The organism is Roseomonas sp. HF4 (assembly GCF_005222755.1).
In the GTDB taxonomy this organism is placed as follows: Bacteria; Pseudomonadota; Alphaproteobacteria; order Acetobacterales; family Acetobacteraceae; genus Neoroseomonas.
The window spans coordinates 111,897-212,852 of the sequence record NZ_STGD01000010.1 but is presented as its reverse complement, the minus strand read 5'-3'; the positions used below and the strand labels follow the sequence as shown (position 1 = coordinate 212,852).

96 protein-coding genes (1 of these 96 cut by a window edge) are annotated in these 100,956 nt (G+C 73.3%); 35 read left to right on the top strand and 61 right to left on the bottom strand.

The genetic code is table 11. The features are described from left to right. Window positions 1-303: 303 nt before the first annotated feature. On the bottom strand, window positions 304-1,902 hold the full coding sequence (locus E8M80_RS16460) for a hypothetical protein (RefSeq protein ID WP_137126796.1): 1,599 nt from the start codon (window positions 1,900-1,902) through the stop codon (window positions 304-306). Between the two features lie 203 nt (window positions 1,903-2,105). On the opposite strand from E8M80_RS16460, the gene E8M80_RS16455 reads away from it, so the two are divergent. Beyond that, window positions 2,106-2,819, top strand: a complete 714-nt coding sequence (locus E8M80_RS16455) for a JAB domain-containing protein (RefSeq protein ID WP_170979459.1) — start codon at window positions 2,106-2,108, stop codon at window positions 2,817-2,819. Window positions 2,820-3,214: 395 nt separating this feature from the next. On the opposite strand, the gene E8M80_RS16450 is transcribed toward E8M80_RS16455, so the two are convergent. Together E8M80_RS16450 and E8M80_RS26030 are read right to left on the bottom strand one after the other, a co-directional pair. Further along, on the bottom strand, window positions 3,215-3,976 hold the full coding sequence (locus E8M80_RS16450) for a DUF6065 family protein (protein WP_137126794.1): 762 nt from the start codon (window positions 3,974-3,976) through the stop codon (window positions 3,215-3,217). Window positions 3,977-4,049: 73 nt separating this feature from the next. Continuing rightward, window positions 4,050-4,217: a hypothetical protein gene (locus E8M80_RS26030; RefSeq protein WP_170979458.1), complete on the bottom strand. Its 168-nt coding sequence runs from the start codon at window positions 4,215-4,217 to the stop codon at window positions 4,050-4,052. A 263-nt stretch (window positions 4,218-4,480) separates the two neighbouring features. Between E8M80_RS26030 and E8M80_RS16445 the strand changes: the two genes are divergently transcribed. The 3 genes from E8M80_RS16445 (at window position 4,481) to E8M80_RS16435 (ending at window position 7,656) form a co-directional block, all read left to right on the top strand. Continuing rightward, on the top strand, window positions 4,481-5,707 hold the full coding sequence (locus tag E8M80_RS16445; protein ID WP_137126793.1) for an MFS transporter: 1,227 nt from the start codon (window positions 4,481-4,483) through the stop codon (window positions 5,705-5,707). A 92-nt stretch (window positions 5,708-5,799) separates the two neighbouring features. Beyond that, window positions 5,800-6,786, top strand: a complete 987-nt coding sequence (locus E8M80_RS16440; protein ID WP_137126792.1) for a tripartite tricarboxylate transporter substrate binding protein — start codon at window positions 5,800-5,802, stop codon at window positions 6,784-6,786. Window positions 6,787-7,089: 303 nt separating this feature from the next. Beyond that, a complete protein-coding gene (locus E8M80_RS16435; protein ID WP_137126791.1) occupies window positions 7,090-7,656 on the top strand; it encodes a DUF2889 domain-containing protein in 567 nt (188 codons plus the stop codon). Between the two features lie 46 nt (window positions 7,657-7,702). On the opposite strand, the gene E8M80_RS16430 is transcribed toward E8M80_RS16435, so the two are convergent. The 3 genes from E8M80_RS16430 to E8M80_RS16420 form a co-directional block, all read right to left on the bottom strand. After that, window positions 7,703-8,410: a hypothetical protein gene (locus E8M80_RS16430; protein ID WP_137126790.1), complete on the bottom strand. Its 708-nt coding sequence runs from the start codon at window positions 8,408-8,410 to the stop codon at window positions 7,703-7,705. Between the two features lie 335 nt (window positions 8,411-8,745). Continuing rightward, a complete protein-coding gene (locus E8M80_RS16425; protein WP_137126789.1) occupies window positions 8,746-11,046 on the bottom strand; it encodes a fused MFS/spermidine synthase in 2,301 nt (766 codons plus the stop codon). Between the two features lie 101 nt (window positions 11,047-11,147). Beyond that, window positions 11,148-11,585 (bottom strand): hypothetical protein, encoded by a 438-nt coding sequence (locus tag E8M80_RS16420; protein ID WP_137126788.1) that lies wholly within the window; start codon window positions 11,583-11,585, stop codon window positions 11,148-11,150. Window positions 11,586-11,770: 185 nt separating this feature from the next. Here E8M80_RS16420 and E8M80_RS16415 point away from each other — a divergent pair, with 185 nt between their 5' ends. The 3 genes from E8M80_RS16415 (at window position 11,771) to E8M80_RS16405 (ending at window position 14,639) form a co-directional block, all read left to right on the top strand. Then, on the top strand, window positions 11,771-13,309 hold the full coding sequence (locus E8M80_RS16415) for an acetolactate synthase large subunit (protein WP_137126787.1): 1,539 nt from the start codon (window positions 11,771-11,773) through the stop codon (window positions 13,307-13,309). Between the two features lie 211 nt (window positions 13,310-13,520). Next, window positions 13,521-14,294 (top strand): short-chain dehydrogenase/reductase, encoded by a 774-nt coding sequence (locus E8M80_RS16410; RefSeq protein WP_137126786.1) that lies wholly within the window; start codon window positions 13,521-13,523, stop codon window positions 14,292-14,294. A gap of 54 nt (window positions 14,295-14,348) precedes the next feature. Continuing rightward, the gene (locus E8M80_RS16405) at window positions 14,349-14,639 is read left to right on the top strand and encodes a DUF1330 domain-containing protein (protein WP_137126785.1); all 291 of its coding nucleotides are present in this window, start codon (window positions 14,349-14,351) and stop codon (window positions 14,637-14,639) included. A gap of 210 nt (window positions 14,640-14,849) precedes the next feature. Here the strand turns inward: E8M80_RS16405 and E8M80_RS16400 are convergent, their stop codons facing one another. The 3 genes from E8M80_RS16400 to E8M80_RS16390 form a co-directional block, all read right to left on the bottom strand. Then, window positions 14,850-15,590 carry a YbaY family lipoprotein gene (locus E8M80_RS16400; protein ID WP_170979457.1) on the bottom strand — a complete coding sequence of 247 codons (741 nt, stop codon included), beginning with the start codon at window positions 15,588-15,590 and terminating at the stop codon, window positions 14,850-14,852. A 263-nt stretch (window positions 15,591-15,853) separates the two neighbouring features. Next, complete coding sequence (locus tag E8M80_RS16395) at window positions 15,854-16,543, bottom strand: molecular chaperone DnaJ (RefSeq protein ID WP_137126783.1); 690 nt, start codon at window positions 16,541-16,543, stop codon at window positions 15,854-15,856. Then, entirely contained in the window at window positions 16,540-17,250 is a 711-nt protein-coding gene (locus tag E8M80_RS16390) for a VWA domain-containing protein (RefSeq protein ID WP_137126782.1), read from the bottom strand. The genes E8M80_RS16395 and E8M80_RS16390 overlap by 4 nt, the downstream gene beginning before the upstream one ends. A 135-nt stretch (window positions 17,251-17,385) precedes the next feature. Between E8M80_RS16390 and E8M80_RS26960 the strand changes: the two genes are divergently transcribed. The 3 genes from E8M80_RS26960 to E8M80_RS16375 all read left to right on the top strand — a co-directional run bounded on the left by E8M80_RS26960 (window position 17,386) and on the right by E8M80_RS16375 (window position 21,224). Further along, window positions 17,386-18,906 (top strand): hypothetical protein, encoded by a 1,521-nt coding sequence (locus tag E8M80_RS26960; RefSeq protein ID WP_137126781.1) that lies wholly within the window; start codon window positions 17,386-17,388, stop codon window positions 18,904-18,906. A gap of 34 nt (window positions 18,907-18,940) precedes the next feature. Then, a complete protein-coding gene (locus tag E8M80_RS16380) occupies window positions 18,941-20,035 on the top strand; it encodes a potassium channel protein (protein WP_137126780.1) in 1,095 nt (364 codons plus the stop codon). 331 nt (window positions 20,036-20,366) lie between these two features. Beyond that, window positions 20,367-21,224 (top strand): amidohydrolase family protein, encoded by an 858-nt coding sequence (locus tag E8M80_RS16375; protein ID WP_137126779.1) that lies wholly within the window; start codon window positions 20,367-20,369, stop codon window positions 21,222-21,224. 190 nt (window positions 21,225-21,414) lie between these two features. On the opposite strand, the gene E8M80_RS16370 is transcribed toward E8M80_RS16375, so the two are convergent. Then, the gene (locus E8M80_RS16370; RefSeq protein WP_137126778.1) at window positions 21,415-22,470 is read right to left on the bottom strand and encodes an SDR family oxidoreductase; all 1,056 of its coding nucleotides are present in this window, start codon (window positions 22,468-22,470) and stop codon (window positions 21,415-21,417) included. A gap of 35 nt (window positions 22,471-22,505) precedes the next feature. Next, entirely contained in the window at window positions 22,506-23,264 is a 759-nt protein-coding gene (locus E8M80_RS16365; RefSeq protein WP_137126777.1) for a hypothetical protein, read from the bottom strand. Between the two features lie 228 nt (window positions 23,265-23,492). On the opposite strand from E8M80_RS16365, the gene E8M80_RS16360 reads away from it, so the two are divergent. Beyond that, a complete protein-coding gene (locus E8M80_RS16360) occupies window positions 23,493-24,857 on the top strand; it encodes an MmgE/PrpD family protein (RefSeq protein WP_137126776.1) in 1,365 nt (454 codons plus the stop codon). Here the strand turns inward: E8M80_RS16360 and E8M80_RS16355 are convergent. From E8M80_RS16355 to ppsA, 4 genes are all read right to left on the bottom strand, one after another. After that, window positions 24,820-25,296 (bottom strand): hypothetical protein, encoded by a 477-nt coding sequence (locus E8M80_RS16355; protein ID WP_137126775.1) that lies wholly within the window; start codon window positions 25,294-25,296, stop codon window positions 24,820-24,822. The genes E8M80_RS16360 and E8M80_RS16355 overlap by 38 nt on opposite strands. Window positions 25,297-25,303: 7 nt before the next feature. After that, on the bottom strand, window positions 25,304-26,560 hold the full coding sequence (locus E8M80_RS16350; protein ID WP_137126774.1) for an aminopeptidase: 1,257 nt from the start codon (window positions 26,558-26,560) through the stop codon (window positions 25,304-25,306). Continuing rightward, a complete protein-coding gene (locus tag E8M80_RS16345; protein ID WP_137126773.1) occupies window positions 26,557-28,212 on the bottom strand; it encodes an NAD(P)/FAD-dependent oxidoreductase in 1,656 nt (551 codons plus the stop codon). The genes E8M80_RS16350 and E8M80_RS16345 overlap by 4 nt, the downstream gene beginning before the upstream one ends. 63 nt (window positions 28,213-28,275) lie before the next feature. Then, window positions 28,276-30,660: a phosphoenolpyruvate synthase gene (ppsA, locus tag E8M80_RS16340; RefSeq protein ID WP_137126772.1), complete on the bottom strand. Its 2,385-nt coding sequence runs from the start codon at window positions 30,658-30,660 to the stop codon at window positions 28,276-28,278. A gap of 118 nt (window positions 30,661-30,778) precedes the next feature. Between ppsA and E8M80_RS16335 the strand changes: the two genes are divergently transcribed. Then, entirely contained in the window at window positions 30,779-31,069 is a 291-nt protein-coding gene (locus E8M80_RS16335) for a hypothetical protein (RefSeq protein WP_137126771.1), read from the top strand. A 45-nt stretch (window positions 31,070-31,114) separates the two neighbouring features. Here the strand turns inward: E8M80_RS16335 and groL are convergent, their stop codons facing one another. The 4 genes from groL to E8M80_RS26300 form a co-directional block, all read right to left on the bottom strand. Beyond that, window positions 31,115-32,734 (bottom strand): chaperonin GroEL, encoded by a 1,620-nt coding sequence (gene groL, locus E8M80_RS16330; protein ID WP_137126770.1) that lies wholly within the window; start codon window positions 32,732-32,734, stop codon window positions 31,115-31,117. 205 nt (window positions 32,735-32,939) lie between these two features. Continuing rightward, window positions 32,940-33,410 (bottom strand): DUF4214 domain-containing protein, encoded by a 471-nt coding sequence (locus E8M80_RS16325; RefSeq protein WP_137126769.1) that lies wholly within the window; start codon window positions 33,408-33,410, stop codon window positions 32,940-32,942. 57 nt (window positions 33,411-33,467) lie between these two features. Further along, window positions 33,468-33,920, bottom strand: coding sequence for a nucleoside deaminase (locus E8M80_RS16320; RefSeq protein ID WP_240790074.1), 453 nt, complete (start codon window positions 33,918-33,920; stop codon window positions 33,468-33,470). A gap of 130 nt (window positions 33,921-34,050) precedes the next feature. After that, window positions 34,051-34,230 carry a hypothetical protein gene (locus tag E8M80_RS26300; RefSeq protein WP_206035648.1) on the bottom strand — a complete coding sequence of 60 codons (180 nt, stop codon included), beginning with the start codon at window positions 34,228-34,230 and terminating at the stop codon, window positions 34,051-34,053. Window positions 34,231-34,342: 112 nt separating this feature from the next. On the opposite strand from E8M80_RS26300, the gene E8M80_RS16310 reads away from it, so the two are divergent. Beyond that, window positions 34,343-35,770, top strand: coding sequence for a L,D-transpeptidase family protein (locus E8M80_RS16310; RefSeq protein WP_170979456.1), 1,428 nt, complete (start codon window positions 34,343-34,345; stop codon window positions 35,768-35,770). Between the two features lie 102 nt (window positions 35,771-35,872). On the opposite strand, the gene E8M80_RS16305 is transcribed toward E8M80_RS16310, so the two are convergent. Then, window positions 35,873-36,988 carry a class I SAM-dependent RNA methyltransferase gene (locus E8M80_RS16305; RefSeq protein WP_137126767.1) on the bottom strand — a complete coding sequence of 372 codons (1,116 nt, stop codon included), beginning with the start codon at window positions 36,986-36,988 and terminating at the stop codon, window positions 35,873-35,875. Between the two features lie 64 nt (window positions 36,989-37,052). Further along, on the bottom strand, window positions 37,053-37,985 hold the full coding sequence (locus tag E8M80_RS16300) for a threonine/serine dehydratase (protein ID WP_137126766.1): 933 nt from the start codon (window positions 37,983-37,985) through the stop codon (window positions 37,053-37,055). A 106-nt stretch (window positions 37,986-38,091) separates the two neighbouring features. Between E8M80_RS16300 and E8M80_RS16295 the strand changes: the two genes are divergently transcribed. The 7 genes from E8M80_RS16295 (at window position 38,092) to E8M80_RS16265 (ending at window position 43,358) form a co-directional block, all read left to right on the top strand. After that, entirely contained in the window at window positions 38,092-38,523 is a 432-nt protein-coding gene (locus tag E8M80_RS16295; RefSeq protein WP_137126765.1) for an HPr kinase/phosphorylase, read from the top strand. Window positions 38,524-38,534: 11 nt separating this feature from the next. Continuing rightward, window positions 38,535-39,458 carry an RNase adapter RapZ gene (rapZ, locus tag E8M80_RS16290; protein WP_137126764.1) on the top strand — a complete coding sequence of 308 codons (924 nt, stop codon included), beginning with the start codon at window positions 38,535-38,537 and terminating at the stop codon, window positions 39,456-39,458. Continuing rightward, entirely contained in the window at window positions 39,455-39,889 is a 435-nt protein-coding gene (locus E8M80_RS16285; RefSeq protein ID WP_137126763.1) for a PTS sugar transporter subunit IIA, read from the top strand. The genes rapZ and E8M80_RS16285 overlap by 4 nt, the downstream gene beginning before the upstream one ends. A 41-nt stretch (window positions 39,890-39,930) precedes the next feature. After that, entirely contained in the window at window positions 39,931-40,251 is a 321-nt protein-coding gene (locus E8M80_RS16280; RefSeq protein ID WP_137126804.1) for an HPr family phosphocarrier protein, read from the top strand. Further along, a complete protein-coding gene (gene ptsP, locus E8M80_RS16275; protein WP_137126762.1) occupies window positions 40,241-42,067 on the top strand; it encodes a phosphoenolpyruvate--protein phosphotransferase in 1,827 nt (608 codons plus the stop codon). Before E8M80_RS16280 ends, ptsP begins: the two co-directional genes overlap by 11 nt. Window positions 42,068-42,185: 118 nt before the next feature. Further along, window positions 42,186-42,470, top strand: a complete 285-nt coding sequence (locus tag E8M80_RS16270; RefSeq protein WP_137126761.1) for a hypothetical protein — start codon at window positions 42,186-42,188, stop codon at window positions 42,468-42,470. 93 nt (window positions 42,471-42,563) lie between these two features. Continuing rightward, window positions 42,564-43,358: an enoyl-CoA hydratase/isomerase family protein gene (locus E8M80_RS16265; protein ID WP_137126760.1), complete on the top strand. Its 795-nt coding sequence runs from the start codon at window positions 42,564-42,566 to the stop codon at window positions 43,356-43,358. Between the two features lie 21 nt (window positions 43,359-43,379). On the opposite strand, the gene E8M80_RS16260 is transcribed toward E8M80_RS16265, so the two are convergent. The 10 genes from E8M80_RS16260 to E8M80_RS16215 all read right to left on the bottom strand — a co-directional run bounded on the left by E8M80_RS16260 (window position 43,380) and on the right by E8M80_RS16215 (window position 51,510). After that, window positions 43,380-43,937, bottom strand: a complete 558-nt coding sequence (locus E8M80_RS16260; protein ID WP_137126759.1) for an HD domain-containing protein — start codon at window positions 43,935-43,937, stop codon at window positions 43,380-43,382. Window positions 43,938-44,051: 114 nt separating this feature from the next. Next, window positions 44,052-44,309, bottom strand: a complete 258-nt coding sequence (locus E8M80_RS16255; protein ID WP_137126758.1) for a hypothetical protein — start codon at window positions 44,307-44,309, stop codon at window positions 44,052-44,054. 4 nt (window positions 44,310-44,313) lie between these two features. Then, entirely contained in the window at window positions 44,314-45,588 is a 1,275-nt protein-coding gene (rho, locus tag E8M80_RS16250; protein ID WP_137126757.1) for a transcription termination factor Rho, read from the bottom strand. Between the two features lie 318 nt (window positions 45,589-45,906). Next, window positions 45,907-46,359, bottom strand: coding sequence for a CopD family protein (locus tag E8M80_RS16245; RefSeq protein WP_137126756.1), 453 nt, complete (start codon window positions 46,357-46,359; stop codon window positions 45,907-45,909). Next, window positions 46,356-46,649, bottom strand: a complete 294-nt coding sequence (locus E8M80_RS16240; protein WP_137126755.1) for a DUF1330 domain-containing protein — start codon at window positions 46,647-46,649, stop codon at window positions 46,356-46,358. The genes E8M80_RS16245 and E8M80_RS16240 overlap by 4 nt, the downstream gene beginning before the upstream one ends. A 127-nt stretch (window positions 46,650-46,776) precedes the next feature. Next, complete coding sequence (locus E8M80_RS16235; RefSeq protein WP_137126754.1) at window positions 46,777-47,715, bottom strand: tripartite tricarboxylate transporter substrate binding protein; 939 nt, start codon at window positions 47,713-47,715, stop codon at window positions 46,777-46,779. Window positions 47,716-47,932: 217 nt separating this feature from the next. Continuing rightward, complete coding sequence (locus E8M80_RS16230) at window positions 47,933-49,048, bottom strand: NADH:flavin oxidoreductase/NADH oxidase (RefSeq protein ID WP_137126753.1); 1,116 nt, start codon at window positions 49,046-49,048, stop codon at window positions 47,933-47,935. After that, window positions 49,045-49,824 (bottom strand): DUF2272 domain-containing protein, encoded by a 780-nt coding sequence (locus E8M80_RS16225; RefSeq protein WP_137126752.1) that lies wholly within the window; start codon window positions 49,822-49,824, stop codon window positions 49,045-49,047. The genes E8M80_RS16230 and E8M80_RS16225 overlap by 4 nt, the downstream gene beginning before the upstream one ends. Window positions 49,825-49,828: 4 nt before the next feature. Next, on the bottom strand, window positions 49,829-51,031 hold the full coding sequence (locus E8M80_RS16220) for an acetyl-CoA C-acyltransferase (RefSeq protein WP_137126751.1): 1,203 nt from the start codon (window positions 51,029-51,031) through the stop codon (window positions 49,829-49,831). Window positions 51,032-51,078: 47 nt separating this feature from the next. Next, complete coding sequence (locus tag E8M80_RS16215; RefSeq protein WP_170979455.1) at window positions 51,079-51,510, bottom strand: PaaI family thioesterase; 432 nt, start codon at window positions 51,508-51,510, stop codon at window positions 51,079-51,081. A 58-nt stretch (window positions 51,511-51,568) separates the two neighbouring features. On the opposite strand from E8M80_RS16215, the gene E8M80_RS16210 reads away from it, so the two are divergent. Beyond that, window positions 51,569-52,201: a glutathione S-transferase family protein gene (locus E8M80_RS16210; RefSeq protein ID WP_170979454.1), complete on the top strand. Its 633-nt coding sequence runs from the start codon at window positions 51,569-51,571 to the stop codon at window positions 52,199-52,201. Here the strand turns inward: E8M80_RS16210 and E8M80_RS16205 are convergent, their stop codons facing one another. Further along, entirely contained in the window at window positions 52,202-53,179 is a 978-nt protein-coding gene (locus E8M80_RS16205; protein ID WP_137126748.1) for a tripartite tricarboxylate transporter substrate binding protein, read from the bottom strand. A 219-nt stretch (window positions 53,180-53,398) separates the two neighbouring features. Here E8M80_RS16205 and E8M80_RS16200 point away from each other — a divergent pair, with 219 nt between their 5' ends. Then, window positions 53,399-53,758 (top strand): thiol-disulfide oxidoreductase DCC family protein, encoded by a 360-nt coding sequence (locus tag E8M80_RS16200; protein WP_137126747.1) that lies wholly within the window; start codon window positions 53,399-53,401, stop codon window positions 53,756-53,758. After that, window positions 53,755-54,423 (top strand): SDR family NAD(P)-dependent oxidoreductase, encoded by a 669-nt coding sequence (locus E8M80_RS16195; RefSeq protein WP_137126746.1) that lies wholly within the window; start codon window positions 53,755-53,757, stop codon window positions 54,421-54,423. Before E8M80_RS16200 ends, E8M80_RS16195 begins: the two co-directional genes overlap by 4 nt. A 169-nt stretch (window positions 54,424-54,592) precedes the next feature. Here E8M80_RS16195 and E8M80_RS16190 read toward each other — a convergent pair whose 3' ends face one another. Further along, on the bottom strand, window positions 54,593-54,985 hold the full coding sequence (locus tag E8M80_RS16190) for a hypothetical protein (protein ID WP_137126745.1): 393 nt from the start codon (window positions 54,983-54,985) through the stop codon (window positions 54,593-54,595). A gap of 111 nt (window positions 54,986-55,096) precedes the next feature. Between E8M80_RS16190 and E8M80_RS16185 the strand changes: the two genes are divergently transcribed. Continuing rightward, window positions 55,097-55,861: a DUF3750 domain-containing protein gene (locus E8M80_RS16185; protein WP_170979452.1), complete on the top strand. Its 765-nt coding sequence runs from the start codon at window positions 55,097-55,099 to the stop codon at window positions 55,859-55,861. Between the two features lie 154 nt (window positions 55,862-56,015). Here E8M80_RS16185 and gyrB read toward each other — a convergent pair whose 3' ends face one another. From gyrB to mutM, 7 genes are all read right to left on the bottom strand, one after another. Next, entirely contained in the window at window positions 56,016-58,442 is a 2,427-nt protein-coding gene (gene gyrB / locus E8M80_RS16180) for a DNA topoisomerase (ATP-hydrolyzing) subunit B (RefSeq protein WP_137126744.1), read from the bottom strand. Between the two features lie 66 nt (window positions 58,443-58,508). Then, the gene (gene recF, locus E8M80_RS16175) at window positions 58,509-59,654 is read right to left on the bottom strand and encodes a DNA replication/repair protein RecF (protein WP_137126743.1); all 1,146 of its coding nucleotides are present in this window, start codon (window positions 59,652-59,654) and stop codon (window positions 58,509-58,511) included. Between the two features lie 139 nt (window positions 59,655-59,793). Then, window positions 59,794-60,924 carry a DNA polymerase III subunit beta gene (gene dnaN, locus E8M80_RS16170; RefSeq protein ID WP_137126742.1) on the bottom strand — a complete coding sequence of 377 codons (1,131 nt, stop codon included), beginning with the start codon at window positions 60,922-60,924 and terminating at the stop codon, window positions 59,794-59,796. A gap of 316 nt (window positions 60,925-61,240) precedes the next feature. Next, on the bottom strand, window positions 61,241-62,623 hold the full coding sequence (gene dnaA, locus E8M80_RS16165) for a chromosomal replication initiator protein DnaA (protein ID WP_370287454.1): 1,383 nt from the start codon (window positions 62,621-62,623) through the stop codon (window positions 61,241-61,243). Window positions 62,624-62,925: 302 nt separating this feature from the next. Then, window positions 62,926-63,201 (bottom strand): 30S ribosomal protein S20, encoded by a 276-nt coding sequence (gene rpsT / locus E8M80_RS16160; protein WP_137126740.1) that lies wholly within the window; start codon window positions 63,199-63,201, stop codon window positions 62,926-62,928. Between the two features lie 136 nt (window positions 63,202-63,337). Continuing rightward, window positions 63,338-64,114 carry an enoyl-CoA hydratase gene (locus E8M80_RS16155; protein WP_137126739.1) on the bottom strand — a complete coding sequence of 259 codons (777 nt, stop codon included), beginning with the start codon at window positions 64,112-64,114 and terminating at the stop codon, window positions 63,338-63,340. A gap of 79 nt (window positions 64,115-64,193) precedes the next feature. Continuing rightward, entirely contained in the window at window positions 64,194-65,090 is an 897-nt protein-coding gene (mutM, locus tag E8M80_RS16150; protein WP_137126738.1) for a bifunctional DNA-formamidopyrimidine glycosylase/DNA-(apurinic or apyrimidinic site) lyase, read from the bottom strand. 43 nt (window positions 65,091-65,133) lie between these two features. Between mutM and E8M80_RS16145 the strand changes: the two genes are divergently transcribed. Further along, the gene (locus tag E8M80_RS16145) at window positions 65,134-65,883 is read left to right on the top strand and encodes a class I SAM-dependent methyltransferase (protein ID WP_137126737.1); all 750 of its coding nucleotides are present in this window, start codon (window positions 65,134-65,136) and stop codon (window positions 65,881-65,883) included. 185 nt (window positions 65,884-66,068) lie between these two features. Here E8M80_RS16145 and E8M80_RS16140 read toward each other — a convergent pair whose 3' ends face one another. Next, window positions 66,069-66,227 (bottom strand): DUF1674 domain-containing protein, encoded by a 159-nt coding sequence (locus E8M80_RS16140; protein WP_137126736.1) that lies wholly within the window; start codon window positions 66,225-66,227, stop codon window positions 66,069-66,071. Between the two features lie 34 nt (window positions 66,228-66,261). On the opposite strand from E8M80_RS16140, the gene htpX reads away from it, so the two are divergent. Next, entirely contained in the window at window positions 66,262-67,197 is a 936-nt protein-coding gene (gene htpX / locus E8M80_RS16135; protein WP_137126735.1) for a zinc metalloprotease HtpX, read from the top strand. A gap of 232 nt (window positions 67,198-67,429) precedes the next feature. Here the strand turns inward: htpX and E8M80_RS16130 are convergent, their stop codons facing one another. From E8M80_RS16130 to E8M80_RS16100, 7 genes are all read right to left on the bottom strand, one after another. Next, a complete protein-coding gene (locus E8M80_RS16130) occupies window positions 67,430-68,650 on the bottom strand; it encodes an acyl-CoA dehydratase activase-related protein (protein WP_137126734.1) in 1,221 nt (406 codons plus the stop codon). Beyond that, window positions 68,583-70,748: a BadF/BadG/BcrA/BcrD ATPase family protein gene (locus tag E8M80_RS16125; protein ID WP_137126733.1), complete on the bottom strand. Its 2,166-nt coding sequence runs from the start codon at window positions 70,746-70,748 to the stop codon at window positions 68,583-68,585. The genes E8M80_RS16130 and E8M80_RS16125 overlap by 68 nt, the downstream gene beginning before the upstream one ends. Further along, window positions 70,745-72,259: a hypothetical protein gene (locus tag E8M80_RS16120; protein ID WP_137126732.1), complete on the bottom strand. Its 1,515-nt coding sequence runs from the start codon at window positions 72,257-72,259 to the stop codon at window positions 70,745-70,747. The genes E8M80_RS16125 and E8M80_RS16120 overlap by 4 nt, the downstream gene beginning before the upstream one ends. Window positions 72,260-72,411: 152 nt before the next feature. Further along, complete coding sequence (locus E8M80_RS16115; RefSeq protein ID WP_137126731.1) at window positions 72,412-73,755, bottom strand: tetratricopeptide repeat protein; 1,344 nt, start codon at window positions 73,753-73,755, stop codon at window positions 72,412-72,414. Between the two features lie 41 nt (window positions 73,756-73,796). Continuing rightward, on the bottom strand, window positions 73,797-74,252 hold the full coding sequence (gene dut, locus E8M80_RS16110; protein ID WP_137126730.1) for a dUTP diphosphatase: 456 nt from the start codon (window positions 74,250-74,252) through the stop codon (window positions 73,797-73,799). Further along, window positions 74,249-75,418: a bifunctional phosphopantothenoylcysteine decarboxylase/phosphopantothenate--cysteine ligase CoaBC gene (coaBC, locus tag E8M80_RS16105; protein ID WP_137126729.1), complete on the bottom strand. Its 1,170-nt coding sequence runs from the start codon at window positions 75,416-75,418 to the stop codon at window positions 74,249-74,251. Before coaBC ends, dut begins: the two co-directional genes overlap by 4 nt. A 26-nt stretch (window positions 75,419-75,444) precedes the next feature. Beyond that, entirely contained in the window at window positions 75,445-77,211 is a 1,767-nt protein-coding gene (locus E8M80_RS16100; RefSeq protein WP_137126728.1) for a hypothetical protein, read from the bottom strand. 47 nt (window positions 77,212-77,258) lie between these two features. Between E8M80_RS16100 and E8M80_RS16095 the strand changes: the two genes are divergently transcribed. Continuing rightward, window positions 77,259-78,677 carry an FAD-dependent oxidoreductase gene (locus tag E8M80_RS16095; RefSeq protein ID WP_137126727.1) on the top strand — a complete coding sequence of 473 codons (1,419 nt, stop codon included), beginning with the start codon at window positions 77,259-77,261 and terminating at the stop codon, window positions 78,675-78,677. Window positions 78,678-78,735: 58 nt separating this feature from the next. After that, window positions 78,736-79,551 (top strand): hypothetical protein, encoded by an 816-nt coding sequence (locus E8M80_RS16090; protein WP_137126726.1) that lies wholly within the window; start codon window positions 78,736-78,738, stop codon window positions 79,549-79,551. Window positions 79,552-79,584: 33 nt separating this feature from the next. Here the strand turns inward: E8M80_RS16090 and E8M80_RS16085 are convergent, their stop codons facing one another. Beyond that, window positions 79,585-80,286 (bottom strand): ribonuclease activity regulator RraA, encoded by a 702-nt coding sequence (locus tag E8M80_RS16085; protein WP_137126725.1) that lies wholly within the window; start codon window positions 80,284-80,286, stop codon window positions 79,585-79,587. Window positions 80,287-80,393: 107 nt separating this feature from the next. Here E8M80_RS16085 and E8M80_RS16080 point away from each other — a divergent pair, with 107 nt between their 5' ends. The 4 genes from E8M80_RS16080 to E8M80_RS16065 all read left to right on the top strand — a co-directional run bounded on the left by E8M80_RS16080 (window position 80,394) and on the right by E8M80_RS16065 (window position 84,407). Next, window positions 80,394-81,104, top strand: coding sequence for a gamma-glutamyl-gamma-aminobutyrate hydrolase family protein (locus tag E8M80_RS16080; RefSeq protein WP_137126724.1), 711 nt, complete (start codon window positions 80,394-80,396; stop codon window positions 81,102-81,104). Then, the gene (locus E8M80_RS16075) at window positions 81,101-81,991 is read left to right on the top strand and encodes a pseudouridine synthase (RefSeq protein WP_240790072.1); all 891 of its coding nucleotides are present in this window, start codon (window positions 81,101-81,103) and stop codon (window positions 81,989-81,991) included. Before E8M80_RS16080 ends, E8M80_RS16075 begins: the two co-directional genes overlap by 4 nt. 337 nt (window positions 81,992-82,328) lie before the next feature. Next, window positions 82,329-82,895, top strand: a complete 567-nt coding sequence (gene rsmD / locus E8M80_RS16070; RefSeq protein WP_137126722.1) for a 16S rRNA (guanine(966)-N(2))-methyltransferase RsmD — start codon at window positions 82,329-82,331, stop codon at window positions 82,893-82,895. 9 nt (window positions 82,896-82,904) lie between these two features. Beyond that, on the top strand, window positions 82,905-84,407 hold the full coding sequence (locus tag E8M80_RS16065; RefSeq protein ID WP_137126721.1) for a glycosyltransferase: 1,503 nt from the start codon (window positions 82,905-82,907) through the stop codon (window positions 84,405-84,407). A gap of 12 nt (window positions 84,408-84,419) precedes the next feature. On the opposite strand, the gene mutL is transcribed toward E8M80_RS16065, so the two are convergent. After that, window positions 84,420-86,249 carry a DNA mismatch repair endonuclease MutL gene (gene mutL / locus E8M80_RS16060; protein WP_137126720.1) on the bottom strand — a complete coding sequence of 610 codons (1,830 nt, stop codon included), beginning with the start codon at window positions 86,247-86,249 and terminating at the stop codon, window positions 84,420-84,422. Between the two features lie 113 nt (window positions 86,250-86,362). Between mutL and E8M80_RS16055 the strand changes: the two genes are divergently transcribed. From E8M80_RS16055 to E8M80_RS16045, 3 genes are read left to right on the top strand one after another with little or no spacing between them, the layout of a single operon-like run. Next, the gene (locus E8M80_RS16055) at window positions 86,363-87,007 is read left to right on the top strand and encodes a CDP-alcohol phosphatidyltransferase family protein (protein WP_137126719.1); all 645 of its coding nucleotides are present in this window, start codon (window positions 86,363-86,365) and stop codon (window positions 87,005-87,007) included. Then, complete coding sequence (locus E8M80_RS16050) at window positions 87,004-87,981, top strand: phosphatidate cytidylyltransferase (RefSeq protein WP_137126718.1); 978 nt, start codon at window positions 87,004-87,006, stop codon at window positions 87,979-87,981. Before E8M80_RS16055 ends, E8M80_RS16050 begins: the two co-directional genes overlap by 4 nt. Next, window positions 87,978-88,691 (top strand): lysophospholipid acyltransferase family protein, encoded by a 714-nt coding sequence (locus E8M80_RS16045; protein WP_137126717.1) that lies wholly within the window; start codon window positions 87,978-87,980, stop codon window positions 88,689-88,691. Before E8M80_RS16050 ends, E8M80_RS16045 begins: the two co-directional genes overlap by 4 nt. Window positions 88,692-88,703: 12 nt before the next feature. Here E8M80_RS16045 and E8M80_RS16040 read toward each other — a convergent pair whose 3' ends face one another. The 11 genes from E8M80_RS16040 to trpB form a co-directional block, all read right to left on the bottom strand. Beyond that, on the bottom strand, window positions 88,704-89,252 hold the full coding sequence (locus E8M80_RS16040) for an MOSC domain-containing protein (protein ID WP_240790071.1): 549 nt from the start codon (window positions 89,250-89,252) through the stop codon (window positions 88,704-88,706). Then, window positions 89,249-90,886: a glucose-6-phosphate isomerase gene (gene pgi / locus E8M80_RS16035; RefSeq protein ID WP_137126716.1), complete on the bottom strand. Its 1,638-nt coding sequence runs from the start codon at window positions 90,884-90,886 to the stop codon at window positions 89,249-89,251. Before pgi ends, E8M80_RS16040 begins: the two co-directional genes overlap by 4 nt. A gap of 269 nt (window positions 90,887-91,155) precedes the next feature. Beyond that, window positions 91,156-92,409, bottom strand: a complete 1,254-nt coding sequence (locus E8M80_RS16030; RefSeq protein WP_137126715.1) for a pitrilysin family protein — start codon at window positions 92,407-92,409, stop codon at window positions 91,156-91,158. Between the two features lie 2 nt (window positions 92,410-92,411). Beyond that, a complete protein-coding gene (locus tag E8M80_RS16025) occupies window positions 92,412-93,773 on the bottom strand; it encodes a pitrilysin family protein (protein WP_240790070.1) in 1,362 nt (453 codons plus the stop codon). A 139-nt stretch (window positions 93,774-93,912) separates the two neighbouring features. Beyond that, a complete protein-coding gene (locus E8M80_RS16020; RefSeq protein WP_137126713.1) occupies window positions 93,913-94,482 on the bottom strand; it encodes a DUF3035 domain-containing protein in 570 nt (189 codons plus the stop codon). Beyond that, window positions 94,479-94,976: a signal peptidase II gene (gene lspA / locus E8M80_RS16015; protein ID WP_137126712.1), complete on the bottom strand. Its 498-nt coding sequence runs from the start codon at window positions 94,974-94,976 to the stop codon at window positions 94,479-94,481. The genes E8M80_RS16020 and lspA overlap by 4 nt, the downstream gene beginning before the upstream one ends. 41 nt (window positions 94,977-95,017) lie before the next feature. Beyond that, window positions 95,018-97,813: an isoleucine--tRNA ligase gene (ileS, locus tag E8M80_RS16010; protein ID WP_137126711.1), complete on the bottom strand. Its 2,796-nt coding sequence runs from the start codon at window positions 97,811-97,813 to the stop codon at window positions 95,018-95,020. Window positions 97,814-97,984: 171 nt separating this feature from the next. Continuing rightward, complete coding sequence (locus tag E8M80_RS16005) at window positions 97,985-98,635, bottom strand: hypothetical protein (protein WP_137126710.1); 651 nt, start codon at window positions 98,633-98,635, stop codon at window positions 97,985-97,987. Between the two features lie 124 nt (window positions 98,636-98,759). Further along, window positions 98,760-99,680 carry a bifunctional riboflavin kinase/FAD synthetase gene (locus tag E8M80_RS16000; protein ID WP_137126709.1) on the bottom strand — a complete coding sequence of 307 codons (921 nt, stop codon included), beginning with the start codon at window positions 99,678-99,680 and terminating at the stop codon, window positions 98,760-98,762. Beyond that, window positions 99,677-100,507, bottom strand: a complete 831-nt coding sequence (trpA, locus tag E8M80_RS15995; protein ID WP_137126708.1) for a tryptophan synthase subunit alpha — start codon at window positions 100,505-100,507, stop codon at window positions 99,677-99,679. The genes E8M80_RS16000 and trpA overlap by 4 nt, the downstream gene beginning before the upstream one ends. 154 nt (window positions 100,508-100,661) lie before the next feature. Then, window positions 100,662-100,956, bottom strand: the end of a protein-coding gene (gene trpB / locus E8M80_RS15990) for a tryptophan synthase subunit beta (protein WP_137126707.1). Its footprint extends 944 nt past the window's final position; 295 of the gene's 1,239 nt are visible here — the last part of the coding sequence; the start codon falls outside the window, past its right edge; it ends in the stop codon at window positions 100,662-100,664.

Here is a 100,956-nt window from a genome sequence, read left to right as displayed (position 1 = left end):
TCCGGCGCCAGGCTCTCCTGGCCGATGGTGCGATGTGCCATGCCGCCCGCTCCCCGCGTCGCGCAGCACAGAGAATCAGTGAGCACGCCGCGCCGCAAGGCTTCCGCGCACAGGTCTCATAAAGGCCGGCCCGGAGCGATCGGCCCGCCCCGCTCATGCCTGACCGCCGAAGGGCTCACCTTCGCCCGCCCGCAGGCGTCGGGCGGGCCGCATCCGCGCCCCCCGGCTTCGCCGCACCCGCGCCGAGCGCCGACCGGCGCCGCGACCCTGCGGGGCGCGGGTCAGACCTTCGGTCGCTCGGTATCACCCCACGCCGGCCGCGCGCAGCCCCCGAAGGAAATGGTCCATCTCCTGCCGCCGCCGGTAGGGCGCCGCCTGGCGGAAGCGCTGCACCGTGAAGCCCGGATCGAGTTCCAGCAGCGCGCGCACCAACGGCCGCGCCTCCTCCGCCCGCCCAAGATGGCCGAGCGCCGCAATCCGCGCGCGCAGCGCAGCCGTGAAGCGCGGCTGCACCTGCAGCACGCGGCGGCCGATCTCGCTTGCCGCCTCGTGGTTGCCGAGCAGCATCTCGACCGTCGCCAGCCCCGCCTCGGTGAAGAAGGCGTGCGGGTTGCGCGGCAGCAGCGCCAGCGCGCGCCGCAGGTGCCGCCGCGCCGCCTCCAGCTCACCGGCATAAGCATGCGCCATGCCGGCGAAGGTCCAGGCGGCGGGCAGGCTAGGGTTCACCTCCAGCGCCCGCTGGCACAGCGCGATCGCCTCCGGCACCTGGTGGTGCAGGAAACCGCGCACATGCCCCGCGATCGCGAGCCCGCGCGCATCCCGCGGGTCGAGCAGGATCGCCTGTTCCGCCGCCGCGCCGGCGGCGGCCAACGTCTCGCGCTCGTTCGCGGTCCAGCCCTGGCCCACCATCAGCACGTTCCAGTAGGCGAGCCAGGCCTGCGCGCTGGCGCAATGCGGGTCGCGCCGCACGGCCAGCGCCAGCACCTTGCCGGCGCGCTCGAAGGCGTCGCGCTCAAGCCGATGGAGGTCGGGCAGGACGCGCATCACCATCTCCTGCGCGCTCGCCTCGGTCAGCGGGCGGGCGGCGGCGCGCTCGGCCTCCAGCAGCAGCAACTCATGCTCGAGCCGCGCGCAGGCGAGCGCCGCGACCTCCCCGGCGAGGTCGGCCGCCCGCGGCTCCTCGGGCTCGATCACGGCGGACCACAGCACGGCGCCGCCGCCCGCAACGTCCACCAGCCGCAATGCCACCTGCGGCCGCCGTCCCGCCAGGTGGATGTTGCCTGAGAGCATGTAGTCCGGCGCGGTCGCCCGCGCGCCCGGCACCTCGACCAGCACGGCGACCGACCGCAGCGCCGAGAGCGCGGCGATCACCGCATCGGTCGTCGCGACATCAAGCGTGCCCACGGCCGGCCCCGCCAGGTTGCCGAAGGGCACCACGAGCACGCCCGGGCGGCGCGCGGCGGCGGGCGCGCGGGCGGCGGCGCCGCGGGCTTCGGGCGGCGTTGCGGGGCGCGGGGCGCCGCCCTCGGACTGCGCGAGCCAGTCGTCGAGCTGCGGGTCGATGCCGCGCAGTTCGGGCAGGAAGGGCCATCCGTCCTGGCGCGCGGCCGTCTCGACCCGCACGCGCCCAGGGTCGAGCCAGATCGCGCCGGCATCGGCGCGCAGCATCGCGTCATGCCCCGGGCCGAGCGAGGCCCTGAGGTCGTGCAGCACGTCGCGCAGCCGGGCCAGCGCCTGCGGCCCGGCGGCGCCGCTCCAGAGCAGCCCGGCCAGCAGCCGCCGCGGCATCCGGTGCCCGGGGGCGAGCGCCAGGAGCGCCAGGATCGCGCGCGGCCGCGCACCGCCTGGCAACAGGTCGTGCCCGTCGGCCGCGGCCAGCGCCATGCCATCGCCAAGGCGCATGACCGCCGGGCCCGGCGGCGGGGCCGGGGCTTCGGGCGGGAACGGCGGGACGCCGACGCTCGGCAACGCGGAGCACCTCCTCGCGGCGCGTTGGCACCGACGCCGTTCCGACGCCGTCCGACGCTTTTCCGATGTTCGCCATATCGCTGAATGAAGACAATTTAAATCCCCAAATGGTTGAATTTTGCGAAGGAGGCCCGGAGATGCTCGGCCTGCAGCCCCCCGCCCCGGCCGCCGCCCCGCCGGTACCGCCCGCCCCGGTCCATCGCGCCGCCGCCTGCGCGCCTGCGGGGGCCGATGCCCTTTCGGAGGACCGGGAGGTGCTTTTCGCGGTCCTGTCTCATTGTCTCGGCTGGATGGAGGGCGCCGACGCAGCCGAGGCCGTGCTCGGCCGCTACGGCGGTTTGGCGGCGGCGGCGGCGGCCGAGGAAGCCGAGCTTGCCGCCCTGCCCGAACTCGGCGAGGCCGGCGCGGCGGCGTTGAAGGCGGTGCACGCGGCGGCACGCCACCTGGCCGCGGCGGCGCTGGATGCCCGGCCGGCGCTGCGCAGCACCGGCGCCATCCTGGCCTATGCGCGGGCGCGCGGCGCCGGCCTCGCCGTCGGGGAAACGCGCGCCCTCTTCCTCGACGCGCGGGAGCGGCTGATCGTGGACGAGGTGGTGGCCTGCCCCGGCACCGAGGCCGGCGCACCCGCCCGCGTGCTGCGCCGCGCCCTGGCGCTGCAGGCGGGGGCCATGATCCTGCTGCGCGACGCCGGCGCCGCGCCGCCCGCGCCGGCCGAGGCCGACCTCGACCTGGCACGCCGCGTCGGCACAGCGGGCGCGGCGCTCGGGGTGCGGCTGCACGACCTGCTGGTGGTCGGCCGGGCGGCGCATGCCTCGCTGCGCGCGGCCGGACTGCTGGCGGCCGAAGCGTGATGCCGAGCGGGCAAAGGTTTCATCTTCGTCCCCCTCAGACGCGTCGTGCCGAAGGCGCGCCTGCGGCGTGACGCGCGGCGCATCCGCGCGGCCTGGCTTCGCGGCAAAGGCCGCGGCGCCCATTCGGGCGCTCGGCCCTTCGGGCCGGAGGTCGGAACGTCGTCCGCCGGGTATGTTGCCGGCCCTCGGCCCGGAAGGGCGGGGGATGAGAACCTCCCCCGAACGCCCGCTCCTTTCTTGTCATCTGGCACCGGTCCTGGAAGGCCGGGGGCCAAGTGGCAAGGAAGGTTGTGGGGGGTCCGGGGGGAGAAGCTCCCTTCTCCCCCCCAACCCTTCGCTCGTGGTTCCCGTCCGGCATCAAGCCTCGGCGGGCCGGCCTGGTACCTGTCGCGCCGCTACGCCGCCTCCGCTCGTCGGCGGCGGCGCACCTCAGCCGCCTGGCGCCCGAGCGGGCAGCCGCCCTCGCGGCGCGGCGCGACGATGCTGGCCTCGTAGGCATCCCAGTCCGCCGGCGCCATGCCGGCCAGACCATGCGCCACCTCGAAGCCGCTCAGGGCAGCCTCGCCATGGGCCTCGCGCGGGATGGGCTGGACCTGGAACAGCGGCATGTCCTGGCGGAACTCGACCGGCGTGCCGGTGCGGGTCAGGCGCAGGTTGACGAATAGCGGGCCGAACCAGCGGTCGGCCTCGACGATGCCCTCGTAGAGCTCGACGCCCGGCAGGCGGGGCAGGTTGGCCGGCGCGCGCACCAGTAGCGACCAGCCCGGCCGGCTGCGCGCGAACAGGCCCGACCAGATGTTGACCAGCCCGGGCTCCGGCAGGGCGCCGACCAGCGGCGGCGACCAGCCGCCGAGGCCCGCCGGCGCCGCCGTGTCGAAGGCGTCGCGGAAGCCCGGGAACTGCGCGACGGTCAGCGGGTGCCAGGCGTCCGCGCCGCGCCAGGTCCAGCGGATCGCCTCGCCGTCCCAGGCCAGCGCCATGTCGATCGCGGGGAAGACGTGCCAGCCGAAGCCGGCGGCGGAGGTCGCGGCCTCGCAGTAGCGGAAGGCGCGGGTCGGCAGCGTGCCGCCGGCGGCGCGGTCGGCACGCTGCGGCGCGCGCGCGCCCGGGGTCACGGCATGGAAGCGCACGAGGGGCTCGGCGGCGTCGGTGGCCATGACAGGACGTCCTTCCTGGGTCTTGGATCGGATCGCGGCCCGCCCGGCCGCGCGGGCCGGGCGGCGCGGGGGATCAGCCCTGGCCGAGGATCGGGCTGAGGCCGCCGAGGCGGAGCCTGCCGGGATCCGCGATCTCGACCGGCGCGAAGAGCGGCGAGAGCCCGCCGACGCGCAGCATCCCGGCATCGGCGGTCGAGGCCGGGGTGGCGGGCGCCGGGGCGGTGCTGGTGGGGGTGGTCATGGTGCGTGTCCTTCGCATCAACGGGGCTTCCGGCGGGGAAGCCCCTTGGGGGGCAGGGTGCTGCGGGCTGCCTCGATCGAGGCTGTCCGCCACGGGTCCGGGGGCGCAGCGCCCGCTGACATGAGTTAGGTAAAAACACCTAGGAAAAGATGTCAACCAAAAATGCGAACATATGACGAACTTCTTCGCGTGCCGCGTGCGCATGGCTGCCCCTGCCCGCCCCCCGCTACCGTCGCGCGCGCCGCTCGCGCGACAAGGGGCGCATGACCGCGACCCACAGCCTCGATGGCCGCACGCGCCTCAACCTGCTGTTGCTGGCCTCCTGCCAGGCGCTGGGCCAGGCCGCGAACACCATGATGTTCGCGGCCACGGCACTGTCGGTCGTGACCTTCTACGCGGACCGCGAGCTCGCGACCCTGCCGGTCACGCTGCAGCACCTGGGCGTCATGCTCTGGGTCTTTCCGGCCGCGCTGCTCATGCAGCGCATGGGCCGGCCCTTCGGCTTCCGCACCGGATCGGTATTCGGCATGGCGGGCGCGGCCATCGTCGGCAGCGGCCTCTACACCGCCAGCTTCGTCCTGATGTGCCTGGGCGGCGTCGTGCTCGGCTATGCGGTCGCGAGCCTGCACATGTACCGCTTCGCGGCGGTGGAACTCGTGCCCCCCTCCTACCGCGCCAAGGCCATTTCCTGGGTCACGGCGGGCGGCGTCGTCGCCGGGCTGATCGGGCCACCGCTCGTGCGCATCACGCACGACCAGTGGATGCCGATCTACCTCGCGACCTATGCCGCCATGGCGGGGCTGCATATCGTTGTTTTCGTCGTGATGGGCTTCATCCGCTTCCCGGCGCCCGATGCCGCGCGCGTGCCGGCCGCAGCAGCGGCCGCGCCGGCCGAACCGCCGCGGCCGCTGCTGCGGATCGCGGCGCAGCCCCGGTTCCTCGCCGCCGTCGCCTCGGCCATGGTGGCCTACGGCGTGATGTCGTTCCTCATGACCGCCTCGCCGCTTGCCATCGTCGGCTGCGGCTTCGCCCATGCCGAAGCGCACTGGGTCATCTTCCTGCACGTGATGGGCATGTTCGTGCCGTCCTTCTTCACCGGCAACCTGATCACGCGCTACGGCACGGTGCCCGTGATGGCGGCCGGCATCCTGCTGCTGCTGGCGGGCGTCGCGGCCGGGCTCGGCGGCCTGAGCGAGTGGCATTTCCGCGCCGCCCTGACGCTGAACGGCATCGGCTGGAACTTCCTGTTCGTCGGCGCCACGACGCTGGTCACCACCTGCTACCGGCCGAACGAGCGCGGCAAGGTGCAGGCGCTGAACGACTTCCTGGTCTTCGGCACCACCGCCACCGCGTCCTTCCTGGCCGGCCTCCTGCAGGAACGCATCGGCTGGTTCATGCTGAACTGGTTCGCGCTCGTGCTCATGGGCGTGGCAGTCCTCGCGGTCGGATGGCTGCACCTGCAGCAGCGGCGGGCCAGCGCGCCGGCCTGACCGCGGCGCGGCGTCTGGCCTTCCGCGCGCCGCCGGCCAATATGGCGGGAACCGCGCCGGCACCGGCCGGCCAACCGGGAGACCGCACGACCATGAACCCCGCCCTTCCCAGCCGGCGCGCGCTGCTGGCGACCGCCGCCGCCGCGCTGCCGCTCCCCGCGCTCGCGCAGGCGCCCTGGCCGAACCGGCCGATCCGCGCCGTCGTGTCCTTCCCGCCGGGCGGCGCGATCGACACGGTCACGCGGCTGATCGGCCCGATCATGAGCGAGCAGCTCGGCCAGCCCATCGTCGCCGAGAACCGTCCCGGCGCCACCGGCACGATCGCCGCCGCTGCGGTCGCGCAGGCGCAGCCCGATGGCTACACCTTCCTCTTCGACGCGTCGTCGCACGCCTCGGCGCCGCATCTCGTTCGTGGGCTGACCTTCAACTACGAGACTGCCTTCGCGCCGGTGACGCAGCTGACGACCGTGCCGCTCATTTTGGTCGCCCACCCATCCGTGCCCGCCAACACCATCCAGGAATTCCTCGCCCTCGGCCGCGAGCGCGCGCGGGCGGGCAATCCGCTCGTCTATGCCTCCTCCGGCAACGGCTCGGCGGCGCACTACTCGGCGGTGCTGTTCCTGCAGCAGGCGGGGTTCGAGGCGACGCACGTGCCCTTCCGCGGCGGCGGGCCGGCCGTGCAGGCGCTGCTGTCCGCCACGGTGCAGTTCCACATGGGCACCACGGCATCCTCCACCGCGCTGGCGCAGTCGGGCAGGCTCAAGGCCTATGCGGTGACCACGCGCACGCGCATCCCGCAGCTGCCGGACGTGCCGACGCTGGCCGAATCCGGCCTCACGGGCTTCGAGTGGATCGAATGGGGCGGCATCTTCGCCCCCGCCGGCACACCGACGCCGATCATCGAGCGTATGAACGCCGCCGCGCGCCACGCGCTGGCGCAGGACAGCGTGAAGGACCGCCTGGCGCAGATCGGCATGCTGCCGGTCGGCAGCGCAGCACCGGACTTCGCGCGGTACGTGCGCGAACAGCAGGCGATCGTCGGACGGCTGACGCGCGAGGCGGGCATCACGCTCGACTGAGGTGGCGCGGCGGACGGCCGATGCGGCCAGCCGACCGACGCCGACCCCGGACACGATGCCCCTGTCGGAAGGTGGGGGGGGGGGAGACCCTCCCCCGATCCCCCCTCCCTTCGTTGCGACTTGGCACCGGAAATCCAGGGCCAGATGCCGGAAGCTGGCGCCGGGGCGAAGGGTTCGTCACGCTGCGTCCCGGTCCCGCCTTCGGCCGCCATGCCCGCAGCGCACCCGGCCCCCGCGCCGTGGCGGCTGGCCTTCCGGACGCCGCCGCGATACGCCCAACCCACGCCGCACCGGGACCCCGACATGCCGCTCTCCGCGCCGATCGACCGCGAACCCATGCACCGCCGGGGCATCGAGATGCACGGCTATCGCCGCGCCGACGGCCTCTTCGACATCGAGGCGCATCTGCTCGACACCAAGTTCTACGGCTTCGAGAACGAGGAGCGCGGCTGGCTGCCTCCCGGCACGCCGCTGCACGGCATGTGGCTGCGCCTGACGGTGGACGAGGACCTGCTGATCCACGCCTGCGAGGCAGCCTCCGACCACACGCCCTATGCCGTCTGCCCTCAGGCGGCGCCCAATTTCGCGCGGCTCGCGGGCCTCACCATCGGCCCCGGCTTCAATCGCGCTGTGCAGGAACGCGTCGGCGGCGTGCTCGGCTGCACGCATCTGCGCGAAGTGCTGGCCCAGATGGCGACCGTCGCCTACCAGACGCTCTATCCCGTGCGGCGGCAGAAGGAACTGGCGCGCGAGGCGGCGAGCGGCGTGAGGGCGAAGCCGCGCATCCTCGGCACCTGCCTGGCCTATGCCCCGGACAGCCCGGTCGTGAAGATGCGCTGGCCCTGGCTCGGCGCCGACGCGGCGGAGTGATCGGAGCCTTCTCCGAGCAGATGGAATCACCTGGTCGGTCGCCGCTCTAGCCCGGCGTGCCCGGCACCGAGGCGTGCCAGCGCAGCAGCCTGAGCCGGCCGTCCTGCATCAGCCGCAGGCGCAGCAGCCAGGCCTCGGCCTCGGCCACCAGGGCAGCGGCTGCCGGGGCGCCCGGCCGACCCTGCTCCGCCGCCAGCGCGCCGAGCAGCGCGCGCCAGCCCTTTAGCGCCGCCGCGCGGTGCCGCGGGCCGGCATCCTCGACGACATGCACCTGGAAGCCCGCGCCGCGCAGCGCGTCCGTCATCGCGGCCTCGGATGGCGGCGGCGTGTCGCGGCCCTCGGCCAGGAGCCATCGGTCCTCCGCCTGTCCCGCCGGCACGCCGCGCGCCACGATGTCCACCAGCACGGCCTGCCCGCCCGGCCGCAGGGCCGCGGCCGCGGCGGTCAACAGCCCCGCCGGCGTGCCGCCGCCGCGCAGGGGCTCGAGCAGCATGGCGTGGTGGTGGAAGCGCGGGCGGAATGCGGGGGCGCCGGCATCGAAGGGCGCCGCCGTGACCTTGCCGCGCTTCGGCTGCGGCCGGCCGGGCGCGGGTGGATCGGGGTCGAAGGCGGCGACGAAGCAGCCGCGCGCGCCGACGATGACCGCGCTGCTCGCGCGCGCGGCACGTCCGGCGAGCAGCAGCGTCGCCTCCGGCGCCAGCGGCAGCAGGGCGGCGAGGCGCAGCACCTCGGTGGCGCCGCCGGGCAGGGCCATGCCTTCCCCCCACAGCCGGTCGGACCAGTGCTGCCGCGGGAAGGGCGGCGGGCCGGCCGGCGGTGGCGCAGCGGCAGGGGGCGAACCGGTCGATGGGGCGGGCGCAGGCGTGCCGGCCGCCGCGCGCGGCGACGAGGCGCCGCCCAGCAACCGCGCGCCGCCCGCGATGGTGCGGCGCAGGAGGCCCGGGGCCAGCGGGCCCCAGGGGCGCGCCTCGGTGACGTGCGCTTCCTGGTCCGGCGGAATGGTTCGTCTCCTGTCCCCCGCGCCAGAAAACAGGACGACCGTGAAGAAACGGTTGCGCGCGGCCCGAGCACCTGCGCGCCGGGCGGCGCCTAGCGGGCCGGCGGCGCCCGCCGCAGCGCCATGGCCGGTGCGATGCGGTCCGCGAAGGTCGCGGTCGTGAACGCGTCCTGGTTCATGTAGAACTCGTCGCGCGGGAAGACGTCCGTCAGCGTCGCGGGACCGCGCTCGGTCTCCGGCGTCCACATCAGCGCGGGGCGGGCGAAGAACCCCGGCCAGTTCTCGTAGTCCGGGTTGCCCGCGCGCAGGTGCGCAACCGTAGGCGCGGCCGCGAAGGCGCGCGCCAGGCCTTCCGGGTCGAAGGGGATCGGATCGTTCGAGCCGACCAGCACCTCGCCGGGCATCAGCAGCAGCACGTGCGGGAAGGCGGCGACGAAGGTTTCGACCACCCGGCCCGAGGGCGCCCACTGGATGTACATCCCGCCCGGCGCCAGGCGTTCGCGCACGCGGGCCAGGAACTCGGCGCTGTAGAGCAGGCCGGAATGCGAGCTCTGCGGCAGGATCGCGTCGGCCTCGATGATGTCGTAGAGCCGGTCCTCCTTGGCCAGCGTCCGCCGCCCGTCTCCGTATTCGAGCTGCCAGCGCGGGTCCTCGAACATGCGCGCCATGGGGCTTCCCGGATGGCGGCGGCCGACCTCCTCGAGCGCCGTCAGCACCGGGCCGACCAGTTCGATCGCGCGTACGCGGCTTTCCGGCCGCACGCCCGCGGCCCAGGGCGTGCCGCCGCTGCCCACGCCGATGACCAGCACCTCCCGCGGGTCGGGGTGGATCAGCGGTCCGACGGCGCCGAGGAACTGGTGGATCGGCAGGAAGGGGATGCGCCCCTGGCTGAAGCCCTGGATGAAGAAGGGGCCGTCCGCGCGGGTGTCGGCCGCGTTCCCGTCCCGGAAATAGGCGACGCCGGAGCGGTCCTCGGCCCAGGCGGCGATCTGGCCTGGCCGTTCGGCATGCAGCCGCGTCCAGAAGGCGGCATTGCCCGGGATGACCAGCGCCAGCGCGGCGCAGCCTCCGGCCAGGGCGGCCTCGACCGGTCGCCGGCGCAGGCCCGCGGCGAGCCCCGCCCCGCCCCCCGCGCGCCACAGCCAGAACAGCACCAGCAGCAGCGACAGCACGGCCAGCAGGCGCAGCGTGCCCGGCGTGCCGAGCAGGTGGAAGGTCACGAGCCCGGTGAGGATCGACCCCGCCGCATTGCCCGCGATGTTCGCCAGCTGCACCCAGCCGACGCGCGCGCCGACCGAGGACAGGTCGCGCTGCACCGCCCGCTGCACGAAGGGGAAGGTCATGCCGATCAGGAACGATGGCGGCGCCACCACCACGGCGGTCAGCGCCAGCATGGTCGCGAGCCGTTCGCCGTGCATCCGGTTGTGGTCGACCGCCAGCAGGTCGTGCAGCGGCCAGTGCGGCAGCGCGTACCAGAGTGCCAGCAGCAGCGTCGTGGCCAGCACGAAGCCGGCCGACTGCGTGATGAAGAAGGCTGGGCGCGGGTCCTCGATCCGGCGCACCATCCGCGCCGCGACCGCCATGCCGAGCCCGTCCGCCAGCAGGAAGATGCCGAGCACGGTCGGGAACAGGTAGGCGTGGTACTGCCCGACCTGGCCCAGCATCCGCACCCACACGATCTCGAGCGCCACGATCACGTAGCCCGACAGGAACACCAGCAGGCACCAGAGCGGCAGGCCCCCGTAGCGCCCGTCATCGGCGGCGCGGGCCTCGGCGGCGGGCGGTGGCGGGGCGGCGCGCAGCGCCGGCAGCAGCGTCAGCGTCAGCGCCGCGGCGGCGAATTCGAGCCCGGCCGCGAGCCAGAGCGCCCCGACGAAGCCCATGTGCCCGACCAGCACCCAGCCGCCGAGCAGCGCGCCGATGCCGGCGCCCAGCGTATTCAGGCCGTAGAGCGTGCCGATGCGCTCGGCGATCCTGTCCCGGTCGGTCGCGACCGCGCGCGCCAGCAGCGGCAGGGATGCGCCCATCAGCGTGGTCGGCAGCACCAGCCCCGCGAAACACAGCGCGAAGATCGCCGGCGCCGCATCCACCACGCCGGCCAGGTCGGTAGCGAGCCAGTCATACAGGAACGCCTTGGAAGCCAGCGCGAAGATGCCGACGCCGACCTCGGCCAGTGCGAAGCCCACCAGCGCCTGCGCCGCGGTCAGCCGGTCCGCGATCTTCGCCCCGATGATGGAGCCGAGGCCGAGCCCGGCGAGGAAGGCGCCCACCACCAGCGCGGCCGAAATGGTGTCCGACCCGGCGAAGATGCCGAGCATGCGCTGCCAGACGATCTGGCACAGCAACGCGGCGAACCCCGTCGCGAAAAACGCGGCGGTGAGACGCGACATCATGCGGGTGTTCCCTGCATCCCCCGGCCGCGCCCCCCTGGCTGGCCGACGGGGATACTCCCAAACATGGCGGCCGAATTACGGCAAGGTGATTTATGGCGGCGTCAGCGAAGCGCCGGGACGGCGCGGCGAGCCACCAGCAGCAGCAGCCCGACGCCCCAGCCGTAGGCGCCGTTGATCAGCGCCGACCGCCACCAGCGGTTAAGGTCGTAGCCCGCCATCAGCGGCTGCCCGCGCAGTGCCGCGACCAGGGTGAAGCCGACCAGCACGCAGCCGAGGCCGCCGACCAGCAGCCCCACCAGCAGTGGCGGCCAGGCCGGCCGCGCCGCCAGGATGGCCGCGATCGCGATGCCCCAGATGCCGCCCCAGAAGGCCAGGGAGGCGAGCTGCGGCACGGCGAAGGGGCCGACCGGGCGCATCGGGAAGGCCGGGTTCGGCAACATGCCCGCGAGGTGCAGCAGCGCCACGGTGCCCTGGTGGAACATCAGCACCGAAAGCACACCGGCGGCGAAGCCCGTCGCCGCCACGCGCAGCGCCGTCATGGCCGCGCGGCCCCGCCGTGGCGGGATATCCGGGACATCGGCATGGCGGCGACCTCGTCCTGTCCGTGCGCGCCAGGATGCGGCAGGCCTGCGCCCCCCGCAACGCTGCGCGGCCCGGGCGCCACCTTGCCCGCGGGCGCCGTCCCGCGCAGGCTGCGCCCATCGTCGATGTCTGGAGATGCGCAGTGAACGGTGCCGAGAGCCTGGTCCACACACTTCTGGGGTGCGGGGTGGAGGTCTGCTTCGCCAACCCGGGCACGAGCGAGATGCACTTCGTCGCCGCGCTGGACCGCATCCCGGGCATGCGCTGCGTGCTCGGCCTGCAGGAGAACGTGGTCACCGGCATGGCCGACGGCTACTGGCGCATGCAGGGCAAGCCCGCCGCGACGCTGCTGCATTGCGGCCCCGGGCTCGCGAACGGGCTGGCCAACCTGCACAACGCGCGGCGCGCGCGGTCGGGCGTCGTGAACTGCGTCGGCGACCAGGCGACCTACCACCGCCCCTTCGACGCGCCGCTGACGGCCGACACCGAAGGCTGGGCGCGCGGCGTGTCGCACTGGATGCGGACCTCGACCAAGGCGACCGACGTCGGCGCCGATGCCGCCGCCGCCGTGCAGGCGGCGCTGACCTCCCCGGGGCAGATCGCGACCATGATCCTGCCGTCCGACACCTGCTGGGACGACGGCGGCGTGGTCGCGAAGCCGCTGCCGGTGCCGCAGCCGCAGGCGGCCGACCCGCACGCCGTGCGCAACGTCGCGCGCATCCTGCGGGAGAAGAAGAACGTCCTGATCCTGCTCGGCGGGAAGGCGCTGCGCGAAGGCGCGCAGGCCTTCGCCTGGCGTGCCGCGCAGGCGACCGGCGCGCGGCTGATGGCCGAGGGATCGAACGGCCGCACCGAGCGCGGCCAGGGCCGCCTGCCGCTGGAGCGCGTGCCCTATCCGGCCGATGTCGCCATCAAGGCGCTCGCCTGGGTCGAGCACCTGGTCGTGGTGAACGCACGCCCGCCGGTCGGCTTCTTCGCCTATCCCGGCATGCCGTCGCTGCACTACCCGCCGACCGCGGAAGTCCATGTCCTGACGCGCTACGAGCAGGATGCGGAAGCGGCGCTGGCCGCGCTCTGCGATGAACTCGGCGCGCCGGCCGTGCCGATGCCCGACGTGGGCAAGCGCCCCGACCGCGCGCGTGGCGCGCCGACGCCCGAGGGGCTTGCCCGTACCGTCGCCGCCCTGATGCCGGAGGAGGCGATCATCGCCGACGAGAGCGTCTCCTTCGGCCGCGGCTTCTTCCCCGAGACCTTCGCCGCGCCGAAGCACGACTGGCTGCAGATCACGGGCGGCGCGATCGGCTGCGGCCTGCCGCTGGCGACCGGTGCCGCGATCGGCGGCGGCGGGCGGCGCGTGATCAACCTGCAGGCGGACGGGTCCGCGATGTACACGGTGCAGGCGCTCTGGACCCAGGCACGGGAGAGGCTGCCGGTCACGACCGTCATCCTGTCCAACCGCAAGTACCAGATCCTGCTCGGCGAATATCAGAATGTCGGCGCCAATCCGGGGCCGACGGCGATGAACATGCTCGACCTCGGCAACCCGGACATCGGCTGGGTGAAGATGGCCGAGGCGATGGGCGTGGAGGCGGCGCAGGCGACGACGCTCGACCAGGTGGGGGACCTGATGGCGCAGTCCTTCGCGCGGTCCGGGCCGTTCCTGATCGAACTCGTGATCTGAGGGCGCCGGAGAGGGGCGCCGCCCCGCTCCGGACCTCACCCCCGGCAAAGGCCGAAGGGCCTTTGCGAACCGGTTTTCGGTGTCGGCCCGGCGGGCGGCACCGAACGTGGCGGCGGGGCGCCAGTATTGGTTCCCAAAGGCCCTTCAGCCTTTGGTGGGGTGGTCCGGAGGGGGCGCGGCCCCCTCCGTCAACAGCGGAGAACACGCGTCCATGGACATGAACATCGCCGGCAAGCGCGTGCTGGTCACCGGCGGCTCGAAGGGCATCGGCCTCGCCTGCGCCGAGGCCTTCGCGGCCGAGGGCTGCGACCTGGTGCTCTCGTCGCGCGATGCCGCGACGCTCGCGGCCGCGGCCGACGCAGTCCGCGCGAAGCACCAGGTGCGCATCGAGACGCTGGCCGCCGACCTCAGCCAGGATGAGGAGCGCGAGCGCCTGCATGCCGCCTTCCCCGACATCGACATCCTGGTGAACAACGCCGGCGCCATTCCCGCCGGGCGCCTGGCCGACATCCCGATCGCGCGCTGGAAGCAGGCCTGGGACCTCAAGGTCATGGGCTATGTCCATCTGTGCCAGCTTTATCTGCCCGTGATGGAGGCGCGCGGTGCGGGCGCCATCGTCAACATCATCGGCATGGCGGGGCGCGCGCCGCGCGCGGGCTACATCTGCGGCGGCGCGGGCAATGCGGCGCTGATCGCCTTCACATCGGCGCTCGGCGCGGCGGCGCAGACCTCGGGCGTGAAGGTCGTCGGCATCAATCCGGCGGCGACCAAGACCGACCGCATGGTCACGCAGGCGCGCACCAACGCGAAGCTGAAGTTCGGCGACGAGGAGCGATGGGCCGAGACGCTGACCGGCCTGCCCTTCGGCCGCCCGATCGAGGCGTCGGAGATCGCGGACCTCGCGGTGTTCCTCGCTTCCCCGCGCGGGCACTACGTGAACGGGACGGTGGTGGACGTGGATGGCGGGGGCATGTTCCGTGCCTGATGCGCCGCGGCCCGGCCGCGGGGCCGGGCGCGGCGTCCAACCCGGGAGGGCGTCATGAAGGCCTACGTGATCGCGCTGGAGACCATCCACGACCAGACGATGTTCGATGCCTACCGCCAGCAGGTGATGCCGACCCTGGCGACCTTCGGCGGCACCTTCGTGGTGCGCGGCGGGCACCTGACGGTGCTCGAGGGCGACTGGCCCCACCAGCGCACCGTTATCATCGAATTCCCGTCCCGCGAGGCGGCGGAGGGCTGGTACGCCTCCCCCGCCTACCAGGCGGTGATCGGGCTGCGGCAGGGTAGCTCCAGCGGCAGCCTCGTGATCGTCGACGGGCCGGGCTGACACCTGGAGCAGCGTCCGATCGGATGGAACCGCCGCGCGGTTCCATCCGATCGGACATAAGCTGCTCTGGATAATTGTTTTCTGGAGCAAGAAGGCTTCACCTTCCTGCCCCTTGGACGCCGGGCAGGCCGCAGTCGCGGCCTCGGCCCTTTGTGCCGCAAGTCGGAACCCGTGCGATTCGCATGAACGCCGGCCGCGCCGGCACCCGCCTCACCCCGCGCGGGACAGCCGCGCGAGCGTCGCGCCCGCTTCATCCGTCAGGTGCAGGAGGCCGTTCTCCGTTCGCCATCCGCGCACGCCGGCGAGCGCCTCGTGGAAGCGCCGTTCCTGGTCCATCGCGGCGGGCACGCAGGCCATTTGGGTGCTGGCCATCTGCTGGAAGCGAAGCTTCGCGCCGTCCAGCACGTAGCCGCCGGTGAAGCGGTTGCAGCCGCCGCTGCCGAAGGCGCGGCCGGCGGCATCGAGCGTGAGCGTCGTCTGGAGCCGGTCCACAACGCCGCGGCCGCCGATATCCTCCGCCAGCCAGAGCGGGCCGACCGGGTCCGCGCCCGGCGCCGCCGCGCCATCCCGCGCGCGGACGAGCAGGATCTCGGCCGTCGTGCCCGCGCCCGTCGACAGCACGGGATGCACCGCGTCGCTGCGGAAGGCGACCTGGTCGCCGAACAGCAGGCGCGCGCGCACCGCATAGCGGCCGCGCGACGACACGCGCGCCGGGTCGTAAGGCAGGGAAAAGGGGATCGGGACCTGCCCGGTCACCGGGATGCGCGCGGCCGCGATGCGCTCGGACGGCGCATCGGCGCGGGAGATGTCGAGCAGTTCCACCTCCAGCACCGCGCCGGGGCGGAGTGCGATGCGTTCCCGGTAGGTCGCGGTGCCCGTGATGGCGGCGCCCTCGGCCGCGGCGGGCGCGGCAAGGCCTAGGAACAGGAAGATGCGGCGTGGCGTGTCCATGGCGCCGCAGCATAACGCCCCGTGGGGCTGTTTTCCGGCATGAAGGGCGCCCCCGCATGGCGCCGAATGCGCGCGGCGGGCCATGGTGATGCAGGCGCTGCATGCCGCACGCCAGCCGTGCCGAAACCCGAACCTCCACGGCGTTGGGGGCGGCGATAACCGGCGGACGAAGGTTCGACCTCCGGCCCGCAGGGCCGAGCGCCCGAACGGGCGCCGCGGCCTGTGCCGCGATGCCAGGCCGCGCGGCGGCGCGGCGCCCGGCGTCAGGCGTTGAGCAGCAGGTCCCGCGCCGCGTTCAGCCGTGCCGCCAGCCAGGCGCTGCCGCCCTGGTCGGGATGCGCCGTGCGCATCAGGCGGCGATGCGCTGCGCGGATCTCGGCCGCGCTCGCTCCCTCCGCCAGGCCCAGGATCTCGAACGCCTCGGCGCGCGTCAGCGGCCCGTCCGCCGCCGGCGCGGCGCCCTCCCGCCAGTCCGGGTGGCTGCGGTCGAGCCAGGCTTCGAGCAGCGGCACGCTCTCCGGGTCCTCCGCCGCGCATTCCGCCAGCAGGTCGCGCAGCGCCGGCAGATCGAGGTCCCCGAGGTCCGCCCCGGCATGGCGGCCACGCCGGACGCTGCCGGTCATGCGGCCGCTGTCGTGGTGCAGCACCATCTCGAGCATCGCGGTCTCGACGCGGCTTTCCTGCCCCGGGCTCGCCTGGCCGCCGCGGGCGAAGGTGCGCGCGCTGCGCCAGGACCGCCAGGCCTGCAGCAGCAGCGGCGCCAGGAAGGCCAGCGTCCAGAGCGCCTGGAACCCCCGCCCGCTGAGCAGCAGCGCCGTGAGCAGCACGGCCCCGATGCCGCCCACCACCCAGGCCAGCGCCATCTTCACGCGCGCCACCGGCGCGTTGGCGAAGCCACGCGCCAGCAGACCCAGCACCAGCAGCGCCCCGGCGCCGAGCGCGAGCCAGGTCATCGGCCGCGCCCCGGCGCCGGCAATTGCCCCGCGATCCGCGCCGCGACCGGCCCCTTGAGTCCCGCGAGCGCCGGGCGCCCGCCCGCGGCAAAGACCGCGACCGCGCGCAGCAGGTCGCGCAGCGTGCCGGCGGCCGCGGAATCGAAGGGCGCATAGGCGCCGCCCGACACCTTCGCCATCTGCCGGAAGGCGTTGCCCGCGACCGGGTTGGCGCCCTCGTGGAAGCAGAAGACCGGCGTGCCGAACAGGCCGAGCTCCCCGGCCGCGTGGCAGGCGGCGTCGACATCCTCCTCCACCGCGTCCCCCACCAGCACCAGCGCGCCCACCTTGTCGCGCCGTGTCTCGGCGAGGGTGTGGCGCAGCGCGCGCAGGATCTGCGTCTGCCCGCCGAGGCAGGTGACGGTCGACATCCGCCGCGCCAGTTCCGCGCCGTCGGTCAGGAAGGGTGTGGCGGCGAATTCCATGAAGCCCCGCCAATACGCCAGCGAAACAGCCAGCCCGCCGAGGTCGCGGGTCGCGAGGAACATCTCGCCGGTCAGGGCGCAGGCGCGGTCCCAGGCCGGCTGGCGCGACGCCGTGGCATCCACGCAGAACACGAGCCGCCCCGGCTTCCCCCGTGCCGGTCGCACGGCGGGCATGCGCGCGACCTTGTCGAGGAAGGTGGCGACGTCGGTGCCGGGACCGGTGCGGGCGGGGGGGCGGCTCATGGTGGTTGCGATGATGTCCCTTCTCGGTCCCTCATGTGAAATCGCTCACACTCCGCGCCAAGGGCTGGGCCGCGATGCTGGCGCGGGATGGCCGGCCGGGGTTTACTGCACGGCCGAAACAGGAGGGGTCCCGGGATGAAGGTGACAGGTACGACCGGCTTCAGGGCTCTCGCGCTCGCAACCGTGGCGGGCGTGGCCTTGGCGGGCGGCATGGCGGCGGCGCAGAAGCCCGCCGCACCCGGCGCGCCGGTCCAGGCGCTGCCGACCGCGAAGCCCCCGCCGCTCGGCGCGCCGATGCAGGCGCAGCCGGCGCCCGCGCCGCGCGTGGCCCCGGCGCCCCCCGTGGTCCAGGCACCGCCCGCCGCGCCGCCTCCGGCTGTCGCCGCGCCTGCCGTGCCGGCGAACGAACCCGCCGCCATCACGCGGCTTCGCGGCATGCTCGGGGCGCGCGTGCAGCTGACCTACGCCACGGCCGAGGCGCTCGACGCCACCGGGGAACAGGTCCGCATGAGCGGCGTCGTGCTCCAGCAGGACTCGAAGCGCGCGACGGCGGCCGAGGTTACCATCGCGGGGCTCCGCCCCGACGGCGTGACCGAGGCCGTGATCACGGGCTTCGCGACGCGGGAGGGCAACACCGAGGTGCGCGTCGCGCGCCTGCGCGTCGCCGGCCTGACCGTGCCGCCCGCGGCCGGCGGCCCGCCCGACCCCGAGAAGGTCCGGCTCGAGGCGCTGACGCTCGAGGGGGTGCAGACCTCGGGCGACCTCGACATGCGCCTCGCCTCCGTTTCGCTCGAGAACTGGATCGCCGGCCAGCCCGTGCGCTTCGCGATGATCGGGCTTGCGCTGAACGGCCTCGACGGCGGCGTGGTCGACGGCGTGCGCCTGGCACGCTTCGCGCTCGAGGGGATCGACATCGGCGCCTACGTCTCGGCCCTGATGCGCGAGCAGGCACCGCCCAACATGGTCGGCCGCGCGACGATGGAGGCCGACGGGCTCACGATGACCGGCGGTGGCCGCTCGGTCGGCGCGATGCGCGAGATGCGCCTCACCGCCGACGTCACGCGCCCCGACGGGTCCGGCACGGGCACGATCGCCTTCCGCGGCATCCGCGTCGAACCCGTGCCGATGCTGGCCGAATGGCTGACGCGCTTCGGCTACCAGGCGGTCGAGGCCGAGATCACCGCAGGCACCACCTATGACGCCGGGACGGGCCGGGTCGAGCTCAGCGACCTGACCGTGGCGGGCCGGGATGTGGGCACGCTGTCCTTCTCACTGGTGATGGACGGCGTGACGCAGGCGCGCGCGCAGTCCGCCGCCTTCCAGGAGATGCGCCTCATCTCGATGGGCCTGACCTATGCCGATGCGTCGCTGTTCCGGCGTTTCGTCGCCATGCAGTCGGCCCAGACCCGCACGCCCGAGCCGCAGCTGCGCGAGCAGTTCGCCGCCATGGCCGGCGGTGCGCTGAGCCAGCCCGGACAGGCCGCGCTCGACCCGATCCGCAACGCCGTGCAGCGCTTCATCCGGGGCGAGGCGCAGACGGTCGCGATCCGCGTCAACCCGCCGCAGCCGATCAAGCTCGGCGACCTGCAGGGCGGCCCGCCGGGCAGCGCCGGTGACGCGCAGCGCATGTTCGGGGTGACCGCCGAGGCCCGATGAGGTCCCCGGCGCACCGCCCGCCGGGGGCGGCGCCGTGCTGACCGCCTTCCGCCTGGTCTGGCGCCGCAAGCGGTGGCGCCACGGCCGGCCGCGGCTGCGCTACCCGCTTGCCTGGCTGGCCGCCATGGTGGCGCTGTTCGTCGCCGCCATGGCGGTGTTCGAGGATCTGGCGCCGGATGAGAGCCTGTGGCTCGCCGTCGTGACGCTGACCACGGTGGGCTACGGCGACGTCACGCCGAAGACCGTGCCGGGCCGGGCGGCGACGGTGCTGCTGCTGCTACTGGGTGGCGTCTTCGTCGTGGCCAAGGTCGCATCCGACTGGTTCGAGTGGCGGGAAGAAGTGCGCGCGCGCAAGCGCAGCGGATCCTGGGGGTGGGGTATGGACGGCCATGTGCTCGTCGTCGGCACGCCGGAGGGCGATGCCGTGCGCTTCTTCCGTGGGCTCGTGCGACAATTGCGCGGCACGCCGGGGTATCGCGAGGTGCCGATGCTGCTGCTGACACGTGCCTTCGCCGGGCGTCCCGACGGCCTTCCGCAGGCGCTCTGCGACGAGGGCCTGGTGCATGTCGAGGGCGCGCCGACCGACGAGGATGCGCTTCGCCTGGCGGATGCGCCGCGCGCGGCGGCCGTCATCGTGCTGGCCGAACGGCCGGAGGATGCCGTCTCGGACGCGATCTCGGCGGATGTGGTGGCGCGGGTGCGCGCGATGGCCGACGGAGCGCCGCCCACCGTCGTCACCGAATGCGTGGACGACCGCAATCGCGCCCGGCTGCTGGCCGCCGGCGCGGCCGCCGCGGTGCGGCCGCTCCGCACCTATCCCGAGATGCTGGCCCGCGCGCTGGTGGCGCCGGGCGCCGAGCGGCTGCTCGAGGACCTGTTCTCCTCCGAGGGCAACGAGCTGTTCCGCGTCGTGCTGCCCAAGCCCTGGCGCGGGCCGTGGTCGAAGGTGGCCGCGGTGCTGGCCGAGCGCGGCCTCGGCACCGCGATCGCCTACAGCCCGCCGGGCGGCGAGGCGCGCCTGAACCCCGCCGGCACCGAGGATGTCGAAGCCGGTGCGATCTACGTCATCCTGCGCGAGGACCGGAAGGCCGAGGTCGAGGCGCTGGCTCGGATGGTAGCCGGCGACTGATATTGCCGGGAAGGTCGGGGGAGGGGCACCTTCCCCATGCCCCCTCCCTTCCCTGGCAATTGGCGAGGACCCTGGTGGGTGGGGCGCCGAGGGGAGACGTTCCCTTCTTTCACGCCCATTCTCGCGCCATCCCATCCACGGCCATCACCCCGGCCGTTCAGCCCGCGCCGTCGCCGCGTCCTCGCGACCGGTCCCGCGACTGCGGCGTCGGCAGGACTGCGAGCGCGACCCGGCCGGGCATTTCCCCATCGGCAGGCCTTCCCCTAGGCTGCCCCCGTGCCGGATGCGCCGGGCCATCCGGCAAACCGCGCCGGCCGCCGGAGCCCGCGCCATGCATGCCTGCCTCCCCCCGCTCGACGTCACGCCGCACCCGTCCTGGCGCGCGCCGCCGCTGTCCTGCGACTGCCATTTCCACATCTTCGGACCCTATGACCGCTTCCCGCTCGATGCCGGGCGGCACTACGACCCGGCGCCGGCGCTGATCCCGGCCTATCTGCGCGTCGCCGAGGCGCTCGGGATCGAGCGCATGGTGATCGTGCAGCCCTCGGTCTACGGCACGGACAATGCGTGCTCGCTGGATGCCGCGGCGCGGTTCGGGCTCGACCGCGCGCGCGTGGTGGCGGTGGTGGACGACGGCTTCGACGCCGCCGCGCTGGCCGACCTGCACGCCAAGGGCACGCGCGGCGTGCGGTTCAACGCGGTGTCGGGCAACGGCACGCCGCTCGACCAGCTGGATGCGCTGGCGCGGCGGATCGCGCCGCTCGGCTGGCACCTGCAGGTCTATGCGACCGGGGCGATCCTGGCGGACCTCGCCCCGCGCCTTGCGGCGCTGCCGGTCGAGGTGGTGGTGGACCACATGGGCGGCGTGCGCACCGCCGACGGGCTCGACGGCGCCGGCTTCCGCGCGCTGCTGGCGCTGCTCGAGACCGGGCGCGCCTGGGTGAAGCTGAGCGGCTACCGTATCTCCTCGGCCGGGCCGCCCTTCCACGACGTGGCGCCCTTCGCGCGCGCGCTGCTCGATGCGGCGCCGGACCGCTGCCTCTGGGGGACGGACTGGCCGCACCCGTCCCTGTCGGACTGGATGCCGGAGGATGGCGCACTGTTCGACCGGCTGGGCGAATGGGCACCCTCGGCCGCGGAGCGGCGGCGCGTGCTCGTGGACAACCCGGCGCGGCTCTACGGGTTCTGACGCCGGCACCCCGCGTCGTCGAGCGCATGACGCGGGGGGAGACGGGAATCTCTCCCCTCGGCCCCCCCCACAACCTTCCTTGTCATCTGGCGCCGACCTCCCGGGACCGGCGCCAGGTGCCAAAGAAGGGAGGGGGATCGGGGGAGGTTCTCCTCCCCCGACCTTCAAGGCCGAACATGTGCCCGGCGGACTAACGCGGCGGCAGCACCCGCGCGGCCCGAAAGCCGTCCACCTGGCGGTCGAACATCGCCCAGGAATCGACGAAGCCCGTGAAGCCGGCGCTGCGCGCCGCGGTCATGGACGCCAGCACGTCGTAGTCCATGTTCAGGAAGAAATCCGCGAAGTCCCACGACGCGACCTGCGCCAGCGGCAGAACCAGCCCGTGGCGCGCGCGGATCGCCTCCCACACCGGGTCCTTGTCCGCCATCCAGCGCGCCATCGTCATCGGCCGCGGTCGGCCGCAGGGCAGGCCGAACAGCTCCGCCATATGCGGCCAGAGGTCGCACCAGCGGAAGGCGTCGCCATTGGTGATGTTGAAGGCGCGGTTGGCGCAGCGCGGCTCCCGCAGCATCCAGAGCACGCCCTCGGCCAGCAGCGACGCCTCCGTCACCTCGTGCAGCGCGGTCCAGGCGCCGGGCCTGCCGGGGAAGTCGAAAGGCACGCCCAACTCGCGGCAGATCGCGGCATGGGCGCCGAGCGTCGAGACGATGTTGCGCGCCCGCCCGGGCGCCACGTCGAGCACGAAGTTCGGCCGGCTCGCCGACCATGACCATGCCTTGCCCTGCTGCCGCGCGGCGACCAGGTCCTGCTGGTCGTAGTAGAAATTGGGCGGCATGTGGCGCGGGTCGTCCTCCCGCGCAGGGGTGCGGAAGGGGCCGATGTGCAGCCCGTACCATTTGCCGCCGTGGATCATGTGGATGTGCGCGAAGCGCGGCAGCGCCGCCTCCGCCGCGTCGAGCAAGTTGCGCAGCATCGCGACGTTCGCCGCCACGTCCTCGACGCCGCTTTCGCCGTGCGGCGCGCGGGAGGCGTAGACGACATGCGTGATGTCGGGGCGCGTGGCGAGCGCCGCACGCAGCCCGGCCGGGTCGGTCAGGTCCGCCTCGATCCAGGCGCCCGCGCCCGCGGGGCGGCGGCGGGACAGGCCGACCGCCTCGATGTCCGGCGTCGCGGCCGCGCGTTCCATGATGCGCGTCGCCGCCGCGCCGCTGGCGCCGGCGACGAGCAGGGTGCGGTCTGCAGTCATGCTGGAACTCCGATGATGCCGGGCGACGCGCGCCGCTACGGGAGAACCAGCTCCCAAACGCTGATCTCGTCGCCGATCGCCCGGGTCGGCGCAATCGGCGTGTCATGCTGATCGAATACCATCATCGAGCCATTGCCGGTGTTCCAGCGATTCTGTGGAGCCGAGTTGCTGGCGTTGCAGTGCAGGACGAAATGGTTGGCGCGCGCGTTCGTCGCCTTGTGCGACACGGTGTTCGCGGTGACGATGTGCACGTCGTACATCTTGTTGGGCTTGCGCTGCGCCAGCACGCCGATGTCGTGCTCCATGCAGACCTCGATGGCGAAGCGGTATGACCGGCCGCCGAACCGGAGCTTGAAGTCGTTGTCGGTCGTGCCTTGCCGGAACTGACCGACGCCGCCGGCACCGGTTTCGCCACCCCAGCTGCTCTTGTCGTATTCCATGAACTGACCGCCATACAGGATCGGCACGCGGTTCAGGTAGTCGGTCGCCAGCGCATCCTTCTTGCTGCCGGAATACGTGACCATGGAGCCGGGAACGAGGATGAGGTTGCGCGCTGCGTAGAGATCCTTCAGCGCGCTCACCAGCGTCTTGAACTCCGCCTTGGGCAACGCCTGGCTGCCGAAAAAGAACTCCGGCGCGACGAAGCAATAGAGCTTCGTGTCGTCCAGCTGGCTGCCGAACGCCTGGAACATCGAGAGCTTGAGGGCGCGCAATCGGTCCAGGACGCCGGCGTTGCCGAAGTCCCGACTGCCCTCGCCGCCGTCGTAGCAGCACATGCCAACGATGAAATCCATGATGGGTCGCTCTCAACCGGGGGTAGGAAATCAACGTCGACTCTAACTCCATAGTCGTCAACGGCTCTGGGACCGCCCCTCCGGAAGGATCGTTCCCGACCGCTTCGCAACGGACCAGGCGCCCGGGCCGCTGGTCGTCAAGGCGTGGGCCGTCAACCGAGGACGCGGCCTTGCAAGCCGCCATGCGCCCGGCCACGCTCCGCGGCAACAAGGATCGGAGGAACGCCCATGACGACGCGCGCGCTCGCGGAATTCGTCGCCGCCCTGCGGCCGGAGGACCTGCCGCCCGAGGTGACGGCGCAGGCGGCGCGCGTGGTGCTCGACGCGCTGGGCTGCGCGGTTGCCGCATGGACCGAGGATCCCGCCAAGGCGCGGATCGCGCGCGACATCGCGGCGATGTATCCGGCCGCACCGGGCGCCGGCGTGATCGGTGCACGCGGTGTCTCGGCACAGCCGGCCTTCGCCGCGCTGGCGAACGGCATCCTGGTGAATGCCGCCGACAACGACGACACGCACAAGCGCGCGCTTCTGCATGTGGGCTCGGTCGTGGTGCCGGCGGCTCTCGCGCTGGCCGAGACGCGGGGCCTGTCGGGCGCGCGGCTGCTGGCGGCCGTGGTCGCGGGCTACGAGGTCGCCGTGCGCGTCGGCATGGCGGTGATGCCGACGCATTACCGCTTCTGGCATTCGACCGCGACGAACGGCACCTTCGGCGGCGCGGCGAGCGCGGCGCATGCGATGGGCCTCGACGCCGATGGCGTGCAACGCGCGCTCGGGCTCGCGGGCACGCAGGCCGCGGGCCTCAACACCTTCTTCGAATCCGGCGACATGACGAAAAGCCTGCATCCGGGCAAGGCGGCGCTGAACGGCGTGCTTTCGGCGCAGCTGGCGGATCTCGGCATGACGGCGCCGCCCGGCATCCTGGAACACCCGAAGGGCTACCTCGCCGCCTTTTCGCTTGAGCCCGACGCGGCGGCGCTGACGAAGGGCCTCGGCTCGGACTGGGAGATCCTGCAGAACGGCTTCAAGTTCTTCCCGTCGATCCTCGCGAGCCATTCGCCGATCCAGGCGACGCTCTCGATCGTGGCGAAGCACCGGCCCGACCCCGCGCGCATCGCGCGCATCACGAACGAGACCTACAACACGGTGCTGAGCCATTTCTCCAGCAAGGAGGCCGCGACGGTCATGGCCGCGCGCGTCTCCGTGCCCTACTGCATCGCCGCCGCCGCGGTGGATGGCGCCCTGACCCAGGCGCAGTTCGCGCCAGGCCGCATCCACGACCCGATGATCCGCCAGGTGCTGGCCCGCACCGAGGTCATCGCCGACCCGGAGCTGAACACGCTCTACCCCGCGAATTTCCCGGCCCGCGTCACCATCACGATGGAGGACGGCACGTCGTTCCAGGATATCGTGATGCTGCCCAAGGGCGACCCCGGCGCGCCGCTGAGCGATGCGGAGCTCGAGGACAAGTTCCGTACCAATGTCGAACCGGTCTTCGGCGCCGCGCAGGTGACGCGGCTGCGCGACGCGGTGCTGCGTCTCGCCCAGGGCGGCGAGGTCAGCGCGGTGTCCGCGCTTCTCGTCCCCGGCGGCTGAGGCGGCGCGCGATCGGCTCCTCCCGGAAGTCGTCCTCGGTCGTGTCGATGATCCATGGCAGCCGCGCGCCTGGCGGGCGGAGCAGCGCGGCGGTCGAGGCCTGGCCGCGCGCATGCCATTCGCCGCGCCGCGCCGGCGCCGTGACGAGTTCGTCCCAGGAGAGCCGCCGCGTGTGGCGCCCGATCGCCCCGAGCGTCTCCACCTCCACCCCCGAACCGTCCGCCGCGATGCGCGTGACGTAGAGCGAGCGGTAGAGCTCCATCCCGAGCGCGAAGGCCGCCATGATGGGCGCCAGGATCAGCAGTGCCGTGGCGTCCTGGTCGCCGCTGCCCATACGGATCAGCAGCCCGAGCGCCAGGAACAGCGCCGCCACCGCCCAGAACCCCCATTGCAGCAGCCGCACGCGCCAGGCGCGCCTGTTCGCGTAGAGGACCTCCAAGCGTGCCTCAGCGCACCCAGGCGCCCTGGCGCATCAGCGGCTCGGCGCGGCCCTCGGCGTCGATCCCGTCCACGTCGGTTTCGGGCGAACCGATCATCCAGTCGACATGGATCAGGCTGCGGTTGGCGCCGCGCGCGTCGAGCTCTGCCTCGGTCAGATCCTGGTCCACGAAGCATTTGGAATAGGCCTGGCCGAGCGCGATGTGGCTCGCCGCGTTCTCGTCGAACAGCGTGTTCAGGAACAGGATGCCGGTGGCCGCGATCGGGTTGGCGGCCGGCACCAGCGCGACCTCGCCCAGGCGCCGCGCGCCCTCGTCCGTGTCGATCATCCGCTGCAGCACGTCCTGCCCGGTGCTCGCGCTCGCTTCGACGATGACGCCGCCGGCAAAGCGCACGCGGATGTCGCGGATCAGCGTGCCCTGGTAGGCGAGCGGCTTGGTCGCCGCCACCACGCCCTCGGTCTTCGCGGCATGGGGGGTCGTGAAGACTTCCTCGGTCGGGATGTTCGGGTTGCCGGTGGCGCCGTTCAGCGCCGTGGTCACGCCACCCGACCAGGCATGGCCATCCGCCAGCCCCACCACCAGGTCGGTGCCCGGGCCGGTGAAGCGCAGCGCGGCGTAGCGGCGTTCGTTCAACATCGCGCGCCGCGCCACCAGCGCCGCGTTGTGCGCCGCCCAGGCCGCGACCGGGTCCGGCGCATCGGCGCGGGACGCGGCGAAGATTGCATCCCAGAGCCGTGCCACCGCCGCGGCCTCATCCATCTCGGGGAAGACCGCCCGCGCCCAGGCCGGCGTCGCGCCCGCCACCAGCGTCCAGTTGATGGCCGAGGTGGTGATGAGTTCCATCGCCGGCCGATAGGCCTTGGATCGCGCCTTGTTGGCGCGCGCGACGCGGGCCGCGTCCTCCTGCGCCAGCAGCATCGGGTCGTCGCCTACGATCGCGAGCCGCGCGGCGCCGCCGCGGAAGGCCGCCGCCATGCCGTCGAACAGCCAGGCGGGCGCCACGTCGAAGGCGTCGTCCGCGGCGAGGCGGTAGCGCGCCAGCACGGCGCGGTCGTCGTGGAACAGTGTCGTCACGAGCGAGGCGCCGGCGCGATAGGCGGCCTCCGTGATGCGCCGCGCCAGCGCCACATGCTCGAGCGAGGCGGTCATCACCACCTCCTGGCCGCGCTGCAGGCCGAGCCCGACCTGGACGGCGAGGTCGGCCAGCCGGTCGAGCTTCGCCTCGAAGGCAAGGGGGGCGGAGACGGAAACATGGTCGTTCATGCAGGCACCCTTGCGCGGTCGCCGGCCAGCACGAAGCCCTCATACCCGTTCGCGGCGACCTCGGCGCAGATCCGGCGATACCGCGCCATGCCGCCGGCATAGGGCATGAAGACCCGGGGCTTGCCCGGCACGTTGGCGCCCAGATACCAGGAATGGCCGGCCTCGGGCATCAGGGTCGCGTTGGCCGCGTCGTTCACATGCGCCACCCAGCGGTCCATGGCGTCCTCGGTCGGCTCCATCGTGGCGGCGCCGGTTGCGCGCAGATGCGCGATGGCATCGGTGATCCACTCGACATGCTGTTCGATCGCGACCGGCATGTTGGTCAGCACGGACGGGCTGCCCGGCCCCGTCACGATGAACAGGTTCGGGAAGCCCGCCGCCTGCAGGCCGAGATGCGTGCGCGGCCCGGCCGCCCAGGCCTCGGCCAGCGGCAGCCCGTCGCGGCCGGTAACGTTCATCCGCAGCAGCGCGCCCGTCATGGCGTCGAAGCCCGTCGCGAAGACGATGATGTCGAGTGGATGCTCCGTGCCGCTGCGCAGCCTGACGCCCGTGGGCGTGATGCGCTCGACCGGGTCGGCGCGGACATCCACCAGCGTCACGTTGTCGCGGTTGAAGGTCTCGAAGTACCCAGTGTCGATCGGCGGGCGCTTGGTCGCGAAGGGGTGGTCGACCTCGGCCAGCAGCGCCGCGGTGGCGGGGTCCTTCACCACCTCTCGGATGCGGGCCTTGATGAACGCCGCGGCGGTGGCGTTGGCCGCGCGGTCGGTCAGGATGTCGCGGAAGGTGGCACGCAGCGCGAGGCCGCCCTTCTCCCAGGCGGCGCGGTACAGCGCCTCGCGCTCGGCGTCGTCCACATCATGCGCGGAGCGTTCGCCGAGCGGCCAGGGATGGCCGTTCGGGGTGCTGTGCATCGCCTGCCGGATCTCGGCCGCATGCGCCTTCGCCCAGGCCTTGAAGGTGTCGTCCAGCGGCCGGTTGCGCGCCGGGATCGAGTAGTTCGCCGTGCGCTGGAAGACCGTGAGATGCGCGGCGGCCTCGGCCAGCACCGGCGCGGCCTGGATGCCGGTCGATCCCGTGCCGATCATGCCGACGCGCTTGCCCGCCACGTCCACGCCCCCGTGCGGCCAGGTGCCGGTGTGGAACCATTCGCCCGCGAAATCGCCGAGCCCCGGGATGTCGGGCACATTGGCCGAGGACAGGCAGCCCACCGCCGTGACCAGGTAGCGCGCCGCGTAGCGCCGCCCGTCCTCTGTCCGCAGGCGCCAGAGCGTCGCCGCCCCGTCCCATTCCGCCGCCGCGACGCGCGCGCCGAAGGTCATGTCGCGCTTCAGGTCGAGCCGGTCCGCGACATGATTCAGGTAACGCAGGATCTCCGGCTGCTGCGGGTAGCGTTCCGACCAGTCCCAGGATTGCAGCAGCTCGTCGGAGAAATAGAAGGCATAGGCGTGGCTTTCGGAATCGCAGCGCGCCCCGGGGTAGCGGTTCCACCACCAGGTGCCGCCGACGCCGTCGGCCGCCTCCAGCACATGCGCCGACAGGCCGAGCCGGTCGCGCAGGCAATGCAACTGGTACAGGCCCGCGAAGCCCGCGCCGACGATCAGCGCGTCGAAGACTTGTGTGCCCGCGCCGTCGCGGGACGTGACCTCGGACATGTCGCCTCCGTTTCCTGGCGGGACGGAGTGTCGGGCGCCGGCGCGCGCGCCGCAAGCGCCGGGTCAGCCGCGCGCGGCCTCGGCCTCCGCCACGCGCTTCGCCGCGGCCACGAAGCCATCGGGGTTGAGCGAGATGGAATCGATCCCCTGTTCGACCAGGAAGGCCGCGAAATCCGGGTGGTTGGACGGTGCCTCGCCGCAGATGCCGACCTTGGAGCCCACGGCATGGGCGCGGCGGATCACCTCGGCGATCATGGCCTTCACGGCCGGGTCCCGTTCGTCGAACAGGGCGCGGAGTTCCGTCGAATCCCGGTCCACGCCCAGCACCAGCTGCGTCAGGTCGTTCGAGCCGATCGAGAAGCCGTCGAAGCGCGCGGCGAAGGCCTCGGCCAGGATGACGTTGGACGGGATCTCGCACATCACGAAGACCTGAAGCCCGCCCTCGCCGCGCCTGAGCCCGTGTTCCGCCATCACCGCCAGAACGCGGTCGGCCTCGGCGGGCGTGCGGCAGAAGGGGACCATGAGCACGATGTTGTCGCAGCCGATCTCGTCGCGCGCCTTGCGCATCGCCCGACATTCCAGCGCGAAGCCGTCGCGGTAGCGGTCGGAGTAGTAGCGCGACGCGCCGCGCAGGCCGAGCATCGGGTTCTCCTCCGCCGGTTCGAACTGCTCGCCGCCCACCAGGTGGGCGTATTCGTTTGACTTGAAGTCGGACAGCCGCACGATGACCGGCCGCGGATGGAAGGGGGCGGCGATGCGCGCCACGCCGCGCGCCAGCGTGTCCACGAAATAGGTCGCGCGGTCGGGGAAGCGCCGTGTCATGCGCGCGATCTCGCGCTTCGCCTCCGCGTCCCGCAAGTCGTCAAAGCGCAGCAGCGCCATCGGATGCGCCTTCACCACCGCGCTGATGATGAATTCCATGCGCGCGAGCCCGACGCCGGCCGCCGGCAGGCGCCACCAGCGCATCGCCCCGGCGGGGCTCGCGATGTTCAGCATCATCCGCGTCCGCGTCTCGGGGATCGAGGCGAGGTCGATGTCGCGCGCCTCGAAGGGCAGGGTGCCGTCGAAGACCTGGCCTTCGTCCCCCTCGGCGCAGGACAGCGTCACCTCCTGCCCGTCGCTCAGCACCGCCGTTGCGCGGCCGGTGCCGATCACCGCCGGCAGGCCGAGTTCCCGGCTGACGATGGCTGCATGGCTAGTGGCGCCGCCATGGTCGGTGACGATGCCGGCCGCCTTCTTCATCAGCGGCACCCAATCGGGATCGGTTGCCTCGGCCACCAGCACGGCGCCTTCGGGGAAGTCGGCGATGCCCGAGGGGTCGTGCACGACGCGCACGGGGCCGGCGGCGATCGCCTCCCCCACCGCGGCGCCGGTCAGGATGGGCGTCGCCTTGGCCTTGAGCCGCCATGACCGCAGCATGGCGCCCTGGCGCGCGCCGTGCACCGTCTCGGGCCGCGCCTGCAGGATGAAGAGCTCCCCGGTCTCGCCGTCGCGCGCCCATTCCATGTCCATGGGCCGGCCGTAATGCGCCTCGATAGCGACCGCCCAGCGCGCCAGCGCCAGGATCTCGTGGTCGGCCAGGACGAAGCCCTCGCGTTCCGCCCGGCGCGTCGCGACCAGCGCCGTGCGCGCGCTGCCGCCGGCGCCGTAAACCATCTTGCGCGCCTTGGCCCCGCAGGTCTTCTCCAGGATCGGCACCTTCGCCGCGTCGTCCAGCGGGGTCTTGAACACGAGGTAGCGGTCGGGATCGACCAGGCCCTGCACCACGGTCTCACCCAGCCCCCAGGCGGCGCTGATCACGATCACGCCGGGGAAGCCGCTTTCCGTGTCGATCGAGAACATCACGCCCGACCCACCGGTATCGGCGCGCACCATGAGCTGCACGCCGACCGACAGCGCCACCTTGTCGTGCTCGAAGCCCTGCATCTCCCGGTAGGAGATGGCACGGTCGGTGTAGAGCGATGCGTAGCAGGCGCGGCAGGCGTCCAGCAGCGCGCCCTCCCCGCGGACGTTCAGGAAGGTCTCCTGCTGCCCAGCGAAGGAGGCCGTGGGCAGGTCCTCGGCGGTGGCGGAGGAGCGTACCGCCACCGCCGGGTCCGCCCGGCCGGTGCGCCGCGCGAGTTCGCGGTAGGCCACGCGGATCGCCTCCGCCGTCGCGGCCGGCAGCGCGCTGTCGAGGATGGCGCGCCGGATCGCGGCGCCGGCCTCCTGCAGGCTCGCCCGGCTGGCGTGGTAGTCCTCGAGCCGCGCGGCGATGACAGGGCCGAGCCCGTTCGCCGCCAGGTGGTCGCGGAAGGCCGCTGCCGTGGTCGCGAAGCCGTCCGGCACGCGGATCCCGGCCGCCGCGAGCCCGCGCAGCATCTCCCCCAGGGAGGCGTTCTTGCCGCCGACGCGCCCGACATCACCGATGCCGACATCGCCGAACCACAGCACCGCATCGTCCTGCATGGCGGTTCCTCCCGTCGCGTGGCGTCCAGATGCGCGCGGGCGGCGTGGCGGCGCCTTGATGCGGCGCAAGGCGCGGCGCGTTCCGCGCGGCGAGCATGCGGCACGAACGGAGGACGCCATGGACGCCGACAGGATCCTCGCCGAGGTCGCCGCCGAACGCGCGCGCCAGGACGGCCGCTGGGGCGGCGCCGAGCACGATGACGCCATGACGATGGACGCCTTCGCGCAGCTGATCGCCGACTACGCCGGCTGGGCGCGCGTCAAGGCGCGGGAGGGCACCTTCGACGAGGCGCGGCAGCGGCTCGTGCAGGCGGCCGCCCTGGCCGTCGCCGCCATCGAGCGGCTGGACCGCGACCTGGCCGGCCGCAGCGCCCCCGCGGATACGCCGGGCGGCCTCGGCTGGGAATAGCGGCGTTCCCCTGCCAGGGGACGGGCCGGGTGTCCCGGCGCCGCGCTACAGCGGCACTTCGGGCGCCGCGCGCTCCTTCGCCTCCTCCGGGATCTCGGTCATCGTCGCCTCGGTCAGCAGCAGGATGCCGGCGACCGAGACGGCGTTCTCGAGCGCGATGCGCACGACCTTCGCCGGATCGACGATGCCGGCCTCGACCAGGTCGACATACTCCTTCCGAGCCGCGTCGAAGCCGATGCCGGGCGCGGCGTCCAGCATGCGTGCCACCGCGGCGCCGCCATCCACGCCGGAATTCTCCGCGATCTGGCGCGCCGGCGCCTCCAGGGCACGGCGCAGGATGCGCACGCCCGTGCGCTCGTCTCCGTCCACCTCTGCCGCCGCCGCGTCCACCGCCGCCGCGCAGCGCAGCAGCGCGAGCCCGCCGCCCGGCACGATCCCTTCCGCCACCGCGGCCTTGGTCGCGCTGATGGCGTCGTCCAGCCCGTCCTTCTTCGCCTTCATCTCGGCCTCCGACGGCGCGCCGACGCGGATCACCGCGACGCCGCCCGCGAGCTTCGCCAGGCGTTCCTCGAGCTTTTCCCGGTCGTAGTCGCCGGTGGCGCGCTCGATCTCGCGCCGGATCTGCTCGACCCTCGCGGCAATCTGCGCCTTGTCGCCGCCGCCGCCGACGATGATCGTGTCCTCCTTGTCGACCACCACGCGCGAGGCGCGGCCCAGCGCGGCGAGCGTCGCCTTCTCGAGCGTCAGCCCGAGTTCCTCCGACACCATCTCGCCGCCCGTGAGGACGGCGATGTCCTGCAGCATCGCCTTCCGCCGGTCGCCGAAGCCCGGCGCCTTCACCGCGCAGCACCGCAGCGCGCCGCGCACATGATTCACGATGAGGGTGGCGAGCGCCTCGCCCTCGATGTCCTCGGCCACCACGAGCACCGGGCGCGCCGTCTTGGCGATCTGCTCGAGCAGCGGCACGAGGTCCTTGATGGCGCCGATCCGCCGGTCGGTGACGAGGACATGCGCGTCCTCCAGCACCGCCTCCATCTTCTCGGGGTCCGTGACGAAATAGGGGGAGACGTAGCCGCGGTCGAACTTCATGCCCTCGACCACGTCGAGCACCGTCTCGGTGGTCTTGGATTCCTCAACCGTGATCACCCCCTCGGGGCCGATGCGTTCCATCGCGTCGGCGACGAGCGCGCCGACGGCGTCGTCGTTATGCGCGGAGATGGCGGCGACCTGCGCGCGTTCCGCCCGCGTGCGGACCGGGCGCGCCATGGCCTGCAGCGCGCCGGTCGCCGCGCGCGCGGCGCGTTCGAGCCCGCGGCGGATGTCGACAGCCGATGCGCCGGCGACGACGTTGCGCATGCCCTCGGCCAGCATTGCCTCGGCCAGGATGGTCGCGGTGCTGGTGCCGTCGCCTACGACGTCGCCGGTCTTCTCGGCGGCCTGGCGCAGCATCTGCGCGCCGAGGTTCTCCTCCGGGTCCGGCAGGTCGAATTCCTTGGCGATGGTCACGCCGTCGTTGCACACGAGCGGCGTGCCCCATCTGCGCTGGATGAGCACCGACTTGGACCGGGGCCCGAGCGTGACGCGCACCGCGTCGGCGAGCTGTGCGGCACCGCGCAGGATGCGCTCGCGCGCCGCCGAACGGAACAGGACCTTCTTGTGGGTCATGATGGAGCACCCTTCTTCGCGCGCCATTGCACGCAGGGTTGGATGCACCATCATGCAGGGCTGAGTCTGGCCGTCCTTGCGTCAGGTCAATCGCGCGGCGGGGCGCGTCTTGCCGGGATTGCGCGCGCTTCGCGGCGATGGGCGGTCGCGACGGGCAGGGCGCGCCGTATGCCTTGTCCCGGCCTGCCGCGAAACGGCTGCGCGGTCACGCGCCGGGGCGGGCCTCGAGCGCCGCGAGCCGGGCCTCGACCCGGTCCGCCTGGTGTGCCGCGAGCGCGGCCAGCGTCTCGGCCAGCAGGCGCTGCGCCGCGGCGAGTTCGGCCGGGCGCATGGCCTCGAGGCCGGCGCGCAGCCGCGCCAGCGCGTCCGCGAGGTCGCCGCCGGCGGGCGCCGGCGCCGCGGCCGCCGCGGCCGGCGCTGGCGCTGCCTTCGCGCCGGGCGGCGCCGGCGGTGGGTCCCCCTCGAAGCGCAGCACCACGCCGAGGCCGCGCGCCTCGGCGCTGTTGGCGACATCGGTGACGATGCGCCGGCGTTGGTCGGGACGGTTCTCGACCTTCTCGAGGTGGTGGCGGTAGCCGTCCTCGTCAGGCCAGCGGTTCAGGATCACGGTGTAGAGGTTGACGACGAATTCGTGATCGCTGCCGGCGAGCAGCTCGGTGCCGTTGACCTCTCGCATCGTGGCGGATCCTCCGTGGGTGGCGCGGGCCGATGAATGGCGATCCGGGCGCCGAGGTCAACGGCGCGCGGCGAAGAAGGCGCGCAGCAGGGCGGCGGCCTCTGTTTCGCGCAACCCGCCGATGACCTCCGGCACGTGGTGGCAGGACGGCGCGGCGAAGACGCGCGCGCCATGGTCCACGCCGCCGCCCTTGGGGTCGTAGGCACCGAAGACCAGGCGCCTGAGGCGGAAAAAGGACGCCGCTTGGGCGCACATCGGGCAGGGCTCGAGTGTCACGGTCAAGGTGCAGCCGGGCAGGCGAGGTGACCCGAGGCGGCGCGCGGCCTCGCGCAGCGCCAGCAGTTCTGCGTGGGCCGACGGGTCGTTCCGCGCCTCGACCTCGTTACCGGCGGCGGCGAGGAGCGTCCCGGCCTCGTCGGTGACGACGGCGCCGACGGGGACCTCCCCGCGCGCAGCGGCGGCGCGGGCCTGGTCGAGGGCGAGGTCCATGGGCGTCACGGCACGCGCCATCGCAGGGCAGCAGGCCCGGCGCAAGTCAGCGCGCCGGGTTGCGGCGGCAGCGATGCCGGCCGCATGCAAGGTCCAGGGGCGGACCAGGCCCGAAGGCGGAGGCGCGCCGCGTGCGGGTGCGCCCCGCCCGTCAGCCGCGTGCGGCGGGAACCGGCGCGGGGGCCGGGGCCGGGGCCGGGGCCGGGGCCGGGGCGGGCGGCGGGGGCTGCTGCGCGCAGGCGGCGGCGAAGAGCACCGGCGCCAGCAGCGCGAGCATTGCCGAGCGGCGCAGGAAACGGGCGCGCAGGGACGGCTTGGGGGCAGTGGACATCTGCATCTCCTTCTTCGATCGGCTCTTGGATAATAAGTGATTGAAGGGCATTTCTCCGGGCGAAGTCAAACGACCCGTTACACGGATGGCCAGGAATCATGGAGCAGAGGTGGTGCTGACGCCGCAGCGCAGGGCCGGGATGGACGAGGAACAGGCAGTGGCATCCGACCGGACCGGTCTTTCCCGTCGCGGGGCGCTGTCGGGCGGGGTGATGGCGATCGCCTCGGCATGCGGGCTTGGGGCATGTGCGTCGGGTCCGCCGCGGCCGCTGCCGCTGCAGTTGACCGATGCGGACAACGACCTCGGCCGGATGATCAACGCCCCGGGCGGGCCGGTGGTGGCCGGCGGGCGGCTGAATGCGGAGGCGCTGCGGCGGTTCTATGGGCAGCGAAGCTTCACGCCGGTCTGGTCTGGTCGCGGAGCGCAGGCCGAGGCGATGGTGGCCGCGGTGCTGCGCGCCGGCGACCACGGGCTTGACCCGGAACTGTTCCACGCGCCCCTGTTGGAGCGGCGGTGGCAGGTCTCGCCGCTGCGGCGGGAGCTGCTGCTGACGGACGCGGTGCTGTCCTATGCCGATGCGCTGGCGCATGGCGCGGTGCCGGTGGAACGGCGGAAGGATTTCGAAGCACTGGCGCCGGATCGGATCGACGTCTCGGCGGCCGTCGATGCGGCGATCGGGCGGTGGGATCCGGTGTCGGCGATCGAGGCGCTGGCGCCGGCGACGACGACCTACCGGGCCTTGCGCGAGGAATTGCGCGCGCCGCGCGAGGAGCCACGCGCCCGGCGGGCGGGCCTGAGCCGGCGGGCGGCGGCGGCGGCTGCGCGGGCGGCGGCGGAGCGGCACCGGAGCATCGTCGTGGGCCTCGAGCGGGAGCGCTGGCTGCCGCGTACGCTGCCGTCGGAGCGCGTCTGGGTGAACGTGCCCGAACAGCAGCTCGTGATGTATCATGGCGCATATCCGGCATTCACGACGCGGGTGGTGGTCGGCGACAATTCCGAACGCAACCAGAGCCCCGAGTTTGACGCGCTGATCGAGGCGAGCTTCTTCAACCCGCCCTGGATCGTGCCGCGCGACGTCGTCGCGTTGGAGATCCTGCCGCGGCTGGAGCGCGACCCGGACTACCTCGCGCGCAACAGGATGAGGCTGCTGCCGAACGGTGAGGTGGAGCAATCGGCAGGGCCTGATGCGGGCCTCGGCTTCCTGTTGTTCGAGATGCCGAACCGGTTCGACGTCTACCTGCACGACACGCCGAGCCGGTACCTGTTCAGCCGGAGCAACCGGCGGATGAGCCGCGGCTGCATCCGCGTCGAGAATCCGCGCGAACTGGCGGCACGGCTGCTGCGCGAGCCGATCGAGGCGGTGGAGCGGAGGATCGAGGAAGGGCGCACGACGCGGACGGCGCTGCCGAGGCCGATGCCGGTCTTCGTGACGTACCAGACCGCGGTCGCGGATCCCGACGGCGTGGTGAAGGTCCACGACGATTTCTACGGGCGCGACGAGGAACTCTGGCGGCGGCTGCAGAAGCAGCCGGTTGCGTAGGGGCGCGCCCCTGGCTGCGTGAAGAGTCTCGGCCCCGGAGTGCCGGGGGCCTGTCGCCCTCCGGCCGGTTGCGTTTCCGGGACGGCGCGGCCCGCCCCGCCGTCAGGGCAGCGCCGCCGTCCGGAACAGCGTCACCCGCAGGCCGCCATGCGGCACCGGCGGTCCCGGCGGCAGGAAGGGCAGGCCCGTGGCGTGGGCCAGTTTCGCGTCCGCCGCCAGCAGCCCGACCCGCCAGCCGCCGAAATGCGCCGCCAGCGTCCGGCCGAGCGCCTGGTAGAGCGGGGCCAGGGACTTCGCCTCCCCCAGCCGCGTGCCGTAGGGCGGGTTGACCATCACCAGGCCCGGCGGGCCCTCGGGCGGGCGGGCCTCGCTGACCGCGGCCACGCGGAATTCCGTCCAGGCCGCGACGCCGGCGCGTTCGGCATTGGCCCGGCTCATCGCGACCGCCCCGGCGTCCCGGTCGGCGCCCACGAAGCGCGCGGCGGGCGGCGGGCGGGTCTTGGGTTCGCGCATCCGCGCCCAGGCGTCCGCATCGAAGGTGGCCAGTTTCTCGAAGGCGAAGTGCCGCGCGCGGCCAGGGTTGAGGCGGGCGGCGATCTCGGCGGCCTCGATGACGAAGGTGCCGGAGCCGCACATCGGGTCGAGCACCGGCTCGGTCCCGTCGAAGCCGCATTGGCGCAGGAACAGGGCGGCCAGCGTCTCGCGGAGCGGCGCCGCATTGACCTCCTGCTTGAAGCCGCGGCGATGCAGCGGCTCGCCCGAGGTGTCGAGGCTGAGGGTGCAGAGGTCGTGGTCGAGGCGCGCCATCACCGTGACCTCGGCCTCCGGGTCGTGGCGGGCGCCCGTGGTCGCGGCGATGGCGGTCGCGATCCGTTCGGCGGCGGCGCCGGAATGCCAGATGCGCGACTTCGTGCAGGTGGCCTCGATCCGGAAAGGGGTGTCGGCACGCAGCAGCGCGGTCCAGGGCACGCGCCGCGCCAGGCTGTCGAGATGCGCGAGATGCGTGACGTGGAAGCCCGCGATGCGGACCAGGACGCGGGTCGCGCCGCGGATCCAGAGATTGGCGCGCCAGGCGTCGGCCCAGGCGCCGCGCGTGACGACGCCGCCCGGGACCGCCTTCGGGCGCTTGAAGCCCTTGAGGCCGACTTCCTCCGCCAGCACGGCCTCGAGCCCCGGGGCGGTGGCGAGGAAGATCTCGAGGTCGGTGTCCGGCTTCATGGGCCGGGCGGGTGTAGCGGCGCCGCGGTGCCGCGGCCAGGGCGGCGGCGGGCCCGCCGCGGCGTCATGTGCCGGCGACGCTGCCCGGGTCGCAATTCGCCCCGCAGACCACGACACCCGCCAGCGCCCCCTTGGGCGGCGCCCAGGCGCCGGAGAGGATCGCCGCCAGCGCCGTCGCGCCGCCAGGCTCGGCCACGATGCGCAGCCGGTCCCAGAGCCAGCGCTGCGCCCCGCGGATCGCGTCGTCCTTCACCACCACGCAGCGCCCCCCCTGCCGCATCATGATCTCGAAGGCGAGGGTGCCGACGCGGCGCGCGCCCAGGCTGTCGGCTGCGATGCCGCCGGAGGGCACGTCCATCGGCTGGCTCGCCATGCCCGCGACGAACAGGGTGGGGCATTCGTCGGGCTCGACGATCACCATCTCGATCCGGCCGTCGTACCAGGAGGCGATGCCGCCATAGAGGCCGCCGCCGCCGGCCGCGACCAGCACATGGGTCAGTTCCGGCGCGTCCTCCTCGAATTCCAGGCCGACGGTGCCCTGGCCGGCCAGGACCTCCTCCTGGTCGTAGGCGTGCACGATCAGCGCGCCGGTCTCGGCGGCGCGGGCCTCGCTGGCCTGGCGGGCCTGGTCGTAGGCGGTGCCGCCGACGGTGAGCGTCGCGCCGGTCGCGGCGATGCGCGCGCGCTTGGCCTCGGGCGTGATCTCCGGGACGAAGATCTCGGCCTTCATCTTCAGCACCTGCGCGGCATGCGCGACCGCCAGGCCGTGGTTGCCGCCGGACGCGGCGACGACGCCCGCCGCCGGCACCCTGGCCGAGAGCAGTCGGTTGAAGGCGCCGCGCGGCTTGAACGACCCCGTCACCTGCAGTTGCTCGAGCTTCAGCGTCAGCGGCGCGTCGAGGCCGGTCTCCGCGGGGGCGAGGCGGATCACCGGCGTGCGGCGGACATGGGGGGCGATGCGCCCCGCGGCGGCGCGGATGTCGTCCTGGGTCGGCATATTCGGAAGGTGACACCGAGGCCCGGCGGCGTCCATCGGCGGGGCGCTTTCCCCGATGCCCCATTTCTGCCATGGTCCGGCGCGCTGACAGGGTGGCCCTGCTGGGATGCTGGTCCATGGAAGTTGTGCCGCGCGTGACGGAGCGGCCGTTTTGCTGCTGGGCCCGCCGGGCGCCGGCAAGTCCGACCTTTTGCTGCGGCTGATGGGCCGGGGCTGGTCGCTGGTGGCCGACGACCAGGTGGTGCTGGACGGCTTCGGCGTGGCCGCGCCGCCAGCGCTGCAGGGCATGCTGGAGGTGCGCGGCCTCGGCATCTTCCAGGGGCTGCCGGTGGCGCGCGGCGCACGCCTTGCGCTGGTTGCCGAACTCGTGGCGCGGGAGGCGGTGGCGCGGCTGCCGCTGCCCGCGCGCTGGGCGCCGGCGGAGGTGCCGCGCGTCGCGCTGCACGGCTTCGACGCCTCGGCCTGCGATAAGCTCGGCTATGCGCTGGATGCGGCGCTCGGCCGGCTGGCGCAGCGCGCCGGGGCCTTCGCGGCGTGATGGACGGGGGCATGGCGGCACGGCGGCAGGTGGTGCTGGTGACCGGCCTTTCGGGCGCCGGGAAGGCGTCGATCCTGCGCGTGCTCGAGGACCTCGGCTACGAGACCGTGGACAACCCGCCGCTGTCGGTGCTGGAGGCGCTGGTCGGGGATGGCGCACAGCCGCTCGCGGCCGGGGTGGACAGCCGCACGCGGGATTTCGACGGTGCCGCCGTCGCCGCGCTGCTCGAGCGCCTGCGGCTGCGGCCCGACATCGCCGTGACGCTGGTCTTCGCGACCGCCGAACCCGACGTGCTGCTGCGCCGCTACACCGAGACGCGGCGGCGCCATCCCCTCGCGCCCGGCGGGCCGCTCGGCGCCAGCGTCGCCGAGGGCATCGCGCGGGAGGAGGCGCTGCTCGCGCCGCTCCGCACCACGGCCGAGATGGTGGTGGACACCTCGGACCTGCCGCTGCCCGCGCTCCGGCGCATGATCGAGCGGCGCTTCGGGATCGAGGGCGGGCCGGGCATGGCCGTCTCGGTCGTCTCCTTCGCCTTTCCCCGGGGCCTGCCGCGGGAGGCGGACCTGGTGTTCGACCTGCGCTTCCTGCGCAACCCGCACTATGTGGATGCGCTACGGCCGCTGACCGGGCGGGACCCGGCCGTGGCCGCGCATATCGAGGCCGACCCCGACTTCGCGCCGTTCTGGCGGTGCATGACCGAAATGCTCAGCCCGCTCTTGCCCCGCTACGCGCAGGAGGGGAAGAAGTACCTCACCGTCGCGATGGGCTGCACGGGCGGGCGGCATCGGTCCGTCCTGGCGGCCGAGCGGCTGGCGGAACACCTGAGGGCGGGGGGCTGGCCTGTTGATTTGGCCCATCGCGAACTGGCGGCCGAAGGTGGGCAGGATGCCCCCGGCCGCCGAGCGGGGCGGGAGGCCCTGACGCAGACATCATGATCGGTATGGTACTCGTCACCCATGGCCGGCTGGCCGAGGAATTGCGGCACGCCATGGAGCACGTGGTCGGCCCGCAGACGGCGGTCGCGACGGTATGCATCGGGGCGGAGGACGACCTCGACCATACCCGCGCCGACATCCGCCGCTCGATCGAGGAGGTGGACCAGGGCGACGGCGTCGTGGTCATGACCGACATGTTCGGCGGCACGCCATCGAATCTCGCGATGCAGATGACCGGCGACGGCAAGCCGGTCGAGGTGCTGGCGGGCGTGAACCTGCCGCTGTTGGTGAAGTTCGCCAGGGTTCGCGGCAGCGAACCCCTGGCCGAGGCGGTGGACCACGCCAAGGCGGCCGGGCGGAAATACATCGCGAGCGGGCGGGACGTGGCGGCCGGGGCGCCCGCCGCCCCACCCAGGAGGGACGGCGCGTGAACGAATGGCCCGACGAGCCCGGCGCCAGGGTGCCGCCGGAGATGTCCGAGGCGTCCGCCGACCCCTGCGGCTGCGACCCGGGCCAATCCGGCCTCGTGCTCCGGCGCAGCGTCGTGATCCCGAACAGCCGCGGCCTGCATGCGCGCGCCGCCGCGAAGCTCGTGACCATGGCCGAGCGCTTCTCGGCGTGCGTCAACGTCGTGCGCGGCGGGGAGAGCGTGCCCGCCTGCTCGATCATGGGGTTGATGATGCTGGGCGCCGGCCAGGGCGCCGAGGTCACGATCGAGGCCGAGGGCTGGGACGCAAAGGAGGCGCTCGACGCTGTGGCCGGGCTGGTCGAGGCCGGCTTCCATGAAGACTGAGCCCGGCAAGGCGAAGGGCAAGCCGCAGGCGCGCGAAGTCGCGGTGCGCGGCATCGCGGTCTCCCCCGGTGTCGCCATCGGCGCGGTCTTCGACACCACCGACCCGCCGGCCGAGGCGCCGCGCCGCGGCATCGTGGCCGAGCAGGCGGAGGAGGAGCGCCAGAAGCTCGCGGCCGCCGTCGCCTTCTCCCGCAAGCAGGTCGCGAAGCTCAAGACCCGTATCGGCGTGCTGCCCGAGGAGGCGCAGGAGGAGATCGCCCCGCTGCTCGACGCGCACCTGATGATGCTCGGCAATTCGCGGCTGATCCGCGGCGCGCGCAAGCGAATCGAGACGGAGCTGCTCTCGGCCGAGACCGCGGTGCTGGTCGAGAGCGAGGACATCCGCGCGGCGATCCTGGGGGCGAAGGACGACGACAAGGCGGGGCTCGCGCGGCGCGCCAACGAGGTGCGCGACATCGCCCGCCGCCTGGTCCGCAACCTGACCGCGACGCCCTTCCGCAGCCTCAAGGACCTGCCCGAGGGCTGCATCCTGGTGGCCGAGGAGCTGACGCCGGCGGATGCCGCGCTGCTCGACCCCGCGCGCATCGCCGGCGTCGCGACCGAGGAAGGCGGCACGGACGGGCATACCGCCATCATGCTGCGCGCGCTGGGCATCCCCGCGGTGCTCGGTGCCCATGGCCTGACCGAGGCGGCGAGCCGTGGCGACCAGGCGGTGCTCGACGGTTCGGCCGGCGTCGTCACGGTGCATCCCTCGGCCGCGACGCTCGCCGAGGGCAGGGCCCGGCTGGCCGCCTTCGCCAAGGAACGCGCGAAGCTGTCGCGCCTCCGGCGCCTGCCGGCCGAGACGACGGACGGGGAGGTGGTCGAGCTGCAGGCCAACCTCGAGATCCCGCAGGAGCTGCCGCTGATCGCGCAGGCCGGCGCGCAGGGGATCGGCCTGCTGCGCACCGAGTTCCTGTTCATGAACCGCGAGGACCTGCCCGACGAGGACGCGCAGGTCGAGGCCTACACCCAGATCGTCGAGGCGATGGAAGGCCAGCCCGTGACCATCCGCGTGCTCGACTGGGGCGGCGAGAAGGACATGGAGGCGCTGGCCGAGGGCGTGGTGCCCGTCCATGCCGGCGCCAACCCCGCGCTCGGCCTGCGTGGCCTGCGGATGCTGCTGAAGCGGCCCGAGCTGCTCGAGGTGCAGTTCGCCGCCGTGCTGCGCGTGGCCGCCGCCGCCGGCGACGGCGAGGTGCGCCTGCTGCTGCCCATGGTGACGGTCCCCGAGGAGGTGAAGCAGGCGCGCGAGATCTACGAGCGCGTCGCGCGACGGCTGCGTCGTCGTGGCGAGAAGCTGCCCGAGAAGCTGCCCGCGCTCGGCGTCATGATCGAGACGCCGGGGGCGGCGCTAGCTGCCGACGCCATTGCGCTCGAGGCCGATTTCTTCGCCATCGGCACCAACGACCTGGCGATGTACACGCTGGCGGTGGATCGCGGCGAGGTGGACGTGGCCCACCTGTACGACCCGCTGCATCCGGCGGTGCTGCGGCTCGTGCAGTTCGCGACCGAGGCGGCGCTGCGGCTGCGCATGCCGGTCTCGATCTGCGGCGAGATGGCGGGCAACCCGCAGCTCACGCCGCTGCTGCTCGGCCTCGGCGTGCGGACCTTCTCGATGAATGCCTCCGCCATCCCGCGCGTGAAGCAGGCGGTGCGCGCGCTCGACATCGGCGACTGCGCGCGCTTCGCACGGCGGGTGATGGAGCAGTCCGACCCCGTGCGCATCCGCGAGCTGGTGGCGGGCTTCGCGCAGGGGCTTACGGAGCGCGGCTGACGCTTCGCCCCCGCGGGGGTGAAGCGTTTCACCCTGCCCCGGTTTCGCCCTTGTTCCGCCCGCGCGATGTCTCGCGTCGCCTGCAGGTTTGACCCCAGCAGCAAGGGAGACCTTCGCCATGGGCCACATCCGCCGCGCCGCCGTGACCGGACTTTTCGCGCTCTGGCTCGCGCCGCTCTCGGCCGATGCCGGGAGCCAGTCCTCGGACAGTTCCTCCAACTGCTCGAATGGCCGCTGCACGGTCGTCGAGCGCTTCCATGTCGAGGACGACCGCGGCCGCCGCGGCTGGGTGCGGACCGAGACTTGGCGGGAGCGCGGCGCCCGCCCCGCATCGCGTGTCGCGGAAGGCGGCGACCGGACGCGCCGGTTGCGCGACCGCGAGGACGACGACGACGACGATTGAAGCCGCGGCCGGCGGGCCGTTTCCGGCTGCGCGGAAAGCGCAGTAGCCTTCCGGCAAAGCGGGACCGTGCCCCGCCGCGACCGGGAGGACTGCATGAGCGTCGTCGAGACGGAGCGCCACGGCCAGGTGCTGGTGGTGCGCATGAACCGGCCCGAGCGGCTGAACGCGCTGAACACCGAGATGCGCGTCGAACTGGCCAAGGCCTGGACCGCCTTCCGCCACGACGAAGGGCTCGATGTCGCGATCCTGACCGGCACCGGCCGCGCCTTCTGCGCCGGTGAGGACATGAAGGAATCGCTCGCGAACCGCACGCCCGGCGGCACGCCGCTCGACATCGCCAACCCCTTCAACGACGGCACGCTGGAGAAGCCGGTCATCGCCGCGGTGAACGGCTTCGCCATGGGCGGCGGCTTCATGCTGGTGGAGCGGACGGACCTGCGCGTCGCCGCGACGACTGCGGTCTTCGAGGTGTCGGAGGCGAAGCGCTGGCTGCTCGGCGGCTACGACCACGGGATGCTGGCGAACCTGGCCTTCCCGGTCGCGATGGAGATGGCGCTCGGATTCCGCTTCACCGCCGAGCGCTTCCACCAGCTGGGCTTCGTCAACCGCCTGGTGGCGCCCGGGGAAGAAGTGGCCGAGGCGCTGCGCATGGCGGAGCACCTGCTGTCTCTGCCGCCGGCGTCGCGCGTCAACACGGTGCACATGATGCGGCTGATGCGCCCGCGCCCGAGTGCAGCGCAGCAGGCGCTGGCCGCGCGGCTGCACGAGCACGGCGCCAAGGGCGACCTGCTGGAGAGTCGCGCGGCCTTCGCCGAGAAGCGGGCGCCGAACTGGCAGGGGTGGGAGGATCCGGCGGACCGGTACCGGCTGCCGGGGCTGGAGGGGTAGGGGCGGCGCCGCCTCGCGGCCTCAGCGCGCCTCGGCCGCGAGCTTCGCCATCGCGGCGCGGTAGGTTTCCTCGAACAGGGCGTCGAGCGCCGGGTTCACGCCCTTGCAGCCATCCGCCACGCGCCCGGCCCAGCCCACGTATTCGGTGCGCCGCGCGTGGTTCCAGCTGGCCGGCGGGCTGTCGGCGATGGCCCGCAGGTTCGAGATCTTGTCGGCCAGCTTCAGCTGCTTCGCCGCCGCGGATTTCTTCGGCGCCAGGCTGACCTGCAGCGCCTTTCGCGTCTCCTTGGGCAGGGCCTTGTCGTCTGTCGCCTCGGCGACCAGGGCCGCGACCTCCTCCCCGAAGGCGGCGACGAGGTCGGCATGCGTCGCCTCGGTGTCCTCGACCGTGTCGTGCAGCAGACCGGCCAGGATCGCCTCCTGCGGCGCGCCGGCCTCGGCGAGGATGGCGGCGACCTCGATCACATGGTTCACGTAGGGCTCGGCGGCAGCGCCCTTGCGCACCTGGCCGGCATGGGCGCGGGCGGCAAAGAGGGTGGCGCGGAGGATTTCGGCGGCGGGGTCTTTGTGATGGTCCATCAGGGCTTCGAAGCTTCATCCACTTGAATGGGCGGAACGGTGAAGGTCGGCCAACGATGCGGTTCCTCGCAGGAAGCCGTCTCGCCAGGGTCTGTCAGCCGGCGCAGCCGACATTCACCAGCGCGCCTGCGCCTTCAGGACCGAAGGCGGCGCACCATCGCCGGCATCCACGCGCGTTTTCCAGCCTTTGCTGAGAAGAGCACGGAGTTCCGCCGCATCGTCGCAGACCCGCGCATCGCGGAACCGATGCTGCCCGGGCGGGAATGCGACGATCCGACCCATCCTGTCGGTCGCGACATGGCCTGTGTAGGCGCGGCCGCGATTCGGGCCGCGTTCATAAACTCCGTCGACTGGCAGATGCGGCAGCCGCATGGGCTTAGGTGTTCATCGCGTCAAAGAAGTCCTGGTTCGTCTTGCTGTACTTCAGCTTGTCGGTCAGGAACTCCATCGCGTCCTGCGTGCCCATCGGGTTCAGGATGCGGCGCAGCACCCACATCTTGGACAGCGTGCCGCGATCGACCAGCAGTTCCTCCTTGCGGGTGCCCGACTTCGTGATGTCGATGGCCGGGAAGACGCGCTTGTCGGACAGCTTGCGGTCCAGGATGATCTCGGAGTTGCCGGTGCCCTTGAACTCCTCGAAGATCACCTCGTCCATGCGGCTGCCGGTGTCGATCAGCGCGGTGGCGATGATGGTGAGGCTGCCGCCTTCCTCGATGTTGCGCGCCGCGCCGAAGAAGCGCTTCGGGCGCTGCAGGGCATTGGCGTCCACGCCGCCGGTCAGCACCTTGCCGCTCGACGGGACGACGCTGTTGTAGGCGCGGCCCAGGCGAGTGATCGAATCCAGCAGGATCACCACGTCGCGCTTGTGCTCGACCAGGCGCTTGGCCTTCTCGAGCACCATCTCGGTCACCTGCACGTGGCGCGTCGCCGGCTCGTCGAAGGTGGAGGCCAGGACCTCCCCCTTCACGGTGCGCGCCATGTCGGTCACTTCCTCGGGCCGCTCGTCGATCAGCAGCACCATCAGGAAGACCTCGGGGTTGTTGGCCGAGATCGACTTCGCGATGTTCTGCAGCATCACGGTCTTGCCGGTGCGCGGCGGTGCGACGATCAGCGCGCGCTGGCCCATGCCGATCGGCGCGATCAGGTCGATGACGCGATGCGTGTTGTCCTTGGTGGGGGACTTCGCGACGCTCTCGACCTCCGGGTTCTCCATCTTGAGCCGGCGGCTCGGATACAGCGGGGTCAGGTTGTCGAAGTTGATGCGGTGCTTGAGCGCCTCGGGCGGCTCGAAGTTGATGTTGTTGACCTTCAACATCGCGAAGTAGCGCTCGCCGTCCTTGGGCGCGCGGATCTGGCCGTCCACCGTGTCGCCGGTGCGAAGGCCGAAGCGGCGCACCTGGGCCGGCGAGATGTAGATGTCGTCCGGTCCGGGCAGGAAGTTCGCCTGCGGGCTGCGGAGGTACCCGAACCCGTCCGGCAGGATTTCCAGCGTGCCCTCCCCGAAGATCGCCTGCTCGTTGTCCGCGAGCTGCTTCAGGATGGCGAACAGCATGTCCTGCTTGCGCAGGCTGGACGCGTTCTCGACACCCACTTCCTCAGCGAAGGCGAGGAGGTCGGCGGGGCTTTTCGTCTTGAGTTCGGAGAGGTGCATGGGTCCTGGACGGCGTCCGAGAGCGGGGGATTGGCCGGGACGTTCCCGCGGGCGGGCCGGCCGAGGCCGGTGCCTGCTCGCCCTGATCGGCGCCGGAAGCCGGCGCGAGGGGCGATGTCCCGAAAAGGAAAGGAAGGAAGTGGCGGCGCCGGGCGCGGAACGCCCCGCACCGCAGGCGGGAAGCAGCGCCGACCCTAGGAAGGCGGGGACGGCCCGTCAACCGGGGATATGCGCCATGCGGCGGATCGGTTCAAGGGCGCCCGCCCTAGGCCGCCGACACCGGCGCCGCGCGGCCCGGCCTCCGCCGCGCGGGGCAAGCTAGAACGGCTTCACGATCACCATGACGACGATCAGGATCAGCGCGAGCGTCGGCACCTCGTTCATGATGCGCCAGTTGCGCTCGCTCCGGGTGTTGGCGTCGGCGGCGAAGCGCGTCCGCGCGGCAGCGAGGTCCATGTGCACCCAGGTCATGGCGAGCAGGCCCGCGACCTTGCCCCACCACCAGCCCGCGCCCCAATCCGCCACGCCCGGCGTCAGCACGAGCAGCAGCCCGAAGGCCCAGGTCCAGAGCATCGCCGGGTTCATGATGGCGCGCAGCAGGCGGCGCTCCATGACCTTGAACAGCTCGGACTGCGCCGAGCCGGCCGCGACCTGGCAGTGATAGACGAACAGTCGCGGCAGGTAGAAAAGCCCCGCCATCCAGGCGAAGGCGCCCAGCAGGTGCATCGCCTTGACCCAGGGATACCAGGGCGCCAGGGCGTCGATCGTCACGCGGCGATGCCCTCCACCAGCGCGACGCTGCCGGTGGTCGAAGCGAGGCGCAGCGCCAGCAGCGGGGCATACTCCGCGCTGTCGTAGAAGGCGCGCGCCGCCGGCATGTCGGGGAATTCCAGGATGACCAGGCGGTTCAGCCCCGGCTCGCCCTCCCGCGCCTCGACCGCCCCGCCGCGGACCAGGTAGCGGCCGCCGAAACGCGCGATCACCGCCGGCACCGCGGCGCGGTATTCCTCGAAGCGCGCGGGGTTGCGCACGGTGATGTTGGCGATGAGATAGGCGGCCATGCCGGTGGTCCCGTCCTGCTGGGCGCGCGAGCATGCTGGGCGGGGCGCGCCGCCGCAAGCGCCGGCCGGGCAGCGCGCGACCGGGGTCGTCGACAGCCCCGCACTGCCGAACGGCAGGCGCCGGGCCTCAGTTCCTCGCCAGGCCGAGGTCGCGCAGCACCACCTGGTTGGCCGCGCTCTCGGCGGCGAAGCTCTCCCGGAACGCCGCGCCCGGCAGGAAGGCCGGCACCGAGGCAAGGCGCTGCGCCGTGGTGCGGAAGCCCTCGCTCGTCACCGCCGCCTCGCAGGCGCGCTCGATCGCGGCCGCGGCGACATCCGGGATGCCGGCCGGCGCGATCAGCCCGCCATGGGAGCTGCCCTGCACGGGGTAGCCGAGCTCGGCCACCGTCGGCACCTCCGGCAGATGCGCCAGGCGTTGCGCGGTCAGCGTCGCGACGGGCGTGAGGCCGGTCGAGGCGGCGATCGACGACGCCTCGACGAAGGCCATGATCTGCCCGCCCAGCGCCGCCTGGCTCATCGGCCCCGCGCCGGTGAAGGACACCATCAGCGCCTCGATGCCCGCGCGCTTCATCAGCGCCGCCATCAGGATGTGCTGCGTGCTGGCATTGCCGGGGGCGCCGTAGACCAGCGCCTCCCGCCCGCGCCGGCCATAGGCGACGAGACCCTGGAAGTCCCGGAACGGCGCGTCCCGCCCGAGAATGACGACCTGCGGGTTGTCGTAGACGCGGCAGAGGAAGCGGAAGCTGTCGAGCCCGTAGGTCAGCGCGATGGCGTGCGGCTGCGCGGTGATCGGGTTGTTCGGCGTGATGCCGATGGTGTGGCCGTCGGCCCGCGCGCGGGCGAGCTCCGCGCTGCCGATCGTGCCCGCCGCGCCGCCGCGGTTCACCACCACCACCGTCTGGCCGAGTGCGCGCGTGAGTTCCGGCTGCAGCGCGCGCGCCATCAGGTCCGTGTTGCCGCCGGGCGGATAGGCGACCATCAGCGTGACCGTCCGGCTGGGGAAGGCCTCCTGCGCGCCGACGGCGGTGGCGAGGAGACAAAGCGCGGCGACGAGTGTGCGGAACATGGCGACCCCTCCCAGGGATGGTTTCGGCCAGCATAGCAGGCCAGTGCGGGGAGGGCCCTGCCTTCCCCGGACCCCACCCGCCAGAGGTCGAAAGGCCTCTGGACACCACCACCGCGCCACCCGCCGATGATGGGCGCCAGGTATCCGTTTCCAAAGGCCCTTCGGCCTTTGGCGAGGCGAGGTGCGGAGAGGGGCAGCGCCCCTCACCGCGAACGCCCTACCCCAGCGTGTGCATGGGCTCCGCGATGGCGCGGTCCATCTGCCACTTCGCCACCGTGTTCCAGCCGCGGTCGTATTGCGGCGGGATGCCGAGCGCGTCGGGGCGCCCGAGTTCCGCCGCCGCGCGCATCGGCCAATAGGGTTCGCGCAGCAGCACCCGCGCCAGCAGGATCAGGTCCGCCTTGCCCTCGGCCAGGATCGCCTGCGCCTGCGCGGGGTCCGTGATCATGCCGACGGCGGCCACGGGAATGCCGGCACCCGTCTTCACCGCCCCCGCCCCCGGCACCTGGTAGCCCGGGCCGAGCGGGATCTTCTGCCCCGCATCGAGCCCGCCGGAGGAGACGTCGATCATGTCGACGCCGATCGCCTTCAGGCGGCGGGCGAGCTCCACGCTCTCCTCCGTCGTCCAGCCGCCCTCGACCCAGTCGGAATGGGAAATGCGGAGCATCAGCGGCATGTCGGCCGGGATGGCGGCGCGTACGGCGGCCGCGGTGTCGCGCGCGAAGCGCGTGCGCCCCTCGAAGTCTCCGCCCCAGGAATCGTTGCGCCGGTTCGAGATCGGGCTGAGGAACTGGTGCATCAGGTAGCCGTGCGCACCGTGCAGCTCGATGATGCGGTAGCCTGCGCGGACGGACCGCTTCGCGGCCTCGACGAAGGCGGCGATGGTGCCGCCGATCTCCTCCTCGGTCATCGCCTTGGGCACGGCGAAGCCCTCGAAGGCCTCGGCCGAGGGCGCGAGGCAGGTCCAGCCCGGCTTGGCCGCGCCGCTGCCCCAGGGCGCCTCCCGCGACGCCTTGCGCCCGGCATGGGCGATCTGGATGGCCGGCACGCTGCCCACGGCGGCGACGGCGGCGGCGATGCGCGCATGGGCGGCGACATGCGCCTCGCTCCAGATGCCGACATCGCCCGGCGTGATGCGCCCTTCCGGCACGACCGCCGAGGCTTCCGTCATCACCATCCCGGCGCCGCCCACGGCGCGGGAGACGAGATGCGCCAGGTGCCAGTCGGTCGGCATGCCGTCGTCGCGGCAGGAGTACATGCACATGGGGGAGACGCCGATGCGGTTCTTCAGCGTGACGCCGCGCAGCGTGAGGGGGGAGAAGAGGTCGGTCACGGTGAGGGAATTCCGTTCGCTGGTGGTGGCGCCCAGGGCGGCAGGCGCCCCAGGCGGTTCTCGAGGACGGCGAACCACTGCGGCTCGCCCGGCGGCCTCCGCAGCAGGCGCCCCGCGGCGTCGGCCGCGAAGCGGGACAGGGTGACGGCGTCGCGCACATTGCCGCCGACCGCGTCGACATGCCCGGATGCCACGCGCAGCACGATGTCGCAATGCATCGGCCGGAACCGCCCGCCATCCGCCGCGCGGTCCCGCCAGGACGCGAGCGGCGCGGCCGAGCGGTCGGCGCAGACGAGGTCCCCCACGCGCGGTGCGCGCGCCCCGGGGTCATGCGGCAGGAAGGGCGCCGTGGCCGGGAAGCGCGCCGCGTCGGCGACCAGCGCATCGAGATAGAAGGCATGCGCGGCCGAGGGTGGGAATTCCCGCGCATCCACCCCCGCCGCGCGCAGCACGAAGGAAATGAAGGCGGCGGACCAGGCGGGCTCGCGCCAGAGGTCGGGGTCCCCCTGTCGGAACCGCGCCCGATTGCGCGCGATTGGGCCCGTGCCTTCCGGCACCGCGCGCCAATAGGCGAGTACGCGCGGAAAATTGGCGCTGTCGGTTTCGCCGGCTGCCGGGGCCTCCGCGGTCTGGCGGCCCCATTCCTCCCATTCCGCGGTCGCGATGCGCAGCATGCGCTCGCGTGCCGCCGGCGGATAGGACAGCGGCGGCTCCGGCGGCGGCGCGGCGCAGGCGGCGAGCAGCGCGCCGAGCAGGATCGCCGCGTGGCGCGTCATGCCGTCAGGCGACCTCGAACAGCCCGGCCGCGCCCTGGCCGCCGCCGACGCACATCGTCACCACGACGTACTTCGCGCCGCGCTTCTTCCCCTCGATCAGCGCATGCCCGGCCATGCGCGCGCCCGACATGCCGTAGGGATGGCCGATCGAGATCGCGCCGCCATCCACGTTCAGCAGGTGGTCCGGGATGCCGAGCCGGTCGCGGCAATACAGCACCTGGCAGGCGAAGGCCTCGTTCAGTTCCCAGAGGCCGATGTCCTCGATCTTGAGGCCATGCTGCTTCAGCAGCTTCGGCACGGCGAAGACCGGGCCGATGCCCATCTCCCCGGGATCGCAGCCGGCCACCGCCATGCCGCGCCAGATGCCCAAGGGGTGCAGCCCGCGGCGGGACGCCTCGGCCTCCTCCATCACCACGCAGGCCGAGGCGCCGTCCGACAATTGGCTGGCATTGCCCGCGGTGACGAACTTCCCCTGCTTGACGACCATGCCGTCCTTGAACACCGGCTGCAGCGATTGCAGGCCTTCGAGCGTGGTATCGGCGCGGTTGCCCTCGTCCTTCTTCAGCGTGGTGGGCACGTCCAGCACCTCGCCGGTTTCCTTGTTGGCGAGCTTCATCACGCTGGGCAGCGGCACGATCTCGTCGTCGAAGGCGCCGCGCGCCTGGGCGGCGGCGGTGCGTTGCTGGCTCTGGAAGGCATAGGCGTCCTGCGCATCCCGCGGCACGCCGTAGCGATCGGCCACGATCTCGGCGGTCTCGAGCATCGACATGTAGAGCGCCGGCACGCGCTCCATCAGCGCGGGGTCGGCGCGGCGGAACCAGTTGGCTTTGTCGTTCTGCACGAGCGAGATGGATTCGAGCCCGCCGCCGACCGCCACCTGCATGCCGTCGTGCAGCACCTGCTTGGCCGCGGTGGCGATGGCCATGAGGCCGGAGGAGCATTGCCGGTCGAGGCTCATGCCCGGCACGCTGTCCGGCAGGCCGGCGGCCAGCGCCACCTGGCGGCCGACATTCGATCCCTGGCAGCCCTGCTGGAGCGCGGCGCCCATGATCACGTCCTCGACCTCGGCGGGATCGAGGCGGGCGCGCTCCACCGCGGCGCGGACGGCGTGGCCGCCCAGCGTCTGCGCGTTGGTGTCGTTGAAGGCGCCGCGATAGGCGCGGCCGATCGGCGTGCGGGCGGTCGAGACGATGACGGCGCTGCGCATGGCGCTTCCTTCCCTGCCGTGGTGGCGTCGGCAGGGTAGCGGAGCCCTCAGGGCGCGCCCAGCCGCTTCCAGACGCCGTCGGCGGTCGCGACGATGCGCTCCCCGCACATGATCTGGCCGCGCACGAAGACGACCGAGCGCGTGGCGCGAACCGCCTCGGCCCGCGCCACCAGGAAATCCCCCGCCTTGGCGCCGGAGACGAAATGCGTGTTGAGCTGGATCGTCACGACCGGCGTGCGCTGCGCCGCCTCCCAGCAGGTCACGCCCAGGATCTGGTCGAGGAAGGTGACCAGCATGCCGCCATGGATGATGCCGTGCGCATTGCCGTGGCGCGGCTCGGCCACCAGGCCGTAGGACCAGCCATCCTCCTCCTTCCGCGACCAGAAGGGGCCGACGAGAAGCGGGAAGCCTTCCTCATGCCAGTGGAGGATCTTCCAGCCATGGGCGGCGGGGTCGAAGGGGGCGGGGGCGTCGGTCATGGCCTTCGCTTCGCCCAGGGCACTGGCGCCGTCAACGGGGGCTGGTAGCGTGCCGCCCATGCGCCTGTTCCACGCCCCCGGTTCCCCCTATGCCCGCATCGCCCGCATGGCGGTGATCGAACTCGGCCTCGAGGACCGCGTGCGGGTGGAGGAGGCGACGCTGCGCGACCCGGCCTCCGTCCTGCTGCCCTTCAACCCGGTCGGCCGCGTGCCGTCGCTGGCGCTGGACGGCGGCGCGACCGTGACCGAGACGACGCCGGTGCTGATGGTGCTGGACAGCCTGGTGGAGCCCGCGCGGCGCCTGCTGCCGGGGCCGGACCGACCGCGCGCGCTGGCGCGGTATGGCCGCGTGCTTGGCATGCTGGACGGCATCGCGGTCTGGAACCGCGAATTGCGCCGGCCGGCGCATGAACGATCCCCGGGCGTGATCGCGCTGGAGGCGCACCGCGCCGTGCGCGTGGCCGATGCGCTGGAACAGGACGTCGCGGCCGGCGGGTTCGCCACGATCGACGCGGCCTGGCTCGCGCTGGTCTCGGTGCTCGGCTACTGCCTCCGCCGGCACAAGGCCTTCGAGTGGCGCCAGGGGCGGCCGGCGCTGGCCGCGCTGTTCGACGCGGCCAGCGCGCGGCCCTCGGTCGCGGCGACCGTCCCGCCCGAAGGCATGGGCGGCACGGCCCCGCCGGTCAGGTGATCAGGATGGCGGGCGGATGTTCCGCGCGCGGATAAGTCCGCCCCACTTCTCGCTCTCCCGCGTCCAGTAGGCGTCGAATTCCGTCGGCGTGCCGCCCACCGGGTCGGCGCCGAGCGCCACGATGCGGGCGCGGAAGGCAGGGTCCTCGACTGCTTCCTTCACCATCATGGCGAGGCGGTTCGCGAGGTCCGCCGGCAGTCCCGCCGGCGCCATCAGCGCCATGTCGGTCGAGGATTCGAAGCCCGCCACGCCGGCTTCCTGCAGTGTCGGCACGTCGGGCGCCAGCGGGCTGCGCGTTGCGGTCGAGACCGCGAGCATCTTCAGGCTACCCGCCTGGCGGTGCGGCAGTGCCGTCACGGCGTCGATGAAGGAGACCTTCGTCTCCCCCGCCAGCACCGCCTGGGCGGATGGCGCGCCGCCGCGATAGGGCACGTGCACCATGTCGAGGTTCGCCGCCGCCAGCAGCAACTCCATCGCGAGGTGGCTGGTCGCGCCGATGCCGGCCGAGGAGAAGTTCACCGTGCCCGGATTGGCCCGGACATGGGCCAGGAACTCGCCGATGTTCGCGACCGGCAGGGAGGGATGGACGCAGAGCGACTGCGCCGTGCGCGCCACCAGGCTGATGCCCGTGAAGGCGCGCCGGTTGTCGTAGGGCAGCGGCGTGATGAGGTGCGGCGCGATCGCATAGGTGCTGTTGGTCGCGAACAGCAGCGTGTAGCCGTCGGGGCGCTGCTGCGCGACATGGTTGTGGCCGATGGTGCCCGAGGCGCCGGCGCGGTTTTCGACCACCACCGCCTGGCCGAGCTTGTCCGAGAAGCGCTGCGCGAACAACCGAGCCATGGTGTCCGAGGAACCGCCCGGCGGCCAGGGATTGACCATCGAGACGGGGCGCGTCGGCCAGGCCTGCGCGCGCGCGGCGCGGAGCGCCGGCAGGGCGAGGGCGGCGGCGAGCAGGGCGCGGCGGGTCGGAGTGCTCATGGGGTTTCTCCCGGCTGTGGCGGACGGATCCCGGCGGGTGTTGCCGGCGGCGCTCGAACGGATCGTTCCCCCGCCGGGCGTCGGGCGCAACCCTCGAACACCGTCGCCGCATGAGCGACGCGATCCCGGCGCCCGGCCGGGCCCCCTCGCGGCGCCTCGGCGGCATGTCGCGCGACCCCGGCTTGCATCCGCCGGGCGTGGGCCAAGGTTGCGGTGGCGATGACAAAACCGCCCCCAGCCCCGATCGAGGTCTTCTATGACGGCGCCTGCCCCGTCTGCGCGCGGGAGATCGCCTTCTACCGCGCCCGCCCGGGCGCCGAGGGGTTGGCCTGGGTCGATGCCGCCGCCGCGGGCCCCGGCCCGCTCGCGCCCGGCCTGACGCAGGAGGCGGCGCTGGCGCGGCTGCATGTGCGCCGTGCGGATGGCAGCCTGGCCAGCGGTGCCGCCGCCTTCGCCGAGATCTGGCGGCGGCTGCCGGGCTTCCGCTGGCTCGGGCGGCTGCTCGGCGTGGCCCCCTTCGGGCTGCTGGCGGAATGGGGCTATCGCTGCTTCCTCAGGCTGCGGCGCGCCTGGCGATGAAGGCCGTCGTGATTGGCGCCTCGGGCGGAATCGGCGCTGCCCTGGCCGATGCGCTGGCGGCGCGCGGCGGGGCGGTGCTGCGTCTCGGCCGCAGCACCGCCCCGCCGCTTGATCTGCTTGACGAGGCCTCGATCGCCGCCGCGGCGGAGGCCGCCGGCCCCAGGCTCGGCTTGGTTCTGGACGCGACCGGCTTCCTCCACGATGCGCGCTTCCGGCCGGAGAAGGCGCTGCGCGAGATCGACGCGGCGCATATGGCCCAGGCCTTCGCGGTCAACGCGGCGGGGCCGGCGCTGCTGATGAAGCACTTCCTGCCCCGGCTCGCGCGGGACGGGCGCGCGGTCTTCGCGACGCTGTCCGCGCGCGTCGGCAGCATCGGCGACAACCGTCTGGGCGGCTGGTACGCCTATCGCGCGTCGAAGGCGGCGCTGAACCAGTTCGTGCGCACGGCGGCAGTGGAGCTGGCACGGACGCGGCCGCACGCCATCTGCGTCGCGCTGCACCCGGGCACGGTCGATACCGGCCTGTCGCAGCCCTTCGCCAAGGGCGGGCTCGACGTCCAGGACGCCGCGACGGCGGCGGTGCGGCTCCTGGCCGTGGTCGACGCCCTGGCACTGGAGCAGAGCGGCGGCTTCTTCGACCACATGGGCGCGCCGATCCCGTTCTGATGCGGCCGGCACTATCGCCGGACGTATCTGCGCGCAGGGTTGACTGGCACCCATCGAAGCGAGCTTCGATGGGACCCGGTGCCGCGGCTGGGCGCGAAATCAAGGCCATAACAGCGGCTGCGCGGCCGCTTCACGCGTCAATGCGTGCGGCCGCTGGCATGGGCGGCGCTCAGGCCACGACGCCGTAGTCCGCGAGGTCGGGCGTCATCGCCTCGATCACGAAGTCCACGAAGGCCGCCGGCGCGTCCAGCCAGAATTCGCGCTCCGAATAGGCGCCGACCATGGCCGCGATGCCGCGCGCCTCGAGCCAGGCGCGCAGCGTGTCGAGGTCGTGTTCCGGCGTGTCGCTCAGGAACGAGACCTGGGAGCGGATCTTGTCCGCGTCGCGGCCCGCGGTGTCGCTGCGGCTGAACTGCAGGTCGATGCCGGCGCCCGGCTGGCGCAGCCAGATGGCCCGGTCGGTGCGGCGCAGGACGACGAAGCCGAGGCGGTCCACGAGCATCTCGACCACCGTGTCGAAATGCTCCCGAGCCAGGCGGTTGGCGACGTGGTTGAAGCGCATGGCGGGTCGGCCCTCCGGGCGGCGCGGCGCCCGCGCGCAGGCTGGCGGGGCGGGGGCGGGCTGTCCAGCGGCGGGGTTGCGGCCCGCGGCGCGCGGCCTGATATCCCGGTCATGCGCCGCATCCGCCTGCTGTTCGTCCTGTTCGTCGTGGTCTTCCTGCTGCCGATCGGCGTCTCGGCGGGGCTCTACCTGCGCGACGGCATCGGCCGGGACTGGTGGGGGGCGGACCGCTCCTCGGCCGGGCTGCTGCCGCCGCCGGCCGAGACGCCAGGTGCCGTGGTGCGCGTCTTCGCAGCGCCGACGGTGCGCTGGCGCGGCATCTTCGCCGTGCATTCCTGGATCGTGCTGAAGCCCGAGGGCGCGCCCGCCTACACGCGCTACGACGTGACCGCCTGGGGCGACCCGCTGCGCGTCAACGGCTTCGTGCCGGACGGCCGCTGGTTCGGCCGCGTGCCGGAGGTGGTCTTCGCGGCCGACGGCGCAGAGGCCGCGGCGCTGATCCCGCGCATGCAGGCCGCGATCGATGCCTATGCCTGGCGGCAGCGGGGCGACTACCGCGCCTGGCCGGGGCCCAATTCCAACACCTTCGTCGCGGCGGTGCTGGAGGCGGTGCCCGAGGCCGGCGCCTCGCTGCCGCCCACCGCGATCGGGCGGGACTGGCCTCATGACGGCCGCTGGCTGCGGCCGGCCGCGGGCGGGGTCGGGCTGCGGCTGACGCTCGGCGGCTATGTCGGCGTCACGCTCGGGGTGGTGGAGGGGGTCGAGGTGAGCATCCTCGGCGCCGTGGCGGGCATCGACCTGCTGCGGCCGGCGATCAAGCTGCCGGGGATCGGGCGGATCGGGTTCGGCGCGCGGGAGGCGCAGGCGGCGCGCTGAAGGTCGGGGGAGGAGAACCTCCCCCGATCCCCCCTCCCTTCTTTGTCACCTGGCGCCGGACCTCCGAGGGTTGGGACCAGATGCCAAAGAAGGTCGAGGGGGGTGCGGGGGGAGAAGTTCCCTTCTCCCCCCCCGCTTCCTTCCCTGGCCGGCGTCACACGTCGAGGTTCGCCACCTTCAGCGCATTGCCCACGATGAAGTCGCGCCTCGGCTCCACGAGGTCGCCCATCAGGGTCGAGAACACCTGCTCGGCATCCTCCACATCCTCGATCCGCACCTTCAGCAGCGTGCGCACCGCGGGGTCGAGCGTGGTCTTCCACAACTGGTCCGGGTTCATCTCGCCCAGCCCCTTGAAGCGCTGGATGGCGAGGCCGCGGCGGCCCTCGGCGATCAGCCGGTCGAAGGCCTGCAGCGGGCCGTGCGTGGCGTGCTCGGCGCTGCCCAGCACCAGCGTGGCCGGCCCGGCGCCGAAGTCCCGCGCCAGGCGGTCGCGGCGTTCGTCGAGCCAGCGCGCCTCGGCGCTGCGGAGCGCGGTCGCGTCCAGCACGTGGCGTTCCTGCACGCCGCGCACGGTGCGCGCCAGCGTCAGCCCGCTCTCGCCGCTCGACGCCATCCAGCCGCGCTCGTTCGCCGGCGCCAGCGCGTTAAGCCGCGCGGCCAGCGCCTGGGCCGCCGCCGTGGCGCGGTCGCCGTCCATCGTCAGGGCGCCGACCACCGCGGCCTGCTCTACGATGTCCGCCGGTACGAGGCTCGCGAGGCGGCGGATGCGCGATGTCGCCTGGCGCAGGAACTCGACCTCGGCCTGCAGCTCGGCCGCGGCCAGCAGGCGCTCGTCCGCGAAGCGGAGGGAGGCGCCGCCGGTCGCCTTCTCGAGCAGGAAGTCCTCGAGCGCGCGGTCGTCCTTCAGGTAGCGTTCCTCCTGCCCGCGCTTCGCCCGGTAGAGCGGCGGCTGCGCGATATAGAGGTGCCCGCGCGCGATCAGCTCGGGCATCTGGCGGAAGAAGAAGGTCAGCAGCAGGGTGCGGATGTGGGACCCGTCCACGTCCGCGTCGGTCATGATGACGATGCGGTGGTAGCGCAGCTTGCCGGCGTCGAAGCCGCCCTCGCTGGGCTCGCCCCGGCCGATGCCGGTGCCGAGCGCGGTGATGAGCGTGCCGATCTCGGCGCTGCCCAGCATCTTGTCGAAGCGCGCGCGCTCGACGTTCAGGATCTTGCCCTTGAGCGGCAGGATCGCCTGGAAGGCACGGTCGCGGCCCTGCTTGGCGGAGCCGCCGGCGGAATCGCCCTCGACCAGGAACAGCTCGCACTTGGCGGGGTCGCGTTCCTGGCAGTCGGCCAGCTTGCCGGGCAGGGAGGAGACATCGAGCACGCCCTTGCGGCGCGTCAGATCCCGCGCCTTGCGCGCGGCTTCCCGCGCCGCGGCCGCGTCCATGATCTTGCCGACGACGTCCTTGGCTTCCTTGGGGTGCGTCTCGAACCAATGGGTCAGCGCGTCGGCCACCGCCGCCTGCACGACCGGCTGCACCTCGCTGGAAACCAGCTTCTCCTTGGTCTGGCTGCTGAACTTGGGGTCCGGCACCTTGACCGACAGCACGGCGGTCAGCCCCTCGCGCATGTCCTCGCCGGCGAGGGCGAACTTCTCCTTCTTCGCCAGCCCCTCGGCCACCTTGCCCACCACGCGCGTCAGCGCCTGGCGGAAGCCGGCCAGGTGCGTGCCGCCGTCGCGCTGCGGGATGTTGTTCGTGAAGCAGAGCATCGTCTCGTGGTAGCTGTCGGTCCAGCGCACCGCGATCTCGACGCGGATGCCGTCCTGTTCCTTCGACATCACGCTGATCGGCTGCGCGAAGACCGGCGTCTTGCCCTTGTCCAGCCAGTCGACGAAGGCGACGAGGCCGCCGTCGAAGTGGAACAGCGTTTCCTGGACCTCAGCGTGGCGCTCGTCGCGCAGCACGATCCGCAGCCCGGAATTGAGGAAGGCGAGTTCCCGCAGGCGCCGCTCCAGCACCGCGAAGTCGAACTCCGTTTTCGTGAAGGTCAGGGCGGAGGGCTTGAATGTCACCTCGGTTCCGGTCGCGTGGTCGGACGGGCCTACCACCGCGCAGGGCTTCACCGTCTCCCCGTGCTCGAAGCGGAGGTGATGCTCGTGGCCCTCGCGCCAGATCCGCACCTCCATCCATTCGGACAGCGCGTTGACCACCGCGGCGCCCACGCCGTGCAGGCCGCCCGAGACCTTGTAGGAATTCTGGTTGAACTTGCCGCCGGCATGCAGGCGGGTCAGCACGACCTCGGCCGCCGAGATGCCTTCCTCGGCGTGGATGCCGGTCGGGATCCCCCGCCCGTCGTCGCGCACGGTCACGCTGCCGTCGCCGTTCAGCGTGACGTGGCAGGCGGTGGCGTAGCCCGCCTGTGCCTCATCGACGGCGTTGTCGATGATCTCGAAGGCCATGTGGTGCAGGCCCGATCCGTCATCGGTGTCGCCGATGTACATCCCCGGCCGCTTGCGCACGGCCTCGAGGCCGCGGAGCACGGTGATGGAGTCGCTGTCGTAGGCGTCGGGCGAAGGACGCGCGGGCTCGCTCATGCGGCGCGCTTGCTCCTGCTGTGAAGGGGGTCGGAAGCGTCCCTGACATATAGGGTTTTCCGCGCCTCAGGGCGACCCGCTTTCGCCCTCCGGGGCGAGGATTCCCGGGGCGGCCCGGAACCGGTCCGCAAGGCCCGCGAGCGGGCGGAAGACCTCGGCATCCGTGCCGGTCAGGAAGGACTGCGCCGGCAGGGCTGCCAGGGCCTCGAACAGTGCCTCCCGCCGCGCCTGGTCGAGATGAGCGGCGACCTCGTCCAGCAGCAGAAGGGGGGCGAAGCCGCGGGCCTCGGCGATCAGGGCGGCATGGGCCAGCACGACCGAGATCAGCAGCGCCTTCTGCTCCCCGGTCGAGCACATGGCCGCCGGCTGGTCCTTGGGCAGGTGGGTCAGGCCCATGTCGGCCCGGTGGGCGCCGCGCGCGGCACCCCCGGCCGCCGCGTCGCGCCGCCGGTCGGCCGCGAGCGCGGCGCGCAGCCCGTCCTCCACCGCCAGCGCCGGCTGGCCCTCCAGCGCTGCCGCGATCGGGCAGAGCAGGTCCATCCGCGCCGCCGGGAAGGCGCCCGTCGCGGTGCCGGCTGCCATCACGGCATTGAGCCGCAGCGCCAGCGCCCGACGCGCGGCGGTGGCCGCGACCGCATGGCGGGCCATCGCGTCCTCGAGCCCGGCCAGCCAGCGCGCGTCACCGCGGCCCTCGGCCAGCAGCCGGTTGCGCTGCGCCATGGCGTTGTCATGCGCGGCGACTTCCCGCGCATGGCCGGGCTCCAGCGCCCAGGCCAGCCGGTCGAGGAAGCGGCGGCGGCCCGACGCCCCTTCCTGGAACAGCCGGTCCATCTGCGGCGTCAGCCAGACCACGGCGACGCGTTCCGCCAGATCCGCCTGGGCGCGCACCGGCTGGCCGTCGAGGCGGAAGACCCGGCGGTCGGAGGCGCCGTCCGGGTCGGCGCCGGTGCCGATGTCGAAGGTGCCGGCCGGGGAGGCGAAGCGGCCGGCGACGGCCCAGGGCCGCGCGGCGCCGTCATCCCGCCGGCCGAGTTCGCCCATGCGGGCCCCGCGCAGGCCCCGGCCGGGGGCGAGCAGCGAGATCGCCTCCAGCAGGTTGGTCTTGCCCGCGCCGTTCTCCCCCGCGATCGCGACGACGGGCGCGCCGAACCCCGCGTCGAGCGTGGGCCAGGAGCGGAAGTCGGTCAGGCGGAGGCGGGTGAGGCGGAGCACGCGGTGATGAAGCAGATCCGGGGAGGAGAACCTCCCCCGACCCCCTCCCTTTTCTGTCAGGGCGCCCGTCCTGCGTCCGGGCACGGAAAACCAAAGAAGGAGGGGGGATCGGGGGGAGTTCCCTCCCCCCGACCTTCCTTCACACCCGCATCGGCATCAGGACATACAGCGCCTCGGGCTTCGCCTCGTCCTTGACGATGGTGGGCGCCGCGCCGTCGGAGAACAGGAACTCCACCTTTTCCCCGATCTGCGCCGTGATGTCGGTCAGGTAGCGCGCCTGGAAGCCGATCTCGAGCGGGCCGTTCTCATAGGAGACGATGTCGCCGTCGAGTTCTTCCTGTGCCTGGCCCTGCTCGGGGCTGGCGGCCGAGAGCAGCAGGTTGTTGCGCGAGATCGAGAGCTTCACCGGCCGCGAGCGTTCGGAGGAGATCGCGGCGACGCGCGCGACGGCATCCTCGAATTCCTTCTTGGGCACGGTCAGCTTCTTGTCGTTGCCGCGCGGGATGACGCGCTCGTATTCCGGGAAGGTGCCGTCGATCAGCTTGGAGGTGAGCCGCACCGGGCCGAGGTCGAAGCGCACCTTGGTGTCGGACAGGTGGATGGCGATCTCGTCCTGCCATTCCTCGGCGAGCTTGCGCAGTTCGTTCACCGTCTTGCGCGGCACGATCACGCCCGGCATGCCCGCTGCGCCCTCGGGCAGCGGTTCCTCGACGCGGGCCAGCCGGTGGCCGTCGGTGGCCACCGCGCGCAGCACAGGCGCGCCGTCGGATTCCGCGGCATGGAGGTAGATGCCGTTGAGGTAGTAGCGCGTCTCCTCGGTGCTGATGGCGAAGCGCGTGCGGTCGATCAGGTCGCGCAGCACGCCAGCCTTCAGCGCGAACTTCGTCGGCATCTTGCCTTCGGTCATGGACGGGAAGTCGTCCACCGGCAGAACCGAGAGCGAAGTGTTGAACTTGCCCGCGCGCAGCGCGAGCGGCCCGTCCCCGCCGCCGTGGTCAAGCTCGATCCGCGCGCCCTCGGGCAGCTTGCGGACGATCTCGTAAAGCGTGGCCGCCGGCGCCGTCGTGCGCCCGCCGCGCCCGACCGTGACGCCCGCCACTTCCTCGACCACCGCGATCTCCATGTCGGTCGCGGTCAGCGTCAGGCTGCCCTCGGTCCGGGCGTCGATCAGGACGTTGGCGAGGATGGGAATGGTGTTCCGGCGCTCGACCACGCTTTGCACGTGCGCCAGCGCCTTCAGCAGCACCGCCCTGTCCACCGTGAACTTCATCGCAGCCCGACGCCCCGATTGCTGGGCGGCCCGCACGGGGTGTGCCGGCCCGCCTGTGTCCCCCTGGTCCCCGGCTGGCCGGCAGCGCGAATCGGCCCGCGCGGCGCCCTGCCGAGGGGCGCGCAACATATCAGCGCGATTCCGGGGGGGAAAGGCAGGAAACGGGGCCAAAGCACGCCATCGGATCGCGGCCATCCGCGATCCGGCAGCGCACGGCGCGACCGCTCCCAACCTATCCCCTACGCCTGGCGCGCCAGTACCCGCCGCAAAGGCAAGCCGGCCGGACGGCCGGCGCCAGCCGACCGAGGGGCTGAAATCAGTTCTCGAGCATCCGGCGCAGCAACTCCACGTCCTCGGCGAAGGCGCTGTCGGCCTGCATCAGTTCGTTGATGCGGGAGACGGCGTGCATGACCGTGGTGTGGTCGCGGTTGCCGAAGCGCCGGCCGATCTCGGGCAGGGAGCGGGAGGTGAGCTGCTTGGCGAGGTACATCGCCACCTGGCGCGGCCGCGCCACCGCGCGCGCGCGCCGCGCGCTGCTCATGTCGGTCAGGCGGATGTTGTAGTGCTCGGCGACCTTGCGCTGGATCTCCTCGATCGTGACGCGGCGGTCATGCGCGCGGAGGATGTCGTGCAGCACTTCCTGCGCGCCATCGAGCGTCACCGCGCGGCCGAACAGGTTGGCATGCGCGATCAGCCGGTTCAGCGCGCCTTCCAGCTCCCGCACGTTGGACGTGATCTTGTGCGCGAGGAACTCGTTCACGCCCTTCGGCACCTCGACCGCGGCCGCAGTCGCCTTGGCCTGCAGGATCGACAGGCGGAGTTCGTAGGTCGTGGCGTGGATGTCGGCCACCATGCCGCAGCCGAGCCGCGTGCGCAGCCGGTCCTCGAGCCCGTTGAGGTCGGAGGGCGACTTGTCGGCGCTGACCACGATCTGCTTGCCGGCATCGACCAGCGCATTGAAGGTGTGGAAGAATTCCTCCTGCGTGTTGTCCTTGCCGATGAGGAACTGCAGGTCGTCGACCATCAGCACGTCGACGGAGCGCAGGCTCTCCTTGAACTCCATCGTGGACTGGCTGCGCAGCGCCGCGATGAAGCGGTACATGAACTTCTCGGCGCTCATGTAGGCGACGTTGCGCTGCCCCTCGCCACCGCGGATCGCCCAGGCGATCGCGTGCATCAGGTGCGTCTTGCCGAGGCCCACGCCGCCATAGAGGAACAGCGGGTTGAAGCCCGGGCTCGCCGGCTTCTCGGCGACGCGCCGGGCGCAGGCATGGGCGAATTCGTTCGGCTTGCCGACGACGAAGGTGTCGAAGGTGAAGCGTGGGTCGAGCGGCGCGGACCAGTCGCCGCGCGGCTCCTGCGCACGCGCGGCGCCGTTGCTCCGCGCGGCGAGGGGTTCCGTCAGCGCGTCGCGGCGGGGCGCGGCCTCGCCCGGCGTGGCGGGTTCCGCGGTCGGGCGCTCGGCGCCGACGCGCACGTCGACGCGGCGCACCGCGGCATTCTCCTGCTGCCACAGCGCGCGCAGCCGGTCGCCGTAGTGGCTGCGCACCCAGTCGCGGAGGAAGCGTGTCGGCAGCACCACCACGGCCTCGTCGCCGTCGATGCCGGCCAGGGTCATCTGCCGGAGCCAGGTTCGGTACTCGGCCTCGCCGACTTCCTCGCGCAGCCGCCCGCGGATACGCGCCCAGGCTTCTCCCATCGAGGAGGGGGAAGGCGCGGAACCGGATGCGGCTTGCTTCTCCATCGAGCCCCCCTGCGATCTCACTCTTGCCTGCCCTGTCCGGTGTTCACCGCGTCATGCCGCGCGACGATCCGAAATTGTGCCCCTGTTCCCCGAGACTAACCTTGCCGACCCGGGCCGCAAGGATGAAACATGTGGACTGATTTTAACGACATACGTTCACGACAGCACGATGATGGCGCGCACGGATAACCTTCCGTGCCACGCCGGTGCATCGTACTCGAAATGTCTTGATCAGTGCCGCCTCGGCGGCGCCGTTGTCAGGCCTGCGGAGCGCCCATGGACTTCACGCGCGCCGAAAGGCGCGACACCTTCCGCGCAACGGTGTTCGCATGCAGCGTGCCCTTGGTCGCGGCGCGCTGCAGCTCGGGCTGCGCGTCGCGGAAGGCGGCCTGCGCGGCCTCCTTGCTGCCGGACGCGATCGCCTCCTCCAGCTTGCGGACGTAGGTGCGCACGCGCGACTTGCGCGCCTTGTTGCGCGCGGTGCGCTTCACGTTCTGGCGGATGCGCTTCTGCGCGGACGCGGTGTTCGCCATGGGGCTTCCGGTTCAACTTCAGATGATGGTGGCTGGCCGCGGCGGGCGGGCCCGGCCGCGACGAAGGCGGGTTTCTAGAGCGCCGCGCCTCGGCACGTCAAGCCGAAGCGCGCAGCGCGATCCATGAAACGTAGGGTCACCGGTTGCGGAAGGCGGGCTTCCGCTTCTCGGCGAAGGCGGCCATGCCCTCGGTCTGGTCGTCGGTCGCGAACAGGCTGAGGAAGAGCCGCCGCTCGGTCCGCACGCCTTCGGTCAGGGTGCTTTCGAAGGCGGCGTTGACGGCATCCTTCGCCATGGCGACGGACGGCGCCGACAGGCTCGCGATCTTCGCGCCGATCTTCACGGCCTCGGCGACGAGGTCCGCGGCCGGCACCACGCGGCAGACCAGGTTGGCGCGCTCGGCCTCGGCCGCGTCCATCATGCGGCCGGTCAGGATCATCTCCATCGCCTTGGACTTGCCGATCGCGCGCGTCAGGCGCTGCGTGCCGCCCGCCCCCGGAATGATGCCGAGGTTGATCTCCGGCTGGCCGAACTTCGCGGTGTCGGCGGCGATGATGAGGTCGCACATCATCGCGAGCTCGCAGCCGCCACCCAGCGCGAAGCCCGCCACCGCGGCGATCACCGGCTTCCGGATCTCGAGCACGGTCTCCCAGCGCGCCGCGATGAAGTCGTTGAGGTAGACGGCGGGGAAGGTGCGGTCCTTCATCTCCTTGATGTCGGCGCCGGCGGCGAAGGCGCGCTCGCTGCCCGTGATCACGATGGCGGCGATGGCAGGGTCGGCGTCGTAGTCGCGTAGCGCCTGGCCGAGTTCGCCCATCAGCTGGTCGCAGAGCGCGTTCAGCGCCTGCGGGCGGTTCAGCCGGATGACGGCGACTGCGCCTTGGGTCTCCGTCAGGATCATCTCATGGGGCATGGGCCGCGTTCCTCGCCATTGGCTGTGCCCGGGGCTGTAGCGCAGCGGGGCCGGCGCCTCAACGCCCGCCCGCCCCGGATCAGCGCTGCCGCCGCGGGCAGAAGAAGGTGGATCGCCCCGCCTGGACGATGCGGCGGATGCCCGCGCAGGGGGGCACGCCGGGGCAGGCGGGGCAGGGCTCGCCCTCCCGCCCGTAGACGGCGAAGGTGTCCTGGAAGCGGCCGACCTCCCCGTCCGCGCGGACGTAGTCGCGCAGCGACGACCCGCCCGCGCCGATGCTCTCGGCCAGGACGGCCTTGATCGCGGGCACCAGGCGCGCCGCCCGCGCGCCGGCCACGGTATGGGCGAGCCGCCGCGGCGAGATGCCGGCACGGTACAGCGCCTCGCACACGTAGATGTTGCCGAGCCCGGCCACGACCCCCTGGTCGAGCAGCGCCGCCTTGATCGGGGTGCGCTTGCCCGCCAGCGCTGCCGACAGCACCCCGGGCGTGAAGCCGGGCTCGAGCGGCTCCGGCCCGAGGCCCGCCAGGAAGCGGTGCGAATCCTCCGTCGCGGTCGGCACCAGGTCGAGGCTGCCGAAGCGACGCGGGTCCACGAAGCCGATGCGCCAGCCATCCTCGGTGACAAGCACCAGGTGCTCATGCGCCTCCGGCGGCGCGTTGTGGCCGCGCGCGTCGGAGGCCGCGCCCTGCGGGCCGAGCCGCGGCGCCGCGGCCTCCCCCAGCCGCCGCGCCACCATCCGGCCCGACATGCCGAGGTGGATCAGCAGGCTCTCGCCCCCTTCGAGGCGCATCAGCATGAACTTCGCCCGCCGGCGGAAGCAGAGCACGCGCCGCCCCTCCAGCCTGCGCGCCAGGTCCGGCGGGCAGGGGAAGCGCAGGTCCGGCCGGCGCAGCTCCGCCTCGGCGATGCGCCGGCCGACCAGCACGGCGGCCAGGCCGCGCATCACGGTCTCCACTTCCGGCAATTCGGGCATGGTCCCTCCCCAATCCGCGCGGCCACGCTATGTTGCCGGCACGATGAGCGACAGCCCCGAGCCCAGCGCCGATTTCGGCTTCCGCACCGTGCCCCGCGCCGAGAAGGCGTCGATGGTGCGCGATGTCTTCGAAAGCGTGGCCCCGCGCTACGACGTGATGAACGACCTGATGTCGCTCGGCATCCATCGGGTCTGGAAGCGCATCTTCGTCAACGCGATCGGCTGCTCGGCGCGCGAGACGCTGCTCGACCTGGCGGGCGGGACGGGCGACATCGCCTTCCTGGCCCGCGAACGCGGCGCGGGCCGCGTCATCCTGACCGACGTCAACCCGGCGATGCTGGAGGTGGCGCAGAAGCGAGCGCTCGACCGCGGCCTGGCCGAGGGCCTCGACTTCATGGTGGTCGACGCCGAGCACATCCCGCTGCCCGACCGCAGCGTTGAGAAGGTCTCGATCGCCTTCGGCCTGCGCAACTGCACCGACAAGGACGCGGTACTGCGGGAGGCGCGGCGCGTGCTGCGCCCGGGCGGGCGCTTCCATTGCCTGGAATTCTCGCGGCTCGAGGTCGCGGCGCTGGTGCCGCTCTATGACGCGTGGTCCTTCCGCGCCCTGCCGGCGATCGGCGCGCGCGTGGCGAAGGACCGGGACTCCTACGAATACCTGGCCGAGAGCATCCGCATGTTCCCCGACCAGGAGACGCTGGCCGGCATGATGCGCAAGGCGGGAATGGAGCGGGTCGGGTTCCGCAACCTGTCGGGCGGGATCGTGGCGATCCATACCGGCTGGCGGCTCTGATGAGGGCCCACTGAGGGGGCAACCCGCTGACGGGCAAGGAAGATCGGGGAAGAAGGGAACGTCTCCCCCGGCCTGTTTCGGGTCGCAGCATGCCAGACGGCGGCAGGACATGCCGCGGCACCCGTCACGGGTAGGATTGCCTGCCCTTTTCCGGCGGCCGGCCCGGCCAAGGACCCCGCCCCGCCTCAGAAGTCGCTGACGCGCCCCTTCCGCTCCCAGTCCCCGTACCTGGTCGGCTCTGGCCCCTTCGGCCCGCCGATCTCCTTCGGCAGCACGGGTGCGGGCGCCGGCTTCGGCTCGGGCAGGGGCGCGGCCTTCTGATCATTGTCCGTCGTATCGGTCATGCCCCATATGTAGGTGCTTCCTCGGAGGATGCCCATGGGCGGCTACGTGCGGACGCTGGTGTTGCTCGCGGCACTGACGGCGGTCTTCGGCGGGCTCGGCTTCATGATCGCCGGGCAGCAGGGGATGGTGATCGCGCTGCTGGTCGCGGCGGGGATGAACCTCTTCGCCTGGTGGAATTCGGACCGGATCGTGCTGCGCATGCACAACGCGCAGCCGATCGGGCCCGGCGATGCGCCACGCCTCTATCAGATGACCGAGCAGCTGGCCGCGCGCGCCGGGCTACCCATGCCCGCCCTCTATGTCATCCACGAGGAGCAGCCGAATGCCTTCGCGACCGGCCGCAGCCCGTCCAATGCCGCGGTCGCCGTCAATTCCGGCCTGCTCGACCTGATGAGCGAGCGCGAGGTCGCCGGCGTCATCGCCCATGAGCTCGCGCATATTCGCAACCGCGACACGCTGATCATGACGGTCACGGCGACGGTCGCGGGCGCGATCTCCATGCTGGCCAATTTCGGCATGATCTTCGGCTCCATGAACCGCGACCGGAACCAGAGCCCCTTCGGGCCGATCGGCATGATCCTGATGCTGGTGCTGGCGCCCATCGCGGCCGCCATCGTGCAGATGGCGATCAGCCGGTCCCGCGAATACGAGGCCGACCGTGTCGGCGCGGAGATCGCGGGCGACCCGCTCGGCCTCGCCTCGGCGCTGCAGCGGCTGGACCACTACGCCCATGCCATCCAGAACCACGGCGCGGAGGCGACCCCGGCCACCGCGCACATGTTCATCGTCAATCCGTTGAGCGGGGCGCGGATGGACAACCTGTTCTCGACCCATCCCCGCACGCAGAACCGGGTGGCGGCGCTGGAGGCGCTGGCGGCGCGGATGGGCCAGGGCGGCGGCGGCCTGTCGGCGCCCGCGGCGGCGCCGGGCCCCTGGGGCGCGGGGCGCAGGCGCAACCCCTGGGGCTGAGGCGCCGCCCAGGCCCGGTCACGCCGCTCTGCCGGCACGCCCGAGGCCGTGCGCATGCGCGACCTACGGGCGGTCCCTGATGCGGTGCTCGCAGCACCTGGCCGACAGCCCGTGCATCGCCCGCGCCGATGGGATCCTGGCCATCCGCACGTGATCGACGGCGGGTTGGCCTCGCCTCGCATCGTCGGCGCGCCGCATCCGCAGGAGAACCGGCGCGGCCGAGCCCCCCGCGTCAGAGCTCGGCCGGCTGCGCCGTTGCCGGTGTCAGCGGGCAGGCGGCGGGCAGCAGCGCGCGCTTGCGCGCGATGATCCCGGGCGAGGCGCGCTCGAGGTAGTGCGCGATCGTCTCCACCCGGATCTTCACCGACCCCGCCGGCTTCGTCGCATCCAACTCCTGGAAGGAGAAGAACAGCGTGCCGGAGTGCTCGACGATGCCCTGCACCGGCGTGAAGGTCGGCTGGTCCATGCCGCACTCGTAGCTGGTCAGCCGGACCACGCCGGTGATCCAGGGCAGCCGCGCCGCGACCTTGGCGCCCCAAAGGATCTCGTTGGTGTTGGCGCTGTAGGAGGACGGCCAGACATCCGAGATGTCGAAGGGCGAGCGGACGAGCCCGGCCGCGACCTCCTCCCCGAACAGCCAGTCCATGAGGTCGGCGTCGGTCGGCAGGTGCTGGCCCCAGAGGATGGGATAGCCGCGCGCCTGCAGGTCGTTCTCGATCTCGTGCCCGATGCCCGGATCCATGTGGTAGGGGCGGGCGAGCACCAGGATGACCGGGCTGTCGGCGGCGGCGGCGCGGGCCAGCACCTCGCGGCTGCGCCTGCGCAGCCCGGCATCGAAGCGTTCCAGTGCGGCGAGCCCGGCGGCGACGGCCGCCTCGGTCTCCGCCGGGGTGAGGCCCGGCAGCATGCCCTCCAGCGCCTCGTGCAGCTGGCGCGGCAGCAGCGCGGGCTCGGCGAAGGTGACGAAGGGCGCGACGTAGCGGATGCCGGCCTCGGCAAAGAGGTCCTTCTCCCGCAGGAAGCCGGCCCGCGCCATCTCCGGCCCGGCCATGACGCGCGGGCAGGCGAGCGAATCGACCGCGTGCCCGCGCAGCACCGAGGGCAGCGAGTAGATCAGCGGCACGAAGAGCACGTCGACCTTGCGCTTCAGGCCGAACATCAGCTCGCCGAAATGCGCGGCGGCGCATTTCACCGGCCAGCAGCAATCGACCGTGCCGCGGCCGCGGCCATGCTCGCGGAACTGCTCCTCAGACGTGTCGGAGGAGAAGACAAGGCGCTGCGGCGGTACGCCGAGCGCGTCGAAGAAGCCCAGCCAGAAGCGGTGGGTCGACCACAGGTTCAGGATGCGCGGGATGCCGATGCGCAGCTTCCCGCGCGCCTCGCGTTCAGCCGGCGAGGCCGACGGCGCGGAAGGCTTCGTCGCGAACCACCGCGCCCAGGTTCGGTGAGGCACCCTGGCTCTCCTCCATCGCGGCCTTGACGGCACGCATCTCGTTGGCGTCCTCGAGCAGGCCCTTGGGACAGGAATTGCCGGCGATCACGCGCTCCCATCCGGGGTCGAGCGGCACCTTGCTCCAGGGCCGCCCCGCCGCGCCCGGCAGGCGCACGTCGATGAAGCTGCGCTTGCAGTTCACGGTGCACCAGCGGCAGACGGTGTCCTCCGTGGTGGTCGCGCGGTAGTCGAGCGCCTCCACCGCGTCAAAGCCGCGGAAGCGCGACCGCAGGCCGGGATGCCAGGCGTCGCGCAGCGTCAGCGCGGCGCCGAGCGCGCCCGCTTCCCCGGCATGGGGGTGGACGCGGATCTCGGCGTCCGGCACGCGGGCGGTGATGAAGTCCACCTGCGCCTTCACAACCGCGAGGTTGCGGTGCGTGCCGCCCTGCAGCACGAAGCGTCGCCCCGCCGCGCGCAGGTTGTTGAGCTGGCCGGCATAGATCCAGACATTCTGCGGCAGCACGGCGGCCAGCGCGGCCATGATCTCCTCCGCCGCCCAGCCCTTGCGCTGCTGGTTCACGATGTCCGACTGCAGGAAGACGCCGCAGCCCATCGCCAGCGCCGGCATGGCGCGCGCCGCGAAGGCCTTGTCCGCATATTCCTCGAGCGCGATGCCGTAGCGTTCGGCAACGCCCTGCAGGAAGGCCCCGTTGCCCGAGGAGCATTGCGAGTTCAGCCGGAAATCCGCGACCGTCCCCTGGCGCAGCATCATGATCTTCACGTCGGTGCCGCCGACGTCGCAGATCACTTCCGCATCCGGGAACACCTCGATGGCGGCGCGCGCATGCGCGACGGTCTCGACCACGGCCTCGTCCGCGCCGAGGATGCCGCGCAGCAGGTCCTTGCCGTAGCCGGTCAGCGCCAGCCCGCCGATCTTCGTGAAGCCGGCCTGCCGGACCTCGCGGAGCAGCGCCTTGGCGTCCTCGATCGGGTTGCCGCGGGAGGGCGCATAGGCCGTGTGCAGCACCTCCCCCTCGGTCGAGAGCGCCACCGCCTTGGCCGTGGTGCTGCCGAAATCGCTGCCGAGCAGCACCGGCCCGTCATGTGCGGCCCGGCGCGCGGGCCGCGGCGCCTGGATCGTGCCGTAGCGCGCGCGGAAGGCGGCGAGCGCCGCCGCATCGCCGCCGAGCGCCGCGCCGCCCTCCTTCGCCTTCGCCTCGTGCTGGCCTTCGGCCACCCACCAGGCCAGGCGCTCGCGCCCGGCATAGGTGCCGGCGCCCTCCGCCGCCTCGCCCAGCGCGACCTGCACGCAGCCGAGCGCGCCGTAGTAGAGCCCGTCCTGCGGCACGGTGATCAGCGTCTCGGGCGTGGCGCCGGCGGGAAGGGCGACGCCGCGCTCGGCCCAGAGCAGGCCGAGATGCTGGCGCCAGGCCTCCTGCAGCCCGCGGAAGAAGCAGTTCGGCCCGCCGAGCAGCAGCACCTCCGGCATCGGGGTGTTGCCCTTCGTCAGCGTCGCGAGGTTCTGGTAGACCACGGCCTCGTAGAGGCTCGCGACGATCTCCTCCACCGGCACGCCGCTCTTCAGCAGGCTGTTGGCGTCCGTCTCGGCGAAGATGCCGCATTTGGAACTGATCTTGTGCAGCGTGCGGCCGGCATAGGACATGGCCTGCAGCGCCTCGGGCGCGATCCGGAGCTTGCGCGCGGTCTTCTCGATGAACGTGCCGGTGCCGCCGCTGCAGGCAGCCTGCATGTAGATCTGCTTGCCGCGGCCGGCCTCGGTGGCGGTGAAGAAGATCGTCTTCATGTCCTCGCCGCCGATCTCGGAGACGAAGCGCACGGCGGGGTGCAGGTGCTCGACGGCGGCGGCGACGGCGACCACCTCCTGCACCAGGCGCCCGCCGACCAGCGGCGCGATCAGCCCGGCGCCGGAGCCGGTGAGGACCACGCGGTCGCGACCGGGCTCGAGCCGCCATTCCGCCTCCATGCGGGCGAGGAATTCGAGCACCTTCTCCGCCTGGTGCGTGTTGTGGCGCTGGTAGTCGCGCCAGCGCACCGCGCCGTTCTCCTGCAGCACCGCCTTGACGGTGGTGGAGCCGACATCGAGACCGACGATCCTCATGCGCCTTCCCTCCGTCCCGCGAGATGCAGCAGCAGGTTGGCCCCGGCGCCGGCGCGGCCGAGATGCGGCACCCGCCAGGTGGCGCGGCGCAGCGCCGGGTCCTCCGCGACGCGGGCGCGGGCCTCCTCCAGCGTCAGGCCGCTCTCGGCCAGCGCCTGATCGAATTCGGCCGCGGCGCGCTTCTTCGCCTCGGTCAGGATCATCTGGCAGCGGGAGAGGGCGTGCACCTCGGCGTCGCCCTTCACCTCGATCGGCGCGTAGAGCATGTCCGGATGGTCGCCCAGCACGCGCGCCATGGCGCCGATGCTCATCGTGTTCGGCATGCAGGCATAGGGCGACAATTCGCACACCATGTGCGCGTGGCGGTGCCGGTGCGCCCAGATCGCCTTGCCGATCAGCATGTCGCCCTCGCCGCCCGACATGCGGTGGTGGAAATAGGGCGCGGCGAGGCGTCGGATCTCCTCCTGCCGCGGCATCCCATGCGGGACGTCGTTCAGGGCGCGCCGCATGCGGTCGAAGCTGAAGCGCAGCAGCCGCTGCAGGCCGCGCGCGGCGGCGATCCTGAGCCCGGCGCGGGGCAGGGCGGCGCGGCGGTCCTCGGCCTCCTGGATCGCGAAGCGGATCAGGTAGTCGATCCAGACGGCGATCGAGGCGGGATGGACCTCCGCCCCTTCCGCCTCGAGCCAGCGATGCATGTTGTAGTTGGGCTCGCCCTCTACCGTGTGGAGGTAGAATTCGCCGGTGATCATGACCACGGGGCGGGGCCGCAGCCGGTCCACCTCGACCGCGTCGAAGCGGGCCCGTGCCTGTCGCAGCGCGTCCAGGAAGTAGGGCGTCGCGACATGCCAGAGCAGGCTGCCCCATTTCCGGCCGCGCCGCGGACGGTTGCGGAAGGCCTCGGCGAGCAGGTCGATGCTCTCCCGCACGGCGCGGTTGGTGGCGCCGGGGACGACCTCGTAGGGCCGCGTCCGGTATTCGAGCCCTTGCACGACCTCGGCGCAGAGGACGCCCCAGAGCGCGCCGAGCACCAGGGACAGGGGCAGGTGGAACGCATCCTCTCCCGCCGACTGGTCGACCCGGTCCTGCGCCAGCAGCAGCATCCGGAACCCATCGAGGCCGAGGTTGCGCAGGGCGAGTTCGTAGCTCTGGTGGTACTGGCCGAAGCGGCACGCGCCGCAGGACCCGACCGAGAGGAAGACGTAGCGGTCGCGCACGGCGTCGGCGCCGATGCGCTCCGCCTCCCCGCGGAGGAAGTTCGCGAGATTGCCGGTGGTGAAGGAGGTCGGGCAGCACTGGCCGATATCGGCGAGTTCACGCCCCGTCATCAGGTCCTGCCGCGTCGCGGTCGGCAGGGCGCGGGCGTGGAGGCCTTCGCTGGCGAAGGCGGCCTCCACGAGGCGCTCCGCCCGCCAGTGCAGGTCACCGAACAGGAATTCGGCCCGGCGCGCTTCCGCCACCCCGAGAGGGGCGGGGCGCCGCGGGCGCCAGTGACGGCTGGAGATGTCGTTCATGATACCGCGTTTCCTGCGGCGGCCCCCGGGCCCGGTCCGTCCGTGACGGATTGATGGCGGAAGCGGCAGCCCCAGGACATTGACCTGCGTCAATCGAATGGACGCGCGATCCGCTCGTTACGGCGCCATGCTGCGCGGCACGCCCCGCGCGTTCAATGCCGGACGGCGCGCGCGGCCTCCGCATAGCCGACGCGGCGCTCGGGCGGCACGGGGTGGCGGCCGGCCACGCGTTCGAGCAGCATCCGCGCATCCTCCTCCGCCCCCGCGGCCAGCGCGGCGTCCAGGAACAACTGCTCCAGCACGTCCTGCTGCGCGTGGCTGCCGCCCATGCGGTGCATCACGCCGATCGCGGGGCGCATGGCGGCGACGGCACGCGCATGGTCGCCCTGCGCATGGGCCAGCACCGCCTCGCAGACCGGGATGGCGGCATCGCGCAGGATGGGCGCGACGGTGCCCGGCTGCTTCGCCGCATCGTGCATCGCGTCCAGCATCCGCGCCGCCGCCTGGAAGCGGCCGGTCGCGGTCAGCGCCATCATCCAGTGCGGCAGGGTGAAGGTGGACAGGCAGTCGCCGATCCGCGCCTCGGCCTTGTCGGCGATCTCCGACCAGCGATCGCCGACATCCACCCCGTGGCGGCCGAGGCGGAACAGCATGGACGCCGCGTTCTGCACATCGACATAGAGGTCGGGCATGGCCTGGGTCAGCGGGCTGCCGAGGTCGCGGAAGCCGTGGTCGTAGAGCCTGAGGACCTCGGCCTGCTCGCCGCGCTCGAGGTGGAACATGGCCCGGTGCCACCAGATGTGGTGAACAAGGTTCGCGCCACCGTCCAAATGCGGCTCGAGCGCCTTCAGCCAGGCGATGCCTTCCGCGCGCCGGCCCTGCATCTCCATGATGTGCGCGACACCGTGCGTCGCCCAGAGGTCTTCGGGATCGAGCGCGACGGCGGCGCGGCCAGCCTCCTCGGCCTCCGCGTAGTGGCCGCATTCCTCGTTGGCGAAGCAACGGCAGGCGAGGATGTTCGCGAAGCCCGGAATGGCGGCGGACCAGTGCGGCCCGACCGCGTTCACCGCGCGCAGCATCCGCGCGGCCGAGCCGAGCCAGAAGGCGCAGAAATGGTGCAGCCGGACGGCGAGGACATCGTGCGGATGGTCGGCCATGATCGCCTCCCACCCCGCCAGCGCGCCATCGACGTCGCCCGCGGCCCAGCGCGCCAGCGCAGCGGCGTGGGCGCGCTCGCGCCCCGTGCGGGCAAGCGTGGCCGCCTTCTCGGCTGCCGCCGCGGCGCGCGGCACCATCGCCGCGTTGTAGGCGAGCATGGCGAAGGCGCCCTGCAGCACCTGCGCCATCGGCATCTCGGGATCGAGCGCGAGCAGCGCCTTCAGCCGCGGCCCGGCATCGGCGCGGTATTTCAGGTAACGCTCGACCACATGGTCGTAGGCTGCCGCCGTGGCGTCGGACGCGGCGGTCATGGTGAGGCCCTGGGCGTCGGTAGCCATGCGCTCGTCTCCTCCGTTGCGCCCTTCGTCCCGGGCTTGCTTCAGGTTCCGGTGCCCGTGGAGCCGAAGCCGCCCGACCCGCGCGCCGTCTCCGGCAGTTCGGCCACTTCGCGCCACGCGGCGCGGACCACGGGCGCCACCACGGCCTGCGCGATCCGCATGCCGCGCTCCACCGTGAAGGGTGCGTCGCCCGCGTTCAGCAGGATGACGCCGACCTCGCCGCGATAATCCTCGTCGATCGTGCCCGGGCTGTTCGGCAGTACGATGCCGTTCTTGAGCGCGAGGCCCGAGCGCGGCCGCACCTGCAATTCATAGCCATGCGGCAGCGCGATCCGGAGCCCGGTCGGCACCAGCATGCGCCCGCCCGGCGGGATCACCACCGCCGACATGACTGCCGCCAGCAGGTCCATCCCCGCCGCGCCGTCGGTGGCATAGGCGGGCAGCGGCAGGCCTTCCGCGTGCGGCAGGCGCACCACGTCGATGATCGGGTTGGTCATGCCAGCGCCTCCGCGATCCGCGCGGCGAGGCGCCGCGCCACCTCCTGCTTGGCCATGCGCGGCCAGTCCTCCACGCCCGCCTCGGTCACCAGGTGCACGGCGTTCTCCGCGCCCCCCATCACGTCGCCCGAGACGTCGTTCGCCACCACCCAGTCGCAGCCCTTCCTCGTCCGCTTGGCGAGGGCATTCGCGACCACCTCCTCGGTCTCGGCCGCGAAGCCGACGACCAGGCGCGGCCGCACGGCATGCGCCGCGATCGTCGCCAGGATGTCAGGGTTCAGCGCGAGGTCGAGCGGCGGCGGCACCGTGCCCGCCACCTTCTTCATCTTCTGCGACGCCTCGCGCGCCACGCGCCAATCCGCCACCGCGGCGGCGAAGACGGCCGCATCGGCCGGCAGCGCCGCCTCGCAGGCGGCCAGCATGTCGCGCGCGCTCTCGACGCGCACCACCGCCACGCCGGGCGGGTCGGGCTGCGCCACCGGACCGCTCACCAGCGTGACGCGCGCGCCGAGCGCCGCCAGCGCGCCCGCGATCGCATGCCCCTGCTTCCCCGAGGACCGGTTCGCGATGTAGCGCACCGGGTCGATCGCCTCGTGGGTCGGGCCGCTCGTGACCAGCACGTGGCGGCCCGCGAGAGGCCCCGCGGCCAGCGCCGCGCGGATCGCATCGCGCAACGCGGCCGGTTCCAGCAGGCGCCCCGGCCCGCTCTCGGGCTCGGCCATCGGCCCGTCGTCGGGGCCGGCCACGACGACGCCGCGCGCCGCCAGCAGCGCGACATTCGCCCGCGTCGCCGGATGCTCCCACATCGCCGGGTTCATCGCCGGCGCGACCAGCACCTTCGCCCGCGTCGCCAGCAGCACGCAGGTCGCGAGGTCGTCCGTCAGCCCCTGCGCCATCTTCGCCAGCAGGTCGGCCGAGGCCGGCACCACCGCGACAAGATCTGGCCAGCGCGCGAGGCGGATATGGCCGATCTCCGCCTCCGCCGCCCAGAGGTCGTCATGCACGCGCTGTCCGGTGATCGCGGCCAGCGCCTCCTTGGTCACGAAGCGCGCGCCGCCCGCGGTCAACACGGCCATGACCTCGGCACCGTCCCTGCGCAGCAGGCGCACGAGTTCCAGCGCCTTGTAGGCGGCGACCGAACCCGAGACGACCAGCAGGATGCGCATGGGTGTCGAGACTAGCCGCCGCGCCCTCAGGCCGCCACCCGGAGTACCGCGCCCTCGGGCGGCAGGAAGGCGGCCAGCGCCGCCACCTGCGCCGCCAGGGACGGCGCCGAGCCAGGTGCGCCGGACGCGACCACCAGCGCCTCCCCCTCCGGCCGGATGCGCGCCTGCAGCAGCGCCGTCGCGGTGGTGGCGAGGAAGCCGAGGCGCCGCGCCTCCGCCTCCGGTAGCGTCAGCGGGCCGGCGGCGCGCACGGACTGCACGGCGCGCAGCGCGCGCAGCAACCGCGCCAGGTCCGCCGTCGCGATGGCGGGCGGGTTGCCCTCCCCCCGCAGCGCCAGCGTATCGACCGGACCGTCCAGCGTCGCGAGCGACAGCGCCCCGACGCCGCGCCGGATCGCGTCCGCCACCCGCGGCGCCGGCGCCAGGGCGTGGTGGCGCGCGAGCGCCAGCAGCGCGCCCGCATGGTCCGCCACGCAGCCGCCCGTTGCCTCGCGGAACACGCCGGGATCGCGCTGCGTCGCGAGCAGCGCGTCCACCAGCGCCCCAGCCTGCCCGCCCGGCGCCGCCTCGCCAGTCGCCCGGTGCAGCGTCTCGGTCGCCATCAGCGCCGCCGCGAGGTCGGCCGGCGCCGCCCCCGCGGCATCGAAGCCGGCCAGCGCGCAGGACGCGGCCTCGCGCAGCGCCGCGCCGCGCGCCCCGGGCGCCAGCAGCGCCTGCGTCGCCAACGCCAGCGCGATGGCGGGGGCGGGCGCCGCCGTGCTCGCCTCCGCCCCGCGCGGCGCATCCAGCGCCGCCTCCAGGCCGCGCAGCAGCAGCCTTTCCTCGCCCGCCATCAGGCTCTCCCCGGGCCCGAGCCGATCGGCGGCGTAGCGCGCCAGCAGCCAATGCAGGCGCCCTTCGGCCGGACCGCTCGCCTTCACGCTCAGCAGCGGCGCGGGGCCGAGCGGGCGCACCAGCAGCCGCAGCGCATGCGCCGTAGCGCGGTCCTGCGCGGCGCCGTAGGCGACGACCGGGCCATCCTGGACCGTCACGTTCTCGCCATCTGGGCTCGGCAGGCGGCGCGTGCCGAAGACCAGCGTGCCGTAGTCGACACCGCCGCCCGGGCTCATCGCGTCGCAGGCGGCGGTCACGCGCACGCGTTCGAGCGTGACGCCGGGCAGTGCCGTCAGCGTGACGGTGAGCCGCACCGCCGGGCTGTCGGCGCGGATCTCGTAGGTGTAGCGCAGCCGCGCCACCTCCTGCGCCGCGCCGCGGGAGAAGCGGCCGCGCCCCTCGATCCGGCTCTCGTGGACCAGCATCACGCCGCCTTCGATGGGTTCGATGCCGGCGGCGACGATGGCGTCCTCGACATCGAGGCAGTGCTTGCGACCGCGCCAGGTGAATTCCACCAGGTTGCCGCCATGCAGCAGTGCCGGCGGACCGTCATCCCCGGGCAGGAACTGGCGGATCTCGCCGCGGTGGAGGTTGCCCTGGAAGCGATGGTGCGGCGTCGCCAGGCGGAGATCCTGCGGCGCCTCGTCCTCCACCGCGAGCCGCGCCGGGCCGAGCCGACGCGGCGCGCGCCCGCCGGCCGAGAGCGCCAGCAGCAGGTCCACCGCGCCCTCGGCGCCGCCGAGCAGCGGATGCGCCAGCGCCTCGGCCGCCGCGGCATTGGCGCCGAGGTCGAACACCGCCCCGCGCGGCGTCTCGGCGAAGACGGCGGCGAAGCCGTCCGGCAGGCGTGCGGGTGCCAGATAGCGCGCGAGGCCGCGCGCCAGCCCGTCCCGCAGCGCATCCATGGGCGGTTCGCTCATGCGTGCTGTTCTAGCCGCGCCGCCGCGGCCCGCGATAGGGTGCCCGCATGGAACCGAAAGACGGCGGCCGGCTGATCTTCCAGTCGGAGGTGTTCACGACCGCACGCGGCCCGCGGCGCGCGCCGACCGGCAAGGTGGTGCGCGAGGCAGCGCGGGAGGTGCCCGTGCATGCCGAATGCGACGTGCTGGTCGTGGGCGGCGGCCCCGCTGGCACGGCGGCGGCCGTCGCGGCTGGACGGATGGGCGCGCGCACCCTGCTGCTGGAACGGCACAACCACCTGGGCGGGCTGTCGACCGGCGGGCTCGTCATCTGGATCGACCGGATGACGGACTGGACCGGTCGGCGTGTGATCCGGGGCTTCGCCGAGGAATACCTCGACCGCCTGCCGAAGGACGCGGTGATGGGCCCGCCGCCCGGCGCCTGGGGCGGGCGGGATTCCGCGACCGCCGCCTGGTGGGCGGTGCGCTCGGCCGCCTTCCACGGCATCGTCACCCATTCGCCGACCTGCGACCCGGAATGGATGAAGGCGACCGCGCTCGAGATGGTGCTGGAGGCCGGCGCCGAGGTGCTGTTCCACGCCTGGGGCGCCGAGCCTGTGATGCTGGACGGCGCCGTCGCCGGCGCGGTGTTCGAGAGCAAGCAGGGCCGCCGCGCCGTGCTGGCCAAGGTGGTCGTGGACGCGACCGGCGACGGCGACCTCTATGCCCGCGCCGGCGCCGCGTCCGACAGCGACACGGATGAACGCGACATCCACCACTGCATCAACACCTCCTGGCTCTTCGCGCATGTCGACATGCCGCGCTACCTGGCGTGGCGGCTGGAGAATCCCACGGAATTCAGCGCCTTCATGGCACGCGGGAAGGCCGAGGCCGGACTGTTCGACAAGGCCTTCGCATCCTGGCGGGACGATGTCGCGCTGTTCATGGGGCCGCGGCTCGCGGGGTATGACGCGACGCAGGTGGACGACCTGACCGAGGTCGAGATCCGCAGCCACCGCCTGATGCTCGAGCACCTGCGCATCTATCGCCGCGACGCGCCGGGCTTCGAGCGCGCGACGCTGATGCTGAGCGCGCCGCAGCTCGGCGTGCGTCACGCGCGGCGCCTGCGCGGCGTCTCGGCCGTGACGCGCGAGACCTGGGACGGGCGCGTGCATGCGGACGAGATCGGCGTCTCGCCATCGCTCGCGCCGAAATTCGCCAATGTGAGCGTGCCCTATGGCGCGCTGGTGCCGGAACGGCTCGACGGGCTGCTGGCGCCGGGGCGGCACCTCGCCTGCGACGCCACCTCCCACTCCTTCCTGCGGGAGATCCCGCAATGCTGGCTGACCGGGCAGGCGGCGGGCGTGGCGGCGGCGCTGGCGGCGGATGCGGGCATCGCGCCGCGCGCGGTGGACCCCGCCGCGATTCGCGCGGCACTACGCCGGCAGGGGGCGCATCTGCACGACCTCGCGCATGCGGTGGCCTAGGCATGCGAGGGGGCCTTGCCCCCTCGCGCTCCCCCACCAAAGGCCGCAAGGCCATAGGATGCCGGGTTCCGAGGGCCTTTCGGCCCTCGGCGGAGGGAGCCCGACGGAGGCTGCGCCTTCCCCGGTCCGCCCCTGGGTCATTGGTGCGGGCCTCTGCCTGGCCCTTTCCCTTCCGGCCCTGGCCCAGGGCACCGACTGGCGCGCGGCGGCCCCGGACCTCGCGCTCGACGGCCCGGTGCGGGAGATGCGCGCGCCGGTCATGCTCGGCGGCTCGGCCTGGGGACCTTGGCGCCGCATCTGCCGGGAGCAGGGGCTGAACCCCGGCCGCCCCCCGCGACGAGACTGCCTGGCGGTCGCCGAGGCGCGGGTGGAGGGTGACGCCGTGCGCCTGACCCTGGTGCAGGAGGGCACGTCGCTGCGCATCGCCGCGCGACGCGACACGGAGGGCCGCGTGACGGAGTTCGCCGCCGCGCGCGCAGACGGCAGCGACCCGCCGCCCGATGCGGCGCGCGACGGGCTGCTCGCCGCCTGGCGGGACCAGTTCGCGACGCTCAGCCTGACGCGGCGGCGGATCGCGCCCGGGGAAGGCTTCGCCCTGCCGGTCGAGGGCTCCCCGCAGGGCATGGCCTGCCGGCCGGAGGGGACCGGCGCCGTCGCGGGACGGTCGGTGCTGGTGGCGCGCTGCGCCGTGGAACTCGCTGGGCGGTTGCGCGGCGGCGCGGCGGAGGCGCGCGTCGCGATCTTCGCGCGCGTCGCGGTGGACGTGCCGACCGGCATGGTGGTCGCGCAGGGCTACGCGACGCGCATCGAGACCTTCGCGGGGGGGCGGTCGAACGGCGTGGTGGTCACGCCGTCGCGCGTTCTGGTGGAGTGACGCGCGGGGCCGGGCGCCCCGCACGCCGACGGCTCACTTGCGCGTCGCCTCGTAGCGCGCCTTGGTCTCGGCGTTGGGCGGATAGAGGCCGGGCAGCGGCACGCCCTTCTCCACCTCGGTCATGATCCAGGCTTCCAGCCGCTCCTGCTCCACCGCCGCCTCGACCACGGCGTCCAGCATCGCCTGCGGGATGACCACGGCGCCGTCGGCATCGGCCACGACGATGTCGCCCGGGATGACCGTGACGCCGCCGCAGCCGATCGTCTCCTCCCAGCCCACGAAGTTCAGCGCGGCGACGGAGGCCGGCGCCACGTAGCCCTGGCAGTACACCGGCAGGCCCGTGCCGATCACGCCCGCGCCGTCGCGCACCACGCCGTCGGTGACCAGGCCCGCGACGCCCTTCTTCGCCATTCGGGCGCAGAGGATGTCGCCGAAGATGCCGGCCGCCGTGCTGCCCATCGCATCGGCCACGGCGACGCAGCCTTCCGGCATCGCCTCGATCGCCGCGCGGGTCGAACGGGGGGAGGACCAGGAATCGACGGTCGCGAGGTCCTCGCGCGTCGGCGTGAAGCGGAGCGTGAAGGCGGGACCGACGATGCGCTTCGTGTTGCCCGGCACGATCGGGCGGGAGCCCGCGATGTAGCAGAAGCGCACGCCCTTCTTGAGCAGGACGGTGGTCAGCGTGGCGGTGCAGACGCCCTCGAGGGCGGTCTTCTGGGCGGCGGCGAGCGGCATGGGCGGGTCTCCTTCGGGGGCGTGCATCGCAGGGGGGCGCCGCCGCCGCAAGGGGGGCGCCGCGGCTGGCGCTTGCCGAGGGGCCGCCCGCCTCGCTACGAGACGCCATGCGCACCCGCCCCCTGATCGGCGTCACCCTCGATTCGGAACCCGCCGGGGGCTGGTCGAGGCTGCCCTGGTACGCGCTGCGGCAGAACTACTTCGCCGCCGTCGCCGCGGCCGGGGGGCTGCCGGTGGCACTGCCGCACCACCCGGATCTGGCGGCGGCCTACCTGGCGGAGGTGGACGGGCTGCTGGTGACGGGCGGCGCCTTCGACGTCGACCCGGCCCTTTGGGGCGGCGGCGCGCCGCATCCGAAGGTCACGCTCAAGCCCGGCCGAACGGATTTCGAGATGGCGGCGACGCGCGCCGCGCTCGCGGCCGACAAGCCCGTGCTCGGCATCTGCGGCGGGCAGCAGTTGCTCGCGGTCGCCTTCGGCGGCACGCTGGTCCAGCACATCCCGGACGAGGTCGCGGGCGCCTTGCCGCACGAACAGCCCAATCCGCGCACGGAACCCGGGCACGAGGTCGCGGTGGCGCCGGGCACGCTGCTCGCGCGCATCGTCGGCACCGACCGCATGGCGGTGAATTCGGCGCATCACCAGGCGGTGGCGACGGCGGGCAGCGGCGTGGTCAACGCGGTGGCGCCGGACGGCGTGGTCGAGGGCATCGAGCATCCCGGCCACCGCTTCGCGCTCGGCGTGCAATGGCACCCCGAATACGGCGTGGACCCGCGCGACCCGGCGATCTTCGCCGCCTTCGTGGAGGCCTGCCGGTGACCGACGATGCCCCGGACGACCCGAAGCGCGGCGAGCGCATCGCGAAGTGGCTGGCCCGCGCCGGCGTCGCATCCCGCCGCGACGCCGAGAAGATGATCGCCGAGGGCCGCGTGAAGCTCGGCGGCAAGGTGGTGGAGACACCCGCCACCTTCATCACGCCCGGCGACCACGTGGCGGTGGACGGAAAGCCGGTGGCGGCGCCCGAGCGCACGCGGCTGTTCCGCTACCACAAGCCGGAAGGGCTGGTGACCACGCATCGCGACCCGGAAGGCCGGCCCACGGTGTTCGAGAGGCTGCCGCCCGGCCTGCCGCGGCTGGTGAGCGTCGGTCGGCTCGACCTGACCAGTGAGGGGCTGCTGCTGTTGACGAACGACGGCGAGCTGGCGCGCAAGCTCGAGCTGCCGTCGAACGGCTGGCTGCGGCGGTATCGGGTCCGCGTGCACGGCCGGGTGGACGAGAAGGCGCTCGCGGCGCTGGCGCGCGGCGTGACGGTGGACGGCGTCGCCTATGGTCCCATCGAGGCCGGGCTCGACGCGCGGCAGGGCACCAATGCCTGGCTCACCGTCTCCCTGAAGGAAGGCAAGAACCGCGAGATCCGCCGCGTCATGGCGCATATGGGCCTGGAGGTGACGCGGCTGATCCGCACCGCCTACGGCCCCTTCCAGCTCGGCATCCTGCCGCGCGGCGCGGTCGAGGAAGTGAACGCCAAGGTGCTGCGCGACCAGCTGGGCCTCGACGCGCCGAAGCGGCTGCGCGAGGTGGCGCAAGCGCCGCTGGCCGAGCCGCCGCCCGATGCGCCGCGCCGCCCGCCGCGCGCGCGCAACGCCTCGATGGGCACGCGCCGCCCCGTGCGCGGCCGCGACGGTCCGCGGGGCCGAGGCCCGTGACACCACCCGCCGCAGGCGCCGCCCCCGTGGGGGCGGCCCGCCCTGCGGCCCGGGGCGCCGCAGCCGCGGCGCATGGCGCAACCACAGCCCCTCCCCGCATCAGGGATCGCCCGACCGGCACGCGCACCCGCTCACCGCGCGGTCCTATCCCGGCCTCATCCCCGACAGCCCGCGCACCAGTCGCGACCCCATCCCCCGCGGCGCGCGGCACTGCCGCGCGCCGGGAGCGCACGGCGCGACCGCGCCCAGACCACCAGCCGCCCCAGACGCATCAGCCCATGGCGCGCAGGCAAGCCGGCCGGATGGCCGGCGCCCGCCGCCTGAGGGCACGATAAACATGCGCATCATCGCCGGCCGCCACCGCGGGCGCACGCTCCGCGCACCGGAGGGCGAGGCGACCCGCCCGACCGCCGAGCGCGTCCGCCAGGCGCTGTTCGACATGCTCTGGCACGCCCCCTGGGGCGGGCGGACCACGATCCAGGACCGGCTCGTGCTCGACGCCTTCGCCGGCACCGGTGCGCTGGGGCTCGAGGCGCTGTCGCGCGGCGCCGACCACTGCACCTTCGTCGAGAAGGACCGCGCCGCGCTGGTCGCACTGCGCGCCAATATCGGCGCCTGCCGGGAGGAAGCCCGCACGGCCGTCCTCGCCACCGACGCGACGCGACCGCCCGTCGCGCGGGTGCCCTGCGGGCTGCTGTTCCTCGACCCGCCCTATGGGCGCGGGCTGGTCCCCGCAGCCGTGGCCGCGCTGGCGGCGGCAGGCTGGATCGGGCCCGGCGCGCTGCTGGTGGCCGAGATGGGGCTGGAGGAGGTGCTCGACCTTCCGGGCTACGAGGCCGTGGCGTCCCGCAGCCATGGCGCGGCGAAGCTGCACGTGCTGCGCGCGCCCGGGGAGCCGTGCTGAGGGCGTGCCATGCGCATCCTGGTCACGAACATCAGCGTCAGCGGGCGGAGCGGCACGGAACTCGTCACCGCCGAGGTGGCGCTGCGCCTGCAGGGTGCGGGCGACACCGTCGCCGTCTACACGCCGCTCAAGGGGCCGACGGCGCAGGTTCTGACGCCGCGCGGCATCGTCGTGGCGGACCGCATCCGCGACCTCGAGGGCTTCGACCCCCACCTCATCCACGGCCAGCACAACGCACCCTTCCTGGTGGCGCGGGCGGCCTTCGCCCGCGCTCCGGCGGTGTGGTCCTGCCACGACTACCGCAGCCATTGGGACCGGCCGCCGCCGCCGGGCTCGGCGCAGCTTTTCATCGCCCATTCGGCCGAGACGGCGGAACGCATCCGGCGCGAGGGCGGGATCGGCGAGGACAGGATCCGGATGCTGCCGAACGCGGCCGACCTCGGGAATGTCGTGGCGCCGGCCGTCCCGCCCGCGGCGCGGAGCGTGCTGATCGTCGGCAAGGGCGACCAGGCCGGGGCGCTGCCCGACCTCGCGCATGTGCTGCGCGCCCAGGGCTTCGCCGTGACCTGCGTCGGCCGCGGCATCGGCCCGGTGGTGTCGAACCTGCCCGAGGTGATGGCCGCGCATGCCGTCGTCGTCAGTTCCGACCGCACGGCGCTGGAGGCGATGGCCGCCGGCTGCGCCGTGGTCTGCGCCGATGCGCGCGGTCTCGCGGGGCTCGTGACGCCGGAGAATTTCCACACGCTGCGGCGGCGCAACTTCGGCGGCGCCGCGCTGGCCCGCCCGCTCGACCCGGCGGCGGTGGTGGCGGAGATCGCCGCGATCGACCCGGCGACGCAGGCCGCACTCCGGCGCGTCGCGATGCCCGAGATCGGCCTGGACCTCTACATGGATAGGCTGCGGGCGATCCATGCCGAGGCCATCGCCCTGGCCGGCAGTCCCGCCCCCGGCGATGCCATGCGCGGCGCCGAGACGCTGGAGGCGATGCTCGCCTCCCCCCGTCCGGGCGGCTTCGGGCCCGAGGCGACGCGCCGGATGCAGGCGGAGCACGCGACGCGGCTGGCGCGCGCCGAGCGCGAGGCGGCGCGGCTCGCGCTCCGGCTGCGGCTCGCGACGCTGAAGCCGGGAGAGCGGCTGCACATCAACGACTGGCACCGCGGCCCCGGCGCGGCGCTGCTCGGCGCCGGATGGACACGCGCGGAGGAAGGCCGCGTCGCCATGGCCGGCGGCGCCACCATCGACCTGACGGAAGCCTTCGCGCAGCGGCGGCTCGCGGCCGTGACGCTGCAGCTGGCGCCGACAGGCGCGGCGGGCGCGGCGCGGCTCGAGGTGCTGGACGGCGCGCGCCCGATCGCGAGCGTGACGGCCGAGGCCGGCATCGCGGCGATCGAGCTGCCGGGTGCCGCGTTGCTCGCCGCCGGGGCGAAATCCGTGCTGCTGCGCGCCGTCGAGGGCTCCGGGCGCGGATGGACGCTGATGGAGGCCGCGCTGCTCACCGACGCGCCGGCGTAGCGCGGCGCGCCGTCACCGCCGCCCGAACATACGCTCCAGCGCCGCCGCATCCAGCCGCAGCACGGTCGGCCGTCCATGGCTGCAGGTGGCCGCGCGTGGCGTCGCCTCCATCGCGCGCAGCAGCGCATCCATCTCAGCCGGCAGCAGCCGGCGCCCCGCCCGCACGCTGCCGTGGCAGGCGAGCCGCGCCACCGCGGCGTCGAGGCGCTGCTGCAGCGACGCCGCTTCCCCGAGCTCCGCCAGTTCCTCGGCGAGGTCGGCCAGCAGCGGCGCCGGGTCCGGCGTGCCGAGCAGCGCCGGCAGCGCGCGCACGAGCACCGCGGCCCCGCCGAAGCCCTCGATCTCGAGTCCGAGGCGCGCCAGCGCCGGCGCGTGCTCGAGCAGCCGCGCCGCGTCGCGCGCCGGCAGGTCCACCACGGCGGGCAGCAGCAGCGGCTGCGCGCGTACGCCGCCCTCGACCAGCTGCGCGCTCAGCGCCTCATGCGTCAGGCGCTCATGCGCGGCGTGCTGGTCCACCAGCACCAGGGCGCCGTCGGGTGCCTCGGCCAGCACGTAGGTTTCCAGGATCTGCGCCAGGGCGCGGCCGAGCGGATGATGGTCGGGGGCGCGCTCCGCCTGCGCGGCCGACCGTGGCGGCGCCGCCGGCACCAGGCCGAGGGCGCGCTGCATGGGACCCGGGGCCTGCAACGGGGCCATGGCTTCCGCGAAGCCGCCGGCCGGCGATCCGCCGGACGGCGCCGCGCCGCCGGGCAGCGCGTCGGGCCGGGGCGGCGGGGGCGCCGGCGCGGGTCCCGGCGACCAGCCGGCCACCGCGACGGCCGCGCCCCCGCCGACCGCGATCGCGCGGCGCAGCGCCGATATCACCGCGCCGCGCACCGCCTCGCCCTCGCGGAAACGGAGCTCGGTCTTCATCGGGTGGACGTTCACGTCCACGCTCTCGGGCGGCACGGTCAGGAACAGCGCCGCGGCCGGATGCCGCCCGGCCTCGATCACGTCGCGGAAGGCGACGCGCAGCGCCACGCGCAGCAGCGGGTCGCGCACGGGGCGGTTGTTCACCACCAAATGCTGCGCCGCCGTGGTCGGCCGCGTGTAGGAGGGGAGCGCCGCGAGCCCCCGCAGGTCGAGCGCCGCGCCGACCGCCTCGACCGGCACGGCGGCGGCGGCGAAGCCGGGGCCGAGCACCTGGCGGATGCGGCCCTCCCAGTCGGCGGCGGCCAGGGCGAGCGCCTCCCGCCCCTCGCTCTCGACACGGAAGGCCACGCCGGGCCAGGCGAGCGCGAGGCGGCGCACCGCCTCGATCGCGTGCTCGGCCTCGGTGCGCGGGTGGCGGAGGAACTTGCGCCGGGCGGGCGTCGCGAAGAACAGGTCGCGCACCTCGACCCGCGTGCCGGGCGGGCCGGCGGCGGGTGTCACCTCCGCCACGCGGCCGCCCTCGACCGCGATGCGGTGCGCGGAGCCGCCCGCCGGGCGGGAGGTAATCGCCAGCCGCGCCACGGCGCCGATCGAGGGCAGCGCCTCCCCCCGGAAGCCGAGCGTCGCGATGCGGAACAGCGTCGCTTCCTCGGGCAGCTTGGATGTGGCGTGTCGCTCGATGGCAAGCGCGAGGTCGGCCGCGTCCATGCCGCAGCCGTCGTCCTCGACCAGGATGCGGTCCATGCCGCCGCCGTCCAGCACGACCGAGACGCGCGTCGCGCCGGCATCGAGCGCGTTCTCCACGATCTCCTTCACCGCGGCGGCCGGGCGCTCGACCACCTCGCCGGCGGCGATGCGGTTGGCGGTGGTCTCGGGCAGGCGACGGATGGCCGGGCGCGGGGGCGACTCGACCGGGCGGACGGAGTCCATGGAGCCTTATACCAGCCGCCGCGGCCGTCGCCCCGGTGCCGCGCCCTGCAACGCTTCCTTCCGCTGCCGGGCGGATCGCGCGATGCTCGGCCGACGCAGCACGGGGGGCAGGCATGGCGGAGGAGGCGGACCGGCGGCCGATCGCGGCGCGCAGCCTGGGCGTGACGCAGCGCGTCGCCGCGGTGCTGGTGGCGCGCGGCGCCTCGCCGAACGGGATCTCGCTGGCCGGCATGGCGGCGGGGCTGCTGGCGGGCCTTGCCTTCGCGGCCGTGGCCTGGCTGCCGGGTGGGGCCTCGGCCTTCTGGCTGCTGGGCGCGGCGCTGGTGCAGGCGCGCCTCGCGGCGAACCTGCTGGACGGCATGGTGGCGATCGGACGCGGCGTCGCCTCGCCGGTCGGCGAACTCTACAACGAGGTGCCGGACCGCGTGTCCGACACGGCGGTGCTGGCGGGCCTCGGCGTCGCGGCGGGGTCGCCGGCGCTGGGGCTGGCGGCGGCGCTGGCGGCGATGGCGACGGCCTATGTCCGCACCACGGCGCGCGCGGCCGGCGCGCCGTCGGACTTCTCGGGTCCGATGGCGAAGCAGCACCGCATGGCGCTGGTCACGGTGCTCGCGCTGTGGTGCGCGCTGGTCCCGGCCGCCTGGTCGGGCGGCGCCTGGGCACCCTGGGGCGTGCTGGCGGCGATCACGATCGGGTCCCTGCTGACGGCCTGGCTGCGCCTCTCGCGCGCCGCGGCGGCGCTGGCGGCGCGGCCATGACCCGCCAGGGCGCCTTCGACCACCCGGTCGCCATCGGCATCGTCGCCGCCGCCGTGCTGGTGGTGGCCGCGGCCTTCGCGGTGATCGGCGTGATGACGCTGAAGGGCCGCGGCACGCAGGAACTGCGCCGCGAATTGTGGCTGCGCACCGCATCCTGGTGCCTGCTGCTGCCGCTGATGATGGGCCCGGTGCTGCTCGGGCGCGAATGGGTGATCGGCGCGGTCACGCTGCTCGGCCTCGCGTGCCTGCGCGAGTTCGACCGCGCGACGGGGCTGTTCCGCGAAAGGCTGGTGGCGGGGATCGTGGTGCTCGGCATCCTGGCGGCGAATTTCGCCGCGCTCGACCACTGGTACGGGTTCTTCGTGGCGCTCTGGCCGCTGACCGTCGGCGTGATCGTGGTCGGCACCATCCCGCTGGACCGCCCGGCGGGGTACGTGCAGCGCACGGCGCTCGGCGTCTTCGCCTACATGTTGTTCGGCGCGGGGCTGGCGCACCTGTCCTTCATGGCGAACGAGCCGGGCTACCGGCCGATCCTGCTGATGCTGCTGACCACGGTGGCGCTGTCGGACGTCGCGGCCTTCACCTTCGGCAAGCTGATCGGCGGGCCGAAGCTGGCGCCGGCGACGAGCCCGAACAAGTCCATCTCCGGCGCGGTTGGCGCGCTCGGCGTCACCACGCTGCTGGTGGCGGTGCTGTCGTCCTTCATCTTCGCGGGCACGCCGCTGGCGCAGTGGCACTGGCTGCTGCTGCTGGGGCTGGTGGTGGGCGTCGGCGCGCAGGCGGGGGACCTCATGCTGTCCTCGATCAAGCGCGACATCGGCATCAAGGACATGGGCACCATCCTGCCCGGCCATGGCGGGGTGCTGGACCGCTTCAATTCCCTGCTGCTGGTGGCGCCCGCGGCGTTCCACGTCATCCAGTTCTTCGTGGGCTTCGGGATGGGGCAGCCGGCGCGTCTGATCACCGGCGGATGAAGGAGTTCGAGCTGCGCCCGGCGCGCGACCACGGGCTCCCGGCCGAACAGCGGCTGCGCAGCCTGTCGCGCGAACGCGGCCTGGGGTCGGTGCTGGTGGGCGGCGCCTGGCGGGCGCTGCTGCGGACGTATCTCGCGGCGTTCCATCGGCTGGAGGTGACGGGGCGGGAGAATTTGCCGCCGGCGCCCTTCGTGCTGGTGGCGAACCATGCGAGCCACCTCGATGCGCTGACGCTGTCCGCCGTGCTGCGCGGCGATGCGGCGCGGCGCGCGCATGCGCTGGCGGCGGGGGACACCTTCTTCGGATCGACGCTGTCCTCGGCCTTCGCGGCCTATGCCGTCAACGCGCTGCCGGTCTGGCGCAAGAAGACGCGCGCGAGCGAGATCGCGACGCTGCGCGAACGCCTGATCGAGGACCGCCTGGTCTACATCCTGTTCCCCGAGGGCACGCGCTGCCGCGACGGCGCCATGGCGCGCTTCCAGCCGGGCATCGGCGCGCTGGTGGCGGGAACGCAGGTTCCGGTGGTGCCGTGCTTCCTCGACGGCGCCTTCGCCGCCTGGCCACCGCAGCGGCGCTTTCCTGCGCCGCGGCGGCTGCGGCTGCGGATCGGCGCACCGCTCCGGTTCGAGGATTGCGCGGCATCGCGGCAGGGGTGGGAGGACGTCGCCGCGCGCTGCGAGGCAGCGGTGCGGGGTCTGGCCCCGGCCTGACGCCGCCCTGCGCTAGACCGGCGCCAGCGCGTGATGCGGCCCGGCCGGCAGCGCCACCCGCAGCGCATCCCCCGCCCGCACCGCGCCGCCGGCGCGCACCACCGCCATGATCCCGGCCCTGCGCAGCAGGGCGCCCGCGCCGTCGCGGCCCAGCACCGCCCGCATCAGCCCGGGCTGGAACGCGTCAAGCTGGGCGCAGGGGTTGCGCAGGCCGGTCACCTCCACGACCGCCGAGGCGCCCAGGCGCAGCAACGTGCCGCGCGGCAGCGCGAGCAGGTCGAGGCCCTCGGTGGCGACGTTCTCCCCCATCTCGCCGGGCGCGATCGCAAAGCCCTGCGCCGCGAGCTCGTCGAACAGCTCGGCCTGGATCAGGTGCAGCTGGCGCAGGTTGGGCTGGGTCGGGTCGCGCGCGACGCGGGACCGGTGCTTCACCGTGGCGCCCGCATGGGCGTCGCCCTCGACGCCGAGGCCCGTGCGCAACAGGATCTCCGGCACCACCGCCTTGCTGAAGCGGTGGGCGGCGTCGCGGGCGACGGCGCGCACACGCCCCTGCCGGATCACGCGCGCGCCTGCAGGCGCAGGATCTCGGCGACCAGCGGCGCCGTCGCCGGGTCACGCGCCGAACCCCGTCCTTCCAGGGCCGCCAGCACGCCGCCCGCCAGCTGCTTGCCCAGCTCCACCCCCCACTGGTCGAAGGGGTTGATGCCCCACAGCGCGCCGAGGCACGCGACCTTGTGCTCGTACAGCGCCACCAATTGCCCCAGCGTGAAGGCGTCGAGGCGCGGCAGCAGGATCAGCGCGCTCGGCCGGTCGCCGGGGAAGACGCGGTGCGGCAGCAGCCGTGCGACCGCGGCCGCGTCGGCGCCGGCCGCGCGCATCTCGGCCTCCACGGCGGCCGCGTCCTTGCCACGCAGCAGCGCCTCGGCCTGCGCCAGTCCGTTCGCCAGCAGCTTGCGGTGGCTGTCGGCATGGGGGTGGTCGGGGTTCGCGACCAGGATGATGTCGGCCGGCACCGGCGTCGTGCCCTGGTGCAGCAACTGCATGAAGGAATGCTGCGCATTGGTGCCGGGCTCGCCGAACACCACGGGGCCGGAGGCGCGCGCGAGCAGGCTGCCGTCCAGTGCGACGCGCTTGCCGAGGCTTTCCATCTCGAGCTGCTGGAGGTGGGCGGGCAGGCGCGCCAGGCGCTCGTCGTAGGGCAGCACGGCGCGCGCGGGGTAGCCCAGCGCATCGACGTGCCAGACCTCGGCCAGCGCCAGCAGCGCCGGCAGGTTGTCCGCCAGCGGCGCGGACAGCACGTGCTCGTCCATCGCGCGCGCGCCGGCGAGCAGCCGGGCGAAGGCGTCCCAGCCGAGCGCCAGCGCCAGCGACAGGCCGATCGCACTCCACATCGAGAAGCGCCCGCCCACCCAGTCGCGGAAGCCGAAGACACGTTCGGGCGCGATGCCGAAGGCAGCCGTCGCCGGCAGGTTGGTGGACAGCGCGGCGAGATGCGCGCCGGCCCCCGCCTCCCCCACCGCCGCGGCGAGCCAGGCGCGCACGAGCGCTGCGTTGGTCATCGTCTCCTGCGTCGTGAAGGTCTTGGACGCCACCAGCACCAGCGTGCGGGCGGGGTCGAGGCGCGCGCGCACCTCCTCCCACGCATGGGCGTCGACATTCGCGAGGTAGTGCGCGCGCATCGGGCAGGTGGGCGTCCAGAGCGCGCGCGCCGCCATGGCCGGGCCGAGGTCGGAGCCCCCGATGCCGATGTTCAGCACGTCGGTGAAGCGCAGGCCGGTGGCGCCTTTCAGCGTGCCGTCATGGATGCGCGCGACGAAGCCGCGCATGGCCGCGAGCGTGCCCTGCACGGCGGCCGTCGCGTCCTCCTCCCCCGCCCGGAACGTGGCCTCGGGCGGGGCGCGCAGCGCCATGTGCAGGGCGGCGCGGCCCTCGGTGGCGTTGACCGGCGCGCCGGCCGCCATGCGCGCAAGGAAGCCTTCCATGTCGGCGGCGCGCGCCAGGGCGAGCAGCGCGTCCAGGATCTCGGCCGAGACGGAGGTGCGCGACAGGTCGAGCAGGATGTCGCCGGCGCGTCGCGTCATGCGCGCCGGGCGGTCCGGCGCGGCGGCGAACAGCGGCCGGATGGCGGCCGCGCCGGGGCGCCGTCCGAGTGCTTCCACGACGGACCAGGCGGCTTCGGCGGCGTGTCTGGGCATCGGCATCTCCCTCTTGTGCGGGGCCAGTGTGCCACGGGCTCGGCACGACGCGAGGCCGCCAGCACATCCGCCCGCATGCGGACCGGACGCGCCGTCCTGGCGCTGGGCGCCCTGCCCGCGGCGGCACGCGCGGAACGCCTGCGCCCGACCGGCGTGGAGGCGCCGGAGGGCGCGGCGCTGCGCGCCGCCGGCCGTGAGGTCCGTCCGCCACGCCGCGGCGAACGGGGCACGGCGCGGAGCCGACGAACGCCAGGGCAGTATCCGCCCCGTCAGATCCCGACCGGCTGCCCCGCCACCGTCACCGCGAGGTCGCCGGGCCGGAGCAGCGCGCCGGCGACGCGCGCGGCCGTGGGCACCGTGACGGCGCGCAGCCGTTCGGTACGCCCGTCGAGCCAGTCGAGCGGCCGGGCGTTGCGGCGCATGGCCAGCAGCGTCGCGGCGATGCGCCGGGTGTCGGTGAACTGCAGCGGCAGCGACCCGGTCAGGTAGGCAACCGCTTCGTCCAACTCGCCGGGCGTCGGCCCGGAGGCGGCGAGTTCGGACCAGACGCGCTTCGTCACCTCGAGCGCCTCGGCCACGCGCGCGTTCTCGGTGGCGAAGGCGGAGGTGACGACGCCGCCGCCGAAGATGGTGTCGAGCCCCGCGCCGATGCCATAGGTCAGGCCGCGTTCCACCCGCACCGCCTGCATGAGGCGGGAGGAGAAGCCGCCGCCGCCGAGCACGCGCAGCACCACCTGCGCGGCTTCCCAGTCGGGGTCGGTCGCGGCGATGCCCGGTTGGCCGATGATGACCTGCGACTGCGAGCTCGGCACCGGCACGACCTGGCGGCCGAAGGCGGTGAAGGGCGGCAGCGGCGGCGGCGCGGAGGGCGCGCCCTCGGGCAGGGAGCCCAGCAGGTCGGGCAGCAGCGCCGCCAGTTCCGCCGGCCGGATGGCGCCTGCGGCAGCCACCAGCACGCCGCCGCGGCGCAGTTGCGCGGCGAGCGCGGCACGCATCGCCTCCACCGTCACGCCGGCCAGGCTCTCGGCGGTGCCGCCGGAGGGCCGCCCTGCCGGGTGCTGCGGGAAGGCGGCGGCCCAGAAGGCGCGGCTCGCCTGCCCGCGCGGGGTCTCGAGCACCTGGCGCGCGCCGGCGATGGCGCGCGCGCGCACGCGTTCCACCGCGTCGGCCTCGAAGCGCGGCGCGGTCATGGCGAGCCGCGCGAGGCGCAGCGCCTCGGGCAACGCATCCGTCAGGCAGCGGAAGCCGCCCTCGAAATTGTCGCGCCCGGCGGAGAAGGACAGGCCGATCGCCGCGTCGCGCAGCGCGTCCTGGAACGCGGTGGCGTCGAGGTCGCCGGCCCCCTCCGAGAGCATGGCGGTCGCCATCGCCATGGTGCCCTCGGCGCCCGCGGCATCGCGCGCCGCGCCGCCCGGCCAGGACCATGACAGCGAGACGACCGGCACGGAATGATCCTCGACCAGCCAGGCGGTCACGGGGCCGGCCTCGACCACCTGGATCGGCAGGGTGAAGTTCGTGCTCATGCTCAGGCGGCCTCGGGCAGGAGCCAGCCGACCGTGTCGGTCGGGCGCGCGAGCACGGCGCGCGCGGCGGCCGCGACCTCGGGCTGTGTCACGGCGCGCAGGCGCGCGGGCCAGAATTCCACCACCTCGGCCGGCAGGCCGATGGCGAGCGTGCCGCCCAGCATCCGCGGCGCCGCGCCGAAGCTGTCAAGTGCCAGCAGCGCGCCGGCCGAGAGCTGCCGCGTCGCGCGCGCCACCTCCTCCTCCGAAGGGCCGTCCTGCAGCAGCCGCGCGACTTCCGCCGCGACGGCGGCCTCCAGGCGTTCGGGCGTGATGCCGCGGCGCGGCACGGCCCAGAGCATGAACTCTGTCTCGGCCGCGGCCTCCCCGTCATAGGCGGCGCCGGCCGAGACGGCGAGGCCGGTCTCGATCAGCGCGGCATGCAGCCGGCTGCCCTGGCCGCGGCCGAGCAGATGCGCCAGCGCCTCCAGCGGCAGGGCGTAGCGCGCGCCGTCGGTGGTCAGGCTCGGCGCCATCCAGGCGCGCAGGAACAGGGCTTCGCGCGCGGTGCGCTCGCGGGCCACGAGCCGGGGTTCGTGCGGCGCGGCGGGCGCGCGGGGGCGGTCGCGCCCCGCGCCGGGGCGGGCGGCGACGCGGCCGTAGTGTTCCTCCGCCAGGTCGCGCAGCCGTGCTTCCTCGACGGCGCCGGAGACCAGCAGCGTCGCGTTGTGCGGCGCGTAGAACCGGCCGTAGAATCCGGTCAGGTCGTCGCGGGTGATGGCGCGGATCTCGTCCTCCCAGCCGATGATGGGACGGCCAGGCCAGGCCTGCGGCCCCCAGAGCGCGGCGCGGAAGGCTTCCTGGAAGCGTGCGCGGGGGTTGCTGTCGGTGCGCTGGCGGCGTTCCTCGAGCACGACGTTGCGCTCGCTTTCCAGCTGGTCGGCCGGGATCAGCGCGGCGGAGAAGCGGTCGGCCTCCATCGCCATGATCATCGGCAGGCGCGACGCCTCGACCTGCTGGAAATACGCGGTGACGTCGCGCGAGGTGAAGGCGTTGTCGTTGCCGCCTTCCCGCGCGACGCGGCGGGAGAACTCGCCCGAGGGGACGTTCGGGCTGCCCTTGAACATCATGTGCTCGAGGAAATGCGCCACGCCCGAGCGGCCGGACGGATCCTCGGCGCCGCCCGCCGCGTAATACAGGTATTGCGCCACGACCGGCGCGCGGCGGTTCTCGTGGAACACGACGCGGAGCCCGTTGCGGAGCTCCCATTGCTTCGCGCCGAACAGGGGCCGGTTGGGCGGCGGCGCGGCCTGCGCCATGGCGCGCCCGGCTTGGGTGGCGGCGGCGAGCGCGGCGAGCGCGCCCATGGAGCGGCGGCGGGTCATGACAGGCATGGTCCAGAGATAGGGGCGCCCCCCCGCCGGGGGAAGCCGCCTTACGGAAGCGTATGCTTGCGCGGTGCAGACCGCGGGCGGGGCGCCGCCGCCCTGGGACCGCGCGGCATGGCGCGATCCGGGCGGGCTGTCAGAACCCGATCCATTCCCAGAAGGACTGGCGGCGCGGCTGCACCACCGGGGTCTGGCCGACGCCTTCCTCCCGACCGAGCGCCGCATTTTCCCGCAGGCGCTGTGCTTCGCGGGACGGGTCCACCGCCACGCCGGGCGGCGGCGGGTCGCGCCAGAAGATCAGTCGGTCCGACAGGGCGCGGCTCGGCTGGTCGAGGCGCAGACTCTCCTCATCCACGCGGCGGCGGATGTCGTCGGGCGCATCGGGGCCGGCGCCCTGGATCAGTGCGGCCTCCCCCACCGAGACACGGGCGCCGGGCGCGCGGCGCGGGTCGTCGAGCGACAGGCCGGGCACGAGCAGCGCCTCGGCCTGCTGGCGGGCCGAGCGTTCCTGCGGCCGCGCCGCGCCCGGGCGCGGGGTCGGCAACGAGGTCATGTCGGGCGGCATGGACAGCGGCGCCCGCGTCGTCACCTGGAACTCGTCCGGCGCGTCGCGCACGAGGCCGAGCGTGCGGGTCGTGTTCTCGCCGCAGCCGGCGAGCAGCAGGGCGACCGCCAGGGCGGGCAGTGGGGAAAGGCGCATCCTCATGACCCCTCCTTAGGCTGGGCTTTGGGCCGGAACAAGGCATCCGCGACCAGCGCTGCCACCCCGCAGACGATCGCGGCGTCGGCCACGTTGAACACATACCAGTGCCAGCCCCAGGCATGGGCATCGACGAAGTCCACCACGGCGCCGAAACGGAAGCGGTCGATCACGTTGCCGACCGCGCCGCCGACCACGCCGCCCAGCGCCAGCGCGGTCAGCCGGTTCTCCGCCCGCGCCATCCAGCGCAGCAGGAAGCCCGCGATCGCGATCGCGACCAGCGCCAGTGCCACCTGGTTCCAGGCGCTGTCGCCGGACAGCAGGCCGAACGTCACGCCGCGGTTCCAGACCATGGTGAGGTCGAGGCCGAAGGGGCCGGCCTCCCACAGCGGGATCTGGCCGACCTCGGGGAGGCGGGCGACCTCGAGGATCCACCACTTCGACGCCTGGTCGGCGGCCAGGATGCCGGCGGCGACGGGGAGGCCGAGGCGGAGGCTCATGCGAGGTGGTCCGCGGGGGCGCTGCCCCCGTGCCCCCGCCATCACGAGAGCGCCTCCACGGCATCCTCGCAGCGGAGGCAGAGCGTCGGGTGCTTCGCGGAGGTGCCGACCTCGGGCAGGACGCGCCAGCAGCGGGCGCATTTGGTGCCGGGGGCGGCATGGAAGGCCGCCGCCGGGACATCATCACCAACCGATAGCGCGAAGCCCGAGGTGATGCAGGTCTCGGCCCAGGCCTCGGCCGGCAGCAGCGCGGCGTCGGCCTCGGGCAGCGCCAGCGCGGGCGCTGCCTGCAGGCTCGACCCGATGGTGCCGGCCGCGCGCGCCTTCTCCAGTTCCGATGTCACCAGGCCGCGCAATTCGCGGATGCGCGCCCACTTCGCCGCCAGCGCATCATCCTTCCACCCCTCCGGCACGAAGACGAAGTCGAGCAGGTGCACGCTCCCCTCCTCGTCCGGGAAGCGCGCGAGCCACGCCTCCTCCGCCGTGAAGGCCAGCACGGGCGCCAGCCACTTGCAGAGGCAGCGGTGCAGCACGTCGAGCACCGTGCGCGCCGCGCGCCGGCGCGGGCTGTCCGCGCGGTCGCAGTAGAGCGCGTCCTTGCGGATGTCGAAGTAGAAGGCGCTGAGGTCGGCCGCGCAGAAATTGTGGATCTCGGGATAGACGCCCGACCAGTCATGCGTCTCGACCGCGCGGCGGATGCGCGCGTCGATCTCGGTCAGCCGTTGCAGCACCCAGCGCTCGAGCTCGGGCAGTTCGGCATGGGGCACCGTCTCGGCGTCGGTGAAGCCGTCCAGGCTGCCGAGCAGCCAGCGCAGCGTGTTGCGGATGCGGCGATACAATTCCGCCTGCTGCTTCACGATCTCGGGGCCGATGCGGAGATCGAGCGCGGTGTCGGAATTCATCACCCAGAGCCGCAGGATGTCGGCGCCGTACTGCTTCATCACGTCCTGGGGCGCGGTGACGTTGCCCAGCGACTTCGACATCTTCCGCCCCTGCTCATCCAGGACGAAGCCGTGCGTCAGCACCGCCTTGAAGGGCGCGACGCCGTTGGTGCCGACGGATTCGAGCAGCGAGGAATGGAACCAGCCGCGATGCTGGTCCGAGCCTTCCAGGTAGAGGTCCGCCGGGAAGGGCAGGCCGCGCGGCGGCAGGACGAAGGCGTGCGTCGAGCCGCTCTCGAACCACACGTCGACGATGTCCATGACCTGTTCGTAGAGCGCAGGGTCGCGGTCGGGGCCGAGGAAGCGCGCCGCCGCACCGGGCTTGTACCAGGCGTCCGCGCCCTCGGTGCGGAAGGCCTCGACCACGCGTTCGATGATGGCGGGGTCGCGCAGCGGCTCGCCGGATTGCTTGGACACGAAGACCGGGATCGGCACGCCCCAGGCGCGCTGGCGGCTGATGCACCAGTCAGGGCGTGCGGCGATCATGGAATCGAGCCGGTTACGCCCGGCCTCGGGCACGAAATGCGTCTTGGCGATCGCGTCGCGCGCCTTCTCGCGGATGGCATTCGCGTCATCCATCGCGATGAACCATTGCGGCGTGGCGCGGAAGATCACCGGTTTCTTGGATCGCCAGGAATGCGGATAGGAATGCGTGAGCTTCCCCGTCGCCGCCAGCGTGCCGGCTTCCCTCATCGCGTCGTAGATCGCGGTATGCGCCTTGAAGACGTGCAGGCCGGTGAAGCCCGGCGCGTGCATGGTGAAGGTGCCGTCGTCGTTGACGGTCTCGGGGATCGGCAGGCCGAACTGGCGGCCGAGGTTGAAGTCGTCCTCGCCATGGCCGGGCGCGATGTGCACGAAGCCGGTGCCGGCCTCGGTGGTCACGAAGTCGCCGGGCAGCAGCGGCACATCGAAATCGTAGCCCTGGCCGCGCAGCGGGTGGGCGGCGACGGCGCCGTCCAGCTCCGCTCCCTTGAGCAGGCGCCGGATGCTGTGCGCGCCGATGCCGGCCTCCTTTTCGAAGCTCGGCAGCAGCGGCAGCGCGACCAGCAGCCGATCGCCGACCTTGAGCAGCGAGGCCTCGCTCACGCCCTCCACATGCACCAGCGCGTAGTCGATTTGCGGCCCGTAGGCGACGGCGCGGTTGCCGGGCATGGTCCAGGGCGTGGTGGTCCAGATGACGACGCCGGCGCCGACCAGGTCCGCCGCCTCCGCGCGCAGGATGCGGAACTTCGCGTGCAGCGTGGGGGATACGTGGTCGTGGTACTCGATCTCGGCCTCGGCCAGCGCGGTCTTCTCGACCGGCGACCACATCACCGGGCGCAGGCCGCGATAGAGCGAGCCGTTGAGCAGGAACTTGCCGATCTCGCCGGCGATCTTGGCCTCGGACTCGAAGTCCATCGTGGCGTAGCGGTCGGACCAGTCGCCGAAGACGCCGAGGCGCTGGAATTCCTCGGACTGCACGCCGAGCCAATGCTGCGCGTAGGCGCGGCACTCGGCGCGGAAATCCAGCACCGGCACGGCATCCTTGTCGCGGCCCTTCGCGCGGTATTCCTCCTCGACCTTCCATTCGATCGGCAGGCCGTGGCAGTCCCAGCCGGGGACGTAGTTGGCGTCGCGGCCCGCCATCTGCGCGGCGCGGTTGATGACGTCCTTCAGGATCTTGTTCAGCGCGTGGCCGATATGGAGGTTGCCGTTGGCATAGGGCGGGCCGTCATGCAGGACGAAGGTGTCGCGGCCCTTCGACTGCGCGCGCAGCCGCTGCCAGATGTCGAGCCGTGCCCAGCGCTCGAGCATCGCGGGCTCGCGCTTCGGCAGGTCGCCCTTCATGGGGAAGGACGTCTTCGGCAGGAAGACGGTGCCGCGGTAGTCGCGGGCCTCGGTGGCGGTGTCGGTCATGGCGGTGTCTCGGGGCGCCCGGAGCGGGGCGGGCGCGGGAATGGGAAGCGGCGCGCGTGCGGAACCCGGCCCTCAGCGGAGGGCCGGGGCGATAATTCGCGCGGGTGCGGGCCAAGCCATGCCGGCATATGCGGAAGCCCGTGGCGGCGCGTCAAGCGCAGCCCGCGCGCCTCAGGGCAGCGGGCGCGCCGTGACGAAGCGCGGTCCTTCCGGCGCGAGCGCGGCCATGCATGCGGCCGGCCCTTCGGCGCCCGCCAGCGCGGCGCAGAGCAGCGGCAACCGTTCGGGCCAGGCTTCCTCGGCCGGCGGGCGCGTGCCGCGCGCATACGTGCGGGTGCCATCGGGGCCGATCGCAACCGCGACCGCCAGCCGCGCACCGGCATGGCCGAGGAAGCGCGCCGCGACCTCCTCCCGCGCCGCGTCGAGCACGGCGGCCCCGGCGGTGCCGACGCCCACCGCCACCACCACGCCGGCGCCGACGTCCTCGCGCAGGTCCCGCAGCGCGCCCAGCACCTCGGCGAGGGGGCCCGGCGCGACATGGCAGCCCTCCGCGGCGCCGGAGGGGAATTCCAGTACCGCTGTCCGCTCGGCCAGCAACGCCGCGCGCAGCGGAGGGAAGGCCGCGGCTGCGTCGGCGCGATCGGCGATGACCACGGCGGCGGCGTCGCCGGCCATCCAGTCCCGCGGCAGGTCGAGCACGAGGATGCGCGCGCAGGGCGACGGCGCGCCGCTTTCGGCCGCCGGTCGCACCCAGACCAGGTCGAAGGCGGCGAACTGGGCGAGGGCGGCCGGGCTGGCCAGGCCGATGAGCCCGGCCGCCACGGAGGAAGCGAAGCACCGCATGGCAGGCCTCTGGACCTCGTGATGTGGCCCGACACTACGCCCACCGGCCGCGTGAAGCAGTGCGTTTCCGCACGGCCCCGCGCATGCGGCGCGCGCCGCGCGATCATGCGCCGAGCACTGCGCGCGCCTGGCGCGCATCCTCGGCGATCGCGGCCTTCAATTCCTCGAGCCCGGCGAATTTCGCGTCCGGGCGCAGGAAGCGCACGAGCCGCACGCCGATCTCCTGTCCATAGAGGTCGCCGTCGAAGTCGAAGACGAAGGTCTCGAGCCGCGTCTCGGGATCGCCGCCGAGCGTGGGCCGGCGCCCGACATTCGCCACGCCCTTCGCCACGCGCCCGTCCGGCAGCGCGACCGTCACGGCATAGACGCCGCGCGCGGGTTCGAGGTGCCGGCCGATCCAGATGTTCGCCGTCGGCCAGCCGAGCACGCGGCCGAGCTTGTCGCCATGCACCACGGTGCCGCGAATCTCCCACGGCCGGCCGAGCTTCTCGGTGGCGCGCTCGGGGTAGCCGTCCTGCAGCAGCCGCCGGATGCGGGAGGAGGAGATGGCCTCGCCCCCTTGCTCGACCGGCGGCACGATGGTCAGGCCCATGCCGCGCGCCTCGGCCTCCCGCGCGAGGAACGCCACGTCGCCGCCGCGGCGGTGGCCGAAGGCGAAGTCCGGCCCGCAGGCGAGGTGCTTCGCGCCGAGGCCGCGATGCAGCACGTGCTCGACGAAGGCCTCGGCCGACATCGCCGCGAAGGCATCGTCGAAGGGCAGCGCGAAGACGAAGCTTGCGCCCGCCTCCCGCAGCGCGGCCGCCTTGGCGGGCAGCAGCGTCAGCCGGAAGGGTGGGTCGTCGGGCCGGAAATGCTCGCGCGGGTGCGGCTCGAAGGTCAGCACGGCCAGCGACAGGTCTGGCCGCGCGGCATGCGCCGCGCGCAGCACCGCGGCATGGCCGATATGCACACCGTCGAAATTGCCGAGCGCGACCGTCGCACCGCGCGCCTCGCGCGGGACCTGGTGCCAGGCCCCGACGATCACGCGGCGCTCGGAACGCCGCGCACCGCCTCGGCCAGGGCGCGCACCTGGTCGAGGACCTTGCGCACCGTGTCAGGCTTCGCGCGGCCCTCCGCGTCGAGGCTCGCGGCCAGCGCATCGACCAGCGCCGTGCCGACCACGGCGCCATCGGCGATGCGCGCGGCCTCGGCCGCCTGTTCGGGCGTGCGGATGCCGAAGCCGACGCAGACCGGCAGGTCGGTATGCGGGCGGATGCGCGGCAGCGCGGCAGCGAGGTCGGCCGTGGTCGCGCTCCGCGTGCCGGTGATGCCGGTGATCGCGACGTAGTAGACGAAGCCCGTGGTGGCCGCGAGCACGCGTGGCAGGCGCGCGTCATCCGTTGTCGGCGCCACGAGGCGGATCAGGTCGAGGCCGTTGGCCTTTGCCTGCGGCTCGATCTCGTCCGCTTCCTCGGGCGGCACGTCCACGACGATCAGGCCGTCGACGCCGGAGGCGGCCGCGTCGTTGCAGAACGCATCCACGCCGTAGGACAGGATGGGGTTGTAGTAGCCCATCAGCACCACCGGCGTCGCCGCGTTCTCCTTGCGGAAGTCCCGCACGAGGGCGAGCACGCCGTCGAGCGTCGCGCCCGCCTTCAGCGCGCGCAGCCCGGCGCGCTGGATCGAGGGGCCGTCGGCCATCGGGTCGGTGAAGGGCACGCCGACCTCGATCACGTCCGCCCCCGCGCCGGGCAGGCCGCGCAGGATGGCGAGCGAGGTCGCCGGGTCGGGATCGTAGCCCGAAAGATAGGTCACGAGCGCGCCGCGCCCTTCGTGCTTCAGCGCCGCGAAGCGCGCCGCGATCCGGCTCATGCGAATGCCCTCACGCGCCGGGCGCGGCCTCCGGCCGGCTGGCTTGCGCGCCATGCGCTGGCGCGCGGGGCATGGCGGGCGGGCTGGGCGCGGTCGCGCTGAGCGCTCCCGGGCCGATGCGGGGCATCGGGCCGAATGGTTGCGATCGCGGTCGTCACAGCTGCACCCCCAGGTGGCGGGCGACGGTGAAGATGTCCTTGTCGCCGCGGCCGCACATGTTCATCACGACGATCCTGTCCGCCGGCATCAGCGGCGCCTGGCGGATCACGTAGGCCAGCGCATGCGCGGGCTCGAGCGCGGGGATGATGCCCTCGAGCTTCGAGCAGAGCTGGAAGGCGGCCAGCGCCTCGTCGTCGGTCGCATGCACGTAGTTCACGCGGCCGAGTTCGTGCAGCCAGGAATGCTCCGGCCCGACGCCCGGGTAGTCGAGCCCGGCGCTGATGCTGTGC

Excerpts from the sequence above, each read along its gene's own strand:
- E8M80_RS16045 (WP_137126717.1), top strand. The coding sequence starts at position 87,978 with ATGAAGGAGTTCGAGCTGCGCCCGGCGCGCGACCACGGGCTCCCGGCC.
- pgi (WP_137126716.1), bottom strand. The coding sequence starts at position 90,886 with ATGCCCAGACACGCCGCCGAAGCCGCCTGGTCCGTCGTGGAAGCACTC.
- groL (WP_137126770.1), bottom strand. The coding sequence starts at position 32,734 with ATGACCCACAAGAAGGTCCTGTTCCGTTCGGCGGCGCGCGAGCGCATC.
- E8M80_RS26030 (WP_170979458.1), bottom strand. The coding sequence starts at position 4,217 with ATGACCACCCCCACCAGCACCGCCCCGGCGCCCGCCACCCCGGCCTCG.
- E8M80_RS16020 (WP_137126713.1), bottom strand. The coding sequence starts at position 94,482 with ATGAGGATGCGCCTTTCCCCACTGCCCGCCCTGGCGGTCGCCCTGCTG.
- E8M80_RS16210 (WP_170979454.1), top strand. The coding sequence starts at position 51,569 with ATGCGCCTGTTCCACGCCCCCGGTTCCCCCTATGCCCGCATCGCCCGC.
- E8M80_RS16425 (WP_137126789.1), bottom strand. The coding sequence starts at position 11,046 with ATGATGTCGCGTCTCACCGCCGCGTTTTTCGCGACGGGGTTCGCCGCG.
- E8M80_RS16030 (WP_137126715.1), bottom strand. The coding sequence starts at position 92,409 with ATGAGCACGAACTTCACCCTGCCGATCCAGGTGGTCGAGGCCGGCCCC.
- E8M80_RS16285 (WP_137126763.1), top strand. The coding sequence starts at position 39,455 with ATGATCGGTATGGTACTCGTCACCCATGGCCGGCTGGCCGAGGAATTG.
- E8M80_RS16055 (WP_137126719.1), top strand. The coding sequence starts at position 86,363 with ATGGCGGAGGAGGCGGACCGGCGGCCGATCGCGGCGCGCAGCCTGGGC.
- htpX (WP_137126735.1), top strand. The coding sequence starts at position 66,262 with ATGGGCGGCTACGTGCGGACGCTGGTGTTGCTCGCGGCACTGACGGCG.
- E8M80_RS16065 (WP_137126721.1), top strand. The coding sequence starts at position 82,905 with ATGCGCATCCTGGTCACGAACATCAGCGTCAGCGGGCGGAGCGGCACG.
- E8M80_RS16115 (WP_137126731.1), bottom strand. The coding sequence starts at position 73,755 with ATGGCTACCGACGCCCAGGGCCTCACCATGACCGCCGCGTCCGACGCC.
- E8M80_RS16240 (WP_137126755.1), bottom strand. The coding sequence starts at position 46,649 with ATGGCCGCCTATCTCATCGCCAACATCACCGTGCGCAACCCCGCGCGC.
- rsmD (WP_137126722.1), top strand. The coding sequence starts at position 82,329 with ATGCGCATCATCGCCGGCCGCCACCGCGGGCGCACGCTCCGCGCACCG.
- E8M80_RS16195 (WP_137126746.1), top strand. The coding sequence starts at position 53,755 with ATGAAGGCCGTCGTGATTGGCGCCTCGGGCGGAATCGGCGCTGCCCTG.
- E8M80_RS16420 (WP_137126788.1), bottom strand. The coding sequence starts at position 11,585 with ATGACGGCGCTGCGCGTGGCGGCGACGGGCTTCGCCGCCGGTGTGCTT.
- E8M80_RS16090 (WP_137126726.1), top strand. The coding sequence starts at position 78,736 with ATGCCGGGTTCCGAGGGCCTTTCGGCCCTCGGCGGAGGGAGCCCGACG.
- E8M80_RS16450 (WP_137126794.1), bottom strand. The coding sequence starts at position 3,976 with ATGGCCACCGACGCCGCCGAGCCCCTCGTGCGCTTCCATGCCGTGACC.
- rapZ (WP_137126764.1), top strand. The coding sequence starts at position 38,535 with ATGGCGGCACGGCGGCAGGTGGTGCTGGTGACCGGCCTTTCGGGCGCC.
- E8M80_RS16120 (WP_137126732.1), bottom strand. The coding sequence starts at position 72,259 with ATGAACGACATCTCCAGCCGTCACTGGCGCCCGCGGCGCCCCGCCCCT.
- E8M80_RS16460 (WP_137126796.1), bottom strand. The coding sequence starts at position 1,902 with ATGCGCCTTGGCGATGGCATGGCGCTGGCCGCGGCCGACGGGCACGAC.
- E8M80_RS16370 (WP_137126778.1), bottom strand. The coding sequence starts at position 22,470 with ATGACTGCAGACCGCACCCTGCTCGTCGCCGGCGCCAGCGGCGCGGCG.
- E8M80_RS16235 (WP_137126754.1), bottom strand. The coding sequence starts at position 47,715 with ATGTTCCGCACACTCGTCGCCGCGCTTTGTCTCCTCGCCACCGCCGTC.
- mutM (WP_137126738.1), bottom strand. The coding sequence starts at position 65,090 with ATGCCCGAATTGCCGGAAGTGGAGACCGTGATGCGCGGCCTGGCCGCC.
- E8M80_RS16260 (WP_137126759.1), bottom strand. The coding sequence starts at position 43,937 with ATGGACCATCACAAAGACCCCGCCGCCGAAATCCTCCGCGCCACCCTC.
- E8M80_RS16025 (WP_240790070.1), bottom strand. The coding sequence starts at position 93,773 with ATGACCCGCCGCCGCTCCATGGGCGCGCTCGCCGCGCTCGCCGCCGCC.
- dnaA (WP_370287454.1), bottom strand. The coding sequence starts at position 62,623 with ATGGGAGAAGCCTGGGCGCGTATCCGCGGGCGGCTGCGCGAGGAAGTC.
- E8M80_RS16320 (WP_240790074.1), bottom strand. The coding sequence starts at position 33,920 with ATGGCGCGTGCCGTGACGCCCATGGACCTCGCCCTCGACCAGGCCCGC.
- E8M80_RS16050 (WP_137126718.1), top strand. The coding sequence starts at position 87,004 with ATGACCCGCCAGGGCGCCTTCGACCACCCGGTCGCCATCGGCATCGTC.
- E8M80_RS16335 (WP_137126771.1), top strand. The coding sequence starts at position 30,779 with ATGGACGCCGACAGGATCCTCGCCGAGGTCGCCGCCGAACGCGCGCGC.
- E8M80_RS16080 (WP_137126724.1), top strand. The coding sequence starts at position 80,394 with ATGCGCACCCGCCCCCTGATCGGCGTCACCCTCGATTCGGAACCCGCC.
- E8M80_RS16390 (WP_137126782.1), bottom strand. The coding sequence starts at position 17,250 with ATGAGCCGCCCCCCCGCCCGCACCGGTCCCGGCACCGACGTCGCCACC.
- ptsP (WP_137126762.1), top strand. The coding sequence starts at position 40,241 with ATGAAGACTGAGCCCGGCAAGGCGAAGGGCAAGCCGCAGGCGCGCGAA.
- E8M80_RS16280 (WP_137126804.1), top strand. The coding sequence starts at position 39,931 with ATGTCCGAGGCGTCCGCCGACCCCTGCGGCTGCGACCCGGGCCAATCC.
- gyrB (WP_137126744.1), bottom strand. The coding sequence starts at position 58,442 with ATGAGCGAGCCCGCGCGTCCTTCGCCCGACGCCTACGACAGCGACTCC.
- trpA (WP_137126708.1), bottom strand. The coding sequence starts at position 100,507 with ATGAGCCGGATCGCGGCGCGCTTCGCGGCGCTGAAGCACGAAGGGCGC.
- E8M80_RS26300 (WP_206035648.1), bottom strand. The coding sequence starts at position 34,230 with ATGTCCACTGCCCCCAAGCCGTCCCTGCGCGCCCGTTTCCTGCGCCGC.
- E8M80_RS16325 (WP_137126769.1), bottom strand. The coding sequence starts at position 33,410 with ATGCGAGAGGTCAACGGCACCGAGCTGCTCGCCGGCAGCGATCACGAA.
- E8M80_RS16125 (WP_137126733.1), bottom strand. The coding sequence starts at position 70,748 with ATGAGGATCGTCGGTCTCGATGTCGGCTCCACCACCGTCAAGGCGGTG.
- E8M80_RS16395 (WP_137126783.1), bottom strand. The coding sequence starts at position 16,543 with ATGACCTGGCTCGCGCTCGGCGCCGGGGCGCTGCTGGTGCTGGGTCTG.
- E8M80_RS16410 (WP_137126786.1), top strand. The coding sequence starts at position 13,521 with ATGGACATGAACATCGCCGGCAAGCGCGTGCTGGTCACCGGCGGCTCG.
- E8M80_RS16375 (WP_137126779.1), top strand. The coding sequence starts at position 20,367 with ATGCATGCCTGCCTCCCCCCGCTCGACGTCACGCCGCACCCGTCCTGG.
- E8M80_RS16350 (WP_137126774.1), bottom strand. The coding sequence starts at position 26,560 with ATGAACGACCATGTTTCCGTCTCCGCCCCCCTTGCCTTCGAGGCGAAG.
- E8M80_RS16215 (WP_170979455.1), bottom strand. The coding sequence starts at position 51,510 with ATGACCGACGCCCCCGCCCCCTTCGACCCCGCCGCCCATGGCTGGAAG.
- E8M80_RS16270 (WP_137126761.1), top strand. The coding sequence starts at position 42,186 with ATGGGCCACATCCGCCGCGCCGCCGTGACCGGACTTTTCGCGCTCTGG.
- lspA (WP_137126712.1), bottom strand. The coding sequence starts at position 94,976 with ATGAGCCTCCGCCTCGGCCTCCCCGTCGCCGCCGGCATCCTGGCCGCC.
- E8M80_RS16440 (WP_137126792.1), top strand. The coding sequence starts at position 5,800 with ATGAACCCCGCCCTTCCCAGCCGGCGCGCGCTGCTGGCGACCGCCGCC.
- E8M80_RS16185 (WP_170979452.1), top strand. The coding sequence starts at position 55,097 with ATGCGCCGCATCCGCCTGCTGTTCGTCCTGTTCGTCGTGGTCTTCCTG.
- rpsT (WP_137126740.1), bottom strand. The coding sequence starts at position 63,201 with ATGGCGAACACCGCGTCCGCGCAGAAGCGCATCCGCCAGAACGTGAAG.
- E8M80_RS16360 (WP_137126776.1), top strand. The coding sequence starts at position 23,493 with ATGACGACGCGCGCGCTCGCGGAATTCGTCGCCGCCCTGCGGCCGGAG.
- E8M80_RS16220 (WP_137126751.1), bottom strand. The coding sequence starts at position 51,031 with ATGCGCAGCGCCGTCATCGTCTCGACCGCCCGCACGCCGATCGGCCGC.
- dut (WP_137126730.1), bottom strand. The coding sequence starts at position 74,252 with ATGACCAACCCGATCATCGACGTGGTGCGCCTGCCGCACGCGGAAGGC.
- rho (WP_137126757.1), bottom strand. The coding sequence starts at position 45,588 with ATGCACCTCTCCGAACTCAAGACGAAAAGCCCCGCCGACCTCCTCGCC.
- E8M80_RS16205 (WP_137126748.1), bottom strand. The coding sequence starts at position 53,179 with ATGAGCACTCCGACCCGCCGCGCCCTGCTCGCCGCCGCCCTCGCCCTG.
- E8M80_RS16140 (WP_137126736.1), bottom strand. The coding sequence starts at position 66,227 with ATGACCGATACGACGGACAATGATCAGAAGGCCGCGCCCCTGCCCGAG.
- E8M80_RS16400 (WP_170979457.1), bottom strand. The coding sequence starts at position 15,590 with ATGGACACGCCACGCCGCATCTTCCTGTTCCTAGGCCTTGCCGCGCCC.
- E8M80_RS26960 (WP_137126781.1), top strand. The coding sequence starts at position 17,386 with ATGAAGGTGACAGGTACGACCGGCTTCAGGGCTCTCGCGCTCGCAACC.
- E8M80_RS16190 (WP_137126745.1), bottom strand. The coding sequence starts at position 54,985 with ATGCGCTTCAACCACGTCGCCAACCGCCTGGCTCGGGAGCATTTCGAC.
- E8M80_RS16145 (WP_137126737.1), top strand. The coding sequence starts at position 65,134 with ATGAGCGACAGCCCCGAGCCCAGCGCCGATTTCGGCTTCCGCACCGTG.
- E8M80_RS16435 (WP_137126791.1), top strand. The coding sequence starts at position 7,090 with ATGCCGCTCTCCGCGCCGATCGACCGCGAACCCATGCACCGCCGGGGC.
- E8M80_RS16095 (WP_137126727.1), top strand. The coding sequence starts at position 77,259 with ATGGAACCGAAAGACGGCGGCCGGCTGATCTTCCAGTCGGAGGTGTTC.
- ileS (WP_137126711.1), bottom strand. The coding sequence starts at position 97,813 with ATGACCGACACCGCCACCGAGGCCCGCGACTACCGCGGCACCGTCTTC.
- E8M80_RS16200 (WP_137126747.1), top strand. The coding sequence starts at position 53,399 with ATGACAAAACCGCCCCCAGCCCCGATCGAGGTCTTCTATGACGGCGCC.
- E8M80_RS16265 (WP_137126760.1), top strand. The coding sequence starts at position 42,564 with ATGAGCGTCGTCGAGACGGAGCGCCACGGCCAGGTGCTGGTGGTGCGC.
- E8M80_RS16085 (WP_137126725.1), bottom strand. The coding sequence starts at position 80,286 with ATGCCGCTCGCCGCCGCCCAGAAGACCGCCCTCGAGGGCGTCTGCACC.
- coaBC (WP_137126729.1), bottom strand. The coding sequence starts at position 75,418 with ATGCGCATCCTGCTGGTCGTCTCGGGTTCGGTCGCCGCCTACAAGGCG.
- dnaN (WP_137126742.1), bottom strand. The coding sequence starts at position 60,924 with ATGAAGTTCACGGTGGACAGGGCGGTGCTGCTGAAGGCGCTGGCGCAC.
- E8M80_RS16405 (WP_137126785.1), top strand. The coding sequence starts at position 14,349 with ATGAAGGCCTACGTGATCGCGCTGGAGACCATCCACGACCAGACGATG.
- E8M80_RS16365 (WP_137126777.1), bottom strand. The coding sequence starts at position 23,264 with ATGGATTTCATCGTTGGCATGTGCTGCTACGACGGCGGCGAGGGCAGT.
- E8M80_RS16155 (WP_137126739.1), bottom strand. The coding sequence starts at position 64,114 with ATGCCCCATGAGATGATCCTGACGGAGACCCAAGGCGCAGTCGCCGTC.
- E8M80_RS16295 (WP_137126765.1), top strand. The coding sequence starts at position 38,092 with ATGCTGGTCCATGGAAGTTGTGCCGCGCGTGACGGAGCGGCCGTTTTG.
- E8M80_RS16445 (WP_137126793.1), top strand. The coding sequence starts at position 4,481 with ATGACCGCGACCCACAGCCTCGATGGCCGCACGCGCCTCAACCTGCTG.
- E8M80_RS16455 (WP_170979459.1), top strand. The coding sequence starts at position 2,106 with ATGCTCGGCCTGCAGCCCCCCGCCCCGGCCGCCGCCCCGCCGGTACCG.
- E8M80_RS16305 (WP_137126767.1), bottom strand. The coding sequence starts at position 36,988 with ATGAAGCCGGACACCGACCTCGAGATCTTCCTCGCCACCGCCCCGGGG.
- E8M80_RS16100 (WP_137126728.1), bottom strand. The coding sequence starts at position 77,211 with ATGAGCGAACCGCCCATGGATGCGCTGCGGGACGGGCTGGCGCGCGGC.
- E8M80_RS16255 (WP_137126758.1), bottom strand. The coding sequence starts at position 44,309 with ATGCGGCTGCCGCATCTGCCAGTCGACGGAGTTTATGAACGCGGCCCG.
- E8M80_RS16430 (WP_137126790.1), bottom strand. The coding sequence starts at position 8,410 with ATGGCCCTGCCCGGCGGCGCCACCGAGGTGCTGCGCCTCGCCGCCCTG.
- E8M80_RS16300 (WP_137126766.1), bottom strand. The coding sequence starts at position 37,985 with ATGCCGACCCAGGACGACATCCGCGCCGCCGCGGGGCGCATCGCCCCC.
- E8M80_RS16225 (WP_137126752.1), bottom strand. The coding sequence starts at position 49,824 with ATGACGCGCCACGCGGCGATCCTGCTCGGCGCGCTGCTCGCCGCCTGC.
- ppsA (WP_137126772.1), bottom strand. The coding sequence starts at position 30,660 with ATGCAGGACGATGCGGTGCTGTGGTTCGGCGATGTCGGCATCGGTGAT.
- E8M80_RS16345 (WP_137126773.1), bottom strand. The coding sequence starts at position 28,212 with ATGTCCGAGGTCACGTCCCGCGACGGCGCGGGCACACAAGTCTTCGAC.
- mutL (WP_137126720.1), bottom strand. The coding sequence starts at position 86,249 with ATGGACTCCGTCCGCCCGGTCGAGTCGCCCCCGCGCCCGGCCATCCGT.